At 59.6% G+C, this 113,611-nt stretch carries 100 protein-coding genes, 16 pseudogenes and 1 riboswitch (2 of these 117 cut by a window edge); of the genes and pseudogenes, 39 read left to right on the top strand and 77 right to left on the bottom strand.

Annotation, left to right across the window (positions count from 1 at the left end):
* Together HAP54_RS22740 and HAP54_RS22735 are read right to left on the bottom strand one after the other, a co-directional pair.
* Positions 1-801 carry the 5' portion of a ribonucleoside-diphosphate reductase subunit alpha gene (locus HAP54_RS22740; RefSeq protein ID WP_051346844.1) on the bottom strand. 1,038 nt of this gene lie to the left of the window's left edge, so only the first 801 of its 1,839 coding nucleotides appear in the window; its start codon is at positions 799-801; its stop codon lies off the left edge, out of view.
* Between the two features lie 209 nt (positions 802-1,010).
* Positions 1,011-1,224, bottom strand: a riboswitch (cobalamin riboswitch).
* 252 nt (positions 1,225-1,476) lie between these two features.
* On the bottom strand, positions 1,477-1,680 hold the full coding sequence (locus tag HAP54_RS22735; RefSeq protein ID WP_166301547.1) for a hypothetical protein: 204 nt from the start codon (positions 1,678-1,680) through the stop codon (positions 1,477-1,479).
* Between the two features lie 226 nt (positions 1,681-1,906).
* Here HAP54_RS22735 and HAP54_RS22730 point away from each other — a divergent pair, with 226 nt between their 5' ends.
* The gene (locus tag HAP54_RS22730) at positions 1,907-2,104 is read left to right on the top strand and encodes a hypothetical protein (protein ID WP_166071913.1); all 198 of its coding nucleotides are present in this window, start codon (positions 1,907-1,909) and stop codon (positions 2,102-2,104) included.
* A gap of 364 nt (positions 2,105-2,468) precedes the next feature.
* On the opposite strand, the gene HAP54_RS22725 is transcribed toward HAP54_RS22730, so the two are convergent.
* Positions 2,469-3,812 carry an IS1380-like element ISBdi2 family transposase gene (locus HAP54_RS22725; protein ID WP_166303930.1) on the bottom strand — a complete coding sequence of 448 codons (1,344 nt, stop codon included), beginning with the start codon at positions 3,810-3,812 and terminating at the stop codon, positions 2,469-2,471.
* A 182-nt stretch (positions 3,813-3,994) separates the two neighbouring features.
* Between HAP54_RS22725 and HAP54_RS22720 the strand changes: the two genes are divergently transcribed.
* The gene (locus tag HAP54_RS22720; RefSeq protein WP_166293900.1) at positions 3,995-5,329 is read left to right on the top strand and encodes an IS1182 family transposase; all 1,335 of its coding nucleotides are present in this window, start codon (positions 3,995-3,997) and stop codon (positions 5,327-5,329) included.
* 571 nt (positions 5,330-5,900) lie between these two features.
* Here the strand turns inward: HAP54_RS22720 and HAP54_RS22715 are convergent.
* Entirely contained in the window at positions 5,901-7,394 is a 1,494-nt protein-coding gene (locus HAP54_RS22715) for a DUF1521 domain-containing protein (protein ID WP_166303927.1), read from the bottom strand.
* Positions 7,395-8,071: 677 nt separating this feature from the next.
* Here HAP54_RS22715 and HAP54_RS22710 point away from each other — a divergent pair.
* The 11 genes from HAP54_RS22710 to HAP54_RS22660 all read left to right on the top strand — a co-directional run bounded on the left by HAP54_RS22710 (position 8,072) and on the right by HAP54_RS22660 (position 18,519).
* On the top strand, positions 8,072-9,406 hold the full coding sequence (locus tag HAP54_RS22710) for an IS1182 family transposase (RefSeq protein ID WP_166202952.1): 1,335 nt from the start codon (positions 8,072-8,074) through the stop codon (positions 9,404-9,406).
* Positions 9,407-9,785: 379 nt separating this feature from the next.
* Positions 9,786-10,085 carry a hypothetical protein gene (locus tag HAP54_RS22705; protein ID WP_165128129.1) on the top strand — a complete coding sequence of 100 codons (300 nt, stop codon included), beginning with the start codon at positions 9,786-9,788 and terminating at the stop codon, positions 10,083-10,085.
* 43 nt (positions 10,086-10,128) lie between these two features.
* Positions 10,129-10,311 (top strand): hypothetical protein, encoded by a 183-nt coding sequence (locus HAP54_RS22700; RefSeq protein WP_029084946.1) that lies wholly within the window; start codon positions 10,129-10,131, stop codon positions 10,309-10,311.
* 118 nt (positions 10,312-10,429) lie between these two features.
* A complete protein-coding gene (locus tag HAP54_RS22695) occupies positions 10,430-11,323 on the top strand; it encodes a SctD/MshK family protein (RefSeq protein WP_166303924.1) in 894 nt (297 codons plus the stop codon).
* A 33-nt stretch (positions 11,324-11,356) separates the two neighbouring features.
* The gene (locus HAP54_RS22690; RefSeq protein ID WP_165128127.1) at positions 11,357-11,893 is read left to right on the top strand and encodes a hypothetical protein; all 537 of its coding nucleotides are present in this window, start codon (positions 11,357-11,359) and stop codon (positions 11,891-11,893) included.
* Between the two features lie 2 nt (positions 11,894-11,895).
* The gene (locus tag HAP54_RS22685; RefSeq protein WP_029084949.1) at positions 11,896-12,321 is read left to right on the top strand and encodes a tetratricopeptide repeat protein; all 426 of its coding nucleotides are present in this window, start codon (positions 11,896-11,898) and stop codon (positions 12,319-12,321) included.
* Positions 12,322-12,329: 8 nt separating this feature from the next.
* On the top strand, positions 12,330-14,447 hold the full coding sequence (gene sctV / locus HAP54_RS22680) for a type III secretion system export apparatus subunit SctV (protein ID WP_029084950.1): 2,118 nt from the start codon (positions 12,330-12,332) through the stop codon (positions 14,445-14,447).
* Positions 14,448-14,637: 190 nt separating this feature from the next.
* Positions 14,638-15,024 (top strand): tetratricopeptide repeat protein, encoded by a 387-nt coding sequence (locus HAP54_RS22675; RefSeq protein WP_224741824.1) that lies wholly within the window; start codon positions 14,638-14,640, stop codon positions 15,022-15,024.
* Between the two features lie 224 nt (positions 15,025-15,248).
* Positions 15,249-15,506 carry a hypothetical protein gene (locus tag HAP54_RS22670; RefSeq protein WP_224741825.1) on the top strand — a complete coding sequence of 86 codons (258 nt, stop codon included), beginning with the start codon at positions 15,249-15,251 and terminating at the stop codon, positions 15,504-15,506.
* A gap of 1,484 nt (positions 15,507-16,990) precedes the next feature.
* Entirely contained in the window at positions 16,991-17,740 is a 750-nt protein-coding gene (locus HAP54_RS22665) for a hypothetical protein (RefSeq protein ID WP_029084301.1), read from the top strand.
* 59 nt (positions 17,741-17,799) lie between these two features.
* Positions 17,800-18,519 carry a hypothetical protein gene (locus tag HAP54_RS22660; protein WP_029084300.1) on the top strand — a complete coding sequence of 240 codons (720 nt, stop codon included), beginning with the start codon at positions 17,800-17,802 and terminating at the stop codon, positions 18,517-18,519.
* An 808-nt stretch (positions 18,520-19,327) separates the two neighbouring features.
* On the opposite strand, the gene tnpC (HAP54_RS22655) is transcribed toward HAP54_RS22660, so the two are convergent.
* The 5 genes from tnpC (HAP54_RS22655) to tnpA (HAP54_RS22635) all read right to left on the bottom strand — a co-directional run bounded on the left by tnpC (HAP54_RS22655) (position 19,328) and on the right by tnpA (HAP54_RS22635) (position 23,667).
* The gene (gene tnpC, locus HAP54_RS22655; protein WP_166303921.1) at positions 19,328-20,992 is read right to left on the bottom strand and encodes an IS66 family transposase; all 1,665 of its coding nucleotides are present in this window, start codon (positions 20,990-20,992) and stop codon (positions 19,328-19,330) included.
* Between the two features lie 45 nt (positions 20,993-21,037).
* Positions 21,038-21,232 (bottom strand): IS66 family insertion sequence element accessory protein TnpB, encoded by a 195-nt coding sequence (gene tnpB / locus HAP54_RS22650; protein ID WP_166294302.1) that lies wholly within the window; start codon positions 21,230-21,232, stop codon positions 21,038-21,040.
* Positions 21,233-21,265: 33 nt separating this feature from the next.
* Positions 21,266-22,492 (bottom strand): group II intron reverse transcriptase/maturase, encoded by a 1,227-nt coding sequence (gene ltrA, locus HAP54_RS22645; protein WP_166306448.1) that lies wholly within the window; start codon positions 22,490-22,492, stop codon positions 21,266-21,268.
* A 561-nt stretch (positions 22,493-23,053) separates the two neighbouring features.
* Positions 23,054-23,272, bottom strand: a complete 219-nt coding sequence (tnpB, locus tag HAP54_RS22640; RefSeq protein ID WP_166298587.1) for an IS66 family insertion sequence element accessory protein TnpB — start codon at positions 23,270-23,272, stop codon at positions 23,054-23,056.
* Positions 23,269-23,667 carry an IS66-like element accessory protein TnpA gene (gene tnpA / locus HAP54_RS22635; RefSeq protein WP_166294114.1) on the bottom strand — a complete coding sequence of 133 codons (399 nt, stop codon included), beginning with the start codon at positions 23,665-23,667 and terminating at the stop codon, positions 23,269-23,271. The genes tnpB (HAP54_RS22640) and tnpA (HAP54_RS22635) overlap by 4 nt, the downstream gene beginning before the upstream one ends.
* Before the next feature lie 284 nt (positions 23,668-23,951).
* Here tnpA (HAP54_RS22635) and HAP54_RS22630 point away from each other — a divergent pair.
* A protein-coding gene (locus HAP54_RS22630) for an IS3-like element ISRj2 family transposase (RefSeq protein WP_166296389.1) occupies positions 23,952-25,081 on the top strand; the annotation gives its coding sequence in 2 pieces (ribosomal slippage) (positions 23,952-24,204 and positions 24,204-25,081; 1,131 coding nt in all).
* A gap of 161 nt (positions 25,082-25,242) precedes the next feature.
* Here the strand turns inward: HAP54_RS22630 and HAP54_RS22625 are convergent.
* Both HAP54_RS22625 and HAP54_RS22620 read right to left on the bottom strand, forming a co-directional pair.
* The gene (locus HAP54_RS22625) at positions 25,243-25,482 is read right to left on the bottom strand and encodes a hypothetical protein (protein WP_224741826.1); all 240 of its coding nucleotides are present in this window, start codon (positions 25,480-25,482) and stop codon (positions 25,243-25,245) included.
* A gap of 153 nt (positions 25,483-25,635) precedes the next feature.
* Positions 25,636-26,961, bottom strand: coding sequence for a hypothetical protein (locus tag HAP54_RS22620; RefSeq protein ID WP_176422226.1), 1,326 nt, complete (start codon positions 26,959-26,961; stop codon positions 25,636-25,638).
* Between the two features lie 203 nt (positions 26,962-27,164).
* Between HAP54_RS22620 and tnpA (HAP54_RS22615) the strand changes: the two genes are divergently transcribed.
* From tnpA (HAP54_RS22615) to tnpC (HAP54_RS22605), 3 genes are all read left to right on the top strand, one after another.
* Positions 27,165-27,566: an IS66-like element accessory protein TnpA gene (gene tnpA / locus HAP54_RS22615; protein WP_166298544.1), complete on the top strand. Its 402-nt coding sequence runs from the start codon at positions 27,165-27,167 to the stop codon at positions 27,564-27,566.
* On the top strand, positions 27,563-27,913 hold the full coding sequence (tnpB, locus tag HAP54_RS22610; protein WP_166202960.1) for an IS66 family insertion sequence element accessory protein TnpB: 351 nt from the start codon (positions 27,563-27,565) through the stop codon (positions 27,911-27,913). Before tnpA (HAP54_RS22615) ends, tnpB (HAP54_RS22610) begins: the two co-directional genes overlap by 4 nt.
* Positions 27,914-28,012: 99 nt before the next feature.
* Positions 28,013-29,596 (top strand): IS66 family transposase, encoded by a 1,584-nt coding sequence (gene tnpC / locus HAP54_RS22605; protein WP_166215215.1) that lies wholly within the window; start codon positions 28,013-28,015, stop codon positions 29,594-29,596.
* Here tnpC (HAP54_RS22605) and HAP54_RS22600 read toward each other — a convergent pair whose 3' ends face one another.
* The 3 genes from HAP54_RS22600 to HAP54_RS22590 all read right to left on the bottom strand — a co-directional run bounded on the left by HAP54_RS22600 (position 29,597) and on the right by HAP54_RS22590 (position 31,692).
* On the bottom strand, positions 29,597-30,034 hold the full coding sequence (locus HAP54_RS22600) for a hypothetical protein (RefSeq protein ID WP_166202962.1): 438 nt from the start codon (positions 30,032-30,034) through the stop codon (positions 29,597-29,599). It lies immediately after the preceding gene.
* Between the two features lie 62 nt (positions 30,035-30,096).
* Complete coding sequence (locus tag HAP54_RS22595; RefSeq protein ID WP_339156849.1) at positions 30,097-30,414, bottom strand: hypothetical protein; 318 nt, start codon at positions 30,412-30,414, stop codon at positions 30,097-30,099.
* Between the two features lie 148 nt (positions 30,415-30,562).
* A protein-coding gene (locus HAP54_RS22590; protein ID WP_166296389.1) for an IS3-like element ISRj2 family transposase occupies positions 30,563-31,692 on the bottom strand; the annotation gives its coding sequence in 2 pieces (ribosomal slippage) (positions 30,563-31,440 and positions 31,440-31,692; 1,131 coding nt in all).
* Between the two features lie 1,022 nt (positions 31,693-32,714).
* Here HAP54_RS22590 and HAP54_RS22585 point away from each other — a divergent pair.
* Positions 32,715-33,014, top strand: coding sequence for a hypothetical protein (locus HAP54_RS22585; protein WP_029084298.1), 300 nt, complete (start codon positions 32,715-32,717; stop codon positions 33,012-33,014).
* Between the two features lie 323 nt (positions 33,015-33,337).
* Here the strand turns inward: HAP54_RS22585 and HAP54_RS22580 are convergent, their stop codons facing one another.
* Positions 33,338-34,672, bottom strand: coding sequence for an IS1182 family transposase (locus HAP54_RS22580; protein WP_166202952.1), 1,335 nt, complete (start codon positions 34,670-34,672; stop codon positions 33,338-33,340).
* A 182-nt stretch (positions 34,673-34,854) separates the two neighbouring features.
* Here HAP54_RS22580 and HAP54_RS22575 point away from each other — a divergent pair, with 182 nt between their 5' ends.
* The 3 genes from HAP54_RS22575 (at position 34,855) to HAP54_RS22565 (ending at position 40,428) form a co-directional block, all read left to right on the top strand.
* Positions 34,855-36,198 (top strand): IS1380-like element ISBdi2 family transposase, encoded by a 1,344-nt coding sequence (locus HAP54_RS22575; RefSeq protein WP_166298317.1) that lies wholly within the window; start codon positions 34,855-34,857, stop codon positions 36,196-36,198.
* Positions 36,199-37,830: 1,632 nt separating this feature from the next.
* Complete coding sequence (locus HAP54_RS22570; RefSeq protein WP_221345276.1) at positions 37,831-38,871, top strand: cytochrome-c peroxidase; 1,041 nt, start codon at positions 37,831-37,833, stop codon at positions 38,869-38,871.
* A 427-nt stretch (positions 38,872-39,298) separates the two neighbouring features.
* Positions 39,299-40,428, top strand: a protein-coding gene (locus HAP54_RS22565; RefSeq protein WP_166204126.1) for an IS3-like element ISRj2 family transposase whose coding sequence is annotated in 2 segments (ribosomal slippage) — positions 39,299-39,551 and positions 39,551-40,428 — 1,131 coding nt in all. Because the reading frame shifts where the segments join, the coding sequence is not laid out codon by codon here.
* Positions 40,429-40,632: 204 nt separating this feature from the next.
* Here the strand turns inward: HAP54_RS22565 and HAP54_RS22560 are convergent.
* Positions 40,633-42,630 (bottom strand): annotated as a pseudogene (locus HAP54_RS22560) (DPP IV N-terminal domain-containing protein); the annotation flags it as partial.
* Positions 42,631-43,602: 972 nt separating this feature from the next.
* On the opposite strand from HAP54_RS22560, the gene HAP54_RS22550 reads away from it, so the two are divergent.
* From HAP54_RS22550 to HAP54_RS52545, 4 genes and pseudogenes are all read left to right on the top strand, one after another.
* Positions 43,603-43,752 (top strand): hypothetical protein, encoded by a 150-nt coding sequence (locus tag HAP54_RS22550; RefSeq protein WP_166209436.1) that lies wholly within the window; start codon positions 43,603-43,605, stop codon positions 43,750-43,752.
* A 358-nt stretch (positions 43,753-44,110) separates the two neighbouring features.
* Positions 44,111-45,307 (top strand): molybdenum ABC transporter ATP-binding protein, encoded by a 1,197-nt coding sequence (gene modC, locus HAP54_RS22545; protein WP_084518682.1) that lies wholly within the window; start codon positions 44,111-44,113, stop codon positions 45,305-45,307.
* Positions 45,291-45,545: a DUF2478 domain-containing protein gene (locus HAP54_RS52550; RefSeq protein WP_248114579.1), complete on the top strand. Its 255-nt coding sequence runs from the start codon at positions 45,291-45,293 to the stop codon at positions 45,543-45,545. The genes modC and HAP54_RS52550 overlap by 17 nt, the downstream gene beginning before the upstream one ends.
* Positions 45,464-45,924 (top strand): annotated as a pseudogene (locus tag HAP54_RS52545) (DUF2478 domain-containing protein). The gene HAP54_RS52550 and the pseudogene HAP54_RS52545 overlap by 82 nt, the downstream one beginning before the upstream one ends.
* On the opposite strand, the pseudogene HAP54_RS22535 reads toward HAP54_RS52545, so the two are convergent.
* Positions 45,908-46,801: pseudogene (locus HAP54_RS22535) on the bottom strand (IS5 family transposase); the annotation flags it as partial. The pseudogenes HAP54_RS52545 and HAP54_RS22535 overlap by 17 nt on opposite strands.
* Before the next feature lie 41 nt (positions 46,802-46,842).
* Between HAP54_RS22535 and tnpA (HAP54_RS22530) the strand changes: the two are divergent.
* From tnpA (HAP54_RS22530) to tnpC (HAP54_RS22520), 3 genes are read left to right on the top strand one after another with little or no spacing between them, the layout of a single operon-like run.
* The gene (gene tnpA, locus HAP54_RS22530) at positions 46,843-47,238 is read left to right on the top strand and encodes an IS66-like element accessory protein TnpA (RefSeq protein WP_166202956.1); all 396 of its coding nucleotides are present in this window, start codon (positions 46,843-46,845) and stop codon (positions 47,236-47,238) included.
* Complete coding sequence (tnpB, locus tag HAP54_RS22525; protein WP_063676425.1) at positions 47,235-47,582, top strand: IS66 family insertion sequence element accessory protein TnpB; 348 nt, start codon at positions 47,235-47,237, stop codon at positions 47,580-47,582. The genes tnpA (HAP54_RS22530) and tnpB (HAP54_RS22525) overlap by 4 nt, the downstream gene beginning before the upstream one ends.
* A 46-nt stretch (positions 47,583-47,628) precedes the next feature.
* Entirely contained in the window at positions 47,629-49,302 is a 1,674-nt protein-coding gene (gene tnpC, locus HAP54_RS22520) for an IS66 family transposase (RefSeq protein ID WP_166205228.1), read from the top strand.
* An 82-nt stretch (positions 49,303-49,384) separates the two neighbouring features.
* Here the strand turns inward: tnpC (HAP54_RS22520) and HAP54_RS22515 are convergent.
* A pseudogene (locus tag HAP54_RS22515) lies at positions 49,385-49,864 on the bottom strand (transposase); the annotation flags it as partial.
* Positions 49,865-50,133: 269 nt separating this feature from the next.
* On the opposite strand from HAP54_RS22515, the gene HAP54_RS22510 reads away from it, so the two are divergent.
* The 3 genes and pseudogenes from HAP54_RS22510 (at position 50,134) to HAP54_RS22500 (ending at position 53,010) form a co-directional block, all read left to right on the top strand.
* Positions 50,134-51,263, top strand: a protein-coding gene (locus HAP54_RS22510; protein ID WP_166204126.1) for an IS3-like element ISRj2 family transposase whose coding sequence is annotated in 2 segments (ribosomal slippage) — positions 50,134-50,386 and positions 50,386-51,263 — 1,131 coding nt in all. Because the reading frame shifts where the segments join, the coding sequence is not laid out codon by codon here.
* 685 nt (positions 51,264-51,948) lie between these two features.
* A complete protein-coding gene (locus HAP54_RS22505) occupies positions 51,949-52,503 on the top strand; it encodes a peroxiredoxin (RefSeq protein WP_029084294.1) in 555 nt (184 codons plus the stop codon).
* A 6-nt stretch (positions 52,504-52,509) separates the two neighbouring features.
* Positions 52,510-53,010 (top strand): annotated as a pseudogene (locus HAP54_RS22500) (carboxymuconolactone decarboxylase family protein).
* Between the two features lie 246 nt (positions 53,011-53,256).
* On the opposite strand, the gene HAP54_RS22495 reads toward HAP54_RS22500, so the two are convergent.
* From HAP54_RS22495 to nifH, 7 genes are all read right to left on the bottom strand, one after another.
* Entirely contained in the window at positions 53,257-53,553 is a 297-nt protein-coding gene (locus HAP54_RS22495; RefSeq protein ID WP_029084293.1) for a ferredoxin family protein, read from the bottom strand.
* Positions 53,554-53,592: 39 nt separating this feature from the next.
* Positions 53,593-54,900 carry an FAD-dependent oxidoreductase gene (locus HAP54_RS22490; protein WP_029084292.1) on the bottom strand — a complete coding sequence of 436 codons (1,308 nt, stop codon included), beginning with the start codon at positions 54,898-54,900 and terminating at the stop codon, positions 53,593-53,595.
* An 11-nt stretch (positions 54,901-54,911) separates the two neighbouring features.
* The gene (locus HAP54_RS22485; protein WP_166303912.1) at positions 54,912-56,021 is read right to left on the bottom strand and encodes an electron transfer flavoprotein subunit alpha/FixB family protein; all 1,110 of its coding nucleotides are present in this window, start codon (positions 56,019-56,021) and stop codon (positions 54,912-54,914) included.
* Positions 56,022-56,572: 551 nt separating this feature from the next.
* The gene (locus tag HAP54_RS22480; RefSeq protein WP_256375202.1) at positions 56,573-56,698 is read right to left on the bottom strand and encodes a hypothetical protein; all 126 of its coding nucleotides are present in this window, start codon (positions 56,696-56,698) and stop codon (positions 56,573-56,575) included.
* A gap of 309 nt (positions 56,699-57,007) precedes the next feature.
* Positions 57,008-57,349: a nitrogenase stabilizing/protective protein NifW gene (gene nifW / locus HAP54_RS22475; RefSeq protein ID WP_029084289.1), complete on the bottom strand. Its 342-nt coding sequence runs from the start codon at positions 57,347-57,349 to the stop codon at positions 57,008-57,010.
* A 386-nt stretch (positions 57,350-57,735) separates the two neighbouring features.
* Complete coding sequence (locus HAP54_RS22470) at positions 57,736-58,452, bottom strand: nitrogen fixation protein NifQ (RefSeq protein WP_224742052.1); 717 nt, start codon at positions 58,450-58,452, stop codon at positions 57,736-57,738.
* Between the two features lie 144 nt (positions 58,453-58,596).
* Positions 58,597-59,481 (bottom strand): nitrogenase iron protein, encoded by an 885-nt coding sequence (gene nifH / locus HAP54_RS22465; RefSeq protein ID WP_029084287.1) that lies wholly within the window; start codon positions 59,479-59,481, stop codon positions 58,597-58,599.
* An 819-nt stretch (positions 59,482-60,300) separates the two neighbouring features.
* Here nifH and HAP54_RS22460 point away from each other — a divergent pair.
* The 3 genes and pseudogenes from HAP54_RS22460 to tnpC (HAP54_RS22450) all read left to right on the top strand — a co-directional run.
* Positions 60,301-60,710, top strand: a pseudogene (locus tag HAP54_RS22460) (ArsC/Spx/MgsR family protein).
* 471 nt (positions 60,711-61,181) lie between these two features.
* The gene (locus HAP54_RS22455; RefSeq protein WP_224741829.1) at positions 61,182-61,919 is read left to right on the top strand and encodes an OmpW/AlkL family protein; all 738 of its coding nucleotides are present in this window, start codon (positions 61,182-61,184) and stop codon (positions 61,917-61,919) included.
* Positions 61,920-62,108: 189 nt separating this feature from the next.
* Positions 62,109-63,474 (top strand): annotated as a pseudogene (tnpC, locus tag HAP54_RS22450) (IS66 family transposase); the annotation flags it as partial.
* Between the two features lie 350 nt (positions 63,475-63,824).
* Here tnpC (HAP54_RS22450) and HAP54_RS22445 read toward each other — a convergent pair.
* From HAP54_RS22445 to tnpC (HAP54_RS22415), 7 genes and pseudogenes are all read right to left on the bottom strand, one after another.
* Positions 63,825-64,872 (bottom strand): annotated as a pseudogene (locus HAP54_RS22445) (IS630 family transposase).
* Between the two features lie 159 nt (positions 64,873-65,031).
* The gene (locus tag HAP54_RS22440; protein WP_029084658.1) at positions 65,032-65,379 is read right to left on the bottom strand and encodes a (2Fe-2S) ferredoxin domain-containing protein; all 348 of its coding nucleotides are present in this window, start codon (positions 65,377-65,379) and stop codon (positions 65,032-65,034) included.
* A gap of 1,499 nt (positions 65,380-66,878) precedes the next feature.
* Complete coding sequence (locus HAP54_RS22435) at positions 66,879-67,202, bottom strand: Rieske (2Fe-2S) protein (RefSeq protein WP_224741830.1); 324 nt, start codon at positions 67,200-67,202, stop codon at positions 66,879-66,881.
* A 72-nt stretch (positions 67,203-67,274) separates the two neighbouring features.
* Positions 67,275-68,428, bottom strand: a protein-coding gene (locus HAP54_RS22430) for an IS3 family transposase (protein ID WP_166295259.1) whose coding sequence is annotated in 2 segments (ribosomal slippage) — positions 67,275-68,179 and positions 68,179-68,428 — 1,155 coding nt in all. Because the reading frame shifts where the segments join, the coding sequence is not laid out codon by codon here.
* Between the two features lie 735 nt (positions 68,429-69,163).
* Positions 69,164-69,442 (bottom strand): annotated as a pseudogene (locus HAP54_RS22425) (DegT/DnrJ/EryC1/StrS family aminotransferase); the annotation flags it as partial.
* 52 nt (positions 69,443-69,494) lie between these two features.
* Positions 69,495-70,829 (bottom strand): IS1182 family transposase, encoded by a 1,335-nt coding sequence (locus HAP54_RS22420; RefSeq protein WP_166202952.1) that lies wholly within the window; start codon positions 70,827-70,829, stop codon positions 69,495-69,497.
* 59 nt (positions 70,830-70,888) lie between these two features.
* Positions 70,889-72,349: pseudogene (gene tnpC / locus HAP54_RS22415) on the bottom strand (IS66 family transposase); the annotation flags it as partial.
* Between the two features lie 137 nt (positions 72,350-72,486).
* Here tnpC (HAP54_RS22415) and HAP54_RS22410 point away from each other — a divergent pair.
* Positions 72,487-72,924: a hypothetical protein gene (locus tag HAP54_RS22410; RefSeq protein ID WP_166202962.1), complete on the top strand. Its 438-nt coding sequence runs from the start codon at positions 72,487-72,489 to the stop codon at positions 72,922-72,924.
* On the opposite strand, the gene tnpC (HAP54_RS22405) is transcribed toward HAP54_RS22410, so the two are convergent.
* The 12 genes and pseudogenes from tnpC (HAP54_RS22405) to HAP54_RS22350 all read right to left on the bottom strand — a co-directional run bounded on the left by tnpC (HAP54_RS22405) (position 72,925) and on the right by HAP54_RS22350 (position 79,152).
* Positions 72,925-74,508, bottom strand: coding sequence for an IS66 family transposase (gene tnpC, locus HAP54_RS22405; protein ID WP_166215215.1), 1,584 nt, complete (start codon positions 74,506-74,508; stop codon positions 72,925-72,927).
* 99 nt (positions 74,509-74,607) lie between these two features.
* Positions 74,608-74,958 (bottom strand): IS66 family insertion sequence element accessory protein TnpB, encoded by a 351-nt coding sequence (gene tnpB / locus HAP54_RS22400; RefSeq protein WP_166202960.1) that lies wholly within the window; start codon positions 74,956-74,958, stop codon positions 74,608-74,610.
* On the bottom strand, positions 74,955-75,356 hold the full coding sequence (gene tnpA, locus HAP54_RS22395) for an IS66-like element accessory protein TnpA (RefSeq protein ID WP_166298544.1): 402 nt from the start codon (positions 75,354-75,356) through the stop codon (positions 74,955-74,957). Before tnpA (HAP54_RS22395) ends, tnpB (HAP54_RS22400) begins: the two co-directional genes overlap by 4 nt.
* 122 nt (positions 75,357-75,478) lie before the next feature.
* Entirely contained in the window at positions 75,479-75,622 is a 144-nt protein-coding gene (locus HAP54_RS22390) for a hypothetical protein (RefSeq protein ID WP_166293494.1), read from the bottom strand.
* 74 nt (positions 75,623-75,696) lie between these two features.
* Positions 75,697-76,041: an IS66 family insertion sequence element accessory protein TnpB gene (gene tnpB, locus HAP54_RS22385; protein ID WP_165125830.1), complete on the bottom strand. Its 345-nt coding sequence runs from the start codon at positions 76,039-76,041 to the stop codon at positions 75,697-75,699.
* A complete protein-coding gene (locus HAP54_RS22380) occupies positions 76,038-76,385 on the bottom strand; it encodes a transposase (RefSeq protein WP_283843200.1) in 348 nt (115 codons plus the stop codon). The genes tnpB (HAP54_RS22385) and HAP54_RS22380 overlap by 4 nt, the downstream gene beginning before the upstream one ends.
* Positions 76,386-76,530: 145 nt before the next feature.
* Positions 76,531-77,451, bottom strand: a pseudogene (locus HAP54_RS22375) (DegT/DnrJ/EryC1/StrS family aminotransferase); the annotation flags it as partial.
* A 14-nt stretch (positions 77,452-77,465) separates the two neighbouring features.
* Positions 77,466-77,726 (bottom strand): hypothetical protein, encoded by a 261-nt coding sequence (locus HAP54_RS22370; protein ID WP_029084661.1) that lies wholly within the window; start codon positions 77,724-77,726, stop codon positions 77,466-77,468.
* Positions 77,727-77,759: 33 nt separating this feature from the next.
* The gene (locus tag HAP54_RS22365; protein WP_029084662.1) at positions 77,760-78,119 is read right to left on the bottom strand and encodes a DUF3024 domain-containing protein; all 360 of its coding nucleotides are present in this window, start codon (positions 78,117-78,119) and stop codon (positions 77,760-77,762) included.
* Positions 78,120-78,134: 15 nt separating this feature from the next.
* On the bottom strand, positions 78,135-78,374 hold the full coding sequence (locus HAP54_RS22360; protein WP_166303907.1) for a nitrogen fixation protein NifZ: 240 nt from the start codon (positions 78,372-78,374) through the stop codon (positions 78,135-78,137).
* Entirely contained in the window at positions 78,371-78,691 is a 321-nt protein-coding gene (locus HAP54_RS22355) for a nitrogen fixation protein NifZ (RefSeq protein ID WP_029084663.1), read from the bottom strand. The genes HAP54_RS22360 and HAP54_RS22355 overlap by 4 nt, the downstream gene beginning before the upstream one ends.
* Entirely contained in the window at positions 78,688-79,152 is a 465-nt protein-coding gene (locus HAP54_RS22350; protein WP_166303904.1) for a hypothetical protein, read from the bottom strand. Before HAP54_RS22350 ends, HAP54_RS22355 begins: the two co-directional genes overlap by 4 nt.
* Before the next feature lie 57 nt (positions 79,153-79,209).
* Here HAP54_RS22350 and HAP54_RS22345 point away from each other — a divergent pair, with 57 nt between their 5' ends.
* Positions 79,210-79,473: a hypothetical protein gene (locus HAP54_RS22345; protein WP_166303901.1), complete on the top strand. Its 264-nt coding sequence runs from the start codon at positions 79,210-79,212 to the stop codon at positions 79,471-79,473.
* Here the strand turns inward: HAP54_RS22345 and HAP54_RS22340 are convergent.
* The 9 genes from HAP54_RS22340 to HAP54_RS22300 all read right to left on the bottom strand — a co-directional run bounded on the left by HAP54_RS22340 (position 79,470) and on the right by HAP54_RS22300 (position 86,691).
* A complete protein-coding gene (locus HAP54_RS22340; RefSeq protein ID WP_029084666.1) occupies positions 79,470-79,694 on the bottom strand; it encodes a 4Fe-4S binding protein in 225 nt (74 codons plus the stop codon). The genes HAP54_RS22345 and HAP54_RS22340 overlap by 4 nt on opposite strands.
* Before the next feature lie 11 nt (positions 79,695-79,705).
* A complete protein-coding gene (gene nifB / locus HAP54_RS22335) occupies positions 79,706-81,259 on the bottom strand; it encodes a nitrogenase cofactor biosynthesis protein NifB (protein WP_165128113.1) in 1,554 nt (517 codons plus the stop codon).
* A gap of 616 nt (positions 81,260-81,875) precedes the next feature.
* Entirely contained in the window at positions 81,876-83,549 is a 1,674-nt protein-coding gene (tnpC, locus tag HAP54_RS22330; RefSeq protein WP_166205228.1) for an IS66 family transposase, read from the bottom strand.
* Positions 83,550-83,595: 46 nt separating this feature from the next.
* Entirely contained in the window at positions 83,596-83,943 is a 348-nt protein-coding gene (gene tnpB / locus HAP54_RS22325; RefSeq protein ID WP_063676425.1) for an IS66 family insertion sequence element accessory protein TnpB, read from the bottom strand.
* Positions 83,940-84,335 carry an IS66-like element accessory protein TnpA gene (tnpA, locus tag HAP54_RS22320; protein WP_166202956.1) on the bottom strand — a complete coding sequence of 132 codons (396 nt, stop codon included), beginning with the start codon at positions 84,333-84,335 and terminating at the stop codon, positions 83,940-83,942. The genes tnpB (HAP54_RS22325) and tnpA (HAP54_RS22320) overlap by 4 nt, the downstream gene beginning before the upstream one ends.
* A gap of 299 nt (positions 84,336-84,634) precedes the next feature.
* On the bottom strand, positions 84,635-84,859 hold the full coding sequence (nifT, locus tag HAP54_RS22315; RefSeq protein WP_029084668.1) for a putative nitrogen fixation protein NifT: 225 nt from the start codon (positions 84,857-84,859) through the stop codon (positions 84,635-84,637).
* Entirely contained in the window at positions 84,856-86,049 is a 1,194-nt protein-coding gene (nifS, locus tag HAP54_RS22310; protein WP_166303898.1) for a cysteine desulfurase NifS, read from the bottom strand. The genes nifT and nifS overlap by 4 nt, the downstream gene beginning before the upstream one ends.
* 11 nt (positions 86,050-86,060) lie before the next feature.
* Positions 86,061-86,351, bottom strand: a complete 291-nt coding sequence (locus HAP54_RS22305; RefSeq protein ID WP_166303895.1) for a NifU family protein — start codon at positions 86,349-86,351, stop codon at positions 86,061-86,063.
* A 19-nt stretch (positions 86,352-86,370) separates the two neighbouring features.
* Positions 86,371-86,691: a HesB/IscA family protein gene (locus tag HAP54_RS22300; RefSeq protein WP_029084671.1), complete on the bottom strand. Its 321-nt coding sequence runs from the start codon at positions 86,689-86,691 to the stop codon at positions 86,371-86,373.
* A 272-nt stretch (positions 86,692-86,963) separates the two neighbouring features.
* Here HAP54_RS22300 and HAP54_RS22295 point away from each other — a divergent pair, with 272 nt between their 5' ends.
* On the top strand, positions 86,964-87,569 hold the full coding sequence (locus HAP54_RS22295; RefSeq protein ID WP_029084672.1) for a hypothetical protein: 606 nt from the start codon (positions 86,964-86,966) through the stop codon (positions 87,567-87,569).
* A gap of 9 nt (positions 87,570-87,578) precedes the next feature.
* On the opposite strand, the gene HAP54_RS22290 is transcribed toward HAP54_RS22295, so the two are convergent.
* Positions 87,579-87,974, bottom strand: coding sequence for a Rieske (2Fe-2S) protein (locus HAP54_RS22290; protein ID WP_029084673.1), 396 nt, complete (start codon positions 87,972-87,974; stop codon positions 87,579-87,581).
* Positions 87,975-88,615: 641 nt separating this feature from the next.
* Positions 88,616-89,467 carry a host specificity protein gene (locus tag HAP54_RS22285; RefSeq protein ID WP_224741831.1) on the bottom strand — a complete coding sequence of 284 codons (852 nt, stop codon included), beginning with the start codon at positions 89,465-89,467 and terminating at the stop codon, positions 88,616-88,618.
* A gap of 559 nt (positions 89,468-90,026) precedes the next feature.
* Between HAP54_RS22285 and HAP54_RS22280 the strand changes: the two genes are divergently transcribed.
* Positions 90,027-90,970, top strand: a protein-coding gene (locus HAP54_RS22280) for an IS630 family transposase (RefSeq protein ID WP_166293972.1) whose coding sequence is annotated in 2 segments (ribosomal slippage) — positions 90,027-90,363 and positions 90,363-90,970 — 945 coding nt in all. Because the reading frame shifts where the segments join, the coding sequence is not laid out codon by codon here.
* Between the two features lie 25 nt (positions 90,971-90,995).
* Here HAP54_RS22280 and fdxB read toward each other — a convergent pair.
* From fdxB to HAP54_RS22170, 22 genes and pseudogenes are all read right to left on the bottom strand, one after another.
* Positions 90,996-91,295: a ferredoxin III, nif-specific gene (gene fdxB / locus HAP54_RS22275; protein ID WP_029084732.1), complete on the bottom strand. Its 300-nt coding sequence runs from the start codon at positions 91,293-91,295 to the stop codon at positions 90,996-90,998.
* 13 nt (positions 91,296-91,308) lie between these two features.
* A complete protein-coding gene (locus HAP54_RS22270) occupies positions 91,309-91,509 on the bottom strand; it encodes a CCE_0567 family metalloprotein (RefSeq protein ID WP_029084733.1) in 201 nt (66 codons plus the stop codon).
* Between the two features lie 8 nt (positions 91,510-91,517).
* Positions 91,518-91,982: a NifX-associated nitrogen fixation protein gene (locus tag HAP54_RS22265; protein WP_166303892.1), complete on the bottom strand. Its 465-nt coding sequence runs from the start codon at positions 91,980-91,982 to the stop codon at positions 91,518-91,520.
* A gap of 6 nt (positions 91,983-91,988) precedes the next feature.
* Positions 91,989-92,384 (bottom strand): nitrogen fixation protein NifX, encoded by a 396-nt coding sequence (nifX, locus tag HAP54_RS22260; RefSeq protein WP_166073337.1) that lies wholly within the window; start codon positions 92,382-92,384, stop codon positions 91,989-91,991.
* Positions 92,381-93,790, bottom strand: coding sequence for a nitrogenase iron-molybdenum cofactor biosynthesis protein NifN (gene nifN / locus HAP54_RS22255; RefSeq protein WP_166303889.1), 1,410 nt, complete (start codon positions 93,788-93,790; stop codon positions 92,381-92,383). Before nifN ends, nifX begins: the two co-directional genes overlap by 4 nt.
* Positions 93,791-93,798: 8 nt before the next feature.
* Complete coding sequence (nifE, locus tag HAP54_RS22250) at positions 93,799-95,445, bottom strand: nitrogenase iron-molybdenum cofactor biosynthesis protein NifE (protein ID WP_166303886.1); 1,647 nt, start codon at positions 95,443-95,445, stop codon at positions 93,799-93,801.
* Positions 95,446-95,540: 95 nt separating this feature from the next.
* Positions 95,541-97,097, bottom strand: coding sequence for a nitrogenase molybdenum-iron protein subunit beta (gene nifK / locus HAP54_RS22245; RefSeq protein WP_166303883.1), 1,557 nt, complete (start codon positions 97,095-97,097; stop codon positions 95,541-95,543).
* Between the two features lie 67 nt (positions 97,098-97,164).
* On the bottom strand, positions 97,165-98,667 hold the full coding sequence (gene nifD, locus HAP54_RS22240) for a nitrogenase molybdenum-iron protein alpha chain (protein WP_166303881.1): 1,503 nt from the start codon (positions 98,665-98,667) through the stop codon (positions 97,165-97,167).
* A gap of 469 nt (positions 98,668-99,136) precedes the next feature.
* Entirely contained in the window at positions 99,137-100,384 is a 1,248-nt protein-coding gene (locus HAP54_RS22235) for a cysteine desulfurase (RefSeq protein WP_165128101.1), read from the bottom strand.
* On the bottom strand, positions 100,381-101,703 hold the full coding sequence (sufD, locus tag HAP54_RS22230) for a Fe-S cluster assembly protein SufD (protein ID WP_029084740.1): 1,323 nt from the start codon (positions 101,701-101,703) through the stop codon (positions 100,381-100,383). Before sufD ends, HAP54_RS22235 begins: the two co-directional genes overlap by 4 nt.
* Positions 101,704-101,722: 19 nt before the next feature.
* Entirely contained in the window at positions 101,723-102,475 is a 753-nt protein-coding gene (sufC, locus tag HAP54_RS22225) for a Fe-S cluster assembly ATPase SufC (protein WP_029084741.1), read from the bottom strand.
* Positions 102,476-102,543: 68 nt separating this feature from the next.
* Positions 102,544-104,040, bottom strand: a complete 1,497-nt coding sequence (sufB, locus tag HAP54_RS22220; protein ID WP_166303878.1) for a Fe-S cluster assembly protein SufB — start codon at positions 104,038-104,040, stop codon at positions 102,544-102,546.
* A gap of 187 nt (positions 104,041-104,227) precedes the next feature.
* Positions 104,228-104,422: a 4Fe-4S binding protein gene (locus tag HAP54_RS22215; RefSeq protein WP_165128097.1), complete on the bottom strand. Its 195-nt coding sequence runs from the start codon at positions 104,420-104,422 to the stop codon at positions 104,228-104,230.
* A 387-nt stretch (positions 104,423-104,809) separates the two neighbouring features.
* Positions 104,810-105,022 carry a hypothetical protein gene (locus tag HAP54_RS22210; RefSeq protein WP_156929026.1) on the bottom strand — a complete coding sequence of 71 codons (213 nt, stop codon included), beginning with the start codon at positions 105,020-105,022 and terminating at the stop codon, positions 104,810-104,812.
* A gap of 131 nt (positions 105,023-105,153) precedes the next feature.
* Positions 105,154-106,027: pseudogene (locus HAP54_RS22205) on the bottom strand (alanine dehydrogenase); the annotation flags it as partial.
* Positions 106,028-106,151: 124 nt separating this feature from the next.
* Positions 106,152-107,281 (bottom strand): IS3-like element ISRj2 family transposase gene (locus HAP54_RS22200; RefSeq protein ID WP_166296389.1). Its coding sequence is split into 2 segments (ribosomal slippage): positions 106,152-107,029 and positions 107,029-107,281, totalling 1,131 coding nucleotides; the frame shifts between segments, so codons are not numbered across the junction.
* 86 nt (positions 107,282-107,367) lie between these two features.
* Positions 107,368-107,628, bottom strand: a pseudogene (locus HAP54_RS22195) (alanine dehydrogenase); the annotation flags it as partial.
* Between the two features lie 800 nt (positions 107,629-108,428).
* Entirely contained in the window at positions 108,429-109,475 is a 1,047-nt protein-coding gene (hypE, locus tag HAP54_RS22190) for a hydrogenase expression/formation protein HypE (RefSeq protein WP_166303875.1), read from the bottom strand.
* A pseudogene (gene hypD / locus HAP54_RS22185) lies at positions 109,472-110,615 on the bottom strand (hydrogenase formation protein HypD). Before hypD ends, hypE begins: the two are co-directional and overlap by 4 nt.
* Positions 110,612-110,809 carry a HypC/HybG/HupF family hydrogenase formation chaperone gene (locus HAP54_RS22180; RefSeq protein ID WP_248114467.1) on the bottom strand — a complete coding sequence of 66 codons (198 nt, stop codon included), beginning with the start codon at positions 110,807-110,809 and terminating at the stop codon, positions 110,612-110,614. Before HAP54_RS22180 ends, hypD begins: the two are co-directional and overlap by 4 nt.
* Positions 110,810-110,843: 34 nt before the next feature.
* Positions 110,844-111,881: pseudogene (locus HAP54_RS22175) on the bottom strand (carbamoyltransferase HypF); the annotation flags it as partial.
* Between the two features lie 59 nt (positions 111,882-111,940).
* Positions 111,941-112,814, bottom strand: a pseudogene (locus HAP54_RS22170) (IS3 family transposase); the annotation flags it as partial.
* A 228-nt stretch (positions 112,815-113,042) separates the two neighbouring features.
* Between HAP54_RS22170 and HAP54_RS22165 the strand changes: the two are divergent.
* Positions 113,043-113,611, top strand: the beginning of a protein-coding gene (locus HAP54_RS22165; RefSeq protein ID WP_166298319.1) for an IS110 family transposase. Its footprint extends 814 nt past the window's final position; 569 of the gene's 1,383 nt are visible here — the first part of the coding sequence; its start codon is at positions 113,043-113,045; its stop codon lies off the right edge, out of view.

The raw sequence follows: 113,611 nt of genomic DNA, 5'->3' as shown, positions 1-113,611 counted from the left end.
GGTGTCGATGAACAAGAGATAAGGCTCGCCTGTCTGCAACCGGTTCTCAAGAATGCGTTGCCATAGCTGTCGCGCGTCGATCTCGCGGACGACCTCGTTCGTCTTCGGGCTGCGCAGAGCGAACGCGGTGCCGGCGCCCACGGCACGCATGAACTCGTCGGTGAGGTTGATGCCGTGATGCAGGTTGAGGCTCTTGCGGTTGAAGTCGCCGGACGCCTTGCGGATCTCGAGAAACTCCTCGATCTCGGGATGCTGGATATCGAGATAGACCGCCGCCGAGCCGCGCCGCAACGAGCCCTGGCTGATCGCCAGCGTCAGGCCGTCCATGACGTGGATGAACGGGATGACGCCTGAGCTGACGCCGCCCTTCACCTTCTCTCCGATCGAGCGAACATTGCCCCAGTACGTGCCGATACCGCCCCCGTTGGAGGCAAGCCACACGTTTTCGTCCCAGGTGCCAACGATTCCTTCGAGCGAGTCCGACACCGAGTTAAGGAAGCACGAGATTGGCAGGCCGCGCGTGGTGCCGCCATTGGACAGCACCGGCGTGGCTGGCATGAACCACAGCCGAGACATCGCGTCATAGAGACGTTGGGCGTGCGCAACATCGTCCGCGAAGGCACAGGACACCCGCGCGAACATGTCCTGGATGCTTTCGCCGACGAGCAGATAGCGATCGGTCAGCGTTAGCTTGCCGAACGCGGTCAGCAGGCCGTCGCGCGATCGATCGAGCGTGAGATCGGACGGCTTTGGCAATGGCGCGAGAGGCCGCGGCAGCGGAGCCGATGACGGCGGCGGCACAACACACCGCTGAGGCGCGGCAGACTTTGGCCGCGCCGGCCACGGCCGCACACTCGGCCACTCAATTAGATGACCATGCTGATTGAAATCGTAAGACGGCGACATCGGCAACCCCGCGATGTTAGGGGGTGAAGCCACGCGCACGACTTGCGAGGAGACGGGTCAAACGTCCCAGGCTGCAAGCGACGCACGGGGCACCCCGCCCGAGGACGTTCTATTCTGTCGCGGCAGGTCTCCTGGCTCGCGGGTCGCTGCGGCTGTCGGCCTTCCCGGTGCTGTCGCGGCCAGTGACCATTATGACAACCGCTCGCCGCTTACAGTTGCGGGGGCAGCCCCGGAATAGCCGTTACCGGCGCACCGGGTTCCCTCTTAGCTTCCATCCTACTAGATGCAGAATGGAAGACCGTGGCAGATCTACATACAGACGCCGCGCGTCGAGATTCGTCAAGGCTTGTGCCAGGGGAGTCGAGACGCAGGACGCCACGTCCGCTCCGGGTCCGGGCCCGCAACGCTCTGTTCGAGCAAATGCCCCCCCCCTGCTTCGGCCCATTCCGTGAAAAGAGTGGCAGCATTTTGATTTCGATGCTCCGTCGCGATGACGGGTGCCTATGCGAGCCCGCGTTGGATAGGAATCCGTTCGGCGAAGGTTCTGGGCGATGCTGGCGAGGGATAATCTCATGACGCGCAACGTTTGGCTTGCAATTCAAAGCGGTCGAGAATGCGATCGAGCTGCGCCAGCAAGGTGTTGCTCTTCTTGTGGAACTGGCGTGAGGTGCGTCCCTGCCATGATCGTGCGATCTCGGTGGCTTGCCGCGCGCGCCAGATCGAGCACGATAGCTCCACAAATGCTTGTGGTACCACTGAGCCTTCAACGCGCAACAGTCGCCGTCGCGCTTGCTGACGTGGCCAAGTGTTTTGGCGCCATGATTTACCAGAGCTCCGATCGCAGTAATGACCTTGCCGGCACAGCGGTTGTCCTCACTTGCGTGGTCATGGATGAAGCCGCCAAGGAGGCTCGATCTTAGTCAGCTTTTCGCAAGCTGCCCCTGCTAGCATGAAGCGGATAGGTCATCTCGCGGCGACGCCGCTATCCGGGTGTTACGACATGAACGCAGCCGATATTAATGCAACAGCGCCGCAGGTTGGCGCCCCCTCCGACACCGCCGAGAGCGGCGGCGATGACACGCGTGCAGCGCTACTGCGCCGAGCATTCGAAAAGGCTCTCGTTTCCGTCGCCACGCAAGTCATAAGCGATTCCCAGTCGGATATGGATGAGGCCATGAGCGAGCTTGATGATGGGTGAGCCGATGCTCGGCGCCACATAGAGATACAGCCCGCGTGGTGATCGAATCGAAGACGTGCCAAGTGAGACTTGGCACATGCCACCAGTTAGATGCGCATTCAATGATCTCAGATCCGAGCTGCGAGCGGGTCCGCGAATCCGAATGCACCTGCATCTTTTTGGCAGCGGGCTGCTGCGATTTCCTTTTAACGTCCCTAGCCCGTCCTATTCGTGAGAGTGCTTTTTTTAGTCCGATTGATGTGGCCGCACATCTGCTCTGACGAGGCGCGCGGGATTGCCTTCGGCTTTTCACCGCCTGACGACCGGTACTTTGCAACGCGCTTGAGGTGTAGGTTGGGCGAACGGGGGGCGGACGCCCCGCCGGTCAAGGACCGAGCGGCAGCAGCGCGCCTGGCAAGCCGCGGATCAGGTCGGCTTCGGGACATGCCGCGGCAAACGCAAGGCGAATGCGGCTCGTGGTCTCAACGACACGGGCAGCGAGTTTCAAGAGACGAAGACGCAGCGTCGCGAACTCGGCTGTGGCCAATTCCCGGGCTTTGGGAATCGCGTCGCGCACGGTCAGCATCAGCCAATAAGCGGCGGTGTGGAGAACGAGGCGGACTTGATTGGCGAGCGCCGAACGGCAGTTGGTGCGATCGGAGGCGAGCTGTGTCTTATGCAGCTTGATCAGATTCTCGGCTTGGCCGCGCGCGCAATACAGGCTGTCGTAGATCCACTCGGCCGAGCCGACATCGAGGCTGGTGACGACGAAACGGATGTCGAGGCCGAGCATCGTCGCCTCAATACGGGCGACGGTACGCCGTTCGCGATCCCAGGACTTGGCCTTGTGGCGCGTCTCGGTATAGCCACGCAGAACCGGCAGGTTCTCGATGGCGCGTCGCGTGCGGATGTCGTCGGCGGCCTCGTCGACTTTTCTGGCGAGCGGCTTGGTGCCGGACAGACCGAAGATGTAGTCGATGCCGTTGGTCTCGCACCACGCCATGGCCTCCGGCCGGGCATAGTGCCCGTCGCCACGGAACGTGATTCGCGTGTTGTGCCACCGCGTCCGGATATGCCGTATCAGGCGGCGCAGATGGGCACGCACCTCGACGCCGCCCGGCGTCTTGCCGGGCCGCAGCACGACCGCCACGGGCCGGCTCTTCTCCGTGTCGTAGACGTGGATCGGCAGGAAGCAGCGTTCGTCATAATGAGCGTTGAACAGCGAGAGCTGCTGATGGCCGTGGACGACATCGCAGGTATCATCGATGTCGAGCGTGACGGATGCCGGCTCGCGCGGGTAGCTATCCATCCATGCGTCGACCAAAGTGTAGGTCAGTCGGATCACGTCGCGCAGGCGCGGAGCATTCTCCAGCCGCGACAGCGTCGGTTGGGAACACAGATCGCGACCCGTGTCCGGCAGCCGTCCGCAGGCCAGCTTGAATGCGGGATCGGACCGCAGATGATCGAGGTCGTCGGCGTCCTCGTAGCCGCAGCAGATCGCGAACATGCGCGCGCGGAACATATCGACAAGGCTGTGCACGACCCGCGTCGGATCGCGCCGATCCGGGAACACCCGGGCCAAATTGTCGGCCAAGCCGAGACGCCGCTCGGCCATCGCCAGAAGCATCACGCCCCCGTTCGAGGTCAGCCGACCGCCATCGAAGGCAGCTGTGACTTTCTTGGCGTGAACGGCTGGAAACGAGAAGGGCAGAATCGTATCGTCGGTCATGGCGGGCGTGGCGTTCGCGGTTGAGGTGATGGGGTTGGCTTTGCAACCGAATCCTACGCCGCATCAGCGCTTTACACCACGCTCGCCAGCCTCTCAGGCGCACTCTGACGAATAAGACGGGCTAGGAGCTTGTCTGGATAGTCGCTGTTCAAATCTGGTCGGGTCTGATTCAACATTGGGCGATGAGCAAGTATTTTCGGCCTTGGAACATCGATCAGACGCTGCTTCTGCCGCCGAATGTGCAGGACTTCGTGCCGAAAGGCCATGTCTCGCGGTTTATGGTTGATCTGGTGCGGGAGAGCCTCGATCTCAGGGAGATCATGGGCAGCTATGTGAGCGGGCTTGGGCAGCCGCCGTTTGATCCGCGGATGATGGTGGCGCTGCTGCTGCATAGCTATGCGAGTGGGCTGTATTCGTCGCGTCGGATTGCCAAGGCCTGCCGGGAGCGGAACGATTTTGTGATGATCGTGGCGCTGGATGCGCCGGATTTTCGGACGATCTGCGACTTTCGCAAGCGACATTTGAAGGCGCTCGGCGCGCTATTCGTGCAGGTTCTGAAGTTGTGCGAGACGGCCGGGCTGGTCAAGCTCGGTCATGTCGCGCTGGATGGTACGAAGATCAAGGCGAACGCGTCGAAACACAAGGCGATGAGTTATGAGCGCATGAAGAAGCGCGAGGCGGAATTGAAGGCCGAGGTCGCTCGCATGCTGGCGGCCGCCGAGGCGGCGGATGCCTCGGAGGATGAGACTTTCGGCAACAGCGACGAACTGCCGGACTGGACCGTCGACAAGCAGAAACGGCTGGCGAAGATCCAGCAAGCGATGGCGGCGCTGGAAGCGGACGCCAAACTGGCGGCGGAGGAAGAGCGCCGCATCGAGGCCGAAAAGGAACAGCAGCGCCAGGCCGAAGGCCGCAAGAAGCCGGGCAAACCGGCGGCGCTGCCATCGGAGGAACCCAATCCCAAGGCGCAACGCAACTTCACCGATCCGGAAAGCCGCATCATGAAGTCGAAGGATGGCTTCGTTCAGGCCTATAATGCCCAGGCGGCCGTCGATGCACATGCCCAGATCATTGTCGCGCAAGAACTGACCCAGCACGGCAGCGATCAGGGCCAGTTGGTGCCCCTGATCGAGGCCATCGAGAGCAATCTTGGCCGCAAGCCGCGGCAGGCCTCAGCGGATTCCGGCTACTGCAGCGAAGCCAATCTCGAAGCGCTCGACACACGCAGCATCGATGGCTATGTCGCGCCCGGACGCGCCAAGCACCCGACAGTAGCGAACGGAAAAGTCGGCGGCCCGCTGACACAGGCCATGCGAAAGAAGATCGACGATGGCGGCTTCGAAACACCCTACCGATTGCGAAAGCAAGTGGTGGAGCCGGTGTTCGGGCAGATCAAACAGGCAAGAGGCTTCCGCCAGTTCCTGTTGCGGGGCATCGAGAAAGTGCGCGCCGAGTGGACAATGATCTGCACCGTCCATAACCTCCTCAAGCTGTTCAACCTCGCAAACGCAGCCTGAGCCTGCTACTCTACAACAAATGCCCGTCACGAAAACATATCTGGACGGGCTCCTAGCAGCAGACTTTGACGGGAATGGCGATGCTCATAGCCCACGGCGCCTCCGGCTTCCTGAGAAGCTGATGGATGTTCGGGGGCGCTGGGGTTCACGCCCGGCTTCGGAGGCTAAAGACAGGCAGAGCTCAACGCGAGACAGGGCTTGTGCTTTTGAGCCGAGGGTAGATCGCGCCGTCGAGGCAGCCCTCAATCCAATCTGCGATCTTGACGGGATTTTCACTGCGACGCTTGCGTCGGCATGCAGACAAACCTGAGAGCACCGTTCCTGTGCAACGCCTCCATCGCCGACAACGGGCGGGAACGCGCCGCAGCAATTCTGGCCGGGTAGCCGGGCCTGGAGGCCCTCCGCCCGTTTGTCGGGGCGAAGGCTGCGATTGCCGAGACAATCTGGCTGTTACCGTCGATCCTGAATCGATAGATCGCCAAGCTGCCATTCTCGCGGCCGTTTGGCGAAAATGAAAGGCGGGCGCTAGCGCCCGCTTCCACGAGTTTCCGACACGCCCCGGGATCGGGCCTCATGCCGGCTGTGCATCGTGACGGAAAATGCGCCGGAACATGCTCTCGCGCATCATCGTCTTGAGATCCGGCGGCGCATCCGGGTTCTCATTGTGGTTGATCACCGACTGCGTCACCTTGCGTCCGGAGTTGTCAACCCACCCCTGATTTGTCTCATGGATTGTCTGAGCTCCATCGGACGTCAGCTGATCAAGCGTCCGCCCAGCATTAGACTGCGTGACCTTCAGATTGTTCTTCCCATCCTTGTCGTCGCCGAGCCCCTCCACAACCATGGCATTGTCGCCGTTGGTGATGGTGAGCTTCGAGGAGATGGTTTTTCCCTTGCCATAATCGACCGTGTCCACCGTGATCTTCGTGCCGTCGTCGAGCTGGAAGGTCATACCTTTCTTGAAGTCGAAATCGTCCTTGCCGTCGCCATTAGCATCGACGTGAGGATCGCCGTGGATCCTCGAGACATGGCCGGTCTGGTTGTTCCTAACGGTCCAGGTGCCGTCCTTCTCATCGGCTGTGATCGTATACTTATCACCAAGGTTGATCGTCGCCTTGCCGTCCTTGACCTCGTGCGACCACACTGGCGCTGGCTGAGATGACGGCGCCGGCGCGACGGCAAGCGGAACCATCGCAAGAGGCGGCGGTGGAGGAGGAACGAAGAACACGGGTGTTGCAGTGGCAGGCGTTGCGCTTGCAGACTGGTAGTTGCCCGGCGCGCGACCCTGTTCGCCGGCATCGATACTCGCCTGATTCACCACGCCGCCGGCGCCATCGACCCAGCCTTGGCCACTCTCATGGATCGCCTGGGCACCATCGGGTGTCAGCTCATCAAGAGTCATGCCAGCATTGGACTGGGTCACCCTCAGATTGTTTTTGCCATCCTTGTCGTCGCCGAGCCCCTCCACAACCATCGCGTTGTGACCGTTCGTAATGGTCAACTTTGAGGAGATGGCCTCACCATTACCGTAGTCGACATTATTGACGGTAATCTTGGTCCCATCGTCGAGCTGGAAGGTCATATCTTTCTTGAAGTCGAAGTCATCCCTGCCATCCCCGTCCGCGTCAACATGGGGATCGCCATGGATCTTCGTGACATGGCCAGTCTGGTTGTTGCGAACGGTCCAGGTGCCATCCTTCTCATTGGCCGTGATCGTATATTTGTCGCCGAGGTTAATCGTGGCCTTACCATCCTTGACCTCATGCGTCCACACCGGATCGACGGAAGACTCCAAACCCGAACTTTGCTGGCTCAACAGCATGGAAGGAGGAGGAGGAGGTGGCGCCATCATGTACATGGGAGCAACCACGACTGGAGTGACGACCACCGGAGCGACAACGACGGCAGCACCTGCCGGCAGGTACTGGTAGGCACCCGTCGAGGCATACTGCCCCAACAGCGCGCCGAAAGCGGGGCTGGCAACCACCCCGTCAGACCCCACTCCATTCACCGTCGAATCGAGTGCACCGACCACGGGGAGACCGGCCACGGGAAGATACGCCATTTAGTTCACTCCTGTTGCATCGAAGAAAGCGGTAAAATTGCGAGCGTTGTGCTCAATCAACCAGGAACCATTTTAGAACGCACCCCTGGCCCGATGGCGAGCGAATGGATGCTTCTCGCTGCCGGCGTCGGCAACCCTGATGAGATCCCTCCCCTCTCTCGTCGGCTTGGCACGAGCATGTCGCACGCATCCAAGTCCCAAGACTGTACCAGCAGTACCTGTCGAAAAGCTGACGACAACAAACCATCGACTGAACATCACAGCCCTCGTCAGCAGACACGGGCTGAGGATCGCGTGATTGCTCGCAGCGGCCTTCCACGACAGACCACCTTTAGGGAATATCCACGCTCGCCGATCACCGGTAACATGTAGTCTCGCACCCGACGATCGACTGTCCGATGTCAGCTACGCTGATAGGTCCTGTTCCTTGCGAGGCCTCAATAAGCGACGAGGCCTCACCGCGAAGCCGCCAGTCGCTCCGTCGGACCAGAAAAGCCCCCCCCCCCCCCCGCCGCTCCCCGTCGCGCGCTATCGATGCAATCTCTAAGTGCCGGCGATCACACCATCAGTCTCCGCAGCAACGCTCACCGACAAACGCAACAACCCGGCCGTAGGCCTAGGAGCTTGTCTGGATAGTCGCTGTTCAAATCTGGTCGGGTCTGATTCAACATTGGGCGATGAGCAAGTATTTTCGGCCTTGGAACATCGATCAGACGCTGCTTCTGCCGCCGAATGTGCAGGACTTCGTGCCGAAAGGCCATGTCTCGCGGTTTATGGTTGATCTGGTGCGGGAGAGCCTCGATCTCAGGGAGATCATGGGCAGCTATGTGAGCGGGCTTGGGCAGCCGCCGTTTGATCCGCGGATGATGGTGGCGCTGCTGCTGCATAGCTATGCGAGTGGGCTGTATTCGTCGCGTCGGATTGCCAAGGCCTGCCGGGAGCGGAACGATTTTGTGATGATCGTGGCGCTGGATGCGCCGGATTTTCGGACGATCAGCGACTTTCGCAAGCGACATTTGAAGGCGCTCGGCGCGCTATTCGTGCAGGTTCTGAAGTTGTGCGAGACGGCCGGGCTGGTCAAGCTCGGTCATGTCGCGCTGGATGGTACGAAGATCAAGGCGAACGCGTCGAAACACAAGGCGATGAGTTATGAGCGCATGAAGAAGCGCGAGGCGGAATTGAAGGCCGAGGTCGCTCGCATGCTGGCGGCCGCCGAGGCGGCGGATGCCTCGGAGGATGAGACTTTCGGCAACAGCGACGAACTGCCGGACTGGACCGTCGACAAGCAGAAACGGCTGGCGAAGATCCAGCAAGCGATGGCGGCGCTGGAAGCGGACGCCAAACTGGCGGCGGAGGAAGAGCGCCGCATCGAGGCCGAAAAGGAACAGCAGCGCCAGGCCGAAGGCCGCAAGAAGCCGGGCAAACCGGCGGCGCTGCCATCGGAGGAACCCAATCCCAAGGCGCAACGCAACTTCACCGATCCGGAAAGCCGCATCATGAAGTCGAAGGATGGCTTCGTTCAGGCCTATAATGCCCAGGCGGCCGTCGATGCACATGCCCAGATCATTGTCGCGCAAGAACTGACCCAGCACGGCAGCGATCAGGGCCAGTTGGTGCCCCTGATCGAGGCCATCGAGAGCAATCTTGGCCGCAAGCCGCGGCAGGCCTCAGCGGATTCCGGCTACTGCAGCGAAGCCAATCTCGAAGCGCTCGACACACGCAGCATCGATGGCTATGTCGCGCCCGGACGCGCCAAGCACCCGACAGTAGCGAACGGAAAAGTCGGCGGCCCGCTGACACAGGCCATGCGAAAGAAGATCGACGATGGCGGCTTCGAAACACCCTACCGATTGCGAAAGCAAGTGGTGGAGCCGGTGTTCGGACAGATCAAACAGGCAAGAGGCTTCCGCCAGTTCCTGTTGCGGGGCATCGAGAAAGTGCGCGCCGAGTGGACAATGATCTGCACCGTCCATAACCTCCTCAAGCTGTTCAACCTCGCAAACGCAGCCTGAGCCTGCTACTCTACAACAAATGCCCGTCACGAAAACATATCTGGACGGGCTCCTAGCGATCGGGCCTGATCGCCGGACCACGCACCCCCGTCAGAGCTTCGCTGCAAGCTTCACCAGACCAACGAATTGCGCCTGACGCGCAGGCACGTTCGCCGCGCCGATATCGGCTCGGCGTCAGGCTGATCATACGCGCGGCCAGGGAGGCAAATGAAGCTTGCAAGCTGTCAGCAGGTGATGAGCTTCTGCAAAGGGCCACCCCAATGTTCTGGAACGGGAGACTCGTCAGCTTCTCGAAAGGTAGCGCTCCTAGCATGAGGCCGCTGAACTGTAGGCGAGGAGTCGTCTATTGAGCGTAACAAGACGAGCATAGGAGAAGCCGATGATTGGAGAAATGATCGGAAGCGCTGCCGGCGGATGGTTGGGCGGACCTGCCGGAGCTGCGATTGGTTCCGCCGTGGGCGGGGCCATTGATCACACCTTTGAAAAGGTGATCCACAAGTTGGAGTCCGAAGATAGTCACTCCGACAAAACTGCCGACAACAAGAACGCTGAAACGAGCAACGTACAGCCCAAGACCGATGGTCTCGGCAAGAACGCAGAGCTGAGCCTGAGCAGTCTGGGGGGCGAGCACGTCTTTCTTTCTATTCCTGCCATCGTATCATCGGCCCGCCCGACGTAGCAGGCCACAACTAACGACACACGACAAAGAAAGGTAAATAGACATGGCGGTTAATAGTGTTGGCGGTAACGGTGCCGCTCCTGCTACCCAGGATGCCGGTTTCCAGAACCAGATGGCTGAGTTCGAGCGTGTTAGCCAAAAAGTTCAGGCCCAGGCCGTGGCAATGCGCAGAATTACGACCGAGCTCTCTTCCGAGAAGAAGGTCGCCGACGAACGCGTCCAGTAAATCTGCAAGACGGTTGGCTCACCGAGTCGCTACCGTGTCCGCGCAGTGAATGACGAACTCTGCAAGAGCCGTACGGCGAACTGCCGTACGGCTTGTCTCGTTATTCAGGAGATGATCCGTGAGCGAATCGATTTCTCTCGAGTTTGAGGTCTTATCGGGGCTCTATGCCGGGCTTAGGGGCAAAGCCGCTATTGGGGCCAGCCTCATCGGCAGCGGCCTCGATGCCGATCTGATCTTCTTTGAACAAGGGCTCGAACCGCGCCACCTTCGCATCACCCCGCATACCAATTCGATCGAGATCGAGGCCCTTGCAGCCAATATCAGACTGGACGGCCGCGAGAATATGCCCCCAGGCGAGCGCGTTAGTGTTCCTCTTCCTGCCGTCGTTCATGTCGGCGCCATGTCCATTCGCTGGTCGACGCAAGATTTGCCGCAAGGTGGCTCAAGCAACCGCTCTTTTATCTGGATCGTGGTGCTCAGCCTCGTCTTGCTCAGCTCCATGGCGATCGGCGCCGTCTCGCCCATATTCGCCCCTGACGATAGCGCAGTGACGCCGAGCACAGACGCATCGTCTGTGGCCGACATTGCCGCCAAACCAGCCATCAATCGTCTGGATGCGAAGGCCGCTGATGCAACTGCCGAATTGCTGCGGCAGGAGGTTGAACGAGGGGGCCTTCTTAATATCAAGGTCGGTTCGGGGCACGGCGTTGTGACCGCGGAAGGAACCGTAACGCCAGCCCTTGGCGCAAAATGGCAGGAAATCCAGCAATGGTTTGATCATCAAACCAACGGAACTCCTGCCCTTGTGAACGCGGTCACCGTCAAGGACGAAAAGGCGCCGCCCTCAATCTCGGTCCAAGCGGTTTGGCGCGGAAGCGAACGTTATCTTCTTATCGGCGGCCAGAAGTATTTCGTGGGAGCGCTGCTGAGCAATGGATGGACCGTCGATCGAATCGAGGATGGACGAGTGCTGCTCAGTCGGAACGGCCGCTTCGCTGCACTTCCCTATTAACGTTTCCGCCCTGCAGGAAGAAAGGAGAAGCCGATGGCCAGACTGCCCCAGCACCCTGTAGGGTCCGGCCCCTCGTCGCAGGGGTATGACGCGGGGGAGCATGCACCGGTCAACGGCCCGACCACCCCGAAAGCCGACCACATCGAAGTCGCGGGCGCTCATGCAGATGGCGCCACGAAACAGGCGTCGTGGCGAGACGCATCCGCTCAGGATCTGACAATTGATCCTGCGAGCGAAGCCGCGCTCGAGGTCGGCCCGATCGATGCAATCTCGCGCGTCACTCTCTTCGAGAGGGCTGCTGGCGCAAATGAAATCGACCCCCGCGCAGTACTTGCCTCACTTTATGGCCACAATCTGTCACATGGCCTGCTCTCCTTCGTCATTCCACGCCTGCGTCATCCGGACGTGCTGCGCGCAGACAGGCATGGTGCTCTTCTGGAGCGCTTAACGCAAACGCTGGAATCAACGCCAGACGACAAGACGGCCGGCGAATGCTTGGCGATCCTGCAGCAAGAACTGCGGCGGTTCCTTCTGCTCCGGCAAAATCAGAACAGCTTGATCAAGGGCTAGCCATGATCGAATCGGATCGAGTGCAGGAGGTCCGCACCTCGGCCCCGGACGTTTCCAAGTCCGGCGATATCCTGCTGATCTCCGGGCCGGAGCGTGACCTGCTCTGCGCCCTCTCCTATGTCCACCTCGCGTGCGGGCAGAGCGCACAAAGTCTGGCCCTGCTACGAATCGCAGCCCGCGAACATTCCCAGGATGTCGATCTGCTCCGAATTCTGGCCTACACCCTCATCTCGGAGGGCCTTGGCGACGAAGCACTTGAGGTGCTCGATCGGCTGGACGCCGTTGATGCTCACCCGTCTTCACGCGTGCCTTTGACGCTCCTGCGCAGTCACGCGCTGCGAGAGGCAGGCCGCATGACCGAGGCCCGCGATGTCTTCCGACGCTATGTGTCATTGCGCGGCAGCACCGCTCTCATCAAACAGAAATAGGGACCTTCATGGCCAACGTCTTGCGTAAATTCATCCTGCGCGCGCCGGCCCATCCGGATTTTATGGTCGCGTTGATGCTGCTTCTGGCGATCGGCATGATGATCATGCCGATCCCGATCATCGTGATTGACATGCTGATCGGCTTCAATCTTGGCTTTGCCATATTGCTGCTGATGGTTGCCCTCTATCTCAGCACAGCGCTTGATTTTTCCTCGTTGCCGGGCGTCATCCTTATCTCGACGGTATTTCGTCTCTCGCTGACCATCGCAACCACGCGGCTTATTCTTGCGGAGGGTGACGCAGGCAGCATTATCCACACCTTTGGCGACTTCGTAATATCAGGGAATATCGCTGTCGGAGTCGTCATATTCCTGATCGTGACCATGGTGCAGTTCATGGTTCTTGCGAAAGGCGCCGAGCGCGTCGCAGAGGTTTCTGCGCGCTTCACGCTCGACGCGCTGCCGGGCAAACAGATGGCGATAGACGCGGAGCTGCGCAATAACCATATCGATCAACACGAAGCGCGTCGCCGGCGCGCGGCACTGGAGCAAGAGAGCCAACTTCATGGCGCCATGGATGGTGCCATGAAGTTTGTCAAGGGCGACGCGATCGCTGGCCTGATCGTCATCTGCATCAACATGCTGGGTGGGATCAGTATCGGCCTGCTGTCCAAGGGTATGTCGCTCGATGAGGCGCTGCACCAATATACGCTGCTGACAATAGGGGATGCGCTCATCTCGCAAATCCCGGCGCTGCTGCTGTCGATCACGGCCGCAACCATCGTCACGCGTGTCAACGGGCCTTCCAAGCTCAGACTTGGCGCCGATATTGTCAACCAACTCACGGCAAGCACACAAGCCCTTCGCTTAGCCGCTTGCGTCTTGCTCTTGATGGGACTCGTTCCCGGCTTCCCTTTGCCGCCGTTCGTCATTCTAGCTGGGCTCTTCGCTGCAGCGAGCTATGTCAGGGTTGGGGCGAAAAGCGACAAGACGGCAGGTAAGACAAGTGCAGATGCCGCCGCTTCCGCTCGGGCTCTAGCACAGACCCAGAAACAAGCTGTTCATGCGGAGGCACTTCCGATCGCGCTATTCCTCGCGCCGGACCTGACGTATTCAATCGACAAGAACGAGCTGGAACAGTGCATCGCGCGCGTTTCGACGCTGGTATCGGCGGATCTTGGCATAACGGTCCCGCGTATCCCGGCTCAGGTCGATCAGCATCTGTCCAAGTCGCAGTTCAGGGTAGATGTCGACAGCGTGCCGGTGGAACGAGATGTAATCGATCCGACGCAACTCGCGCTCAACGACGATGTGGCGAACATCGAATTGAGCGGCATCCCCTTTCGACAAGAGCCGGAGACGAATCGGGTCTGGATCGAAGAAGGTCATGCGGCCGCCCTCAAAGCCGCGGGAATCGGATATCACCGTCCGAGCGAAATTCTTGCCTTGCGTCTCCACTTCACATTGACACGCTATGCACAGCGCTTGGTAGGCATTCAAGAAACCCGCCAATTGCTTGGCCGGATGGAGCAGGAATACGCTGATCTGGTGAAGGAAGTGCTGCGTACGACCACCGTTCCTCGGATCGCCGAGGTCCTGCGCCGCCTACTCGATGAGGGCATTCCAATTCGCAACACCCGCCTACTGCTGGAAGCCCTGGCAGAATGGAGTGAACGCGAGCAAAATGCGGTCCTGCTCACCGAATATGTTCGTGCCACCTTGAAACGGCAGATCTGTTTTCGCTATGCCAATGCCCATCGGGTTGTGGCCGCCTTTATCATCGAGCGCGAGACCGAGGATATTGTCCGCGGCGCGGTGCGCGAAACCGCTGTCGGTCCATACCTCGTTTTGGACGATTGGCAGAGCGAGAAGCTGCTTGCACAATTCCGTCAGATCCATTCGACCATCGCTCGAAGTCAGAGCCAACCCATTATTCTCGGTTCGATGGATATCCGACGTTTTGTACGAGGCTTTCTCACCCGCAACGGAATCGATTTGCCCGTTCTGTCCTATCAAGATCTCGCTTCGGATTTCACCGTCCAGCCGATTGGGTCCGTCAAGCTTCCGGCTGCCAAGGATAAGGCCGCTTCCTCGGAGCGTGGCGGGCTCCTTACCGCGGCGACTTAACAGAACGCAGCCACTTATCCCGAGATGGCCCATGACTCCATATGCGATCAGCGTCGGGCGGCGCTTGTGCTCCTTTGGTCCGGGCTCGTGCCCAGCTCTTCTCGCCATATTGCTGCTCTCAGCTTGTGCCGGCTCGGAGCGGTCGGCGCTCTCCCCGCAGCAGACATCCACATCAGATCCAGCAGGCGCCGTGGAGATTGATCCTGCCATGCGTGAGCGCATTGTTCGCGCCATCGATCGGGATGCTGACGAGCAGACTTTACGCGACACGGTGAGGCAACAACCGGACAACGTCGATGCGGCGATTCCTCTTGCGCGGGCCCTGTTGGGACGCAGATCCCCAGATGATGCGCTTGAGGTGCTCGACGCGCTCTTACTGGTCGTACCTGGCGACCTGCGCGCGCTGAATGCCAAGGGTGTTGTGCTCGACCACGAGGGCCGCCATCGCGAGGCACAAGCGCTATACCGCCAAGCTCTTGAAACAGCTCCCGCAAATGCGATGTTGCGTAACAACCTCAAACTCTCGCTCGCACTTGAAAGCAAGACGGAGAGCGGGAACACAGACCACGGCCGCTAACGGACGGCCGGCAGGCGTTGGCCCGCTCGAGATGATTTGGCGAACAGCAGCGAAGCGCCGATGCCTGCCGGTCAGCTTGCCGACAGCAAATGCTGCCTATGAGTCGCGCGGAGACTGAAGAGACAGGCTCCGCCAAGCAACGTCGCCGAGAGGAATGCAACTCGCCATGTATAATCGCATCAGTGACTCTTCCATCGCCTACCCCGCAAGCGTTTCCGAGGCAGATGAACTGGGACACCGCACTGAGGATAGCCGAGGCGGTTCACTCAATGAACGCCGTTAACGTTATTCGCGCTCATTATAGCGACCGCATTGGCGAAGTCGCCGCAATTCTCGATAACCTCATCAGGCGCGTTACCGACAATCTGAATTATTCTGGAACCTTCGTCCTGGATCATTTCGGCGGAGTGTACAATAGAGAGATGTTTGCCAGCTCCCGTCTCGCTGTGATGAGAAACGTTGCCAAGCCAATCGCGGTGTAGAGGGAGGTGGATGGAGCCATCGGCCACGATACATGGCCCCGCGCAGCAATCGAGCAGCCGTGCACGACGGCCTGAGCCGGACAGCTTATTGGACGGCGCAGCCTCTCAGGCTCTTTGCACAGATGCGCATCCAAATCAATCTCACAGCGAGCCTGAAAAGCTAAACCGTCGCTCTCATTGCCCTGCGATCCGCCGTGCGCCGCAAGTCGCCATCCTTGCTCAGTTGCTGCCGAGTTCACGTCCATTTCACCTGCAATGTCGTGTTCGTGACGTTCTCGCGGTTGAGCGCGCTGCCAAGAAGGTAAACTCCGCGTTTTGTTTTGCGGTCACTTGACCACGCAGTGCGCCCATCGAGAGCCGTCGAGCAATCGGTCCAGCTTTGCTCGGCTGCTTGCGAACGGTGTGCGGCTCCCGCTTTGTCGGCTTCCTTGGCCGCAACGGAACTTGGCCCCGATGTAACGAAAGGCGATCGCCATTGAGTATGGAGCTCCGTGGCGACCGAGGTGCGAGGCACCGCTCCTGGTGCCCTCCACTCGATGGCGCGCACCGCCGGAGCGGCTCTGCACACCATACAATCCAAAGTCAGCTTGATGCTGAGCTCCATGAAGGCTCTCACTGACAAATATTCATCTGGGTCGAGCTGCGCACATCGTGCCGGCGACGCCAGCTCTGCTAACGAACGGCAACTGGGCCGAGAAGCCCACAGGGGAATGGGCCGAGCCCCAAGCAGCGGCTTGCGGACCAGAACGGCTGAGGTGGCTCGGCCGATGCTCCCCTGTCCAGGCCCGCGAAGAAAGGCTGGCACCGACCGGATAACATCCGCCGAAACAGTCATCGCTGAAGCTGCGGCAGGCGGCGGCGCCGGCCTGTTTGGCGGATGCGTCTGACCTAGCCCTACTCCGCATCGCGACGTGTTCCTGTCAACTTGGTGGATGAGGAAACCACAAGGCCCGTCTTAGGGAAGTCCTGCGAATTGCGGAGCGGCACACCTTGCAACGACTGCCAATCTGCCGAGCTGCAGACAGAGGACGACTTTCATCAGAGTTATCTGGGCAGCGTTCGGTCCTGCCTGGACGCAAGCCCACCTCATAGCACCGCCTCGATCAGTTCGATCAAAGCTTGAATCTGACGCCACGTGCGATTCTCGTCATTTCAGGCTGATCGAGAATCGGCAGCATCAAGTAGCTAATGGTGATCGCGATGATCACCACCCGCGCACAGTTGTCTCCTCGAGAACTTCCCTTCAGCTACTCGCAAACCTCTCGTGGAGTACGATCACGAGTGATTAGTTGCTGTTCTCGACCTACATTGTCACTGCAATCAAGTGGCCTCTGCGGCTCGCTGTTGCAGAATATTCATCAGTTGCGCGGCTCCCGCATCAAAGATGCCATTGCCCCTTCTTTCTGCCATGTTCGCGTCCAAAGCAGAGACTCGCCGATCGCGTACTTCGCGCGCGGCAACAGCGAGTGTCTCAGGAGATTGTCATGGTGAAGCCAGTTGTGATTGTGGTGGGCGCGGACAAGGGAGGAGTCGGAAAGACGACCGTATCACGAACGCTTCTGGACTACTTCAGCGTCAATAAGGTGCAAACACGCGCATTCGACACGGAGTCGCCGCGGGGAACGCTGAAGCGCTTCTATCCCGAGATCACCGAGATCGTCGATATGACGACGACCGCGGACCAGATGAAGATTTTCGATACCCTGAATTCAGGGCTATCCGTCACCGTCATCGATGCTCGCGCCGGCTTATTGTCCTCAGCACTGGCCTCCTTGCGCGACATCGGCTTTTTGGATTCGGCGCGGTCCGGCCAGATCACCTTTGCCGTATTCCATATCTTGGGATCATCCATCGCTTCTCTGGACGAGATCGCTGAGACCGCGACCTTCATGAGCGGCGCAAAGTACTATCTGGTCAAGAACTTCATCAACGACACTCAGTTCTTTCAGTGGGACCAATCGACCTACAATTCCTATTTTCATCGCATCAAGCATGCGACCGAGTTGACCATACCGAAACTCAACGAGATGGCCTATGAGCAGGTCGAAGTCGCTTCCGTCCCATTCGTGGACTTCGTCGCAAACAAGGGGCGGAACGATGAGCCAGCGAACAACTCCTTCGTGCTGCGCGGTTATGTCCGGCACTGGCTGGCAAATGTCTGGAGGGAATTTGACCGCATCAACTTGACGGAGCTGGCCGGCGCCAGGTCAGCCACCCAGGCCGGCGAGAAGTAATCCGATTCTCAGCGCGCTCCGGGTTGAGCCACGTACCAAACAACATTGATCTGCCGGCTATGTTAGCGACCCCAATCTACATCATCTGCTCTCCTAGCCCGCAGGTCGGCAAAACCCTCATCGCTCGCCTCGTAAGCGAGTTCTTGCTGCTGAAACATGGCACCGCGTTGTCGTTTGATGTCAATCTGAAGGAGCCGTCATTACTTGATTACCTTCCCAACATCACGGAGACCGCAGATGTGATTGATACTTACGGCAAGATGCAGCTGATGGACCCACTGATCATCCACGATCGGGTAGCCAAGGTGATCGACCTCGGCTTTCATGCCTTCGACGAGTTCTTCAAGATGTGCGAGGAGATTGGCTTCATCAAAGAGACGGCGCGCTGCTATGTCGCGCCTATCATCTTGTTCGTCGCTGGCACTGACCGCATCTCCATGCGCAGTTATGAAATGCTGCGGCAAAGGATTCCGACGCCGGCACTAGTCACTGTGCACAATGAATTTGTGCTCCGCGGAGAATTACCTGGAGCGATGGATGGCGAGCGGGTACTTCGGATTCCCGCGCTGCCGCCGTTTCTCAAGAGATATATCGACCGACTTAGCTTCTCATTCACCGGGTATCTGCGCAACGAGAAGGACTGGTCTACCGAACTACATCAGTGGATCCGCGGAAATTACACTATGTTTCGCGATCTGGAATCCAGTATGATCCTGCGGGGCCCCTATCGATCTCGGGCGACGAACATCGCGAGCCTAAGGAGCACAAGGGCCACGTGAGGTTCCATCTCGCCGTCCATTTCGATTAGAGATGAACGTATGCAATTACCAGACGCGATTCATTGCCGGGATCGTCGAGTCGAGAGCACTCCCTTTCGTCGTGATCGTCCGCGGCAGCTCTTACGCCGAACGGCCGATCCGGACACGCCGGCTCTCGGAAAGATCAGTGAGCAGCTGACGTTGCGAGGAGCCAGACGTGTCGACGGCTCTTCCATCAAGTGGTGCTTCACAGCTCAACACCGGGCTTCCCGCGCATTACCACGCTTTTGATCTCGCAAGCGATCTCGTCGCGGAGCGGGGCGCACGGTTCGGCATCTACGTCTTCCGTCGGGACCATCCTCTGCCAGTTGCCGGTTTAAGCGGGTGTGATACTCCGCGCTCGCGTCGACGTGCCTCTCCTGCGTCGCCACACGTGCGGACGCGATGGCGGCTCGCCGTGCTCTCATGGTTATCAGCGCGTTACCAGATAGTGCGTACATTGTCCCCTGATTTCGAACTGATACCTCCGCTCCTGGCAACTTCGTCGTCAGTGATATGAGCGACAAGAAGCGCATGCCGAAGCGACCTGCCGCAGCTCTTGAAAAGCCCAAAGCTCATCCGCTGTAACGTTGCTGACCCCCACCGCGAGGCAGCACCCGCCCTCGACGTAATCAACAAAAGCTATCCTATGTCTTCTTGGATGAAGAACTGCCGTCTCGCTTGACATCAGCCGCGAGGATCGATCTTCCAACGTACGCATACGACGAAGGCCGCCTGATTGACGCATGCGCGTGGGCGTGGCGATCTGTAAGATAGCGTTGGGTGAAGGTCAGGCGGCCTGCTGATCGGTGGGGTTGTTGGCTTGCCGCAGGAGCTTCCATTCCCAGGGCAGCAGTTCGCGCAGACGCGAAGTGGGAAGATCGGCGATCCGGGCGAGGACGTCGGCGAGCCAGGCTTTGGGATCGACGTTGTTCAGGCGGCAGGTCGTGATCATCGTCAGCATGATGGCAGCGCGGTCGGCGCCGCGCAGGCTGCCGGCGAAGGTCCAGTTGCGCCTGCCCAACGCGATGCCGCGCAACGCTCTTTCAGCGGCATTATTGCTGAGGCAGATCCTGCCATCATCGAGGAAGCGGGAGAAGTCGTCCCAGCGCCTGAGCATGTAGTTCATGGGCTTCAGGACCTCGGAGGAGCGCGACAGGGCTTCTCGCTCGCGGAGCAGCCAGTCGTGCAAGTCATCGAGAAGCGGCTTGCTCCTCTCCTGGCGTACGGCACGCCGCTCGTCGGCATTGCGGCCGTTGATGGCGCGCTCGATCTCGAACAGAGCGTCAAGACGCCTGACCGCCTCCAGCGCGATCGGGGAGACCGGTTTGCCCTTGCGGCCTTCCCTGGCCGTTTTCTCGATGTCGGCCAGCTCGAAGAATCCCCGCCGCGCATGGGCCAGGCAAAATGCGGGCGTGATCGGCATCGCTTTTCTTTTCGGATCGAACAACGGCTCGAAGCCGCTATAGCAATCCGCCTGCAAGATACCGGCGAAGGCGGCCAGATGCTTCTGGGGATGTTCGCCCCGTCGGTCGCTCGAGGCGTAATAGACCGCCGCCGGCGGCGCAGGCCCGGCGAACGGCTGGTCATCCCGCACATACGTCCAGATCCGCCCAGTCGTGCACTTGCCCTTCGCCAGGATGCGGATGGTGGTGTCGTCGCCATGTAGGCGCTCGGCCGCGAGCACATGGTGCTCGATCAGCTGGAACAGCGGCATAACGGCGAAGGTTCCGTGGCCGACCTGGTCGGCCAGCGTCGACAGCGGCAGATCGATCCTCTCGGCCTTAAAGCGCACGCTCTGACGGTTGAGCGGGATATGCATGCCGAACTTGTCGAACAGGATTGTCGCCAGCAGTTGCGGACCGATGAAGCCACGCGGTGTGGCATGGAACGGCGCGGGCGGCTGGCTGATCTTCTCACAATCGCGGCAGGTGAACTTTTCCCGCACCGTCTCGATCAGCTTGAACCGGCGCGGGATCTCCTCCAACGTCTCGGTCACATCCTCGCCCAGCTTCGCCAGGCGCGATCCGCCGCAGCAGGCGCAGCTCGTTGGCGCCTCAATGACGACCCGCTCGCGTTCGATGTCGTCCAGCCAAGGCTTGCGCACCGGCCGCTTGCGCGTGAAGGCCCGAACGTTCTGTACCTTTGCAGCCGCGGCACGCGCGGCGAGCTCATCCTCACTCGCCATGGTGATGAGTTCTTCGAGCTCCAATTCCAATTGCTCGATCAGCCGCGCCGTGCGCTCGGACCGCGGCCCGTACAGTTCGCGTTTGAGCTTCTCGATCCGCAGTTCGAGATGTGCGATCAACGCTTCGTTGTCCGACAGCTCCGCCCGCGCGCTGGCGGCATCCGCGACTGCGATATCGCGCTCAACTTGCAACGCCTTGCGCTCGGCCAGCAGCGCCATGTAGGCGCTCGCAAGATCCGCAGGAAGATCGTCTGGCTTCGAGCTCATGAAGCCATTGAATCAGATCGAGCAGCAGATTCAAACCCAAAACGGTTATCCGACCCGCGTCGGACGCTGGGTTTCTTGCGGGGTGCGCCAATCGATTCCGGACAACAGATAACTCAACTGCGCCGGCGAGATCGTTACCGTTTCACCGCCAACCGATGGCCAGATGAACCTTCCTCGCTCGAGTCTTTTGGTAAAAAGGCATGCTCCTTGGCCGTGGTGAGTCGGCCCCGGGGGTTGCACCCGGAGCCGCTCTCCGAACCGTACGTGACGCTCTCACGTCATACGGCTCTCAACAAGTAACGAGGCAGAACTCAACATCGCCCAATGAGCGAACAGCTTCGGCCTGCGGCAGCGGATCAATCTGAGCCAGGTGGAGGCTCTGACTTTTCCATTCTTCAGCCCTTTGTATTTGCGTCGCGCCCAGCGGTTAAGAGATTCGTCGACATATCGATACAGGTTGTGCATTTCTGACCGCCCATATCTGCCGTAGTACTGCCTCCATCCACGAAGGACGGGGTTCAGTTCCAAGGCAATTGCGTCGACTTCCGTCTGCGAGCGAAGCCTGAGGCGGAGCTGCCGGATCGTCATACGCATAGACGTCATCGCCGCCCTGCTGACCGCTGGCGAGAACGTACAGAAGTTTTCTTTCTTCTGATGGTTTCTTGCCCTGCGCGGTCGAAAGGTAAATCCCAGAAAGTCAAATGACTGACTGGCATGGCTACCCGGGCGATTGCTGTCTTTGCAGTAGACGATCTTGGTCTTGTCGGGATGCATTTCGAGTTCGCATTCCTTAAACCTTGCTTGCAGCGCCGCCTTGATGGCTTCCGCTTCAGCCTTGGTTCGGCAATGAACGAGCCCGTCGTCCGCGTATCGACACCACGGCGACTGCGGGAAGTTCCGCGCCATCCATGTATCGAACGCATAATGCAAGAACAAATTGGCAAGGACGGGACTGATCACGCCGCCTTGGGGTGTGCCCCGGTCGCGAGCGGTGATCGCTCCGTCTCTGTCTTGCATCGGCGCTGTTAGCCAGCGTTCGATGTAGAGCAGAGCCCATTCGTCTTGCACATGCTTCCTGACGGCCTTCATAAGCAACTTGTGGCTGATATTGTCGAACAGGCCTTTGATGTCGAACTCCAGCACCCAGTCCATCCTCCAGCACCGTTGCCGGGTGACGCCGACGGCGTCCAGCGCGGATTTTCCGGGCCGGTAGCCGTAGGAATCGGGAAGGAAGATTTCCTCGAGTGCTTGTTCAATCTGCAGCTTGACGACCGTTTGCGCCACGCGATCTGCTACTGTCGGCACACCTAGAATGCGTTGCCCGCCGTTCTTCTTGGGAATGGAGACAGCCCGAACGGCAGGTGGAAAGTAGCTGCCAGAAGACATTCGATTCCAGACCTTGTAAAGGTTGCCCTTCAAGTCCTTCTCAAAAGCTTCGAGCGACACCTTATCCACGCCGGCCGAGCCCGCATTGGCTTTGACCAATCGGTAGGCCTTCATCACTGTCTGCTTGTCGATATCGTACTGCTTACGTCCGGTTACACTCACATGTCCTCCTGCTCATCACAGTTGCATATGGGAGCAACCCACTTGTTTCGGCCCCTTCGCTCCAGTCCCATTACAGCACCTTCATCACTACTACGAGCCGATCCGCCCCAGTGTTGTGCTTCGGTACTCTCGTCTCGCGGTGTGCGCCGCTTGAACTTCTCCCTTGGCATCACAACGACTGGTTCCTGCAGTTCTCTACAAGAGCCTGTATCCAGATCGCGTCCCCTAAACGCCGGTCGCCATCCGCGCAGTAATCCAGGCGCCTCACGGATTGATCTCAGGGATGGCACGCGCCCCTGATTTTGGCGACGCCTTAGTAATTTTCGACGCGTCATCGGAAGATTCGCTTTCGCTCGCCTTCTGGATACTTACCTGCCCCGTACACCCGGGACTTTTGCAACACTTGCTCATGACCGCGCCTTTTAAGCGAAGCCACAGTGTCGTGGTTTTGCATCTGCGCCTGAAACGCCGATGCAGGAGGGCCATCCTCCATCTCTAATAAAGCTGTACGCATTAAATTCGGTTATTCACCTCCTTCATGCTCTGCAGCACACCGTGCCAGATCAGCTTCACAAGATCGCTGCGGCGACCGCGGAAGACAAACAAATGACCGCTGAGCGGGTCTTTGTGCAGCACCTCCTGCACTTGGAGCGCCAACGACGGAAAGCCTCGGCGCATGTCCGTGTAGCCTGTCGCGAGCCACACTCGCGCGCCCGTCGGAACCGGGATCATCGGCGGACCAAAGCATCGAGAACGCGACGTAGCGCATCTCCATCAACGTCGCCATCGACCCGGATGCGGTGCCCGCTACCAAGATCAATCTCGATGATGCCCTGGCTCTTGCGTCGACGCGCCGTTGGCGTCAACGCCGCTTCGGCCACCTCCCGCGGTAGCGCAGACGGCCCAATCTCGACCGGAACAAACGGCGCTATGCTCGCTTCGCCGTGCCTGCAAAGCTCCTTACGCCACCTGAACAGCTGGCTCACATGAAGCCCGGCCACGCGAGCCACCTCGGAAACATTGGCGCCGGGCTCGAGCGACGCTGCGACGAGCCGTTCCTTCTCATCCTGCGACCACCGGCGCCGCCGCTCGACCGTTGTGATCACCTCCGCCCTCGAAATCGTCATAGCGCTTCTCCTAGGATTACCCCTAGGACCTGCAGCGCTCGCGCCCATCAAACAAGGCGGCCCTTAGCGGAGGAATACCTTCCAACATCGCTCATGGCGTCACAGATAGAGGCCGGCAAACGCCCATGACCCGAGTCTTGATCGCAGGCGTGTTCAGTTCAACAATTGAGCATCTGCAGCGATACGATAGGTGCTTAGAGCTGGCTCCGCAAATTCGGACAGTAGCTTGAGTGGATTTTCTGCCTGACAGCGGCGAGGATTCTTGCCGCGAATCAGGAGCGAAGATGACGAAGAAGAGCCGCCGGATGCATTCTCCGGCATTCAAGGCGAAGGTTGCTTTGGCTGCGGTCAAAGGCGAGAAGACGCTGGCGGAGCTGGCGCAACTGTTTGATGTTCATCCGAACCAGATCACGATCTGGAAAAACCAGCTCCTGGAAGGCGCCGCCGGCGTGTTTGGGCATGACAAGGCGTCGGCCGAGACGCCGGTCGATTTGAAGGCGTTACATGCCAAGATCGGCGAGCTGGCGTTGGAAAACGATTTTTTGTCCGGCGCGCTCACCAAGGCGGGCCTGCTGAGCGCAAAGCGATGATCGACCGCGGTCATGATCTTTCTATCGTGCGCCAGGCGAAGGTCCTGAAGCTGGCTCGCAGCACGGTCTACTATGAACCTCGGCCAGTTTCGGCCGAGGACCTTGCCTTGATGCGTCGGCTCGATGAGCTGCATCTCGATTATCCCTTCGCGGGAGCGCGTATGCAGCGATCGTTGCTGCGGCGGGAGGGCGTATACGCCGGTCGCCGCCACATCGCGACGCTGATGAAGCGCATGGGGATCGAGGCGGTCTATCGTCGCCCGAACACGAGTAAGCCGGCACCGGGTCACAAGATCTACCCGTACCTGTTGCGCGGATTGAAGATCGAGCGGCCCGACCAGGCGTGGGCAATGGACATCACCTACATTCCGATGCGGCGTGGCTTCGTCTATCTCGCGGCGGTCGTCGATGTGTTCAGCCGACGGGTCCTGGCCCATCGCGTCTCGATCACAATGGAGGCGGCCTTCTGCGTCGAAGCGGTCCAGGAGGCGTTGGCGAAGCACGGCAGGCCCGAGATTTTCAACACGGACCAGGGCAGCCAGTTCACCAGCCTCGAGTTCACCGATGTGCTGCTGGACGCGAAGATCGCCATCAGCATGGACGGCAAGGGCGCCTGGCGCGACAACGTGTTTGTCGAGCGGCTCTGGCGCACGGTCAAATACGAAGAAGTTTATCTCCGCGCCTACGACAGCGTGTCCGAGGCGCGAGCGTCAATTGCCAAGTATCTGGCCTTCTACAATCAGGGACGCCCTCACTCGAGCCTTGACGGGCGCACGCCCGACGAGGCTTACTTCGGCACGCAAGCTATGGTGATGGCCGCATGACCGTCGCCGACGATTTTGTCGTCGCTCTGGTCGGGCTACGCCCTCCCGACGCAACGACAAAATCGAAAGGCCCCGCGTTCAGCATAACCCGGCAGGAATCCACTTAAATCCCGCGGGGCGCTGTCCAAACAACCGGCGCCAGCTCTCTTCTTAAGGCCCAGTCACTGCAGTCGATCCGCATCGCGACCGATGAACTCAAGCACCGACTGCGCGTTGTTGATCTCGCGTGAGACGCGCATCCGGATTGCCGCCTCTTCCGTCGCGATCAGTCCCGCACTCTCGCAGGCGATCCCGAAATGATGCATGACCTGTTCGTTGGAGGGGGCGATACGGTTCTGCAACAAGCTGGTCGTCAATGATGAGAGCATGTGGTCGACGACATCCTTTTCAGCCTCGATCAACAACTGCGTCCCTTCTGATTGTTTACTCACTTCTGTGTAATGTGACGCTCCCGATCACATCATTAGGAGCTCGCCGCGTCGATTCGTTGTGTCGCGGAGTCGCTGCATGATACGCATTGAACAGCGCAACCGCCGGGAGATTTCTTTGCTCGATTACCTCGGCTGCTGGGACCACTTCTCCCCAGTACGGAGCTGCGCTGCTCCAGTTTGCGAAAGTTTCAGCGGCCTGATGATCTCCGCTATCGCCTGGTGGCGGACAGCGTCTTGCGGCCATTTACTGAAGCCATTCAGCAGATTCTCCGATTCCGGCTTGGTAAAGTCAAAGAGCCGGATACCGCGGCCAAGGACCTCATTGATGACTGCGATCGTGGCTTGGCGAGCGGCGCTCTCTCGCGGCCATCTGTTGAAACCGATCACTACCCCCCTGAGGTCCTGGGCAGAGAAATCTGAGAGCCCGGTCCCGCGCTCGGTGCGGCGAAGCACCTCGCCCGCGAGCATAACGGTCACTTGAGCGCACGGCAGCTCCTCCGGCCAATTGCTGAAGCCGTTCACTAGATTCGCCAGCCCCTGCTGTGAAAAATCGTCTAACTGGGTAGCGCGGCGCAAGACCTCACGAGCGAGTGCGACCGCGGCGCGGCGAACGGCCAGCTCCTCCGGCCACTTGCTAAAACCGTTCACCAGGTTTGCCAACCCCTGCTGCGTAAGATCGCGGAGTTGCGCAGCACGGCGAAGAACCTCGCCAGCGATCGCGACTGTAGCCTTACGACAGACCGCATCTTCCGGCCATTTGCAAAAGCCGTTCACCAGGTTCGCCAGTCCTTGTTGGGTATAATGAGGAAGCTGGGTGGCACGGCGCAGGAGTTCACTTGCGATCGCGACTGTCGCCTGACGAGAGACCGCGTCATCTGGCCATTTACTGAAGCCATTCACTAGATTCGCCAGATCCTGCTCGCTAAACTCACGAAACCGGGCGGCACGTCCAAGGACTTCACCAGCGATCGCGACTGTAACTTGACCGTAGGGCCGCTCATCTGGCCACTTGCTGAAACCGTTCACCAGGATGGCCAATCCCTGCTGGGCAAAAGCGCGGAGCCGACCGGGACGGCGCACGATTTCAAGTGCCAGCGCTGCCGCAGCTTGGCGCGAGGTCACTTCTTCCGGCCATTTGCTGAAACCGTTGACCAGACTCACCAACCCTTGCTGTGTAAACTCAGAGAGCTGGTGGTGGCGGTTCGCACGGCGAATAACCTCACCCGCGATTGCGACGGCGGCCTGGCGAAAGTCGGCCTCTTCTGGCCATTTGCTGAAACCGTTGATCAGCGCTGCCAGGCTCAGATTGTTCAGCTCTTGAAGCGACCTGCTTTCCTCGCGACAAAGCCTAGCTATTCGGATCGCTCCATAGTGACATTCCGAGCTCCTGGAGTGCCGGCCGAATGACGCTGCAAAGATAGATAGGGCCCTGATTCCGATTTTCTCCATCAGAGCATGGTCAATCTGCGACACGCGAGAAGCGATCTTTTCGCAAGCGTCCCGCCCTGGCTGACCTCCGGCTTTTCGTGAGCGTCATGCGGAGACCACGCGCTGAGGGTTGATCTGGTCGGCTAGGAAGATCTCGCGGAATGGTTTGTCGCGAGGTCACAATGTCAAAGGATAGTCGTAAGGATAGCGATAAGGATAGGCATATGCCTATCCTCGAACACGGCGCCGACACGCTGCAGCGTGTCGAGATCATCACCGGGACGGGCCGACGTCGGCGCAGGTCGACCGATGCGAAGGCGGCGATTGTTGCGGAGAGTTTTGCGCCGGGTGCAAGCGTGTCCGCAGTGGCGCGGCGACACGACATCAGTCCAAGCCTGTTGTTTCTCTGGCGTCGCCAGGCTACGCGGGCGCAGGTCGCGGAGCGCGGGGACAGAGGCATGCCACCTGGCTTTGTGCCGGTCGCGATCACCGGCTGTGGGCGCCCGAGTGAGGAGCAGGCGGCGATCGAGATCGAGGTCGGCGCGATTCGCATCCGTGTCAGGGGGACAGTCGACCGGGAGGCACTGTGCGAGGTGCTGGCGGCGGTCGGGACGGTTGGTCGATGATCGGGCTTCGAGCTGGGTTGTCGATCTGGATTGCGACGCAGCCGGTCGATTTCCGCCGCGGCATGGACTCGCTGGCGATGCTGGTGAGCGAGGCCTTTGGAGCCGATCCGTTCGACGGCGGACTTTATGTCTTCCGCTCCAAGCGCCGAGATCGCGTGAAGATCCTGACTTGGGATGGAAGCGGCCTTGTCCTTTACTACAAAAGAATCGAGGGGCAGTTCACCTGGCCGCCGATCAAGGAAGGCGTCATGTCGCTATCTCATGCTCAGCTCTCGGTGCTGCTCGATGGCTCGGACTGGAAGCGTGTGCCGATGCGAGTTGTGGATCAGCCGATGCGAGCTGGTTGATCATTATCAAGAGTCGTTCGTCACTCATGCGGAGTTGTTGTAGAATCGCTCTGCATGAGTGATTTGCCTTCCGATCCAGCATTGCTCCGACAAGCCGTGATGACGCTATCGTCACGGCTTGCGGCGTTGTCGGAGGAATGCAGCACGCTGGCGACCGAGCGTGATGCAGCGATCGCCCAACGCGACGCTGCGATCCAGGAGAACGACAAGCTCCTGATGATCCTGTCCCAGTACAAGCGCACGATCTTCGGTCCGCGCTCCGAGACACTGGATATCGGACAGCTGTCTCTCTTCACCATCAGGGCACAGGCGGTTCGTGCCGCCGCCAACGACGACGTGACCGGAGGCAGGCTGCCTGACGGAGCGGAGGGCCGTGGAAAGCGACCGGCGCGACGCAACCGGGGGAAGCTTCCGGAGCATTTGCCGCGCATCGATGTCGTGATCGATATCGAGAGCCACATCTGCCCTTGCTGCGGCGAGCAGCTGCACAAGATCGGGGAGACCGTCAAGGAAGCCTTCGACGTCATTCCGATGCAGTACCGGGTCAAGCGCATCATGCGTCCACGGTACGGCTGCCGGGGATGCCGCCAGGGTGTTCTGCAGGCACCCGCGCCGGCCCAGGCGATCGACGGTGGAATGGTGACGGAAGCCTTGCTGGCCCACGTCGCGGTGATGAAATACGGCTACCAGCTGCCGCTGTATCGCCAGGAACAGATGTTTGCCGCCCAAGGCATCACGCTCGACCGGCAAACGCTGGCCTCGTGGATGGGCCGCGTCGCCTGGTGGCTGAAGCCGCTTCACGCGCTGTTGCGCCGCGCAGTGATGTCCTACCCGCGGCTGTTTGCCGACGAGACGCCGCTGCCAGTTCTCGATCCCGGCCGTGGCAGAACCAAAGTCTGCCAGTTCTGGGCGATCGCCACCGACGACCGCCCGTGGGGCGGCCCGGCGCCGCCGGCAGTAGTCTACGTGTTCGCCGAGGATCGCAAGGCAATCCGCGCCAGGCAGCTGTTTGGAGATTACGACGGCATCCTGCAGGTCGACGGCTACGCCGGGTACAAGGGGCTGATTAAAAACGGCGGCCGTCTGGTACAACTGGCGTTCTGCTTCGCGCATGCGCGGCGGAAGTTCTGGGACGTCCACATCGCGACGAAATCGCCGATTGCCGCGGAAGCGCTGCAGCGGATCGCGATGTTCTACGCCATTGAGGATCGCATTCGCGGTTTGCCGGCGACGCAGCGAGCTGCGGTGCGACAATCCGACACCAGACCGCTGATCGAGGACTTCAAGCCCTGGCTCGAGGCGCGACTGCTGGAAGTCTCGAAGAAATCCGGCCTTGGCAAGGCGATCCGCTACACCCTCAACCATTGGGATGGCCTGACGCGATTCATCGATGATGGGCGCATCGAGATCGACAGCAATACGGTCGAACGCAGCATCAAGCCGATCGGGCTGGGAAAGAAAAACTATCTGTTCGCAGGCAGTGAGGGCGGCGCCGAAACCTGGGCCACTCTCGCATCACTCATCAACTCCGCAAAGCTTCACGACATCGACCCACGGCACTATTTTACTGATGTTCTCGAGCGCATCGTCTCCGGACGTACCAAGATCAATCAGCTGAACACGCTGCTGCCGTGGAATTGGAAAGCCGAGCGCGATGGTTCGGAGCCAAAGCTCGCCGCTTGATCAGTTCGACGGCACGGCGTCGGGAACTTCCTGCGCATCGCTGGCGTCGTCGTAGATCTCTTCGCGGATCACGCGCAGCGTTACCTCGTGCAGATACACTTGCAGCGCACCCTCCAGCTCGGTGAACTCGGGCAGCAGGACTCGATCAACGAAGCCCCGTGACGCACGGACCATCACCGTGTTACGTCGCTGTCGGCGATAACGAAACGGCCGCAGCCCATATCGGCGGCAAAGCGCCAGAAACAGGTGCCGAGACCACTGGTCGGGAAGTGAGAATTGCTGTTCGATCGGTGGATCGTGGCGAGCAAGTTCCTCGACCCGGGCCCGCACCCGCTGCAGCGCGGCTTCCGCTGCAAGGCGCTCACCAGCAGTTCCGGCCCCCACGAACAACGCCTCGATCTTCCGAAGCTTCTCGCGCAGCTGCGACTCGCTGGTCATTCTGATCCCCGTTGCCCGCTCCGAACCGGGATCAACCCATCACCGCGCGCCGGCGGCGTCAATCATCCCGACCGCGCTATCCAGAGCATTCCGCGCAAGTCAAGCCCAGGCACCCGTGATCCTCTCGTGACGCTCACGGCTTTTCGACTCACCGCGTTGCACGTCGTGGCATAGCCCCACGATCTTTCGGCACGGATGCTTTCCTCGAAGCTTGGCAGGAATCTAGATTGAAACTCAACGGCCGCTTTCTGCAGAAACACCAGTTGGTCCGCCTTGCGGAGCTGCTTGTCGCGCGCGACCACTGCGGTTGAGAATTCAACGATGTCACGAGCACGATCAAGTTCGCTTAGCGCCGTCGTCAGGTTAGTTTCAGCGGACATACAGAGCTGGCGCCGGTTGTTTGGACAGCGCCCCGCGGGATTTAAGTGGATTCCTGCCGGGTTATGCTGAACGCGGGGCCTTACGATTTTGTCGTTGCGTCGGGAGGGCGTAGCCCGACCAGAGCGACGACAAAATCGTCGGCGACGGTCATGCGGCCATCACCATAGCTTGCGTGCCGAAGTAAGCCTCGTCGGGCGTGCGCCCGTCAAGGCTCGAGTGAGGGCGTCCCTGATTGTAGAAGGCCAGATACTTGGCAATTGACGCTCGCGCCTCGGACACGCTGTCGTAGGCGCGGAGATAAACTTCTTCGTATTTGACCGTGCGCCAGAGCCGCTCGACAAACACGTTGTCGCGCCAGGCGCCCTTGCCGTCCATGCTGATGGCGATCTTCGCGTCCAGCAGCACATCGGTGAACTCGAGGCTGGTGAACTGGCTGCCCTGGTCCGTGTTGAAAATCTCGGGCCTGCCGTGCTTCGCCAACGCCTCCTGGACCGCTTCGACGCAGAAGGCCGCCTCCATTGTGATCGAGACGCGATGGGCCAGGACCCGTCGGCTGAACACATCGACGACCGCCGCGAGATAGACGAAGCCACGCCGCATCGGAATGTAGGTGATGTCCATTGCCCACGCCTGGTCGGGCCGCTCGATCTTCAATCCGCGCAACAGGTACGGGTAGATCTTGTGACCCGGTGCCGGCTTACTCGTGTTCGGGCGACGATAGACCGCCTCGATCCCCATGCGCTTCATCAGCGTCGCGATGTGGCGGCGACCGGCGTATACGCCCTCCCGCCGCAGCAACGATCGCTGCATACGCGCTCCCGCGAAGGGATAATCGAGATGCAGCTCATCGAGCCGACGCATCAAGGCAAGGTCCTCGGCCGAAACTGGCCGAGGTTCATAGTAGACCGTGCTGCGAGCCAGCTTCAGGACCTTCGCCTGGCGCACGATAGAAAGATCATGACCGCGGTCGATCATCGCTTTGCGCTCAGCAGGCCCGCCTTGGTGAGCGCGCCGGACAAAAAATCGTTTTCCAACGCCAGCTCGCCGATCTTGGCATGTAACGCCTTCAAATCGACCGGCGTCTCGGCCGACGCCTTGTCATGCCCAAACACGCCGGCGGCGCCTTCCAGGAGCTGGTTTTTCCAGATCGTGATCTGGTTCGGATGAACATCAAACAGTTGCGCCAGCTCCGCCAGCGTCTTCTCGCCTTTGACCGCAGCCAAAGCAACCTTCGCCTTGAATGCCGGAGAATGCATCCGGCGGCTCTTCTTCGTCATCTTCGCTCCTGATTCGCGGCAAGAATCCTCGCCGCTGTCAGGCAGAAAATCCACTCAAGCTACTGTCCGAATTTGCGGAGCCAGCTCTATACGACCTCCGAGCTTTCACCACGGCGCACCGTGCGGCCACGCGGTCAATGTGACCGATCATCGCCTCTGGCTGGCAATTAGCCACCTATGCAATTGGAGCATCTCCTTGCGAGCTCCCGGCTGTTCACTCAGCTCGCTGTCGCTGCGACGAGACACACGGTTGCAGCTGTTGTCACTCCTGTCCGTAGCATTCTATCGTCTCACGCAATATCGCAACTTCGTTCTTTCCACCCCGATCGACAATGACAGAACGGCGTCGTCCCGCCGAGGATGCATCCGATTTTCCTGTCCGTCGCTCCCAAGCGAGAACATCGGCAATTAGTGAGCCATCCTGCCCGATCATTATCGCCAATAAATCGTAGACGCCTGCCAGGCGCGCCTTTGTTTTTACGCCTCTGCGAGGTTACAATCTGACGCAACGCTAGATTCAAGCTACTAAATCGGCATTGCGACGCGGACGGCGTCAGCCGCCGATCTTCTCTCGTTCAACACTATTTTAAATGCCATTTTACAATCTGCTCGCAGAGGTCTCAAGCTCGGCGCGTGCCGCTTACTCGATCGAGTTGCACGCGCTCATCTTATTCCCTGCGAGAAAACATCACCGCTATGCGAATCCCATGATGGGGTGAGCGCCGCCCCTCACTGTTAAATCTTCTATGGACACGGATGGAACGCAGGAATAATGCAACCTACACGATTCAACGCCGGAAACCGCAGCAATCTGCTGCAAATTCTAGTCCCACGCACATCGTAAGATGATATGAGATTGATAAGAACCTTGCATACGTTGAATCGCTCACCACATTTTGCCGAGGAATGGCGGCAAGCCGCAAGTTCTCAGACGTAATCAATCGGCATGAATGTGGGGCCATGGAGCGGGTGCGCACTGCAGACAATGAACTTAATACTCCAATGCCAAGTGAACATCCACGATGATTTCGATTGACGATCGATTGAGTGAGATCAGGTGGATACGGAACGAGATCTGGCGCTGTCGTAGGTTGCTCGAAACGGAGCTGCCCGGTGCGGAGCGCGAGGTCGTTGAGAAGCGTCTGCTTGAACAACTTTCTGACTTTAAACGGCTCTTGCAGGTCGCATTTCCTTTGACTTTATGCTCTGAAGTTAATTCGACCAAAATCGCCACAATCGGCCCAAGCGGCTCCACTGAAGCGCCCATCGAGAGCGCCGCAATGGCATCAACCGACCGCTTCGGAATGTCGATTGGTAGCTGATATGAACGAAGCCCCTTCGAAGCTGACGGGAAGGGCAAGCGCGGAGCGCTCTGAGTTGGAAGACCGCCATGGGTTGAACCGCGCGCCCCTAACCCAAACATGCAAGCCGATAGATCCCTCGGACCAGTTGGTGCGAACCGATGGCTTGCTTACTGCGGCCTCGCACCCCGCCGAATTGACTGCAGCGCTGATAACGAGCGCAACAGCACCGCGATTACCATCTTTAGATCACATTAAAACCTCGCAACATGCTTGCGTTTTGATTGCCTAGGAGCCCGTCCAGATATGTTTTCGTGACGGGCATTTGTTGTAGAGTAGCAGGCTCAGGCTGCGTTTGCGAGGTTGAACAGCTTGAGGAGGTTATGGACGGTGCAGATCATTGTCCACTCGGCGCGCACTTTCTCGATGCCCCGCAACAGGAACTGGCGGAAGCCTCTTGCCTGTTTGATCTGCCCGAACACCGGCTCCACCACTTGCTTTCGCAATCGGTAGGGTGTTTCGAAGCCGCCATCGTCGATCTTCTTTCGCATGGCCTGTGTCAGCGGGCCGCCGACTTTTCCGTTCGCTACTGTCGGGTGCTTGGCGCGTCCGGGCGCGACATAGCCATCGATGCTGCGTGTGTCGAGCGCTTCGAGATTGGCTTCGCTGCAGTAGCCGGAATCCGCTGAGGCCTGCCGCGGCTTGCGGCCAAGATTGCTCTCGATGGCCTCGATCAGGGGCACCAACTGGCCCTGATCGCTGCCGTGCTGGGTCAGTTCTTGCGCGACAATGATCTGGGCATGTGCATCGACGGCCGCCTGGGCATTATAGGCCTGAACGAAGCCATCCTTCGACTTCATGATGCGGCTTTCCGGATCGGTGAAGTTGCGTTGCGCCTTGGGATTGGGTTCCTCCGATGGCAGCGCCGCCGGTTTGCCCGGCTTCTTGCGGCCTTCGGCCTGGCGCTGCTGTTCCTTTTCGGCCTCGATGCGGCGCTCTTCCTCCGCCGCCAGTTTGGCGTCCGCTTCCAGCGCCGCCATCGCTTGCTGGATCTTCGCCAGCCGTTTCTGCTTGTCGACGGTCCAGTCCGGCAGTTCGTCGCTGTTGCCGAAAGTCTCATCCTCCGAGGCATCCGCCGCCTCGGCGGCCGCCAGCATGCGAGCGACCTCGGCCTTCAATTCCGCCTCGCGCTTCTTCATGCGCTCATAACTCATCGCCTTGTGTTTCGACGCGTTCGCCTTGATCTTCGTACCATCCAGCGCGACATGACCGAGCTTGACCAGCCCGGCCGTCTCGCACAACTTCAGAACCTGCACGAATAGCGCGCCGAGCGCCTTCAAATGTCGCTTGCGAAAGTCGCTGATCGTCCGAAAATCCGGCGCATCCAGCGCCACGATCATCACAAAATCGTTCCGCTCCCGGCAGGCCTTGGCAATCCGACGCGACGAATACAGCCCACTCGCATAGCTATGCAGCAGCAGCGCCACCATCATCCGCGGATCAAACGGCGGCTGCCCAAGCCCGCTCACATAGCTGCCCATGATCTCCCTGAGATCGAGGCTCTCCCGCACCAGATCAACCATAAACCGCGAGACATGGCCTTTCGGCACGAAGTCCTGCACATTCGGCGGCAGAAGCAGCGTCTGATCGATGTTCCAAGGCCGAAAATACTTGCTCATCGCCCAATGTTGAATCAGACCCGACCAGATTTGAACAGCGACTATCCAGACAAGCTCCTAGCCCGTCTTATTCGTCAGAGTGCGCCTGAGAGGCTGGCGAGCGTGGTGTAAAGCGCTGATGCGGCGTAGGATTCGGTTGCAAAGCCAACCCCATCACCTCAACCGCGAACGCCAGGCCCGCCATGACCGATGATACGATTCTGCCCTTCTCGTTTCCAGCCGTTCACGCCAAGAAAGTCACAGCTGCCTTCGATGGCGGTCGGCTGACCTCGAACGGGGGCGTGATGCTTCTGGCGATGGCCGAGCGGCATCTCGGCTTGGCCGACAATTTGGCCCGGGTGTTCCCGGATCGGCGCGATCCGACGCGGGTCGTGCACAGCCTTGTCGATATGTTCCGCGCGCGCATGTTCGCGATCTGCTGCGGCTACGAGGACGCCGACGACCTCGATCATCTGCGGTCCGATCCCGCATTCAAGCTGGCCTGCGGACGGCTGCCGGACACGGGTCGCGATCTGTGTTCCCAACCGACGCTGTCGCGGCTGGAGAATGCTCCGCGCCTGCGCGACGTGATCCGACTGACCTACACTTTGGTCGACGCATGGATGGATAGCTACCCGCGCGAGCCGGCATCCGTCACGCTCGACATCGATGATACCTGCGATGTCGTCCACGGCCATCAGCAGCTCTCGCTGTTCAACGCTCATTATGACGAACGCTGCTTCCTGCCGATCCACGTCTACGACACGGAGAAGAGCCGGCCCGTGGCGGTCGTGCTGCGGCCCGGCAAGACGCCGGGCGGCGTCGAGGTGCGTGCCCATCTGCGCCGCCTGATACGGCATATCCGGACGCGGTGGCACAACACGCGAATCACGTTCCGTGGCGACGGGCACTATGCCCGGCCGGAGGCCATGGCGTGGTGCGAGACCAACGGCATCGACTACATCTTCGGTCTGTCCGGCACCAAGCCGCTCGCCAGAAAAGTCGACGAGGCCGCCGACGACATCCGCACGCGACGCGCCATCGAGAACCTGCCGGTTCTGCGTGGCTATACCGAGACGCGCCACAAGGCCAAGTCCTGGGATCGCGAACGGCGTACCGTCGCCCGTATTGAGGCGACGATGCTCGGCCTCGACATCCGTTTCGTCGTCACCAGCCTCGATGTCGGCTCGGCCGAGTGGATCTACGACAGCCTGTATTGCGCGCGCGGCCAAGCCGAGAATCTGATCAAGCTGCATAAGACACAGCTCGCCTCCGATCGCACCAGCTGCCGTTCGGCGCTCGCCAATCAAGTCCGCCTCGTTCTCCACACCGCCGCTTATTGGCTGATGCTGACCGTGCGCGACGCGATTCCCAAAGCCCGGGAATTGGCCACAGCCGAGTTCGCGACGCTGCGTCTTCGTCTCTTGAAACTCGCTGCCCGTGTGGTCGAGACCACGAGCCGCATTCGCCTTGCGTTTGCCGCGGCATGTCCCGAAGCCGACCTGATCCGCGGCTTGCCAGGCGCGCTGCTGCCGCTCGGTCCTTGACCGGCGGGGCGTCCGCCCCCCGTTCGCCCAACCTACACCTCAAGCGCGTTGCAAAGTACCGGTCGTCAGGCGGTGAAAAGCCGAAGGCAATCCCGCGCGCCTCGTCAGAGCAGATGTGCGGCCACATCAATCGGACTAAAAAAACGCACTCTCACGAATAGGACGGGCTAGCGACGCCTATGGCGTCGTAGCGCGCACGTACCCGCTGGCGGATCAACTGCAACCAGCCAGGCGACGCTTCCAGCCCGATTGACTTTCGAGAACCAGCGTGGCGAAAGCTCCGGCGCCCTATCAATTCTGGCACGTCACTGTCGTTGATATTGCAAAATTGCCGCGCCGGCGGCATCATTCCCGATGCAGGACGATCGGCTGGCTGTTGACGCCTGGTTTCGATCTTCCGCTTCTCTTCGCCGCGGTCGGCATCACTCGGCGACATTCGATACGCAAGCTTTTGAAATTGTCCTTCAGACAAAACATGGCCGCGTCTATATCTCCACGTCCTGTGAAGTGATCACAGAAGCGCATCACATCTGGTCTGCAAGACGTCAAGACCTCCTCTGACCTCAGATCCCGAGCGCGGGCGTTCCCTGTACACCACGTGGCCGCAATCGCAATCGCTGCAAGGCCGGCTAGATAGCGAAGCGCCCGGTAAGCCCAACTCGTTAGTGGCTCCCGATTCAACAAGAACTCCCTAAGCTGCATGTCCTTCACTATTGTTCTTTGCGCCACGCGCAACATATGGAAGAAGGCCACTGCAACGGTAGCAGCGGTCCTGCTATTGCGGACCCGGCTTTGCAACACTTGCGAGTCATTGTTGCAGCAGCGCTATAGAATTGTTGCGGGCCACAGAACAATAGAGATTGGCAATTGCAGATCCCGCAGCCCGTTCTGGATCTTGAGACATTCGCGATGTTATGTTCCTTACTAATATTCCGTTCTGCAAGGGCGTCCGATCCTCCTTAGCAAGGCCTACACCTACAACCTGACGCTACGGTCGATTCAAGCACTTTGATCGTCGAGCCACTGTCACAACGTTCTTGGCTGGAATATCTATAGCTTGACGTGAGCGAGTAATGCGCACTCCACGCGGCAGCGCGCACGAAAACGCCATTTGATGTCGGCCGATGATCGCGGCCCACCGTTGATAGCGCAGCGTATTATTGAAGGCGTCGCAAGGGCACAGCGGATCCATCGAATCGATCGCCCGATTGCGTCAAAGCTACTCGTTTTGTTCGGCGTCTGACCAATGTCTTGAAACCTGCACGGTCGAAGAACGCCGGACCGACAGCGCACGACCTGAGCACACAGGTTCGAAGCGTAGACCAGAACTCCTTTGGTCGGGGCTAGTGGTTGTCGGTCTGTGACGGGCGCCCGATTCAGCAGATTCAAGCGGCCTTCTGCTATTGCTAGTCTGCAATTGCTTGAGACCGATCAGCGGCTTAGACCTTAAGCTCCACTGGCACGGCGGTTGCTACTCCGGCGACGGCGGATGAGTCCTGGTATGCAGTCTAGCCGCAACACGAGCCGGGCGAGACGAGCAGGCTCGCATACCCCACCCCGATGTTCGAAATACCGGCAAAGGCGACGAGAGTGAGGCTTAGTATGAGGAAATCAGCGGTACGCGAGCTTTACATGGTGGGCACGCTATATGTCTTGGCCGCTGGGGTCCTGGCTTCGTCGGCGGCAGGCGCCGATAATGATTTGATGAACGCCGCGAGGCGGATTTTCAGGCCGATCCCCTCAATCGTTCCCGCGGTCAAGGACAACCCCATCACCCACGAAAAGGTCACACTCGGCAAGACTCTCTTCTTCGATCCGAGGTTATCTGCGAGCGAGGTCATTAGCTGCAATACATGTCATAACCTTGGAACCGGCGGAGTGGATGCTGGCCCGACATCGGTTGGGCATCGCTGGCAGCTGGGTTCACGTCGCGCACCAACAGTCTACAACGCCGTCTTCAATGTGGCGCAGTTCTGGGATGGTCGAGCGGCAGACCTCAAGGCGCAGGCCGAAGGTCCCGTCCAGGCTAGCGTCGAAATGAATGCGACGCCCGCTCACGTGGTCGACACATTGAATTCAATGGCCGAGTATATCGTTATGTTCAGTAAGGCGTTCCCCAGCGATGCAACGCCGGTTACCTTTGAAAATTTCGCCAAGGCCATCGAGGCTTTCGAGGCCACCTTGATCACGCCCGCCGCCCCTTTTGATCAGTACCTCGAGGGTGATGCGTATGCCCTTAGCGATCGGCAGAAAGCGGGATTAAAGCTGTTTATCGAAAAGGGATGCTCGTCTTGCCACAATGGTATCAACGTCGGTGGGCAGGATTACTTCGCTTTCGGTGCGGTGGAGCGGCCCGCCGCAAGCCTACTGCCGCGAAACGACAAGGGCCGTTTCGCCGTCACCAAGATGCCCAGCGACGAGTATGTTTTCCGCTCTGCGCCGTTGCGCAACGTCGCATTGCGGCCCCCCTACTTTCATTCCGGCCAGGTTTGGAGCCTCAAAGAAGCGGTTGGCGTAATGAGTGAGAGTCAACTCGGCGCGAAGCTTAGCGATACAGAAAAAGATGACATCGTGGCATTTCTGAATTCACTCACCGGGCAGCTGCCTAAGATCGATTATCCGATATTGCCCACGCGTACCGACACAACGCCTAAGCCCTCCGTGCACAAATAGAGCCATCACCGCAGCAGAACCAGGCGTTTGTCGCGCAGGAATGCGGTTCGCTGCGGCGAAGTGAAAAGGCACGGTCTCAAGCTGGAGCTCGCTCACACTCTGGACAGCAAAAAGCAATCCGGCTCCGAGTTCCTACGGGTGCCATCGGCTTTGCCATAGAAGCAAACATTGCCCGAGCGTGCCGTGAGCTCTTATATCTCTCCTTCCATCAGCCCCCCCTCGCCTGACCTGGCAAGCGCGAATGACCAGATCGTCAAAGCGCTTCAGGCAATCGTTCCGACGATGGGTGAAACGTCATCGATCCCGGATCGTGACCGAACTTGCAGCTTGATACAAGGCAGAGCTGGCTCCGCAAATTCGGACAGTAGCTTGAGTGGATTTTCTGCCTGACAGCGGCGAGGATTCTTGCCGCGAATCAGGAGCGAAGATGACGAAGAAGAGCCGCCGGATGCATTCTCCGGCATTCAAGGCGAAGGTTGCTTTGGCTGCGGTCAAAGGCGACAAGACGCTGGCGGAGCTGGCGCAACTGTTTGATGTTCATCCGAACCAGATCACGATCTGGAAAAACCAGCTCCTGGAAGGCGCCGCCGGCGTGTTTGGGCATGACAAGGCGTCGGCCGAGACGCCGGTCGATTTGAAGGCGTTACATGCCAAGATCGGCGAGCTGGCGTTGGAAAACGATTTTTTGTCCGGCGCGCTCACCAAGGCGGGCCTGCTGAGCGCAAAGCGATGATCGACCGCGGTCATGATCTTTCTATCGTGCGCCAGGCGAAGGTCCTGAAGCTGGCTCGCAGCACGGTCTACTATGAACCTCGGCCAGTTTCGGCCGAGGACCTTGCCTTGATGCGTCGGCTCGATGAGCTGCATCTCGATTATCCCTTCGCGGGAGCGCGTATGCAGCGATCGTTGCTGCGGCGGGAGGGCGTATACGCCGGTCGCCGCCACATCGCGACGCTGATGAAGCGCATGGGGATCGAGGCGGTCTATCGTCGCCCGAACACGAGTAAGCCGGCACCGGGTCACAAGATCTACCCGTACCTGTTGCGCGGATTGAAGATCGAGCGGCCCGACCAGGCGTGGGCAATGGACATCACCTACATTCCGATGCGGCGTGGCTTCGTCTATCTCGCGGCGGTCGTCGATGTGTTCAGCCGACGGGTCCTGGCCCATCGCGTCTCGATCACAATGGAGGCGGCCTTCTGCGTCGAAGCGGTCCAGGAGGCGTTGGCGAAGCACGGCAGGCCCGAGATTTTCAACACGGACCAGGGCAGCCAGTTCACCAGCCTCGAGTTCACCGATGTGCTGCTGGACGCGAAGATCGCCATCAGCATGGACGGCAAGGGCGCCTGGCGCGACAACGTGTTTGTCGAGCGGCTCTGGCGCACGGTCAAATACGAAGAAGTTTATCTCCGCGCCTACGACAGCGTGTCCGAGGCGCGAGCGTCAATTGCCAAGTATCTGGCCTTCTACAATCAGGGACGCCCTCACTCGAGCCTTGACGGGCGCACGCCCGACGAGGCTTACTTCGGCACGCAAGCTATGGTGATGGCCGCATGACCGTCGCCGACGATTTTGTCGTCGCTCTGGTCGGGCTACGCCCTCCCGACGCAACGACAAAATCGTAAGGCCCCGCGTTCAGCATAACCCGGCAGGAATCCACTTAAATCCCGCGGGGCGCTGTCCAAACAACCGGCGCCAGCTCTCATTATCGATGGCGGAGGACTGCGAATATTCGATCCCGACCGGCCAGCCCATCCACTATTCGTTCCACCAGATCTTGTCCAGCCGGTTGTCGTAGCAGCCACTGTTTGCGACCGCGACCTTGTAGAAATCGGGATGGAAAAGCAACGCGCTAGCCGCGTTCTGCCCGCCAGCGGACCCGCCAAAAATGCCGACGTTGGCGACATCGTACCAAGAATACTTCGCGCTCGCCGCCTTGTGCCATAGGATCCGGTCGGGAAGGCCCGCGTCTTTCAGATTTTTCCAAGCAACGTCATGGAACGCGCGCGAGCGATGATTCGTACCCATGCCATCGATCTGAACAACGATAAAGCCGAGCTGCGTGAGCGGCTCAAACGATGCCGAGAAGGATTTGGGAACAAAGGAACCTGTCGGACCTGCATAGATATGCTCCACCACGCGGTATCTTTTGTTTCGATCGAAATCAACGGGCAGATGAATGACGCCCCATATGTCCGTCTCGCCGTCGCGCCCCTTGGCGTTGAAACTGACGGGTGGCTGCCAGCCAGCGGCGATGAGCTCGGCAATCTCGGCGCTCTCAACCTGCATCAATTCGGTATTATCACTGGCGCGGTACAGCACCATGCGGGGCGGAACATCAATGCGAGACCAAAGGTCGACATAGTAGCGACCGTTAGGCGAGAATTCGATGTGATGATTTGCCGGCTCAGGTGTGAGCGCCGTGAGTCCCTTCCCATCAAAGTCAATGCGATAGGCATGGACGAAATAGGGATCTTCGCCGGGGTGCATTCCGCTCGCGCCAAACCAGATCTGACGCTTGATCGGATCAATATGATACACCGCGCGGACCACCCAATCACCTCTGGTGATCTGGTTTTGGAGCTCGCCTGTCCGGCCATTGAATAAATAGAGATGCTCGTTACCATCGCGCTCCGAGGCCCAGATGATCTCCATCCCATCATCGATGTCGTAGCGGAACGTTTTTCCAGTATTCACCTGGTCCATCACCAATGGCTGGTAGTCGACGAATGTCTTGCTCACCTCATCAATCAGCGAGCGCACTTGACCTGTGGCGGCGTCGACCTCGATCAGACGATAGAGCTGGTGCCCACGCTGATTAAACTCGAAGGTGAATCCCCGACCGTCTTTCCACCACTGGACCGCCGAAGGACTGTACGGATTTTGGAATGCGGCGTCATCGATTGCAATCGCGCGTCGGCTCGCGACGTCAAACAGCACGGGCTGGAGTAGTGTGATGGCATCGCCCGGCTTAGGATACGTCATCGTGGAATGCTTGGGTTCGAGCTGGTCCGCCGGCGAGGATTCGAGGTAATGGACCTCCCGCTGGAGACCCGGACGGACTCGGTAGGCAGCCAGGTGAGTTGAGGCTGGAGACCAGCTTAGCGTGAAGAGAGCATAATAGTCGGCTTGGGACCCGTCCCAGGTCAACTGGATGTCCTGCAAGCCATCTGGCTGCGCAGGTAGAGGTTATAGTTTCGAATGTAGGCCAGCCATTTTCCGTCAGGCGAGGCGCTTGTCCTGTCAGGATCGTTCTCTGCCAGTGGCGTGTCGTCATAGGGGCTCCGCTGGCTGTCGCCCGGTTGCATTGCAGCACCTGTGCAGGCATCGCTGACAAGATCGCAGCTCCAACGCAGATGCTCGATATTGAAGGTAATCTTGGCACCCTTGTCGGCCAGCTCGAAATGGTCGAAAGGAAGATTCTCTGGCCTATAGTGCTTGTGGCTCGCCCTGTTCAGTGCCGTCGCGAGGCGGGCTTGATCAAACGCCGGCTGCCTTACCCCTCTGCCGGCATCAACGAAAATGAACTGCTGCTTGCCTCGCGTTGTCCGGCGGTAGACGAGCGCGTCGCCCTCGCCGAGCCAGAACGGCACGTCAGGGACATTGACAGTAAGCCGGGCATAGCGGTCCTCTGTTGTGAGCGCCCGCTCGTAATCGGATTGTGCAAGCGGCGCATTCACGATGTCCTGGCAGGCTCTGCGCCGCCTTGCATTCTTGCTGGGCCAACAGCGCCACCGTTACGGCAAGAACTTTGTACATTCTCATTCACCGCTCCCAATTGTAGGCTGAAGTCAATCTGAGTGACTTCCCGATTGATATGCCATTTCCGGTGGACACAGCTGTTTCCTTCGTCGTGCCCTTGATTCTTTAGTGACGCCTGCACTTAGCCTCTGGTAAGAACAGAACCGTTCGGCGTTCTGATGGACATTGGCGGCTCGCCAGAGCTGCAAGCGCCTCAAACAATCCACCACATCGCATATCGCCGCGCGAACACGCGATCCGCCTGTGATTGCTGCAGCACCGACATTACAGTGTTCCCTCCACGCCGCTTATCGCGTGCAGACTCTATGCCAACGAGTAGTGCACCTCCGCGTTCTTTTGATTACGATATCGTCACACGACAAGATCGGTCATTGTTGAAACAAGGCGCCAGTCTGAGGAGCACAAAACGCATGCAGCGTCGGCCAGCTGTAGCGACCAATGTCCGGAATGCCATTGCGAATGGGAGGTATTTGTCGCGCCCGTTGCCGAATCACTCAAACAAGTCGCCTCAGGATTTCGGGAAGCGCGGACTACGCTGACCGTAGGATCGCGATAGATCAACCCGATGAGAACTTACCCGATCAGCTGTGGAGGCAACCGGGGATATCCATCATAGATCGTTAACCGGATCGGGCGACGAATTGGATAATCTAAGCTTTTGCATCAAGAGCGATCGTCACGACCGTGCGGTCACCAACCCATTTCTCGACGCAAAGCCCGCAGCATCTACAGCTTTTGATTTCGTCTATCCTGCATGGCCGGTTGGCGACGCGAACGTCTGAAACCCAACGATACAATGCGGCCATTCCACACACTGTGCTCCGACCTATGCGAGTTCACGATGAGCCGAGCAGGCCGCGCACCCTATTTTTGAACGGCACGCGGATTGCTGGGTGAGGAGCAAGGGGCTGCCGCGTCGAAAGCTCCTCGCGGCGAACCACCCTCGGAGTCCCAATGAGGCTTATCCGATTGATCCTGGTCGATCTGAGTTTGATGCTGCTTGCGCCGCAAAAAGCGGAAGCCATCAATATCGGCGCTGGCGCACATTTTATTTCGGCTATCAACGCTGTGGTGCCATTGGATTGCCAGCCGCGAGGCAGTATTGAACTGGCGCGATAGCCCACGCCTCCACAGCGAAACGACGCAAGCCGTGCCATTTCAACGATTGGATAATCTCCGTCCGGCCAACCCGGCTACGAATTGCGCGACACTGGAACCCCACCTTACCTGTGTCATCGGCAAGCGCGCGCGGGAGCGTTCGATTGCCGCGATGTTCGATGGCGCGGAGACGCATAAGATGCCGGCTGTCGTAACACCCTCAATCTGCAATCCAGCGGCCGCACCTTGTGGCCTCCCCGGGGGCGGAGACGCCGCGCTGGAACCAAACAGACTGGATTGTCGGCGGCATGGTGATCATCTCCCTTGCGGCCATTCCGCCCGTGACCGTGATTGATCGCTACAGCAGAGGTGCAGGCAAGTGAGAGACGCAAAACCTGGCCGTATCGAAGTCGCCTTCAACGGCTCTCTCGCAAGAGTCCCCCTAGATGCACAATTCAGCGTACCAGCCAAAGGTGTCACGGCCGTTTTCGGTCCCCCTGGGTGCGGCAAGACCACGCTCGCGCGCTGCATCGCCGGCTTTCAGCGTCTACCGAGCGGATTCTGCGCGATCGATGGCGAGATTTGGCAGGACGAGACCACGTTTCGGCCGCCCCATCTGCGTCCCGTCACGTATGTATTCCACCGACCGGTCCTTTTTTCCCATTTATCCGTCAAGCGTACCCTTTTGTATAACGCGAAACAATCCAAGCCAGCACTGATCGACTTTGATGGTGTTGTCGAATTGCTCGACTTGGCGTCACTGCTTGACAGTTCGCCATCACACCTTTCGGGCGCCGAGCGACAGCGGCTTGCCCTTGGCAGCGCGCTGTTGGCCCAACCCCGGCTACTTTTGCTGGATGACCCGCTCATTTTGCTCGACCGCCCCGCCAAGCGCGAGATTATGCCATTTCTCGAGCGCATACGTGAACAGCTCACGTTGCCGATGATCTATATCAGCCATGACATGGCTGACATCGAACGCTTTGCTGATCATCTCGTCATGATGAAAAATGGCGTTGTGACTGCGGTCGGTCCCCTGCATGCCATGCAGAGCAATCCAGCGCTTGCCGGGCGCGGCGAAGCGGCGGTCTGCATCGACACCGTAGTCGGCGGCTATGACGGGCGCTATGGGCTGATCATCCTCCGCCTCAAAGGTGCGCGTCTGTTGATACCTGGACCGCCCTTAAGACCAGGCGCGCAGCTCCGGCTGCGCATCGCAGCCAGCGACGTCAGCATCGCGCGCGAGGCCCCGCGCGCAAGTTCCATGCTCAATATCTTTCCGGCACGCATCAAGGCCTCTCTGCCGTTCGACGAAGCTGAGGTCACGTTGGTTCTGGCTCTCGAAACTGGCCGTTCGGGCGTGCCACTTTTGGCCCGCATCACACGCCGCTCCTTTGATGAACTAGGGCTTAGCAATGGAACGGACGTATTCGCCGAGGTCGCGCGAGCCTTGCCGGCCGCGCTCCCCGAGCGGTTGCTCATAACGCCTTCCACACCGGCAGGAGAAGTTCGACAGGTAAGTGTCGACGCGAGAAACAAACAGAAATCGGACCACGGCCATGATCGGCAACCTTGAAGAAATCGATCCGAATGCTGTGGCTGCGATTTTCTACCGGCCGAAAGACGACGTCGACAGGTTGCTCGCCGATTTCGTTCAGGATTTTGCGCGGCAAGCCGTACGCGTCAGCCGCATCGTCCAGCGTCGCTTCTGGGCCACAAACGGTACGCACCTATGCTTGCAGTGGACGTTGCGACGGGGCAAGAGATCTCGATTTACCAGTCACTCGGCAGCGGAGCTACGTCCTGTAATCTAAATACGCCCTTGCCGAAGCCGAAGCTGTCGTTTCCCGGGCGCTTTGCGACAAGGTCGATCTCCTGGTGATCAGCAAATTTGCCAGACAAGAAGCCGTTGGCCACGGCCTGCGCGCCGAATTCACAGAGGCCATCACCCGCGGTGTGCCACTCTTGACGGCCGTTCCAAGAACATGTCTTGCTGATTGGCGAACTTTCGCTGGGGACATTGGTAGGTTGCTACTAGTGTCGAGGAATGGTGGCGCGATATCTCCATCCCGCCAGCGCGCCGCCCGGGCGGTTAGTCGCGGCTGCGGCCATTTGGGCGCTATGATACCGGACAGCTTGATGACGTATGTGTGTAGTTCGGATATGTTGTCGTCGGTTAAGAAGCCGATTTGAGTGGTGTGCGGTGGCTGGTGACTGAGAAGAAGGCAGCCAGGAAGAGGTACCAAAGAGCCCTTAGCCAGGCGAGGATGCGGCGGAAGTTGTAACCGACGGCGGAGAGGATGACGTTGGCGGCATCGCCGGCGCGGCCTTTGAGGTAGCAGCGGCCGAGGTGTCCGTCAGCCTTCAAATGGCCGATCACGGGCTCGATAGCGGAGCGGCGCCGCAGCTGGCGCTTGATAGTGCCGAAGACGCCGCGCTTCTGGCCGGAGATGAAGACGCGGCGCGGGTTCTGTGCGTCATGGCCGCGGTATCCCTTGTCGACAAAGGCGCACTGGATCGCGCAGCCGGTGAGTGTCTCGGTTCGGTCGATGACGTCCCGCAGGGTGTGACCGTCGTAAGGGTTATCGGGCAGCGCCTTGGCGTGCAGCACGAACTGGCCGCCGGGAGCAGGCCGGTTGTTGGTGACGATGGAAGCCTTCACGCCGAACTCGTAAGGCGCGCTGGCCTTGCCCTTGCCGATGCACTCCACCTCGGGGGCATGGAAGGAATACAGCTTCCAGCCGCGCTGGCGCTGCTGCTGCGAGCGGATTTGCGTGGCCCGGCTCAACGGGAGTGCGAACGCCTCTTCGAGCGCATCCTGGCCTTCGATCTTGCGGCGGATGTCGCGGATGATCCGGCCCAGGCGGCTGCGCAGGATGCGCAACTGCCGCTGGTGCCGCTTGAACTGTTTGGCATGGGCGTAGCGTCCCGCCATCATCGCGGTGGCCTTGGCGATCCGAGAATAGGATTGCCGCAGCCGCACTCCGTGCTTCCTCGCTAGGCGGTTGAGCCCCTGGATCGCCGCATGCAGCAGCTTGGCATCGGTCGGAAAGGTATCCGTCCGAGGGCGGCCGTCTTGCGAGTTTTTCCGATCTGTAGCTGACTGTCCTTATGGACGGACATAAGGACAGTGCGGTGCTGAGCCGCATGGATTTGGTGGAGACCGGTCGGCGGCGACGCTGGACGCGTGCGGAGAAGCTCAGAATCGTAGAGGAGAGCTTCTCGGGGCCACGACTGGTGTCGGCGACGGCTCGCCGGTATGGGATATCACGTCAGCTTCTGCTGAGCTGGCGCAAGGCTTGGACCTGTCATGATCCGGCCGAAGAGGATTCGATCGGCCCGACATTCGTCCCTGCGATAGTTGCGGCAAGTACGCCGCCAACGACGGAAGCTGTCGAGACAGGTCAGATCGAAATCGTGAGCCCTCAGGGGCTGCGCGTGGTCTTCGGCCCCGGTGCGGATATCGAGGCGGTCGTTCGAATTGCTCGGGGCCTGGCGCGCCGATGATCCCGATCCCGACGGGCGTGCGGGTGTGGCTGGCGACGGGCCATACCGACATGCGGTGCGGCTTTCCGAGCCTGGCTCTGCGCGTGCAGGAAGTGCTCAAGCGCGACGCCATGGGCGGCGGTCTTTTCTGCTTCCGGGGCAAACGCGGTGATCTATTGAAGGTCATTTGGCACGATGGCCAGGGCGCCTGCTTGTTCACCAAAAGACTCGAGAGAGGCAGGTTCATCTGGCCATCGGTTGCTGGTGAATCGGTAACGATCTCTCCGGCGCAGTTGAGCTATCTGTTGTCCGGGATCGATTGGCGCAACCCTCAAGAAACCCAGCGTCCGACGCGGGTCGGATAGTCGTTTTACGGTTTGAATCTGCTGCTCGATCTGATTCAATGGCTCCATGATATCGAAGCCGGATGATCTTCCATCGGACCTTGTCAGTGCCCTGGCGGCGCTGCAGGCCGAGCGTGAGGCGCGACAGAAAGCCGAGGCGAAGGCCGCCAACTGGCAGGCGCAAGCCGCGAATGCGCAGGCGAAACTGTCGGATACCGAGGCGCTGATCGCTCATCTCGAGTTGCGCATCGAGAAGCTGAAACGCGAACTGCACGGGCAGCGATCCGAGCGCTCGGCACGGCTGCTCGAGCAGTTGGAGTTGGAGCTCGAAGAACTCGTCACCACGGCGAGCGAGGATGAGCTTGCCGCACAGGCCGCAGCGGCGAAGACGCAGAACGTCCGCCCCTTCATGCGCAAGCGGCCGGTGCGCAAGCCATGGCCTGACGATATCGAACGCGAGCGCGTCGTCATTGAGACTCCAACGACCTGCGCCTGCTGCGGTGGATCGCGGCTGGCGAAGATCGGTGAGGATGTGACCAAGACGCTGGAGGAGATCCCGCGCCGCTTCAAGCTGATCGAGACGGTACGCGAGAAGTTCACCTGCCGCGATTGCGAGAAGATCAGCCAGCCGCCCGCGCCGTTCCATGCCACGCCGCGCGGCTTCATCGGCCCACAATTGCTGGCGACGATCCTGTTCGACAAGTTCGGCATGCATATCCCGCTCAACCGCCAGAGTGCGCGCTTTAAGGCCGAGGGGATCGACCTGCCGTTGTCGACGCTGGCCGACCAGGTCGGCCACGGGACCTTCGCCGTCATGCCGCTCTTCCACTTGATCGAACGCCACGTGCTCGCTGCCGAGCGCCTTCATGGCGACGACACCACCATCCGTATTCTGGCGAAGGGCAAGTGCACGACCGGGCGGATCTGGACTTATGTGCGGGATGACCGGCCGTTCGCCGGGCCTGCGCCGCCGGCAGCGGTCTATTACGCCTCGAGCGACCGACGAGGCGAGCATCCACAGAGACATCTGGCCGCCTTCGCCGGCATCTTGCAGGCGGATTGCTACAGCGGCTTCGAGCCGCTGTTCGACCCGCAGAAGAAGGCGCTGCCGATTACGCCGGCGTTTTGCGTGGCCCATGCGCGGCGGGGCTTCTTCGAGCTGGCTGATATCGAGAAAAATGCTCGGGAAGGCAAGAAAGGCAAACCGGTCTCCCCGATCGCGCTGGAGGCTGTCAGACGCCTCGATACGTTGTTCGAGATCGAGCGCGCCATCAACGGCCGCGGTGCCGGCGAGCGGCGTGCCGCTCGCCAGGAACAGAGTAAGTCACTTCTCGAGGACATGCATGCCTGGCTGCTCCGCGAGCGCGAAACCCTCTCGCGTTCCTCCGAGGTCCTGAAGCCGATTAACTACATGCTCAGGCGCTGGGACGGCTTCGCCCGCTTCCTCGACGACGGCAGGATCTGCTTGACCAACAATTGCGCTGAGCGCGCATTGAGAGGCATCGCCTTGGGAAGGCGCAACTGGACCTTCGCCGGCAGCCAGCGCGGCGCCGACCGTGCCGCCATCATGCTGACGATGATCACGACCTGTCGCCTCAACGACGTCGATCCCAAGGCCTGGCTCGCCGACGTCCTGGCCCGTATCGCCGATCATCCCGCATCGCGTCTGCACGAGCTCTTGCCCTGGGAATGGAAGCTCCTGCGCCAGGCCGACAAGCCAGCCAATCAGCAGGCCGCCTGACCTTCACCCTTCACCCAATGCCATCATAGACCTCGCCGTGCCCGCGCGCATGCGTCAATCAGGCGGCCTCCGTCGTATGCGTACTCGGAAAGGTGATGGCCTTCGGCTGCACCGTGGTGTCGACCGTGACCCGCTCAAGGTCCTTGCCGCGTAACGCGCCGACGTCGTGCGCCACCCGCAGGCTCTCGGCCAATAGCAGTTCCAGTCTGTCGCCGAGCCGCTTGCGCCAATGGCTCAGGTCCGAGCGCTCGTGCGGGAATGCGTGCTGGAAGAACTCTTCGCCAGTGAAGTACTGGAAATACGGGTCGTGGACCCAGCGTTCGCATACCCCCTCATCGGACAGCCCGTAAATGTGCTTGAGCAACAACAGCCCGATCACGAAGCGGGTCTCAATCCCCGGCCGGCCGTTCTCGCTGTAGAGCGGCGCGATCTCGCCGTCGATCCAGTCCCAATCGATCTTGCCGGTGAGCCGGACCAGCTCGTGCTTCAGATTGATGATCTGGTCGAGCCGCGCCCGGAAAAAATCGTTCGCTCCCGTCGTTTTGTGCTTCTTCGGCCGCATCGTGCCCTCCGATGCGGACAGGGAATCATGCTTCGCCCGTCGAGGGAATCTCGAAAACGAAATTGCAAGCTTCCGATGCACAAAACACCAAAACCTTGCAATCTCAGAACGTCATTCCAGCCAAATTACGATTCCAGATCAGTCGCCTGGAAGCTTCTTAACGGGCGACTATGTTGACCCCAGAGCTGGCTCCGCAAATTCGGACAGTAGCTTGAGTGGATTTTCTGCCTGACAGCGGCGAGGATTCTTGCCGCGAATCAGGAGCGAAGATGACGAAGAAGAGCCGCCGGATGCATTCTCCGGCATTCAAGGCGAAGGTTGCTTTGGCTGCGGTCAAAGGCGACAAGACGCTGGCGGAGCTGGCGCAACTGTTTGATGTTCATCCGAACCAGATCACGATCTGGAAAAACCAGCTCCTGGAAGGCGCCGCCGGCGTGTTTGGGCATGACAAGGCGTCGGCCGAGACGCCGGTCGATTTGAAGGCGTTACATGCCAAGATCGGCGAGCTGGCGTTGGAAAACGATTTTTTGTCCGGCGCGCTCACCAAGGCGGGCCTGCTGAGCGCAAAGCGATGATCGACCGCGGTCATGATCTTTCTATCGTGCGCCAGGCGAAGGTCCTGAAGCTGGCTCGCAGCACGGTCTACTATGAACCTCGGCCAGTTTCGGCCGAGGACCTTGCCTTGATGCGTCGGCTCGATGAGCTGCATCTCGATTATCCCTTCGCGGGAGCGCGTATGCAGCGATCGTTGCTGCGGCGGGAGGGCGTATACGCCGGTCGCCGCCACATCGCGACGCTGATGAAGCGCATGGGGATCGAGGCGGTCTATCGTCGCCCGAACACGAGTAAGCCGGCACCGGGTCACAAGATCTACCCGTACCTGTTGCGCGGATTGAAGATCGAGCGGCCCGACCAGGCGTGGGCAATGGACATCACCTACATTCCGATGCGGCGTGGCTTCGTCTATCTCGCGGCGGTCGTCGATGTGTTCAGCCGACGGGTCCTGGCCCATCGCGTCTCGATCACAATGGAGGCGGCCTTCTGCGTCGAAGCGGTCCAGGAGGCGTTGGCGAAGCACGGCAGGCCCGAGATTTTCAACACGGACCAGGGCAGCCAGTTCACCAGCCTCGAGTTCACCGATGTGCTGCTGGACGCGAAGATCGCCATCAGCATGGACGGCAAGGGCGCCTGGCGCGACAACGTGTTTGTCGAGCGGCTCTGGCGCACGGTCAAATACGAAGAAGTTTATCTCCGCGCCTACGACAGCGTGTCCGAGGCGCGAGCGTCAATTGCCAAGTATCTGGCCTTCTACAATCAGGGACGCCCTCACTCGAGCCTTGACGGGCGCACGCCCGACGAGGCTTACTTCGGCACGCAAGCTATGGTGATGGCCGCATGACCGTCGCCGACGATTTTGTCGTCGCTCTGGTCGGGCTACGCCCTCCCGACGCAACGACAAAATCGTAAGGCCCCGCGTTCAGCATAACCCGGCAGGAATCCACTTAAATCCCGCGGGGCGCTGTCCAAACAACCGGCGCCAGCTCTCCCGAAATCACCCGTCGGGCTGCTTCGCCGACAACGAAAGCAAGCTTAGCTCCGGCGTCCGCCCTACATTGTGAGCCACCGTGATGCTCTGTGAACGTGCTGATTGCGGACCCTGATCGGCAAGAAGCCGCACTTCGACAAGCTGCGCGCGTGCTTTACCCGGTCGACGCTAGCATCACCCCCTCAGTCGGTTTTGCAGTGCCTGTCGATCGAAGACGGATCGTCGAAGTTCAGGTCCGATTGCCGTCTTTGCTGCAGTCGTCGAACCCGGACCGTGCACTGGCTGCGGATCTTCAGAACCGCGGCAACCCAATCGCCACATAGCATGGCCCTAACCGATACTCCAAGCGACGCGAACATCGCGCATCCGCAAAGCATGATTGAAAGCGAGTGTGAGATTCAATCGAAACGTGGATCAAATGCACGCAGCCACGTCACTAGTTGGCGTCGTTTCAGCAATCGGGTCTTGAGAACGGATGGCATATAGCTTGCTTCACCGGTGAGGCACGATCATTATAAAACAAACTCGTGAGGACAGCATGCTCGGAATTGGAAATCAGTTGCCGCCGTTCGAAGTCACAGGCGTGAAGCCCGGCTTTCAAGTGCAAGAAGAAGAAGGACAGAGTGCGTTCGAGACGCTGACAGAAACAAGCTTTCCAGAAAAGTGGAAGATCATCTTCTTTTATCCCAAGGACTTTACGTTCGTCTGCCCAACCGAAATCGCCGAGTTTGGCCGGCTGTCCAAGGAATTCGCCGACCGCGATGCGATCGTACTGGGCGGTTCAACCGACAACGAGTTCTGCAAGCTCGCCTGGCGACGCTCACATGTCGACCTTCACAACCTACCGATCTGGCAGTTTGCCGACACGAAGGGGGCCCTGGTCGATGGCCTTGGCGTGCGTTCACCCGAGGGTGTCGCCTATCGCTACACCTTTATCGTTGACCCCGACAACACAATCCAACACGTCTATGCGACTAATCTCAATGTCGGGCGCAGCCCAAAGGACACACTCCGCGTTCTGGACGCGCTGCAAACCGACGAGCTCTGTCCCTGCAACCGCGAGGTCGGCGGCGAAACCCTGAAGGTTGCATGAGGCCCCATGTCGTCGATCGAGCAATTGCACGAGAAGATTCCCGATTGTGCCAAGGACGTCAGGCTCAATCTGACGTCCTTGGTGGCCGATGAGACGCTCTCGCCGCAGCGACAATATGGCCTGATGCTCGCGACCGCGATTGCCACCCGCAATGCGGCCCTTGTTGCCGCGATGGAATCGGCTGCGGCCGCCGTGATGACGCCTGAGGCAATCGCCGCCGCGAAATCCGCCGCTTCTGTGATGGCAATGAACAACGCTTACTACCGCTTCGTTCACCTTGTCTCCAACACCATGCAACCACGGCTGCGCATGAACGTGATCGGCAATCCCGGAGCGGTCGTTGGCGGTCTCGGCTATAAACGGCTGCGGTGCCTGTATTGACGCCCACGAGAAGACGCTGCGGGCCGCTGGCGTAAGTTCCGAAGCCATCAGACCGCCGTGCGCTTTGCCGCGATCGTGCAGTCAGTGGCAGTTGCTATCGAGGCCGCAGGGTCTACTCCCCCTTAGGCGACCGGCTGATTCCTCCCTTTCCACCGGTTCGACACCTTTGTGGCGCAGTTCAGTGGCGCCACAACCATTCCTACGCGCATCCCGAGTGATCGTGATATCCCTGATGCAATGTCTGTCTTGTGGGGTGTCCTCTCGAGGTGCGCGCCTCGTTCGAACTTGAACCCGTGCAGAGAGGCGGAATGCGCAACTGTGGCGGCGAGATCCTCCTTTACATGGCGATCATACTGCTGTGTTCGTTCACTCTCAGCCAAACTTGAACAACACCCCATACCCGCCGCGCGGATGGCTCCATTGGATGTCGCCGGTGGGCTCGGCGATCACGCGGCAGGTGCCGCACTCGATGCAACCATCGACGGTTACCTCAACCTGTCCATTGTCGTTGAGTTCGTAGCATCGTGCGGGGCAGACTTTCAAGAGCGCAAGCAGTTCCGCCGACGGCGTTGTGTGCGCGCGTACCTTGACGTGGGGGTGACCGATGTCGACAAGATATCGGTTGTAATACAGCTTGTCTTCGACGCGCACCGAGGGCTCGACATTCATGCTTTGACCTTCCATTGCTGAACCTCACACTATTGGCGGTCAGCGCCAGGCGCGAGCAAAGCGAGACGCATCGCCGATCAGGCCCCTCCATGACCGCGCCTTGACAAAGGATTTCAGGGTCGCCTTCTCCTTCTCAAGCTTCGGCGTCCCATCGACGCGCACAAAGTTCTGCATCGCCTTGGAGATGAGCTGCGGATAGGTAAGAAAGAAGTTTTGCGAATGGGTGTGCATCAGCATGGGCAAGTCCTTGTACTTCTTGAGATCCTTGATCACGAAGGAATCGGCTAGCATCTTCCTGTAGAGCGACAGATTTTTCGCCGTCATGGGCTCGCGGCGCGACTTCATCTCGGCGATTGCTTCCGCCGCGATGCGGCCTGAGGTCATCGCAAGATTGGAACCCTCACGATGGATGGCGTTGTTGAGCTGCGCCGCGTCCCCCACCACTACCCACCCATCACCGTAGAGCTGCGGGATTGCCTTGTAGCCGCCTTCGGGAATGAGATGCGCCGCATACTCCTTGATTTCAGAACCTGCGATCAGCGGTGCCACGGACGGATGCTGCTTGAAATGATCGAGCATGCCGTAGGGTGTCTGGCCGGTGCGCTGGAAATCGGCGACGAGACAGCCGATGCCGACCGAAATGCATTCCTTGTTGGCATAGACGAAACCCATTCCGGTCATGCCGCGAGAAATGGTTCCGGCCGCCTCGATCACGACGCCCTCATCGCCCTTAAGATTGAAACGTGCCTCGATGGTTTCGCGAGGCAAAAAGTGCATTTCCTTCACCGCGAGCGCGACGTTATTGGGTGTCGGCCGCGCGCGCAGGCCAGCGCGCGTCCCGAGCAGTCCATTGACACCCTCGGCCAGCACGACAACGTCGGCATGTATTTCGCCGCCGCCGCGATCTGTACGAACTCCCACAACCCTCTCACGGTCGTCTCGCACGAGCTCGGTGACTGTCGTCTCGCACAACACGGTCGCCCCGGCCTCCCGCACCTTCGACGAAAACCACTTGTCAAACGGCGCGCGTATGATCGTGTAGCGGTTCGGCCGCTCCTCGTTGAAGTCATCCGAGCGGTAGTGCATGCCGACGTGGGAGCGATCGTCCAGTAGCCAGAACCGCTGTTCGACCAGATGACGTTCGAGCGGCGCTTCCTCGCGAAACTCGGGGATCAGCCTCTCCATCATATCCGCATAGAGGATCGCGCCCTGCACATTCTTCGATCCGGGGTACTCGCCCCGCTCGAGCTGCAGCACCTTCAGGCCGCGCTTGGCCATGGTCAAGGCCGCCGCATTGCCTGCCATACCCGCTCCGACCACGATCGCATCGAACCTCTCCTCAATCATCATTGTCTCCTCTAGACTGCGATCCGAGCACGGGAATTCGGCAAAAGCCGCGCCCGAAACGCAGCTGTCAGCGCCGGTAGCAGATGCAGGGCGTCACTGACGATCGCGACATGGGCGAAGTCGAAGATCGGCGCGTTCTTGTCGGTATTGATGGCGACGATCAGATCCGCCCCCTCCACACCGACCCTGTGCTGGATCGCGCCGGAAATTCCGGCAGCAATATAGAGCTTTGGCCGGATGTTCTTGCCGGTTTGGCCGATCTGCCGGTCAGACGTAACCCATCCTTTTTGCACCAGAGGACGCGAGCAGCCATACTCGGCGCCAAGCAGAGTTGCGAGCTCGCGCACCAGCCGAAAATTGTCAGGCGACCCCAGCCCCAAGCCGCCGGCAACCACGACATCGGCGTAGGCCAAATTGGACGTTTCCGAATCGCGATCGGGGATGAAGGAGAGCACTTTCGTGACGATATCGTCTTCAACGAGGCCAAGTGGGTGGATAATGATACGAGCGGCATCGCGTACCACACGCTCTGGCATCGGCATGACGCGCGGGCGAACGGTTGCCATCTGCGGACGATAATTCAAGGTATAAATCGTGCAGAGCAGCGAGCCGCCAAAGGTCGGACGCGTCGCTGCAAGCGAACCATCGGTGTCGACGTCGAGCGCGGTACAGTCGGCAGTGAGCCCTGTCGACAAGGTCGTCGCCACGGAACCTGCGAGATCGCGACCGAGTGTCGTCGCACCCAATAGCAGAATCTCCGGCTTGTAGGTGTTGACGAGTTCGGTTAGCGCTTTGGTATAGGACTCGTTGCGATAATCTGACAGGACATTGTCACTCACGAGATAAGCCAGATCTGCGCCATAGCAAAAGGATTCAAGCGCGGCGTTACGCGTGGGCTGTCCCTCCGGGCCGATAACGACCGCAGCTAGATTCACCTTCAGCCTGTCGGCGAGCCTGCGCCCCGCACCCATCAGCTCCCAGGATACCGGATGCACCTGGCCGCGCTCCTGCTCGACGAAGACCCAGACATGCCTATATGCTTTAAAGTGCTCCGGCAGTTCCTTTTTCGCTGCCGCTCGGCCGCCAGCCGCCAGCGTGCTCGTTTTTATGACATTGCTCATGCTCTAGATCCTCTCAAAATAACGCGCGCACGCACCACAGGATTGCTTTCTACTTCGCTCAACGGAAGATCACTTTTGGTCAGTGCCTGGCCGGCCGCTCGTCCGTTCGGCGCGCCCCACCATCGCGGCGAGACGCGCCGCCGCGGTAGACGTAGCGGACGGGCGAGACTTCGCAGAGATGCTCGACCTTGGTTCCTTGCGCGCTCCCTTCGACGAGCGCCACCGCGGCGGCCAGGCCGCCGCGGTCAATCTGACCGGCCGCTGCCAACCTTGGGTCAGTCAGTCCGGTGATCGCGCAATACCGGCGTCTCGCTTTCGGCCCCGCGCTCCGCGTTGACTGTGACGGCCAGAGGGATCTGGCCACCGCTCCTGTCACGCAATCCCTGCCCTGCCTCCGGCGCCGACAACTCATAAGAGCCGACGTTGGCCCCGTTTCTTGACGCATCTTGCCATCGGCCATGGAGCGGATGCGGATCTGCGCATGATCGGAGGCCTGCGCGATGCGGACGACCATGTGCATACCCGCTCCGGGCGTAGCGTGGACGGGTGACTTACCCATTGACCACCATCTCGCGGTCCATGCCGGCTTCGGTCGCGTCAAAGGCTATTTCGAACGGCATTGGCGTGAGCCATAAGATCATGCCGCAGCGCTCGGCGGATAGTAGAAGCGACGTCATAGGTCCTCCTTCAAATCTCATCTCGGACGGCCACCATCTGTCGGCATCGAAGACGGGATCGGCAGAACAACAGCAAGTGTCGTACCAGTCGCAAGAACCATGGAATTTCGCGCGAAGGCAACGTCTTGGAAGACACTTAAAATGGCCCCTGACACCGCGGGCACGAGCAGCAGCTCAGACATGGGTCGGGAATACGACAGCGCGGCTCGCGTCAGGCTGCAGAGGGGTTGATTTGAATGAAGACGAAGGCTGTACAAGACACCGTCACCCGGCCAGGTGGGACAAACCACACCGCAGTGGAGCACGAAATCACTTCAGCGCACTCAACGGGACAAACGCCACCGACTTGTTAGGGTCTGCGACGGCTTCCTTTAAGACCTTGAACACTCGCTGCTCGATCGGTGACGATGCCACGAAATCGGCATAGGCGTGCTCCAGCAACGCTTTGCACCGAGCTCTGATCTCCGGCTCTGCGGCACCGGCGAACTGCTCCTTGGCAAAATATTGTCCCATGCGCTTTAGGATATGAAGGCGCGCAACATTGACGATTTTCGGCTCGTAATCGACGCCTAGCAGCGAAAAGAACTCTTCCGCCGACGAGGCCTTGCTGAGCCGATCCAGGATCCCGGCTGGCGAGCATGAGTTGCTCATTGCAAAAATCTCCCTTGGCTTAGTTCGTCGACGTTCGACGAGTTGTGGCAGCACCTACGATCCTGCTGCAGGCCTTAGCTCGCACGGCTGCTCTCCACGGCCAAAGCCTGGCCCTGGAAAGCTGCGTCCACAATACCGCGGCCCACGGGCTCGCCGGTGACGACTCAGCACCGATGAAAAGACGCCTCACCTTGCTTGTTGCCATGCTCAATTCGAACGCGACTGCAGAGCGCCGGGATACAGGACCTGTCGCGGAGCGCTTGGGCGCGGCATCGCCTTGGATACATGATGGGCTCGCGTTGTAGTGGCGCTAGCCAGCCCCCCCCCCCCCCCCCCTCTCCGAACCGCCAAATCCGGACGAGGCGTTCGAAGATTCCTGTGGCAACTCAGATGGGCCAGTCGCCGCGGACAACCGGGCGAGCCGCCTGCAACAGAAAGTCGCGCCGGCGCTCGGCCAACCGGCTCTCGCCGCTTTCCTCGCCGAAGCAGAGGCTGAAGTCGTTACATTGCGTACAGACGGGCGTCGTGCACATTACGAGGCCTTCATCCTCGCACAGCGTACGGTAGAAAAAGCGCTTCCAGCGCATATTGTTGATATTGCGCGCGGCGAGCGGCGCGAAGTGGCGGCTGAGCAGCCGAGAGAGTTCGGCACGATTGCGTAATCCCAAGCCTTCCCACAGGTGGTCCGGCTCAATGGCGCGGCGCGCGATCATCGCGGCCAGCCAGCGACCGATATGTCCTTCCGTCGAGCGCTGCTTGAGCAAAAGATCGCGCACCATTGCGATCTCGTCGTTCTCATCGCACTCGACCGACAGGAGCCGCTCCACGAGCTTGACCCCTACCGAGGGAAAGTGCTGCTCCAGCAAGGCCGCTAGCTCGTGGCCGGACAGGCCCGCCTTCTCGGGAAGAGGGCCACCATCGATCGAGGCAACCGCCAGAATAGACGCCAGGACATGGCAATCGAAATTACTGTCAGTGGCAATGTCGGCATCTTCAGGAGGCACACCGGTGAGCAGACGGTAGGTTGCAATTCCTCTGTGCATCCGGCTGCTCGCATCAACGGCACAAGCGGCCACAAAAGGAAGAAAGTGCGCTTCGGACATCAATCGATGGATTCCACGATCTGGTTTGCTCTGCCCCATCCTGATCTTGGTCACGGTCGTTCGTCAGAATGCCGGTCTCCCGGATGGGGAGGTGAGGAGACCGGCATCCGTCGCGCGCCTTCACAAGGCCGCGACTCGCGACCTTTACGAGGCCGCGAGCTCGGCGGCGGTCTTGCCGACGATGGATTCGTCGACAGGCTTCATAATACCATGCTCCATCAGCATGTCCTCGAGCTCGTCCATGGAGATCGGGGTCGGAATGATGCCCTTGCCGCCATTGTTGTGAACCTTTTTCGCGAGATTGCGATAATGATCGGCCTGCTGCGACTCGGGCGCATACTCCAGCACCGTCATGCGGCGTAACTCGGCATGCTGCACCACATTGTCGCGCGGCACGAAGTAGATCAGCTGAGTGCCTAGCTTCTTGGCCAGAGCCTCCGCCAGTTCCAGCTCTTTATCGGTTTGCCGCTCGTTGCAGATCAGGCCGCCCAGCCGCACGCCGCCGGAATTGGCGTATTTCAGGATGCCCTTGGAGATGTTGTTTGCGGCATACATCGCCATCATTTCCCCGGACATGACGATGTAGATCTCCTGGGCCTTGTTCTCGCGGATTGGCATCGCAAAGCCTCCGCAAACGACGTCCCCGAGCACGTCGTAAGAGACGTAGTCAATGTTCTCATAGGCGCCGTTCTCCTCCAGGAAGTTGATCGAGGTGATGACGCCGCGGCCGGCGCAGCCGACCCCTGGCTCAGGACCGCCGGACTCCACGCAGCGGATGTCCTTGTAGCCGACCTTCATCACGTCCTCGAGCTCGAGGTCCTCCACGCTGCCGGCGCTCGCTGCAAGGCTCAAAATCGTGTCCTGCGCCTTGGCATGCAGGATCAGGCGGGTCGAATCCGCCTTAGGGTCGCACCCTACGATCAAGATTTTCTGACCCATCTCGGCCAGCGCCGCCAGCGTGTTCTGTGAAGTGGTCGACTTGCCGATACCACCCTTTCCGTAGAACGCGATTTGTCTCAGTGAAGACATATTGCTCTCCATCAACCGATTTGCCAAAGTTCCGCGCTTCGTACGCGCCAGCTTGTTCTCGTTCAGAAACGGGGCACACGGGTTCAAGGGAAGGAGCGCATCGCTCGTCTTAAGCGTCGGCGTGCACTCAGCCCTCACTCAGTGTTGCTACCGCTCATTAGCAACCACCATGCCAACGCCTGTCCGCGCACATTAAGCTTCTGATTACGTTTTGAAAACCGCCAGCGAGCCGATGCGTGATCCTGGCTGTTTTGGACCTGACAGGATCTGCGCAGCTGTCAGGAAACCAACAAATGGCCAGAACCAATCAACCGGAAAAGCCGGTCTGGCGCGCTTGTCCGATGCATCATGTGTGGAACGGACCTTGCTACTCTTCTTGCAAGCCCCTTGTCGACGATCGGAGGAGAGTGAGGATGTCGGCGGCGAAACCTTGCAGGTAGTGTTTCGCCGGTGGTGTTCGATCTGCCGCGCGACCTGCAATTCAATGCAGCATGAACCAGATCGGGGCGCACGAGCTTACCGCCCAAGACGCCTTTCAAGCGTCACCCATGGGTTGACGCCAAATGCACTCCTGCTCGGTGCCTTCTTTCCGAGACCGAAAGGAGCTCATCGATGAGTTAGCGGCTCAATTTCAAAATGTCCGGATCTTGGTCGTTTGCAAACGCCCGAGGAGGCCAAGTCGGTCGGCGGCATGAGCCGCGGCAGGTGGTAAAGCCGCTGACCTTGGAGATGGTTCTCAAAAAAGGTCGAATGCACTCTGGAACGCGGCGGTCGCCGGCCCGATCGTTCAGCGCGCCGTACCTACATAAGGAGCAGGCCATGGCGACAATTATCTTTTATCAAAAACCCGGCTGCGACACCAATGCGTATGCAGGCGCTGAAGGCCGCTGGCCATGACGTGATAGCCAAGAACATCTTGAAGGAGCGATGGACTGCCGAGGATTTACGCCTCTTCTTCGGCAATAAGCCGATCGCATCCTGCGTTCAACCGAGCCGCGCCTCGTATCAAGTCGGGCGATATCAATCCCGACGAAATCGACGCGGCGAGCGCGCTCGCGTTGATGCTGCGCGATCCGCTCCTGATCCGACGCCCGCTGATCAACGCCGACGGTGCAAGATACACCGGATTCGATGACGAGCCCGTATTGTCGATGCTTGGCCAGAAGACGCAAGATGATCTCGAGAGATGTCCGCACGAAGGAAAAGCCCCAGGCTGTCTCCAGATGTAATGAGATGATGAATGCTATCGTGCGGAAACTGACGCGAAGAGCGACGTTGTCGCCTTCCGAATCCTTCAGGGACCGCCGACACGCCTTTCGCCGACAAGCAAGTGTGAGTGGCTCGTCTGTAACACAGCGGAGCCCATGTTGCGCTCCGTGTGAACACAACCCTTTCGCGCTCACGGTGTGTAAGAGGCCGCTGCAGCTAGACCGCCTCCATCGCCCCATGACTCATCTGGCTTGGATCAGATCGATAAGATGATAACCAGTTCCTAGTAGAGTTCGGCTCAGACAGAATATTGAGTCGAATATCGATGAACAGGCGCCACGACGCTTCCCGGCCATGGTGCTTATGCAACTTGGCTGCTTAATTGCGCTACGGCCGTAGCCATTTTGATCGGCATCAAATCCTTCTCCATCCGCAATGTGTGACAGAGGTTCTCGCGCGACTCTTCGCGCGGACTTGGAATGGAGAACTTGATGAAAGCAAGAACCCTTCTGACGACGGCATCGCTGCTCACGCTCGCGGCCTCGTTCAGTTCCGTCAGCATCTCGGTACAGGCTGCAGATCTGGCGCCGGCACCGGTCTATTACAAATCGCCCCCGATCGCCCCCTTCAATCCGTGGATGATCCGCCTGCGCGTGCTCGGCGTCTTGCCGGACAGCGCAGCCAGCTCGGTCAACGTCGCGGGAGCCCCGCCGCTGTCGTCACCAAGTTCCGGCCTGTCGATCAGCGATCGAGTGATACCGGAGCTCGACATCACCTATTTCTTCACAAAAAACATTGCCGCCGAACTCATTCTCGGCGTGGCCAGCCATCACATCAGCGGTAGCGGCACGCTCAACGGGCTCGATGTTGGAAAGGCCTGGCTATTGCCTCCGACACTGACGCTGCAATATCACTTCACCGATTTCGGGCCGCTCAAGCCCTATATCGGCGCGGGCATCAACTACACCGCATTCTTCAACCAATCAGCAGCCAATACGCCGCTCGCGGGGCTTGCGGTGGCGGATTTGCGCATCAGCAACCAGTTTGGCGCCGCGGTCCAATTCGGCTTCGATTACATGCTTGACCGTCACTGGGGCCTCAACTTCGACGTGAAGAAGTTGTGGCTGCGGCCGGATTACTCGGCGACCGTAAACAATGCGATAGCCGTCACTGGCCGCGCCAATATCGACCCATGGCTCGTCAGCGGCGGAATCACGTACAAGTTCTGACGATAGCACAAGCTCCAGGGAAGAGATCGGCTTGTTCAGATGCGAGCGAGACGGCGAGTTTAAGGTGCACCGTCTCGCCAGCGCCGGACTGCACGCGCAACAATGCTCGCTCTGTGAGCTACGAATTGATGGCATGAAGTGGCGGAACGCCTGCATCACTAATAGTGATCGACTAGATTCAGCTCTGCGAACGGCGACGATGAACAGCAGGCCTTTGTCTTCGAGGAAATTGAGACCGGCATCGCTGCAATCAAGGCCCAGGTCAGCAAGGGCCGTGAGCAAGCGGATGGCAAGCGTGCACCGCGTCGGCGCAAGGGCTTTGCGCCCATCTGGAACGGATCGAAACCGTCATTGAGCCGGAAGACCTTGCTGAGCATGCCGGCAAGCAGAAGGTGGTGATCGGCGAGGACGTGTCGGAGCGTCTGGATGTGGTGCCAGCGAAGTTCCGTGTGATCGTCACGCGCCGTCCCAAGTATGCCTTCAAGAACGCGGACGGCGTAATCCAGGCGCCGGCTCCGGCCCATATCATTGAAGGAGGCATTCCGACGGAAGCGCTTCTGGCCAGATCGCGGTCGCCAAATACGCCGATGGCATGCCGCTCTACCGGCAGGAGGCGATCTACGCGCGCGATCATGTCGAGCTCGACCGCCAGCTGATGGCGCAATGGATGGGCAAGCTCGGCTTCGAGCTCGAGATCATGGCCGACTACATCTTCAGCGAGGTCAAGAAGGCCGAACGGGTCTTTGCCGACGAAACCACCCTGCCGACGCTCGCTCCCGGCTCCGGATCGACGAAAACGGCCTACTTATGGGCCTATGCCAGAGATGACCGCACCTTTGGCCGCAGCGGTCCCCCGATGGTGGCTTATCGCTTCGAAGACAGCCGCTCCGGCGAATGCGCGGTCCGCCATCTCAATGGTTATCGGGGCATCCTGCAAGTGGATGGCTATGCCGCCTATAACAAGTTGGCGCGCGCCGATCGCGGCAATGATGGCATCACATTGGCTGGCTGCTGGTCACACAGCAGACGCAAGTTCTACGAGCTGCATGTTGCAGGAAGCTCGAAAGTGGCAACGACGACGGTCGAGCGGATGGCAAAGCTCTGGCAGGTCGAGAAGACCGTGCGCGGTCAAAGTCCCCACGCACGCGTTGCCGCGCGTCAGCAAGCCTCCGCGGCGGTCGTCGCAGATCTCTTTGATCTCTGGCAGCAGACCTTGCGGCGGATCTCCGGCAAATCAAAACTGGCCGAGGCAATCCGCTATGCCGTCTCGCGCCGTGCCATCTTCGAGCGCTTCCTGACCGACGGCCGCATTGAGCTCGACTCCAACATCGTCGAACGCGCCATCAGGCCACAAACAATTACGAGAAAGAATAGCCTCTTCGCTGGCAGCGACGGCGGCGGACGAACCTGGGCGACCATCGCGACACTGCTGCAGACAGCGAAGATGAACAACGTCGATCCGTTCGCCTGGCTCACCCTCACGCTTCAGCGCATCGCCAACGGCTGGCCGAGCAGCCAGATCGAGGCGCTTATGCCATGGAACCACGCCGCGTGAACGGCCTCAGCTTGCCGCTTACGCACGCTGCAGAGTGCCAGCCGCTTATCAAAGGCGGCAATTCAAATCGGTTGTCGCTCTGGGAGGCAGACCGCGCTACAAAAGGGGTGACGCTCGGGCCTCATCGGACTCGATCAAGCGCACTCCTCTGACCGGTCCGTCTCTCACCGAACATTTTTGAATCCAAGGCCACAGCGACAAGGTCAATGGCCTCCTGTTGCGCACCTCCTGGAGGCGTGAGGGCACCCAGTCACCTTAAGAACGATCGAACAGCTCAACGACCCCAGTCTTTGAACAGATAAGCCGTGCATTCTCGATAGCCCGGACCAAGCGGCGCTAAGCGAAGCCAGCTAGTGTCCTGAACCAGAAGTTCGCGACATCGGGTCGTGTTTTGCCGGGGCATTGTACCGGCAGAAGCGTTCGATGGAAGCAAGGATGTCATCGGCGGACTTAGTCCATCGGAACGGTTTTGGATCGGCGTTGTGTCGGTCGATGAACGAAGTGATGTCAGCCCTGAGAGCGGCGATGCTGCGATAGATGCCGCGCCTGATCTTCTTATCGGTGAGGAGCGCGAAGAAGCGCTCGACCTGGTTGAGCCATGACGAACTGGTCGGGGTCAGGTGCACGTGCCAACGCGGCCGTTTAGCCAGCCATTTTCGGATCAAGGGGTCTTGTGCGCGGCGTAATTGTCCATGACGAGATGGACGTCCAGTTCACGCGGCACGGCAGCTTCGATCTCGTCGAGGAACTTGCGGAACTCGGCGGTGCGGTGGCGTCCATGCACTTGCCGATGACCCGTCCGCTAGCAATATCGAGGGCGGCGAACAGCGATGTGGTGCCATGCCTCGTGTAGTCATGGCTTCTTCGGGCCGGCTGGCCGGGACGCATCGGCAGCATCGGCTGACTGCGGTCCAGCGCCTGGATTTGGGACTTCTCATCCACACATAGAACGATGGCGTGCTCCGGTGGCGAGACGTAGAGGCCCACAACGTCGCGCACTTTGGGCACGAAGTTTGGATCGGTCGAGAGCTTGAACGTCTCCATTCGGTGCGGCTGGAGCCCGAAGGCCCGCCAGATGCGTTGCACCGTCGACACTGATAGGCCGCTGGCCTTCGCCATGTCGCGAGAACTCCAATGGGTGGCGTTCTCAGGGCAACTCTCCAACGTCCTCACGATCACGGCTTCGATGCAGGCATCGTCAACCGTACGTGGCGCCCCGGAGCGCGGCTTGTCATGCAGCCCGTCCACGCGCCGCTCCACAAAACGCCGCCGCCACTTGCCTACCGTCGATCGGTCCAGCCCCAGCTTGGCCGCGACTTCCTTGTTCTGACCGCCCTCCGCGCAGGTCAGCACGATCCGGGCTCTCAGAGCCAGCGCCTGCGCCGTCTTCCGCCGCATCGTCAGCGACTTCAGTTCGGCACGCTCTTCTTCGCTCAATGTCAGGGCGCAAGTTGCTGGACCGCCATCAGATCCTCCGTCGCTGCTGCAGCCTCCATCCTTGGCACGGCGACGCGAATCTACTGCGAATCTACGATTGCGAACTTGTGACTCAGGACACTAGCTTCGCTTGAGCACCATCACAAGACGGTCCACGCGTTTGCCTTGTACGAGATGAGAATTTACGATTTCGTCCACGTCCTCGGGCGTGGTCGCGCGGTACCAGACTCCGTCGGGATAGACGACCATCAAAGGGCCGGAGTTACAAAAGCCGAGGCAGCCCGCCACCGTGAAGCCGACATCGTTCAGACCTTGCGATTCGATCGCCTTGCCCATCCTATCCCACAGGGCTTGCGCGCCCGAGGCGCCGCAGCTGCCGTGCGGATGATTCGGCGGACGCTGCGTATGGCAGGCAAAGGCATGATGCCTGTAAAGTTGAGGAAGCTCGAATTCGGTTTCTGCATTCATGCGCCTATCCTGCAATCAACGGGTTCATCTGAAAAGCGGCAACGCCGGAGTACTTGCCGCACAATCTATTCTTCAGTTGAACGCCGGATCGATCAATTGAAGCAGCTGACTCCCACTCGTGCTCGCGAAAGCAGCCGAAGCGAGCGGACATCATCGTGCTTGTTAGTCGTGCTTGTTATCGGAAAATCCGCGAGCAGATACCTCCGCGTCTGACCGGCCTCCTTGATCAGTTTCAACGCCTTCTCCCAAATCGTGACCGTTTCTGCTCACGCATCATTTGCTCAACCATCCAACATGTTCAAGCAACTTCCACGCCAATGCGTAACGCTCGTTTCCGCAACGATCCCTTGCCCGCCTCCGGCGCCACTGACACTCATTGCCGCGGTTACGACAATGTCGTTCTCTCCTGTTCCGGACATGACAAACGTCGCATCACGTTCAACGCTTCAGCTTCAGCTTTCCGCAGTCCGCTCCTGCGATTAGACGGAAGATACTCGCTCGGTCTGTTCAGACCTTGCACGGTCATTTCGCGGAATGAGCCGCGATCTTCGTGATCTGCGTACCGTCTATCGAGGAGCGCGTATGGCGATCGGCCCAGTGAATAGAGCGCTCTGCCCAGGGGAGTCGGCTAATTGCATCGTTCGACCGCGAACCAAAGAACTTCCTCGCCGAAAGGTTAAGCGCCGCGCACGTGCCGCTGCCCATCCCGCGTTTTCGTCAAAGATAGCGCCCAATCGCGACGGGGTCCGAGCGAGGCACAGGTGATCACCGAGCTTACGTTTGAGGCGACAGGGCTGGCCTGCCGCAATCCCGATTGGCAGCAGCGGCAAAACCGCCCACACAACGATGTCGGCTTGCCTCAACCGCTTCGAGCGCTTCAACTCGAGATTCGCTCGCCGCATCTTGCGGAACGATGAGAATGACCACGCGCACGTGCTCGTTAATGCATTTGACCTGGAGCGATGCCGTCAGTGGATCAAGCTGACGAAATTCGCCAGGGCGTTGGATGTACAGAGGGTTGGCATTGCAATTGCAACGCAGACACGAACGCCGGCGGCGCCCGCGGACATCCGATCGTTCGGCGTGCGTTGCGCGCTGCGTGTCCCGCGAACATCGGATACAGGATCGTCATTTCTCTGCTCAAACGGTCCTGTCAGTCTGGGTCTCCCCATTCTTCCAGCCCAGACGGTGTCCTCGGTGGGCTTGCAGCCGCCGAGGGCATTTCTTTCTCGAACCTATTGTCATCCACCGGCAGCCAGAAGCGGTTCTTGCATGCCAGGTCCATTTGGTGAGTTAGCGCCAGAGCCCTTCCTTCGTGCCACGGAGATCGCCGGGTGCATGACCGGGATCCGGATGCGTGCCACTGAACTTGCGGGTTCAAAACGTTCTGCTCTTACAAGTTCAAAAAGCGACGACACGCACCTGCGCCAACGCTCACAAGGCTTTATCCGGCGCCAAGCGCCTAAGGCAACTCGAGCAATAGCTAAGCGATGCAGCTGTTAATCGGGGTGGATCATAACATCCATGGTTTCGCCGCTGTCCTCGAATAGGTCGGCACGCCGATCATCCGCCAGCAGCTTGACGCCGCGCAGGCAGACGTCACCATCTATCACGGTGAGTGCGACCGGCTCAAGCGCTTGTCCGTTGCAGGGCCCATCGATGCATACCCCAGTGTCGATCTCGATTCTCGCACCATGCCGTCCGCATCTGAGAAAGGAGCGATCTGGAGAGAAAAACTCGCCGGAGCCGATGTTGAGCCAGGCACTGTGATGCGGACAACGGTTGACATACCCGAAATAATCGTTCCCGAAAGTGCGCAGCACAATAATTAGAAACGGCCGGCACTCGCCGCTAGCATCGATCCGTGAGCTGCTGCCGGTTTGATGGACACCCGCTTAAGCTAATCCCACCTTGCGCTCGAACTCAACCGGGCTGAGATAGCCGATGGTCGAGTGCCTGCGGGTCGTGTTGTAAAATCGTTCGATGTAGTCGAACACATCGGCGCGTGCCTCATCTCTGGTTTGATAAATCTTGTTGGCCGTACGCTCGGTCTTGAGCGAGGAGAAGAAGCTCTCCATCGCCGCGTTGTCCCAGACGTTGCCGGAGCGGCTCATGCTGCAAACGATGCCGTGGTCGGCCATCAGGCGCTGGAACTGCTCGCTGGTGTACTGGCTGCCCTGGTCGGAGTGATGCAACAGCGCATCCGGCTTGCCGCGCCGCCAGACGGCCATCAACAATGCGTCCGTCACGAGCTGTGCCGTCATGGAGGCACTCATCGACCAGCCCACCACGCGGCGTGAGAACAGGTCGATCACCGCTGCGACATAGAGCCAGCCTTCGGCCGTCCAGAGATAGGTGAAGTCGGCGATCCACTTCTGGTTCGGCCGCTCGGCGGCGAACTGCCGGTCAAGGAGGTTCGCCGGTACGGTCTCGAGCTGTCGATCGCCGCTGTCCTTCGGTAAGCGCCGACGTCGCGGCCGCGCCCGCAAGCCTTGCAGGCGCATCAGCCGCTCAATCCGGTGCAGGCCGCAATCCGCCCCGTCGGCGAGCAGGTCACGCCACACCCGGCGTGCGCCATAGGTGCGGTCGCTGGCGGCGAAGCTGGCCTTGACCTTGCCGCCGAGCTCCTCGTCGCTGCGGGATCTGGCGCTGGGAGAGCGGTTCAGCCAGGCATGGAAGCCCGACCGCGACACTCCCAGCGCATCGCATAGCCATGCCACCGGCCAGATCGTCCGGTGCTTCGCGACGAAGGCGAACTTCATGTCGCTTCCTTCGCGAAGTAGGCTGCGGCCTTTTTTAGGATATCCCGCTCGGCCTTCAGCTTGGCGACCTCACGGCGCAGCCGCTCGATCTCCTGCTGCTCCGGCTTCATCTGCCCGTGGCCGGGAAAGGCTTGCGCCGGGTCGGAGCCCAACTCCTTCACCCATTTGCGGAGAACATTCTCATGAACATCCAGGTCACGGCCAGCTTGCGCCACCGACACCCCACGTTCCCGCACCAGCTTGACCGCCTCGACCTTGAACTCGCGGCTGAACTTCCGTCTTTTCATCGCCACCTCCGGCTTCATGAAACACCTAATCTCGGTGTCCATCAAACCGGCAGCAGCTCACCGCGACAGGCTAAAGCCCTTGGCGCCAGTCCGCTCGACAGCATCAGCGAGACATACGGCGAATACCTCGATCTGATCGCTCAGCAGGTTGCCGATTATACCTTCGCTCATTCCCGCCTCGTGGTTTCCTGCTTGAAGGTTTCGATCGCGGTCCGCGTCAGTCGAAAAACACCACGACCACGAGCGATCGGGCGATAGCTTGAACTGGCACGGGCGTTAAGGACATCAAACCATTGGTTCGGCGTGAGCTTCGCCGGGCACTCGCTGATTTGCACCACCCTCCCGTTCGGAGCGAAGCGGACGTGAACAATGACCCTGTTGCGAGTTCACAGCAATTCCTTACTGGTCAATCTAAAGACCCGAACCGAAACTGAGGATCTGGATTAAGACGTGCTCGGTTCCGAGGCCCTGTCGCGGGCCTGGCCCCTCTGGTCGGAGACGGCGCCTTCACTACTTTGCCAGTGTTTTGCACGATCGCTGTCGGAGAGCATTTCTCCTCCGGGATTTTCGGACGAAGATGTGGCATCCGGCCTTCCTCAATATTCGTCGGGGTGGCGATCTGCGCGCCAAATGCCGCCACAGACGGCCCGCCATCGCGTTGCTGATCTAGCGCAATGGCAGCACGGCTCATCGCAACTCAACCTATTGTTCCTTCAGTAGTGGATGACAAGCATCTTAGTAGATCGCTGCACCCGCGCCCACATTGATCGACGCATCTTTCGTGGTTTCGACGATAAATTCGACCTTGTCGTTCGTGAGATGGGTGTGAAACGGCAGCGCCAGGGCGCGATCGGCGATCTTTTCCGCAACCGGGAAATCGCCCCGCCGATAGCCGAGATCAAAATAGTGACGTTGCAAATGCAATGGATGGCTATAGGCGGCGGATTCAATCTTGGCGGCACGCAGATCATCGACAATGGTGTCACGGCCGGATCGCGTGAAGCGCGTCCCTAGGAGTCCGTCCAGATATGTTTTCGTGACGGGCATTTGTTGTAGAGTAGCAGGCTCAGGCTGCGTTTGCGAGGTTGAACAGCTTGAGGAGGTTATGGACGGTGCAGATCATTGTCCACTCGGCGCGCACTTTCTCGATGCCCCGCAACAGGAACTGGCGGAAGCCTCTTGCCTGTTTGATCTGCCCGAACACCGGCTCCACCACTTGCTTTCGCAATCGGTAGGGTGTTTCGAAGCCGCCATCGTCGATCTTCTTTCGCATGGCCTGTGTCAGCGGGCCGCCGACTTTTCCGTTCGCTACTGTCGGGTGCTTGGCGCGTCCGGGCGCGACATAGCCATCGATGCTGCGTGTGTCGAGCGCTTCGAGATTGGCTTCGCTGCAGTAGCCGGAATCCGCTGAGGCCTGCCGCGGCTTGCGGCCAAGATTGCTCTCGATGGCCTCGATCAGGGGCACCAACTGGCCCTGATCGCTGCCGTGCTGGGTCAGTTCTTGCGCGACAATGATCTGGGCATGTGCATCGACGGCCGCCTGGGCATTATAGGCCTGAACGAAGCCATCCTTCGACTTCATGATGCGGCTTTCCGGATCGGTGAAGTTGCGTTGCGCCTTGGGATTGGGTTCCTCCGATGGCAGCGCCGCCGGTTTGCCCGGCTTCTTGCGGCCTTCGGCCTGGCGCTGCTGTTCCTTTTCGGCCTCGATGCGGCGCTCTTCCTCCGCCGCCAGTTTGGCGTCCGCTTCCAGCGCCGCCATCGCTTGCTGGATCTTCGCCAGCCGTTTCTGCTTGTCGACGGTCCAGTCCGGCAGTTCGTCGCTGTTGCCGAAAGTCTCATCCTCCGAGGCATCCGCCGCCTCGGCGGCCGCCAGCATGCGAGCGACCTCGGCCTTCAATTCCGCCTCGCGCTTCTTCATGCGCTCATAACTCATCGCCTTGTGTTTCGACGCGTTCGCCTTGATCTTCGTACCATCCAGCGCGACATGACCGAGCTTGACCAGCCCGGCCGTCTCGCACAACTTCAGAACCTGCACGAATAGCGCGCCGAGCGCCTTCAAATGTCGCTTGCGAAAGTCGCTGATCGTCCGAAAATCCGGCGCATCCAGCGCCACGATCATCACAAAATCGTTCCGCTCCCGGCAGGCCTTGGCAATCCGACGCGACGAATACAGCCCACTCGCATAGCTATGCAGCAGCAGCGCCACCATCATCCGCGGATCAAACGGCGGCTGCCCAAGCCCGCTCACATAGCTGCCCATGATCTCCCTGAGATCGAGGCTCTCCCGCACCAGATCAACCATAAACCGCGAGACATGGCCTTTCGGCACGAAGTCCTGCACATTCGGCGGCAGAAGCAGCGTCTGATCGATGTTCCAAGGCCGAAAATACTTGCTCATCGCCCAATGTTGAATCAGACCCGACCAGATTTGAACAGTAAGCGGCAAGCTGAGGCCGTTCACGCGGCGTGGTTCCATGGCATAAGCGCCTCGATCTGGCTGCTCGGCCAGCCGTTGGCGATGCGCTGAAGCGTGAGGGTGAGCCAGGCGAACGGATCGACGTTGTTCATCTTCGCTGTCTGCAGCAGTGTCGCGATGGTCGCCCAGGTTCGTCCGCCGCCGTCGCTGCCAGCGAAGAGGCTATTCTTTCTCGTAATTGTTTGTGGCCTGATGGCGCGTTCGACGATGTTGGAGTCGAGCTCAATGCGGCCGTCGGTCAGGAAGCGCTCGAAGATGGCACGGCGCGAGACGGCATAGCGGATTGCCTCGGCCAGTTTTGATTTGCCGGAGATCCGCCGCAAGGTCTGCTGCCAGAGATCAAAGAGATCTGCGACGACCGCCGCGGAGGCTTGCTGACGCGCGGCAACGCGTGCGTGGGGACTTTGACCGCGCACGGTCTTCTCGACCTGCCAGAGCTTTGCCATCCGCTCGACCGTCGTCGTTGCCACTTTCGAGCTTCCTGCAACATGCAGTTCGTAGAACTTGCGTCTGCTGTGTGACCAGCAGCCAGCCAATGTGATGCCGTCATTGCCGCGATCGGCGCGCGCCAACTTGTTATAGGCGGCATAGCCATCCACTTGCAGGATGCCCCGATAACCATTGAGATGGCGGACCGCGCATTCGCCGGAGCGGCTGTCTTCGAAGCGATAAGCCACCATCGGGGGACCGCTGCGGCCAAAGGTGCGGTCATCTCTGGCATAGGCCCATAAGTAGGCCGTTTTCGTCGATCCGGAGCCGGGAGCGAGCGTCGGCAGGGTGGTTTCGTCGGCAAAGACCCGTTCGGCCTTCTTGACCTCGCTGAAGATGTAGTCGGCCATGATCTCGAGCTCGAAGCCGAGCTTGCCCATCCATTGCGCCATCAGCTGGCGGTCGAGCTCGACATGATCGCGCGCGTAGATCGCCTCCTGCCGGTAGAGCGGCATGCCATCGGCGTATTTGGCGACCGCGATCTGGGCCAGAAGCGCTTCCGTCGGAATGCCTCCTTCAATGATATGGGCCGGAGCCGGCGCCTGGATTACGCCGTCCGCGTTCTTGAAGGCATACTTGGGACGGCGCGTGACGATCACACGGAACTTCGCTGGCTCCACATCCAGACGCTCCGACACGTCCTCGCCGATCACCACCTTCTGCTTGCCGGCATGCTCAGCAAGGTCTTCCGGCTCAATGACGGTTTCGATCCGTTCCAGATGGGGCGCAAAGCCCTTGCGCCGACGCGGTGCACGCTTGCCATCCGCTTGCTCACGGCCCTTGCTGACCTGGGCCTTGATTGCAGCGATGCCGGTCTCAATTTCCTCGAAGACAAAGGCCTGCTGTTCATCGTCGCCGTTCGCAGAGCCGAGCTTTTCCGATCGTCGGCCGAACCGGGCGCGGTCGAAGGCCTTCAGGATCTGCGTCAGCCGCTCGATACGCGCATCGGCATCGTGAGCGTCACGAGAGGATCACGGGTGCCTGGGCTTGACTTGCGCGGAATGCTCTGGATAGCGCGGTCGGGATGATTGACGCCGCCGGCGCGCGGTGATGGGTTGATCCCGGTTCGGAGCGGGCAACGGGGATCAGAATGACCAGCGAGTCGCAGCTGCGCGAGAAGCTTCGGAAGATCGAGGCGTTGTTCGTGGGGGCCGGAACTGCTGGTGAGCGCCTTGCAGCGGAAGCCGCGCTGCAGCGGGTGCGGGCCCGGGTCGAGGAACTTGCTCGCCACGATCCACCGATCGAACAGCAATTCTCACTTCCCGACCAGTGGTCTCGGCACCTGTTTCTGGCGCTTTGCCGCCGATATGGGCTGCGGCCGTTTCGTTATCGCCGACAGCGACGTAACACGGTGATGGTCCGTGCGTCACGGGGCTTCGTTGATCGAGTCCTGCTGCCCGAGTTCACCGAGCTGGAGGGTGCGCTGCAAGTGTATCTGCACGAGGTAACGCTGCGCGTGATCCGCGAAGAGATCTACGACGACGCCAGCGATGCGCAGGAAGTTCCCGACGCCGTGCCGTCGAACTGATCAAGCGGCGAGCTTTGGCTCCGAACCATCGCGCTCGGCTTTCCAATTCCACGGCAGCAGCGTGTTCAGCTGATTGATCTTGGTACGTCCGGAGACGATGCGCTCGAGAACATCAGTAAAATAGTGCCGTGGGTCGATGTCGTGAAGCTTTGCGGAGTTGATGAGTGATGCGAGAGTGGCCCAGGTTTCGGCGCCGCCCTCACTGCCTGCGAACAGATAGTTTTTCTTTCCCAGCCCGATCGGCTTGATGCTGCGTTCGACCGTATTGCTGTCGATCTCGATGCGCCCATCATCGATGAATCGCGTCAGGCCATCCCAATGGTTGAGGGTGTAGCGGATCGCCTTGCCAAGGCCGGATTTCTTCGAGACTTCCAGCAGTCGCGCCTCGAGCCAGGGCTTGAAGTCCTCGATCAGCGGTCTGGTGTCGGATTGTCGCACCGCAGCTCGCTGCGTCGCCGGCAAACCGCGAATGCGATCCTCAATGGCGTAGAACATCGCGATCCGCTGCAGCGCTTCCGCGGCAATCGGCGATTTCGTCGCGATGTGGACGTCCCAGAACTTCCGCCGCGCATGCGCGAAGCAGAACGCCAGTTGTACCAGACGGCCGCCGTTTTTAATCAGCCCCTTGTACCCGGCGTAGCCGTCGACCTGCAGGATGCCGTCGTAGTCTCCAAACAGCTGCCTGGCGCGGATTGCCTTGCGATCCTCGGCGAACACGTAGACTACTGCCGGCGGCGCCGGGCCGCCCCACGGGCGGTCGTCGGTGGCGATCGCCCAGAACTGGCAGACTTTGGTTCTGCCACGGCCGGGATCGAGAACTGGCAGCGGCGTCTCGTCGGCAAACAGCCGCGGGTAGGACATCACTGCGCGGCGCAACAGCGCGTGAAGCGGCTTCAGCCACCAGGCGACGCGGCCCATCCACGAGGCCAGCGTTTGCCGGTCGAGCGTGATGCCTTGGGCGGCAAACATCTGTTCCTGGCGATACAGCGGCAGCTGGTAGCCGTATTTCATCACCGCGACGTGGGCCAGCAAGGCTTCCGTCACCATTCCACCGTCGATCGCCTGGGCCGGCGCGGGTGCCTGCAGAACACCCTGGCGGCATCCCCGGCAGCCGTACCGTGGACGCATGATGCGCTTGACCCGGTACTGCATCGGAATGACGTCGAAGGCTTCCTTGACGGTCTCCCCGATCTTGTGCAGCTGCTCGCCGCAGCAAGGGCAGATGTGGCTCTCGATATCGATCACGACATCGATGCGCGGCAAATGCTCCGGAAGCTTCCCCCGGTTGCGTCGCGCCGGTCGCTTTCCACGGCCCTCCGCTCCGTCAGGCAGCCTGCCTCCGGTCACGTCGTCGTTGGCGGCGGCACGAACCGCCTGTGCCCTGATGGTGAAGAGAGACAGCTGTCCGATATCCAGTGTCTCGGAGCGCGGACCGAAGATCGTGCGCTTGTACTGGGACAGGATCATCAGGAGCTTGTCGTTCTCCTGGATCGCAGCGTCGCGTTGGGCGATCGCTGCATCACGCTCGGTCGCCAGCGTGCTGCATTCCTCCGACAACGCCGCAAGCCGTGACGATAGCGTCATCACGGCTTGTCGGAGCAATGCTGGATCGGAAGGCAAATCACTCATGCAGAGCGATTCTACAACAACTCCGCATGAGTGACGAACGACTCTTGATAATGATCAACCAGCTCGCATCGGCTGATCCACAACTCGCATCGGCACACGCTTCCAGTCCGAGCCATCGAGCAGCACCGAGAGCTGAGCATGAGATAGCGACATGACGCCTTCCTTGATCGGCGGCCAGGTGAACTGCCCCTCGATTCTTTTGTAGTAAAGGACAAGGCCGCTTCCATCCCAAGTCAGGATCTTCACGCGATCTCGGCGCTTGGAGCGGAAGACATAAAGTCCGCCGTCGAACGGATCGGCTCCAAAGGCCTCGCTCACCAGCATCGCCAGCGAGTCCATGCCGCGGCGGAAATCGACCGGCTGCGTCGCAATCCAGATCGACAACCCAGCTCGAAGCCCGATCATCGACCAACCGTCCCGACCGCCGCCAGCACCTCGCACAGTGCCTCCCGGTCGACTGTCCCCCTGACACGGATGCGAATCGCGCCGACCTCGATCTCGATCGCCGCCTGCTCCTCACTCGGGCGCCCACAGCCGGTGATCGCGACCGGCACAAAGCCAGGTGGCATGCCTCTGTCCCCGCGCTCCGCGACCTGCGCCCGCGTAGCCTGGCGACGCCAGAGAAACAACAGGCTTGGACTGATGTCGTGTCGCCGCGCCACTGCGGACACGCTTGCACCCGGCGCAAAACTCTCCGCAACAATCGCCGCCTTCGCATCGGTCGACCTGCGCCGACGTCGGCCCGTCCCGGTGATGATCTCGACACGCTGCAGCGTGTCGGCGCCGTGTTCGAGGATAGGCATATGCCTATCCTTATCGCTATCCTTACGACTATCCTTTGACATTGTGACCTCGCGACAAACCATTCCGCGAGATCTTCCTAGCCGACCAGATCAACCCTCAGCGCGTGGTCTCCGCATGACGCTCACTCGGCATCGGCGTTGCGCACCCTGAGATCGGCGACTTCGCTCTCCAGAGCATCGGCGCGGGCCGCCCTCTCGGCCAGGGCAAGCACCATGGCTCTCAGCGTCTCTACGTCATTCGGGAGGTTGAGATCGGGCGGCGTCATTGGCCCGACCAGAGCACATTTTGCCCCGGTTCTCTTGCCTTTTCAGCTCACTGATTCACTTCGCCGCAGCGCTTTTACCCAACAATCTCCGGCGGCTTGACCGCCACGGTCCGGACCCGCTTCCAGTCCATTCCATCCACCAGTGCCATCAACTGCGCAGGATTCATCTGCACCCGATGATGCCCGATCCGCGGCCAGCAGAACTTCGCCTTTTCGAGACGTTTTAAATAGAGGCACACGCCGGAGCCATCCCACCATACGATCTTTATTCTGTCGGCTCTTTTGGCCCGGAAGACATAAAGCGCACCGTCGAACGGATCTGAGCCCGCATCGCGCACAAGCGCAACCAGGCCATCGATACCCTTGCGGAAGTCGACTGGATGGCTGGCGAGGAACACCTTCACGCCCGAGGGAATCATGCCGAACGCACCGCCCGGATCACTCGCTGCAAGTGCGCCTCGTCGACGTCCACGCCGGCACGCACGACGACCTCGCCAATGGTAATCTCAATCACTGTGCCTGCCACAGACGCCACCACGCCCTCGCAACTCGAGTGCCGCGAGCGATAATGCCGCTCGGCCCGAGCATCACGGCGCCAAGCGAACAGCTGCGACGGGTGAATGCCGATCCGGCGGGCGATCGCCGAGACGCTCGCGCCAGGCTCCAGCGCCTCTGTCACAATTTGCGCCTTGAACTCGTCCGACCAGCGTCGGCGAAGCTGCCGCGGCGCTCCCTCAAGACGGTCGGCGACCGCTTCGATCATATGGAAGGTTCTAGTTCCAGAACTAGGCGCAGACATAGAAGCTCACATCGGCTCACAAACTCAGCAGCCGATAGCCGATCGCTTACCACTCCGCCAGACGGGGTTTCTTTGCCGCTTACTTTGAACAGCGACTATCCAGACAAGCTCCTAGATGGACGAGATAGAGCATCCAGTTCACCTCGGTCACATGGGGGCCAACGTAAGGCGGTTTGATGCCTTCAAATGATTGCATATGCGCGTTGTAGAGCTGCTCGACCAACCGGCGACGCTCCAGGCTTTCGTTGAGACGCTTGAGCTGTGCCAACCCCAAAGCCGCGGTGAGATCGCTCATACGAGCCTGGTAAGGTGCGGTGGCACTGACGACAACGGAGGAGCGTTCGTCCAGTCGATGGGCGCAATACCGACGCAAGCTAACCGCGATATCGATATCATCGGTCACGACCATGGCGCCTTCGCCGCAACTTATGGCCAGGGGCTGAGCAAAGTCGAATACCGCCAGGTCGCCAAACCTGCCGACGAGCTCGCCCTTATAGCTCGATCCGATCGCCTCGGTGGAATCCTCCAAAAGCGGTAGCTGATGGCGTTGGGCAATCGCACGCAATTCCGACCATGGCGCCGGATGACCGTTGGAATTGCTGGCGACAATCGCCCGCGTGTTTGCCGTGATGCGTTCCTCGGCCTTTGCTGGGGCCAATGTTCCCGACCAATAGTCGATGTCGGAAAATACCACCCGTACGCCTGCGAGACTGATGGCATGGACCGTCTCGCGAAAGGAATAGGGCGAGGCGATGACTTCCTGCCCTGATTCGATCCCGAGCGCCTTGAGCGCAAGCAGGAGCCCGATGGTGCCGCTTGATACGGCAACGGCATATTTGCGGCCAAGATACGCTGCGAAAGCGTGCTCGAACGCCTCAGTGGTACGTCCATTGGAGATTTGCGGTGAACATAGCAATGTTTCCACGGCAGAGAGCTCGGCTAAGGTGATATCGGGATCGGACAGTGGAATAAAGGATGGATTTGCCTCAACACTATCCGCGCTATCCAGGGGGTGCGCTGCGAGTTCAATGCCGCTCACCGCCCTCAATTCCTTTTCGCCAGTACAATGCCGGTCGCCCGTGTCGGATCGGCCGTAATCCGCACGCAGTGATCCGAGCCATCCAGCAAATGCAGGTCGAAATGAGGAAACTGCCGGAACGGCTGGTCCGCAACATCCGACGCATCGCAACGTACCCAGGCAAGCTGCGGGAAGCGGCGCGGCAGCTCGACAAAGGAGCCCGTATCGGCACCATCGTCCGCAAGCAGCCGCTCGATTTCGATCAGTTCCTCCGCACTGAGCGCCATCGTGGCTCCTTATGGCTCGTCAAAGTTCGTTCGTCATTGCCAGAACAGACGTTCCGGATCGGTGTTCAATTCGTCGATTGCTGAAGTCAGACGGTGGTAAAGGCTGTAGAACTCCCAGATTCCCTTTGCGTGGTTCTTGCAAAACAGCTTCCAGATCCCACCCACGGCATCATAAAGAATCAAGGCAACATCAATCAGACCGCCATCCTTATCGATATTGCGCGAGCAACAGGCGCTCTCGATGAGATAGCCACCCCTCACCGGCGTCACGTTCGGTGAAACATACAGATAACGCTTGCGCGAACTCAAGCCGCGCTGGATCCGCTTGCGATCGAGTTCGTTCGGGTGAGGAATCAGCCCCGTCTTTACCTTCCTCATCAGCGCGGCATTCATCGCGAACTCCTCCCTTCAAAGCACTGTGATCTCTTCTTCTAGACAGCCGATGAGCAGGCGTTCACCAAAATCGACAGTATATATCGGCACGTTCGCTTCGTTATGGATGGCTACCCTGATGATCTCGCCAGTCGCTCCGGCGCCGAGCAAGCACTCCTCGGGCTCCGTATTGGGAAAAGAGCCGTCGTTGATGAGGTCGACGACGGCTTTAACGCGCTGGCCCCGGCGATATTTCGAAAAGCGGAACTCACTCATGACACAGCCTCTTCCGGCAATGGCAGATCATCGGTCTCCTCGCACGTGTCCACCGGCTCGAGCTCCTTGCGCTTCATGCCAACTCGGTAGCCCGTTTCCAGAAACTCGACCCCGTAAATGTAGAATTGCTGCAGGAACGTGCCGATCGAGACGACGTAACCCACCTCTCCCTTCGAGACCAGAATGTCGCCAACCTGCTTGCCGGGATAGGTGCCATCATTGCGGATGGTGCGATTGGCTCGTACCTTTTCGCCAAAGCTGAAGACAGGCGGCCCGCTGAGCTCGACGACGTCGCTGTCGCGAACGATGTTGCTCATGCGCCGCTCCCAAGCGGACATGCAGGCATGCCCGAGCCATCGCAGGCGAGGTCCCGCATCACTTCGCCCTCACCTCCGGCGCGATTTGTCAATTCAATAGCTGAGATGCAGCTCGCCGCTTCTAGGTAAACCTGCCGATCAGGGCCGTGCCGTAGAGCAGTTGGCGCCTCTGGCAAGGGCGATCGCGCGATCTCGAACCCCACCGAGGCATCTGGGCCGTTCACTACAGCTGGCAACCACTGATAGGGAACATCGCGCGCCACCATGTCGCGGAACTCGACGTCCGTATCACTCATCAGCTGACCGAGCAGCTGCGGCGCGATGCGGCGCGCCTCGATCACATTGCCGACTATTCGATTCGGAACATCCGCAAGGATCCCCGCGCCGTTCTGGTCAGTCGGTTTGAGTTCGGGACGCCTGTTCGCGGCGGCGGGTCCTTCGTCGCTTTTGCCGAGCCGCATCCGACGGTAGGCGTGAGGCCGCCGCGGAGCGCCTGGTCCAACCAATGATGGACTGGCGTGCGCAGCAGCATCAGTCACATCGACGATGACAGCACCGCCTGGAAGGCGGCTGCCGGCGTCGAGAAACGTCGCTGGAGCGCTGCACGGGACGAATTGTCCACAGCGTCCTTTCTGCCCGCGGGCAGCGGCCAATCCAAGGCGGCCGCCGTTTCTGAGAAAGGCCCGAACCTCGGCGCCTACGGCGCCGCTAACGCGCAGCACGACGCTTTGGACGCTTTCAGCAGCAGCCCTTGGCATTCTGATCATGGGCTAATTCTTTAGGATGGCGCCTGGTAACGCGGCAAGGAGGTGTCAATGACGCAGGTGCCGTCGACGGGACAAGCCGCGACACATTGCGGCTCATCGAAATGACCGATGCATTCGGTGCATTTCGCCGGTTCAATGACGAAGCGCCCCGCGCTCTCCGAGATCGCAACATTCGGGCACAACGGTTCGCAGGCTGAGCAGCTCGTACACTGCGAGGCAATGATCTTGAATGGCACATACGCCCCCTTTACCCCGCAGAGATCAGGGACCCATACCGAATGTCGGCGTCACCTCGCTGGGCATGCTGGATTTCTCCGCGTTTTACCTTCTCGAGATAGGACCTGAACCAAGCGATCGCCGACTTCTCTATGAACTCATGCGCGTATCGATCGACCGGTTCGATTCCGGCCCTGATCAGATTGCTCTTCGGGCAACCGCCGATCTTGGCCACGAACACCGCATGGCAGTCATTTACGCTTCGGATGATGGTCGAAAGCCTATCCCCCTCGCCATAGCCGCCCTGGCAGTAGACATCCACGCGCCGGTGGCCGACAAATTTGGCGCCGGATGTGGAAATTTCGTACACCTGAAACTCTTTTGCATGTCCAAAGTGCTCGTTGATCAGCCCCGAGCCTTTGGTTGCAACCGCGACCAGAACGGTGATTTCGCTCATCTCGCCGGCGAACTCCGCGAGGCCCTCTCGGCTGGCCGCGACTTTGGCGGCACGCTCAGCCTCTACCTTTTCTTGATAAGCCTTGCGCATCTCGGGGTCATATTTGACATCCATTTTCATGACTCGGTCGATGTTGAACTCGCTTCCGCGATCCGCGCCGACCAGCCCCACCGCATCGGCGCGGCACTGACGGCAATGCCGCATCATGTTTACCCCTCCCTCACAAGCATCCTGCAGTGCCTTCAGTGCCTGAGCCGTCGGACCTCGTTGACCGTTGAGGCCGAATACTGTGCCGTGCTCGGGCGCCGAGATCAGTGGCATGATGTTGTGAAGGAAGGCTCCGCGCGACTTCACCGCCTTGTTGACCTCGACAAGGTGATGGTCATTGATATGCGGGATCATTACCGAGTTGACCTTGCATAGGATACCCCGCTCGCTAAGCATCTCGAGACCCTGTAGCTGACGATCGGTGAGTATCCTCGCCGCGTCGATGCCAACGTAGCGCCTGTGGTTGAAGAAGATCCACGGATAGATTTTTGCGCCGATTTCAGGATCGATCGTGTTAATGGTGATGGTGACGTGCTCGATCTTGGACTTGGCGATGGTGTTAACATAGTCCGGCAGGGCCAATCCGTTGGTCGACAGACACAGCTTGATGTCGGGAGCCGCCTTGGCGACCAGGTCGAACGTCTTGAATGTTTTTTCCGGATTGGCCAACGGATCGCCGGGACCAGCGATGCCAAGCACAGTCGTCTGCGGAATGATGGTCGCGACCGCGAGCACTTTTTTCACCGCCTGCTCGGGGGTAAGCTTCTCGCTCACCACGCCCGGACGCGATTCATTGGCGCAATCATATTTGCGGTTGCAGTAGTTGCACTGGATGTTGCAGGCCGGAGCCACCGCGACGTGCATACGGGCGTAGTGATGATGTGCCCCTTCGCTGTAGCATGGATGCTTCTTCACCTTTTCCCAAATCTCGGCCGGCAGTTCGCCGTGGGCCGCCCGTGAGCGGCAGCTCGCCTGGCCTGTGTTGACCGACGTGCCGCAGCCCCTGTGCTCGGCGGTGGGCCGCATCATCTTGTCCAATGAACCTTCGACATATCTACCGCGCCCAACGACCGCGTTCATTTTCATCTCCCCGTGCAGGCATCATCGGCTTTCCAAGACCAATCCTGAGAACGCCTCATGAGGGGGAGTAGCAACTCACATGCCATAGCGGAAACGGTGACGTTGCAGCCCTACTTAAACAGTCAGCGGTAATGATCGATATTGATACTAGAATAGCAACGAAGCGCATGTTGGAAATGCGGCAGGTACGTCGTGATTCAGACACAGAGATCCGTGGATGGTGCATTCATACTCGCACTAGAGGCGCGCGGGATCCTTGCTCTATCTGCATGGTTTTGCGCGCTGCTGCCGGCCACAAATGGGTCGATACTTCTGGCGATCCGACGTCACAGCGCCGTTAATTGATGAGCATTATCCCCAACGCGCGAGGGAGCCAAATCGGTGTCAGGCCTTGCTTGAGCTGAACACGGCGCTCGTTGCATTGAGAAGACGCTCGGATCGACGATTGCATCGTGGTATCGGCAGGAACGCCTGATGATCTTCGCCGCATTGCTTCGCAATAGCGATAGTTGAAGCGAGAGCAAGAAAGCTCGTACGCATACGACGGAGGCCGCCTGATTGACGCATGCGCGCGGGCACGGCGAGGTCTATGATGGCATTGGGTGAAGGGTGAAGGTCAGGCGGCCTGCTGATTGGCTGGCTTGTCGGCCTGGCGCAGGAGCTTCCATTCCCAGGGCAAGAGCTCGTGCAGACGCGATGCGGGATGATCGGCGATACGGGCCAGGACGTCGGCGAGCCAGGCCTTGGGATCGACGTCGTTGAGGCGACAGGTCGTGATCATCGTCAGCATGATGGCGGCACGGTCGGCGCCGCGCTGGCTGCCGGCGAAGGTCCAGTTGCGCCTTCCCAAGGCGATGCCCCTCAATGCGCGCTCAGCGCAATTGTTGGTCAAGCAGATCCTGCCGTCGTCGAGGAAGCGGGCGAAGCCGTCCCAGCGCCTGAGCATGTAGTTAATCGGCTTCAGGACCTCGGAGGAACGCGAGAGGGTTTCGCGCTCGCGGAGCAGCCAGGCATGCATGTCCTCGAGAAGTGACTTACTCTGTTCCTGGCGAGCGGCACGCCGCTCGCCGGCACCGCGGCCGTTGATGGCGCGCTCGATCTCGAACAACGTATCGAGGCGTCTGACAGCCTCCAGCGCGATCGGGGAGACCGGTTTGCCTTTCTTGCCTTCCCGAGCATTTTTCTCGATATCAGCCAGCTCGAAGAAGCCCCGCCGCGCATGGGCCACGCAAAACGCCGGCGTAATCGGCAGCGCCTTCTTCTGCGGGTCGAACAGCGGCTCGAAGCCGCTGTAGCAATCCGCCTGCAAGATGCCGGCGAAGGCGGCCAGATGTCTCTGTGGATGCTCGCCTCGTCGGTCGCTCGAGGCGTAATAGACCGCTGCCGGCGGCGCAGGCCCGGCGAACGGCCGGTCATCCCGCACATAAGTCCAGATCCGCCCGGTCGTGCACTTGCCCTTCGCCAGAATACGGATGGTGGTGTCGTCGCCATGAAGGCGCTCGGCAGCGAGCACGTGGCGTTCGATCAAGTGGAAGAGCGGCATGACGGCGAAGGTCCCGTGGCCGACCTGGTCGGCCAGCGTCGACAACGGCAGGTCGATCCCCTCGGCCTTAAAGCGCGCACTCTGGCGGTTGAGCGGGATATGCATGCCGAACTTGTCGAACAGGATCGTCGCCAGCAATTGTGGGCCGATGAAGCCGCGCGGCGTGGCATGGAACGGCGCGGGCGGCTGGCTGATCTTCTCGCAATCGCGGCAGGTGAACTTCTCGCGTACCGTCTCGATCAGCTTGAAGCGGCGCGGGATCTCCTCCAGCGTCTTGGTCACATCCTCACCGATCTTCGCCAGCCGCGATCCACCGCAGCAGGCGCAGGTCGTTGGAGTCTCAATGACGACGCGCTCGCGTTCGATATCGTCAGGCCATGGCTTGCGCACCGGCCGCTTGCGCATGAAGGGGCGGACGTTCTGCGTCTTCGCCGCTGCGGCCTGTGCGGCAAGCTCATCCTCGCTCGCCGTGGTGACGAGTTCTTCGAGCTCCAACTCCAACTGCTCGAGCAGCCGTGCCGAGCGCTCGGATCGCTGCCCGTGCAGTTCGCGTTTCAGCTTCTCGATGCGCAACTCGAGATGAGCGATCAGCGCCTCGGTATCCGACAGTTTCGCCTGCGCATTCGCGGCTTGCGCCTGCCAGTTGGCGGCCTTCGCCTCGGCTTTCTGTCGCGCCTCACGCTCGGCCTGCAGCGCCGCCAGGGCACTGACAAGGTCCGATGGAAGATCATCCGGCTTCGATATCATGGAGCCATTGAATCAGATCGAGCAGCAGATTCAAACCGTAAAACGACTATCCGACCCGCGTCGGACGCTGGGTTTCTTGAGGGTTGCGCCAATCGATCCCGGACAACAGATAGCTCAACTGCGCCGGAGAGATCGTTACCGATTCACCAGCAACCGATGGCCAGATGAACCTGCCTCTCTCGAGTCTTTTGGTGAACAAGCAGGCGCCCTGGCCATCGTGCCAAATGACCTTCAATAGATCACCGCGTTTGCCCCGGAAGCAGAAAAGACCGCCGCCCATGGCGTCGCGCTTGAGCACTTCCTGCACGCGCAGAGCCAGGCTCGGAAAGCCGCACCGCATGTCGGTATGGCCCGTCGCCAGCCACACCCGCACGCCCGTCGGGATCGGGATCATCGGCGCGCCAGGCCCCGAGCAATTCGAACGACCGCCTCGATATCCGCACCGGGGCCGAAGACCACGCGCAGCCCCTGAGGGCTCACGATTTCGATCTGACCTGTCTCGACAGCTTCCGTCGTTGGCGGCGTACTTGCCGCAACTATCGCAGGGACGAATGTCGGGCCGATCGAATCCTCTTCGGCCGGATCATGACAGGTCCAAGCCTTGCGCCAGCTCAGCAGAAGCTGACGTGATATCCCATACCGGCGAGCCGTCGCCGACACCAGTCGTGGCCCCGAGAAGCTCTCCTCTACGATTCTGAGCTTCTCCGCACGCGTCCAGCGTCGCCGCCGACCGGTCTCCACCAAATCCATGCGGCTCAGCACCGCACTGTCCTTATGTCCGTCCATAAGGACAGTCAGCTACAGATCGGAAAAACTCGCAAGACGGCCGCCCTCGGACGGATACGAAAGCTCCGCTCGGTCCGCCTTTCCTTGATGGCGTCTGGCAACTGAACCACGATGCTGCCATAGCGAGCAGCCGCCAAGAGCTTCCTGATCTCTGGCTGCGAATATGTCGAGGCACTGATCGGAATCGAGATCGAGACACCGAAGCCCGGCAACGATACTATCGACCTCCTGGCCAAGCAGGTCAGCGAAACGATATTAGCAATTCTCTCCAATGCCGATGTAGAAGATTGGCCTCATGTTCATGCATCTTTCCCGTTCTCGCCCCGTTTTTTGGCATTGATTGTGATCGGCAATGGTGTGTCGCTCGCCATCTCGGGTAAATCGAGCACCCAGCCATTAGCTATCTTGATCCAGCCGCCCCAGAGCGACTCGTACTCAGATTCCACGATCGGCTCTTCGAGATCCTTTTTTGGCACGTAGATCGACAGGCCCGCGTCCGACGAGCGGCGGATCATGATTTTCACAAGCTCAACTCCCTCGACTGTGACGCATAGCTGGGCGGAGCGCCAGACTCCCGCGAGGTGGCACGCAAGCGAGCAACAATGTCTGACAGAGCGCACACGACCTCGTCAACCTCCGCGACGGTGGTTTCACGCGAGAGAGAAAAGCGCACCGCGCCGCGCATCCTCCACGCCGGCACCTGCATGGCGCGCAGAACGTGCGACGGCACCATTGAGCCGGAGCTGCAGGCTGATCCGAGCGACACGGCAATGCCCGCACGATTGAGATGATGGACGACTGCTTCGCCTTCGAGATGATCGAAAGCGATATTGGCTGTGTTCGCTAACCGGTTGTTGACATCGCCGAGCGCAAAGCATTCGCCATTATGTAAGATCCCCTGCTCCAGACGGTCGCGCAATGCACCAATGCGAACGCGCTCCGGCTCGAGCCGCTCCACAGCAAGCTCCGCAGCCCTTCCAAGACCGACGATGCCGGGAATATTTTCCGTTCCGCCGCGGCGCCGCCTTTCCTGTGATCCGCCCCAGATCAGGGGCCGGAATTTTGTCCCTTTGCGCAGGTAGAGCGCGCCCATTCCTTTGGGACCGTGCAATTTGTGTGCGGACAGCGACAACATATCGATCGCACTGTCCCTTAGGTCGACGCGCAGCTTGCCTATGGCCTGGACCGCATCGGTATGGAACAGTGCGCCCGCCTCACGTGCCAAGCCGGCTAAAAACTCCACGGGAAAAATGGTGCCGGTCTCGTTGTTCGCCCACATAATCGAGGCGATCGCTGTGCGTGGCCCGAGCGCGCAGCGAAAGGCCTCGACGTCAAGCCAGCCGTGGGCATCTACGGGTATGATATGCGTCTTGACACTTCTTGTCGCCAGTTGCTCGACCAGCGCAAGCACGGCGGAATGCTCAACCGAGGTCGTGACGATCTCGTCGCGACCATCTTGGGTGGCAAGCGCAGAAAGAATGGCGGCATTATTGGCCTCGGTTCCACCGGAGGTAAAAACGATTTCATGATCGTAGGCATTCCCTAGCAAAGCCTGCAAGCTACGCCGCGCCTGCTTCAGCGCGGCCGCGGCCTCGCCGCCAAAGGCGTGGGCCGAGGAGGCATTTCCGAACTGCTCGGTAAAGAACGGCAACATGGCTTGCACGACGGATGGATCGGTCCGCGTCGTCGCATTGTTGTCTAGATAAACCGGCATTTGATCCCCATTCAATCCCGCGTTTTGCCTGCAACAACAACCGTGATCAGGCGGACGAATTCGACGAGCCTGTCGACCAGCTGCACTTGAACGCCTTCCAGCGTCATCCTCAAGAGCTTAAAGAGCGCGCAGGCACGGGTTGCGCCTACCATGATCTTGCTGCCATCAATTCCAATCAACTGATAGTCGGCGCCACTGCGTTGCAGATTGGCACGGATCTCCTCAATTACAGCGCGGATGCGTCCCGCTCGGCCGGTCGAGATCGCCGTCAATTGCCTCAGTTGTTCGGGTTCCGCCAGCATGTTTTGACGCCTTTTCTTATCAGCTGAACGATTTGCCGCAGGAGCAGCTCGAAGTGGCGTTTGGGTTATTAAAAGTGAAGCCTGGGCTCTCCAGCGCCATCACGAAATCGATGGTTGTGCCGACCAGATGGTCATGGCTCTTGTTGTCGACAAACACCTTCACACCGTCGCACTCGATCACCGTGTCGTTAGGCTTCGGCTCCTTGGCCAGACCCATCATGTATTTGAGTCCGTTGCAGCCGCCTGCCTCGACGATAATGCGCAGCCCGCTCGCTGGCTGCGCCGATGACGACATTGCGCCCCTGACCGCATTCACTGCGCTATCCGTTAGCTTGATCATGGCCTCTCTCAACTGCTTAGCTTTGCCTGCTGAAGGGCAAGTCATGTGCCAGCGAAAGGACGCTTGATGATGCTTACCTTTCCGGATCGCACCTGTTGGCTTTTGAACTCGTGTCGGGTTTCTTTCAAAGCTACTTGAGGCAATCGCAGCCCACTTACGCCTTTTTTATCTAAGATACGCCGAAGGCCGCCACGCATGCGACGGCAAGCAATTTGCATTGCATTCGCACCGGCCAAGTCGTCGGTGAGGAGCTTAGATCGAGGACGATTTTAATGACTGCAATCGAAAACACCGCACTCGGCAGACTTGAGAAGGAGGGTCGCCTGCTCAATGCCGTACTCAAAGGCGGGACCACCAAGCCGGACCGGTTCGGCTTTCGCGGCGATGTCGCACTGAAATTCCAGACCCAGGTCGCCGACGAGAAGCGACCGCCGGACTATTCCATCGAGCAGGTTCTAACGATCGCGCAGGAAGGAGAACGCACTATTCCGGTGCTGGCAGGGTATCTGCATTCCTTCGCGTATCTGGCTGACGTCGCAGCCGTCCTTGACGGCGCCTTAAGCCCGAATGGCAGCTATTTCATATTCTGCAACAACATAGATTTGCTGGCGAAATACCGAATCAAGCTCGGTGATGTTACCTTCCACGTCTTACCGTGTGATGAATCCACCGTTTGGAAGGAGATGATGGACCTGGTCGGAGTCAGCAAGGACGACATCAAGAAGCTCGATGCGGGCGGCAAGCTTGATTACCTGCTCGATGCGGCAAACGACATCGAGCTGTCCGATCTTGAGCTATCCTATGACGAGATCTCGTACGAAGACGGGCTGAAGAGGATGGAACCCGTGAAAAACCGTAACGAAAACCGGCCGGTCTGAGCGCGGCCTTCATTCGTTGGGAAGCGCATCGTCTTCGACAAGAGGCATACCGACGACACAGATATCGCCATCCAGAACCGTCAACGCGATCGGCGTGAGCGCGCCACCCTTACATGGACCTTCGACGCATCGTCCCGTGGCGAGCTCGAAGGTCGATCCGTGCTTGCCGCACATCAGCCGGATGCCGTATGGATCCAGGAATTCGTTCCAGTTCCAGTCCAGATTGACGCTGTTGTGCGGGCATTTATTGGCATAACCAAACACCTGCTTGCCCCACCGCACTACAACGATGGACCACGGCCGGTGACCGCCCTCGTCATCGACGACCATCAGATGGAAACCCATGGCCCGGCGGCTTGGAATGTCGTTAATGCCACAAATCGCATAGATTGCATCTGGCTGCATTCATTGCTCGTTTATTGCAGGACGCTCTTCATTTCGCGGGACGATCAAACATGCAAGAACCGTAGAAGAGCCAGAACCGCTCGGCTTTCTGACGATCCGACCTTAAGGCTTCGTCACAGCTGATTGGCGCAGGTGCACGATTGGGTCGGCTCCGCGCGAGCATCGAGGCTTATTGCCTACTCCTTGCCCATTCGCAGCTGCAACTTTCGCGCGCCAACTTTTCCGACACCTTACTGAACTAAACGCAGTGGTTGCTCACTGATCGCCACAGCCTTTCCACTTGCGCCAACTAGACCAAATACGCTGCGAATTGTGTCGCGATCGTCACCTTGGCATATAGTTTGATCCGAAGCTTCCTTGAGCACATACCGCCCTCAACCTGCTCATATCATGACGCACCGTTGCATTGGCTACACGATTGGGGCGCGGATTCGTACTCGATCTTCGTTGCACCGATTCCAGCTGCACGGCCCGCAAGCGCGAGAATATCATTACTTTCTGAATAGGATAGGCAGGCGAATGGGGCCGCACGCTGCTAACGTACGCCCCCCCCCCTCGTTTAACGCCAGGACCTTCGCGGCGGCGCGTCCATTCACGAAACAGCCGTCATTTCCTGCCCAGGTCTCTCTATTGCGGCTGTTCTACTCCATGCGCAATCCTTCGAGAGCTTGCTCCAAGTAGAATGACGGATCATCATCTGAAGAGGCCGCTTCGGCACTTTCGACACTTGCTTCAGAAGCGGTGTCACTATCCTCGACCTTAGTAAGATACTTCGTAGGTTTGTCTACTCGCTGCCACTCGTTGCTCTCGTTTTTCGTCCACACTTCTGGATGCTGGTTAGGATCAAGCGCCCAATAATTACGCCCCATGTGAACAAAACCCATTTCGGCCAGACGGGGTTCCATGCCCTCCAAGCCAGGACGTGACAAGACCAAGGGATGGTCGCCGTCCTGTCGCAGTTGATGCTCCAGCAGAATATCGCCCGCGTTCTCGACCAACGGATGAGTAACCCGAAGGTCAACCACGGACGTGATATCATTGCGTCCAAACTGTTGCCGAAACTGCTCCCCCTTGATTCGAGCCGGCCCACCTGCTCTTAAAAGCCCGACAGTTTCGTCACCCAACTGATAGCTGTAGAATCGTGCTGGCTTGCTTGGATCATCGTAAGTGTGGAGGTAGCTTCCAGCAACCATTCCTGCGCGCCGAGCCTTCCCGGACACGAAATCCGAGTACTCTTCTGGGTTACTGGCGATGTGCCTGATGTCACCGCCCAAAAATCTCCTCACTCCCTCCGTGAAGGAAGATCGATCGATCTCTATGATCGGCGGATCGGAAGCCAGAGAGTATGGCATCGTTGTCACCGACGACGACGCACCGGGCTCCATGCCTGCAACTGTGTCCGCAAATCGCGGGCTCTCTCCCTCATCTCCAGACTCATCAACGTGGCTGGCGCTTCCAGACTGGCTGGACGATCCGACGATTCTGCCATACATCAGATTCGCTCTCCTCTCGGCTCAATTGCACGCTGTATGAGCTCGTGCCGCACGAGCTCTGCGGAGGATGATATACAGGTTAGCTGACCATAACCTGACGCATAGGCGGCCAATTTAGGCTCTTCCAATCCTCAAGGGAGCAGGCAAACAAATAAAGACGGTACCGTTCACCCGAGGAGCGTGCTCCCTCATCGGGATCAGCATTGCGCCATGCGTTATGACCTGAATCGCAATACACCTGCACGAAACGCTGACCCCACTGCTAAGAGACTGATCTTCGAGACGGTGTTGTCACCCAAGGGTATGCGCTTGCCTTGCCGATCAAACAGCCTTAGCTGCAACGTCTCCGCTCGCTGTGTCTTAATAACTGAAGCCGTCAGAGCATGCGGGTCTGATCTCCATCGCAGATCAAGTGATCAACAATGGATCTATTCCATTGCAAATATAGCGCCTGCCGCAAGCGGGCTAGAGCGGGATGGGTCTAGCTTGAATCGATTTGGGATTCCCAAATCGGAAGGCTTCTGATTCAACATGCTGGCTGGGAAGGAGGCCAGCATGGATGGGACGAGCCTATTCGGACGACCTTCGTGAGCGGGTAGTGAGAGCTGTCATCAAAGGTGGCCTGTCGCGGCATCAGGCAGCGGCTCAATTTGGGGTGGGCATCAGCACGGCGATCAACTGGGTACAGCGCTTCCACGAGACCGGTAGCGTCAAGCCAGACCAGATCGGGGGCTATCGGCCAAAGAAGATTGCGGGGCCGCACCGCGAATGGCTGATGCAACGGTGCCGAAACGATTTTACCGTGCGCGGGCTGGTGGCCGAACTCGCTGAGCGTGGCCTGAAGGTCGATTACCGCACGATGTGGGAGTTCGTCCACGCCGAGAAGCTCAGTTACAAAAAAAGACGATGATTGCCGCCGAGCAGGATCGTCCCGATGTCACCCGTCGGCGGGCGCAGTGGACCAAGTATCGGGATCGGATCGATCCCACTCGGCTGGTGTTCATCGATGAGACCTGGACCAAGACCAATATGGCGCCGCTGCGGGGCTGGGCGCCGCGCGGTCAACGTATCAAAGCCAAGGTACCGCACGGCCGCTGGCGGACCATGACCTTCATGGCCGCCTTGCGCCACGATCGCATTACCGCTCCGTGGTTCCTCGAGGGGCCGATCAACGGCGAAGCCTTCCTTGTCTATATCGAGAAGGCTCTGGTCCCGACCCTGCGGCACGGCGACATCGTCATCATGGACAATCTCGGCTCGCACAAGGCCCACGCCGTGCGTCGCGCCATCCGTGCCGCCGGCGCCCGGCTCTTCTACCTGCCGAAATACTCGCCTGATCTCAATCCGATCGAGCAGTTCTTCGCCAAGTTCAAACACTGGCTGCGCAAAGCCGCACAGCGAACCACCGAGGCCGTCTACGATGCTATCGCTCCGATCCTCGGCACCGTCTCACCGGCCGAATGCGCCAACTACTTCGCAAAGGCCGGATATGACCAAAACTAAACTCATCACGCTCTAGGGCCACCGGTCAGGCAGCTTCGGCTGGGGCTGAAACATGGACCTGGCAATTGGCCGGACACACCCTGGCGCACGCGCCGCAGCCGATGCAGGCGCCCTGATCATTCAGAACCATGATCTTCTTTTCGATCTCATCGTCCTCGTCATCGTCAAGATCAACAAGTTCGCCGTCCTCGCTGATTCCCTTCAACGCCATGACACCTCGGCCACACACCTTGAAACAGCGGCCACAGCCGATGCATTTTTTGGCGTCAATCGACATCAGGTAGTCTGGCGTCCAGTCGCGGCCATCGCGCGTTGTAAATGACATGTGTCGGCCCCTCTTAAGTATTTTCCAACGCCTTCAAATCATGGTTTCTGCGCTCAAGTTCGGCATAGGCATCGTGCGCCTTCTGCGCAACGACCATGATCGAGGTCCAGTTGATGGGCAATTCCTCCGAAAGGTCGTGCAAATCCATTTTGGCTTGTAGCGCTTTGGCCGATAGCTTCTTTATTTCAGCCTTCAGTGTTTCACGTTCGCTCATCAGTATCCTCAATAGTTCGCCACGTCCGGAAACTTCCGTATCAGGTCGATTCCCTCCCTGACATATTTGCCTCCCTCTTGCGCGAGCTTTGCGAGGCTATCGAACCCGAAGCGATGCACATCACGCAGCCGCTTGTTCACGGCGCTCAGCCGGCCTCCGATCAGCACGATGCGGCCAAATCCTTCATGATGCAGCTTCAAGATCGGCTGGATCATCACACCGGTTTCCCTCTCGACCGCGAGCGCGACCGCGTTGAAGAACAGTTCCAGCCGCCACAGCGTATCGGGGCCAGGATCACCGACAATCGGCAACGCACGCCGCTTTTCCTTGTCCAAGACATAGGGCTCGAGAAGGTCGAGATCGCTCTTGGCCTTCCAGGCTCCCGTGGTGTCCTGAGCGCGCCAACACTTGACTAGCTCCTTGATGAACAGCGCATCGGCGGAGCTGTCCTGCTGCTCTATTTCTGCGGTCATTTCATCTCATTCGTCGAACTCGAATGTGCTCCGCTGGTCCTTTGCCATTGCCTTGCGTAGCCAGGGAGGTGGTGTGCCTCTTAGGACGTCCTCGAGCTTTTCGAGCAGCACCAGAATGTTTTCTGGCTTGTTTACCTTGATCGGATGGATCTTGTTGGCGACCACCCGGGCAGCACCGGCACCGCCGATGGCAGCAACGTAAAGAATTGCGCAATCTTTAATCGCCTCGATCTTCGGCGCTAACTTGTCGTCGTTGCCGTCTTCCTTGAGATCGCCCTCAAACTCAACCGCTTTGAGAAACACGTGCCCGCTTGGCGCGACCTCGTAGATAGCAATATTCTTTGCCCAACCAAAATGAGCATCGACGCGCCTTAGATCTTGAGTGGCGAATGCGACCTTCATGCAGTCGACCTCTCGGCTGCACCGATGGAACTGAGATGCCCGGACCTTGATGGCAGTGCGACCGGAGCCCGCCATCGATCGGGCGTAGGTTGATGGTTCTCCTCGCGGTCCGCGATCACGAGATTGGCGATATCGAAGATCAGATCGCGGGTACCACGATAACCGATCGATAGTTGGTGCCCTGCGCCAAGTCGATCGAACATCGGAAAACCCGCACGATAGAACGGAATTTTCAGCCGGGCAGCCGCTTGCCTGCCATGCGAATGCGTGATCAGCAAGTCGCAATTCTCGGTTCTGGCAAGCTCTTCGAGATCCTCAAGATCACCAATTAGCACCTCGTTGGTCTTGATCCGCTCAATCACCGCCGATTGTGTGGTCGTTACGGCCGCACGCACCTGCGCCCCCATCTCGTGCAGCATACTGGAGAGATCATATAGGAGGTCTGGCTCAGCGGCGATCGCAAGTCTGCGACCACCAATATGGAAGTGCGCGTCCAGCATTGCATCCGTGAGCTGGCCGCGCTGCCGCCGATATTTCGGTGGCACGGGACGGCCGCTGATTTCACTCACAAACGTCATGAATTCGTCGCACGGACCGAGGCCGCACAGCCGCTCGAAGAGGCGAAATGGAACGCCGCTTTTGGCCTGCATGACCTCTGCCGCTCGCCGCATCTGCGCGCCGATTGCAATGGTCCACCCGGCGCGGCCCATGCTCGCGATCTCGTCGACGCCGATGCCGCCGATGGTCGTTGACGTAAACTCGTCGGGGATATGCCCATCGAGCGACGCTGCCAGGTCAGGCAGGAAGGATGGCCGCAACCCAAAATCCTCCAGGATGGCACGGAGTTCGTCAAGATCACCCGGCGTGAGGTGACATCCTGGAAGAACGTTCACTCTCGAGGAATCGCGCAGGCCGTTGACGTTGGGCCCTTCCACCAGCAATTCCACAATGCGCGTCACAGCCTTCTCCCAGCCGTCCTGGAACGCGCCCTTGAAATCGGGTGTCGAGACATAGACCAGCGGCAATTTCGCAAGTTGCCGATGCTTGTTTCGGATTAGCTTGAGGTAAGCATCCACATCGTCTCCGTTAGTCTCGGTGATGCCGGTCGAGCAGATTCCGACTATCTTTGGCTTGGCTCGGTTGTAGATATTGAGTATCGCCTGCTCGAGGTTCTCATAGCCGCCGAGCACGGTCGCGACCTCGCTCATCGCGGTGGTCTGCAGCGGTACCACCTCCTTGAAATGCCGCACAAACAGCGTGAGCCCGAAAGAAGTGCATCCTTGCGAGCCATGCAGAAGCGGCATCGCCCCGCGCAGCCCCATGAAGGCGAATGCGCCGCCAATCGGCTGGCTCATCTTCAGCGGGTTGACCGCGCAGGCTTTTGTTGGCACCGTGGTGAGGGCCATGATTCCCCCTATTCTGCGGCCTGCAGCATGGCAGATGGCGAGGGCACCAAGATGTCCTCGATGCGTCTCTTGCAGCAACCACCGACCGCATCGGTGTGCTCTTTGACTTCCTCGACGCTTCTCAGACCATGCGCGTAGATCGCATCCTCGATCGTGCCGAGATCGACCGTGTTACAGTGGCAAATCTTCCTCGCGCGGCGCGCCGTTTCGGCGAGCGCCGGTTCGCAGGCGATCTCGGCCGCCGGCGACTGCATATGCAGCTTCGCCCTGGCCAAGGCCTCCCATGGTGCCGGTCGACGTACCTGCTCCCACATCGGATTTGAGAGCGACTTGTCGATCTCCTCCACTAACTTGATCATTCCGACATAGCCCATATAGGCATGGCATCGCTCCTGGTTGATATCGAGCCAAGGCGTCGTTGCTTTCAGCGCGACGAACTGCGATTTGCCGCCCGATAGCATGATGTCCGCTTTTGCGCCCTTCAACATCTCGTACATTTCACGCGGCGACATGTCCTCGATCATGTGGGCATCCTGTCCCATGAGCTCCTTGATGCGCTCTTTGTCCTCCCTTGTCGATTTCTTCACGCTGGTTCCGACCAATTCGAGCCCGGCCTCCTGTAGTGCCGCAACGACCGACCATGACTTGACCCCGCCGGTAATCAGCAAAGCCTTCTTTCCCTTGAAGCGTGACTTGTACGGTTCGATCGCGGCCCAGGCCCGCTCCTCCTCGCGCGCGATCACCGCGTCGGTGCGCCCGAGCAGATCTTGCGGTGCGCCGCGCTCAACCAATAAGCGGGCAATCTGGCGCAGCGAATCACTTGAATCCTGGACACCGTAGAACGAGCCTTCGAAGAACGGGATTCCGTAGCGTTCCTCCATCTTGCGCGCGACGTTGATCATGGCCTTTGAGCACACCAACATCGCCGCCCGCGCGCGATGGGACGACGCGACTTCACGATATTTGGCATCGCCCGAGATGCATGAGAGAATCCGGATTCCAAGCTCATCGAGCGAAGGCTTGACTTGCCAGAGCTCCCCCGAAAGATTGTATTCTCCGATCAGATTGATGTCGTAAGGTGTGGTGCGGTCTGGCTCCCGCGTTCCGATCACATGTTCCAGCAAAGCCTCGCCGGCGAGCTTATTGCCGAGGTTCTTGGAGCCAACGAACCCCGGGGAATTGATCGGGATGACCGGTTTGCCGAACCTTTGCGAGGCGGCCTTACAGACCGCGTTGACGTCGTCGCCGATCATCGCGGGAACACAGGTCTGATAGACGAAAATGGCGGGCGGGTCATGCTTGTCGACGATTTCCTTGATCGCCTTCCAGAGCCGCCTCTCACCTCCAAATACGATATTGGTTTCGTTCATATCGGTTGTGAATGCGGTGCGCCATAGATTCGAACCGGAAGACGCCGCGCCGCGATTGTCCCAGGAGTTGCCTTCGCAAGCGATCGGACCATGCACCAAATGAGCGACGTCGGTAAACGGCTGTAGCGCGATCTTAGCACCGTCGAAGGCGCAGCCGCCCGCCGCACTACCCGGCTGCAGTAGCTTGGTGCATCCCTTCTTGCGCTCAGCCTCCGACTTACTGCCGTTCTTGGCGCAGCCCGGCTCGTTGAAAATATTCTGGACCGTAGCTGACAGCGAACTCATCCGTTCTCCTCTTAGCCGAACTAATTGCAAGTTGAGCCATCGTGCGCTCGTGCCATCGCCAGTGTTTTCGGCGACGGCACGTGCATTGTCCGTCATCAACGAATGATGTCGAAGCTGTAGTCAGTTTTGCCAAGAACGTTGGTCTTCCGGTCGATTTCGTCGAAGATCTTGTCGAGGATCTTCACCAGCACATTCAGGCCGCCCTGATAGCCCCACACAGGGGAGCGGTGGTGATGATGCCGATCAAACACCGGAAAGCCGATGCGGATCAGTGGCGTTCCCGTGTCACGTTCCAGGTACTTGCCATAGGTGTTGCCAATCAGAAGATCGACCGGCTCGGTGAACAAGAGCGAGCGCATGTGCCAGAGGTCTCGGCCCGGATAGGACTGGCAGGCATGCCCAAACGGTGAGCTTGCAAACAGCGCCTGCATTTTGTCCTGCCACGCCTTATTGCCGTTGGTGGACAGCACATGGGTTGGTTCGGCGCCGAGTTCGAGCAGAAAGGCGGTCAACCCATAGCAGAGATCCGGATCGCCATAGATTGCGAACTTCTTGCCATGGATATGCGCGCTGGAGTCAGCGATGGCATCAACCAAGCGGCCACGCTCTCGCGCGAGTTGCTCCGGGACCTGCTTGCCGCTGATGCGTGATAGCGCCAGGAGAAGGTCATCTGTTGCGGAGACGCCCACCGGGTAATTGAAAGAGACGACGTCCTGGCCATGCTCAGACACGAGCGGCAGCGTTTTTTCGGTACACCACTGCTGCATTGAGATTGTCGCCTTGGCGTGAACCGCGTTAGCTGCGTCTTCCAGCGTGGTGCCGCCGTCATACATCCGGAAATCGCCATCAGTCGGGGTATCGAAGACGTCGGAGTTATCGGCCAGTATGGTGTATTGGATACCCATCAGCGCCAAGATGCGCTTAATCTCACGAAGGTTTCCGACGGTGTAGCCATCGAACCCACCAATGATGTTGATCGACTCGTTTGGCTTGCGCTCCAGCTTCGGCGCTGTTCCGGCCTTGCCGTCCCAGAAATGCTCCAGAACACCCTTGAGTGCGTTGTCATACCCGGTGACGTGGCTACCGACGAACGCCGGCGTGTGTGCAAACGGCACGTCGAACTCCGCCGGAACAGAGCCCTTTTCCTTCGATGTCTTGATGAACGCATTGAGATCATCGCCAATCACCTCGGCCATGCAGGTCGTGGAAACCGCAATCATCTTGGGCTTGTACATGTTGTAGCTGTTGGCAAGTCCATCGATCATGTTGTTCAAGCCGCCGAACACCGCGGCGTCTTCCGTCATCGAGGAAGAGACGCAGGAACTCGGCTCCTTGAAGTGCCTCGACAGATGGCTGCGGTAGTAAGCCACGCAGCCTTGCGAGCCGTGGACGAAGGGCAGCGTGCCCTCAAAACCGACCGAGGCGAACACGGCGCCAAGCGGCTGGCAGGCTTTGGCCGGATTTACCGCCAGCGCCTCCCGCGCAAAATTCTTCTCGCGGTATTCAGGCGTTTTCGTCCATTCCTTGATGCGTTCAACCTCGGCTGGATCGCGGGAATTCTCGAACGTCTTCTTGTTAGCCAGCATCTGCTGGTATTCTGGACCGCGAAACAGTTCGAGATGATCGAGCACGTGTTCTGCACTCTGCGCCATTTTTAAGATCCTTCACTATCGAAATTGGTATCGTCCCGGCTCTCCACGAAGAGCCAGATACATTGCTTTATTCTGCAGCCAAGAGCTTCGCCTTCGAAGCTTCTTTCCAAGGCGCTTTCATCTTCTTCCAGATCGGCGAGTTGACAGCCATGTCCATGTCGCGCGCGAAGATCGCAAAGCCGTCATAGCCGTGATATGGACCTGAATAGTCCCAGGAATGCATCTGCCGGAACGGTATACCCATCTTTTGGAAAACGTATTTTTCCTTGATGCCCGATCCGACCAGGTCGGGCTGGAGCTTTTCGACAAAACGCTCGAACTCGTAGCCATTGACGTCGTCGTAGATGAGCGTGCTGTCCTTGACGTAGTGCTGGGCGGTGCGCTGATAGTCGTCGTTGTGGCCGAACTCGTATCCGGTACCCACGACTTCCATCCCGAGGTCCTCGTATGCGCCAATCACATGACGCGGGCGAAGACCGCCGACGTACAACATCACCGTCTTGCCCTCCAGGCGCGGGCGATATCTTGCTATTACGGCGCTCACCAGCGGCTGGTACTTTTCAATCACCCGCTCAGCGCCTTCTTTAATCTTATCGTCGAAGTAGCCCGCGATCTTGCGCAGCGACACTGCGATCTTTGAAGGTCCAAAGAAGTTATACTCGCACCACGGAATACCGAACTTCTCTTCCATGTGGCGGGAGATGTAGTTCATGGAGCGGTAACAATGCAGAATGTTGAGCTTTGCCTTCGGCGTTGCCTCGAGCTCAGCGAGTGAACCGTCACCAGACCACTGCGCAATCACCCGCAGGCCCATTTCCTCCAGAATAATTCGCGATGACCAGGCGTCGCCACCGATATTGTAGTCTCCGATGATCGCAACATCGTACGGCGTCGACTCAAACTTCGGTTTACCATCTGGCTCGAACTTGTCGAAAATCCAATCACGCACGGCGTCGTTGGCAATGTGGTGGCCGAGCGACTGCGAGACGCCGCGAAAGCCCTCGCAGCGGACCGGCACGATTGTCTTGCCGCCATACTCCTTGGATTTCGCTCTTGACACAGCCTCGATGTCGTCTCCAATCAATCCGATCGGGCATTCCGACTGGATGGTGATGCCGTTGTTGAGTGGGAAAAGCTCCTGGATTTCGTCAAGAACTTTGACCAGTTTCTTGTCGCCACCGAATACGATATCCTTTTCCTGGAAGTCGGAGGTGAATTGCAGGGTCACGAAGCTATCGATCCCGGTCGTGCCAACGTAATAGTTACGACGCGAGCCCCACGAGTACTGACCGCAGCCCACCGGTCCATGGCTGATATGGACCATGTCCTTGATCGGCCCCCAGACCACGCCCTTGGATCCTGCGTAGGCGCAGCCTCTGATTGTCATCACACCAGGGATGGATTTGATGTTGGACTTGACCCCACAGTCCGACTTGCCGGCTTGGTGCACGTTGAGATGCTTGGCGCGCCGTTTTGCGGTCTTCTCCGGATAGACCTTCAGGACCTCCTCAATCAGCTCTTTGTTGCGAGCCCTGATTTCTGCGATGCTCTGGGTCGAGGCGAGGCTCATGCTGAGGTCCTTCGAGGGTTAGCTGTTGCGAGAGCGGCTTCGTGCCCTAGAGTTCTGCAACGAGCATGCCAGTGCGGCGCGAGCACAAAAAGCGGAACGATTGAAATCAGTTAGCGCGCTCCGTGGTGCAGCACGGGGTATTGTGGCTAACGCGACATCGCGCTTTGCCCGGAGAACCCTTCGTTTGGTCCTGTTCGAAATGGAACAGGGGCGGCGATATGTGAAGTAGCACCGCACGATTCCAGATGTGCGGCTGCCGATCGCGATGCTCCGCGCTCGAGAGAGCGCCCGTAACAAGCGAACCGAGCGGCAAAGGCCGGCTGATCGAGCCCGGGTTTGCCCACGCCATCCATGCTTGTTGAGATCTACAGATACTTGCCTTCAGCGACGACGATGATGCCAACGGTTATGACGTCGTCATCGTCGGGAGTTCGATGCTCCACCGCCCAGACGCCGCAAGCTCACCGGCTCACGAGAACAGCTGTCGTGCCTTGATAAGTGCCCGCACGAGCGTATCAATCTCTTCACTTGTGTTGTAAAGTGCGAAAGACGCACGGCACGTCGCCAGCACACCCAAGCGCTCGAGCAGCGGCATCGCGCAATGGCCACCCGCCCGCACTGCAACTCCGGCGCGGTCGATGACCGTAGCAATGTCATGTGCATGCGCGCCTTTCATATCAAAGGAGATGATCGGCCCCTTTTCGGCCGGCGTCCCGATGATTCGTACGGCGTTGATGTCCCCTAGCTTCTCATTTGCGTAAGCGAGCAGCGCGTTCTCGTGCTTGCGGATCTGTTCTTTGCCTATCGAATTGATGTAATCTAAAGCCGCCCCCAAACCGATCGCCTCGACAATCGGCGGCGTCCCCGCCTCGAACCGGTGCGGCGGTTCACCATAGATGACGCCGGCACGCGAGACCTGACGGATCATCTCGCCGCCACCATTGAAGGGCGGCATTGACGAAAGATGCTCTGACTTGCCGTAAAGCACGCCGATCCCTGTCGGACCATAGAGTTTATGGCCTGTCATTACGTAGAAATCGCAATCGATGTCGCAGACGTCGACGGTCAAATGGACACATCCTTGCGAGCCGTCGACCAGTACGGGAATACCCCGTGCATGTGCGATCCTCACTACGTCTTTCACTGGCAAAACGGTACCCAGCACGTTCGACATCTGAGTGATCGCAACCATCTTGGTGCGCGGGGTCAAGAGCCGCTCAAATGCATCGAGCAGGAAATTGCCGTCATCATCAACCGGCGCCCACTTGATGACTGCGCCGAGCCGTTCTCTTAAAAAATGCCACGGCACAATGTTGGAGTGGTGTTCCATAATCGACAGAACGATCTCGTCACCGGCGCTGACCCGTTCACGGCCGAAGGTCTGGGCGACCAGATTGATGGCCTCCGTAGCGCTGCGGGTGAAGACGATCTCTTCGTTCAGATGTGCGTTCACAAACCGCGCCACCTTGGTACGGGCGCCCTCATACGCCTCCGTCGCCGCATTCGCCAGATAGTGCAGGCCGCGATGTACATTGGCGTATTCGCTGGAGTACACATGCATCATGCGGTCAAGAACCGCATTCGGCTTTTGCGCGGATGCGGCGTTATCAAGGTACACAAGCGGCTTGTCGTACACCGTCATGGACAGCGCAGGAAAGTCCGCGCGCAGACGGCTGACCTGGTAACTACCGTTGCCTATCGCGGGGTGCACACTCATCGCGCCCGCAGCCAGTGTTCAGCTCGCGCGGTCACAAATTCGCGCAGATTGCCGGCGGGGATCTCCTCGATCGGCTCGCCAATGAATGCTCTAATCAACAACGCCTGCGCATCCTTCTCTGATAGACCTCGAGCGCGCAGATAGAATATGAGACTGGTGTCCAGCGCACCTGAAGTCGATCCGTGGCCGCAAGTCACGTCGTCGGCAAGGATTTCGAGTTCGGGCTTATTGTCCGCCTCGGCCTGGTCGGACAGGAGCAGCGCTCGCGTCATCAGCGCGGCTTCCGTCTTCTGCGAGGCGGGACGTACGACGACTTGGCCCTGGAACACCGAGCGGCCGCAATCGTCGACGACCGCGTGGAACTTATTCCGACTGATGCAATGCGGCACGGCGTGGTCGACTACGATTGTTGTGTCGGCGTGCTGTTTTTCCCTGATGAGATTGACCCCGTTCGCCGAGAGCCTGGATCCCTCGCCGGCCAGTGTGACGAATCCCTGATAGCGACCGATGGAGCCGCTGCAGGTCATGCTGAAGAGATTGAGGCTCGCTCTGGTACCGACTACGATGATTCCCGACGAAAGGTTCACGGCGTCAGCGGCATCAGCTGCCACCCGGATATACGAAAGGCTCGCCTCGTCACCAACCAGGACAATTATCGCATCGTTGGTTTGATATCGGCTCGCGCCATCAGCCGCGACGAATGTTTCCACCACAGCCGCGTGCGCTCCCTTACCTAGCTGCAGGTAGGAACGGGTAAAGTCGGACACCGACAATGAGGTTGCAACGTGAACGATCTGAATGGGACGCTTAATCGCGCTGCCCTCGGCGATCGTAATCACCAGGCCGTCGGTCGCCATCGCGGCATTGAGCGAGATCATCGCATCAGTTGTGGTCGAAAGCACCAGGCCGGCCATTGCGCTATTGGCCGGATTCTCCAGAATCTCCCGCAACGACCGCACATCGATCCCATTTTCGAGGCTACCGACGTCGGATAGCTCGGGTGCGAATATTCCATCCACCAAAACCAGTTTGACTGCTTGATCGGCAGCCGCTTGCATGACCGACGACTTTGCGCGCACCAGCGCAGCTGCATCTGGTCGCGGAGCGAGTGGCAGTACCTCGCCGATCAAGGCGCATAAATCTGTATATTTCCAAGCCTCGATGCGCCGATGCGGGAGGCCGGCACGCTCGTAGGCCTCGAATGCCCTCGCACGGATATGGGCGACAGGCCCACAGCCAGGCAGCCGTCCGTGCGCCGCGGTGAAGAGATTGCTCTTTGCACGTCCGGCGTCGGCTTCTCTTGCCAAAACTTGCTTCATCAGGAAATCTCTTGAGAGGTCAGGCCGCACCTTCAAATTGAGCGTAGCCACAAGCCTCGAGCTCCAGCGCGAGTTCTCTGCCGCCGCGCTTCCTTACCCGCCCTTTGGACATCACATGCACAAAATCCGGCGCTATATAGTCGAGAAGCCGCCGATAGTGGGTGATCACGATCATCGCCCGTTCCGGCGAACGCAGAGCGTTGATACTGTTGGAGACGATGCGCAGCGCGTCGATATCGAGGCCGGAATCTATCTCATCCAAGATGCACAGGCTCGACTCGAATAGCGCCATCTGCAAAATCTCGTTGCGCTTTTTCTCGCCGCCGGAAAATCCGACATTGAAGCCGCGCTTCAGCATGCCTTGTGGGATGTTGAGCGACTTGGCTATCTCGCGGGCCCTTTTGAGAAAATCGGGCGTGGAGAATTCCTTTTGCCCGCGCGCTTTACGCTGAGCGTTCAACGCCGTACGCAGGAAGTTCATGGTGGTCACGCCGGGAATTTCCACCGGATACTGAAACGCAAGAAATATCCCCTTGCCAGCGCGCTCCTCCGGTTCCATCGCGAGAAGATCTTCATCGTTGAACAGGATTTGGCCTGCACTCACTTGATACCCGGGCTTGCCGGAAATAATGTGGCTGAGCGTGGTCTTTCCGGAGCCGTTCGGCCCCATGATCGCGTGTACCTCACCCGCGTTGACCGTAAGATCGAACCCGCGAAGAATTTCGCGCTCGTCCATGCCGGCATGCAAATCTCGAACTTCGAGTAGCGCCATTCTGATCTATCTCCTGAAATGCATCATCCCGGGTGAGCCGCACTCGGGAGGTCCCGCGGGACGGTTGGCTATCCGACGGACCCTTCGAGCGAGATCGAGATCAGCTTCTGCGCTTCCACCGCGAACTCCATCGGCAGTTTTTGCAGAACGTCCTTGGCGAAGCCATTGACGACAAGGCCAAGGGCCTGTTGCTCGCTCAAGCCTCTCTGCACGCAGTAGAACAGCACGTCCTCGGAGATCTTCGACGTGGTCGCTTCGTGCTCGAACGTTGCCGAGGAGTTCTTGGCCTCGACATAGGGCACGGTGTGCGCGCCGCATTTGTCGCCGATCAGGAGCGAATCGCAGGCGGTGTAGTTGCGCGCGCCGGTGGCCTTACGGTGCGCACTGACGAGGCCGCGATAGGTGTTCTGCGATTTGCCGGCGGCGATGCCCTTCGAGATGATCCGGCTCGACGTGTTCTTGCCGAGGTGGATCATCTTGGTGCCGCTATCGACCTGCTGGAAGCCGTTCGAGATCGCGATCGAGTAGAACTCGCCGCTCGAATTGTCGCCGCGCAGGATGCAGCTCGGATATTTCCAGGTGATCGCCGAACCGGTCTCGACCTGGGTCCAGGAGATCTTGGAATTCCTGCCGCGGCAGTCGCCGCGCTTGGTGACGAAATTGTAGATGCCGCCCTTGCCCTCGGAATTGCCGGGGTACCAGTTCTGCACCGTCGAATACTTGATCTCGGCATCGTCGAGTGTGACCAACTCGACCACGGCGGCGTGCAACTGGTTCTCGTCGCGCTGCGGCGCGGTGCAGCCTTCAAGATAGGAGACGTAGGAGCCCTTGTCGGCGATGATCAGCGTGCGCTCGAACTGGCCGGTGTTGCGCTCGTTGATGCGGAAATAGGTCGACAGCTCCATCGGGCAACGCACGCCCGGCGGCACATAAACGAACGAGCCGTCGGAGAACACCGCCGAGTTCAGCGTCGCGAAGTAATTGTCCGTGGTCGGCACCACGGTGCCCAGATATTTCTGCACCAGCTCGGGATGCTCGCGGATCGCCTCCGAGATCGGCATGAAGATCACGCCGGCCGCCTTCAGCTCCTTCTGGAAGGTGGTCGCCACCGACACCGAATCGAACACGGCGTCGACCGCGATCTTGCGGCTGGGCGACAGCGCGCCACCAGGCGGCGGCTCGACGCCTTCGAGGATCGCAACCTCGCGCAAGGGAATGCCGAGCTTCTCGTAGGTCTTGAGGATTTCCGGATCGATCTCGTCGATCGAGGACAGCGTCTTCTTGGGCTTCGGCGCCGCGTAGTAGTAGATGTCCTGATAGTCGATCTTCGGATAGTTGACGCGCGCCCAGATCGGCTCGGTCATGGTCAGCCAGCGGCGATACGCCTCCAGACGCCATTCCAGCATCCAGGCCGGCTCATTCTTCTTTGCAGAGATGAAGCGGACGGTGTCTTCCGACAGCCCCTTCGGGGCCTTGTCGGACTCGATCTGCGTCTCAAACCCATATCGATACTGGTCAACGTCGATGCGCCGGACGCGCTCGACCGTCTCTTCTACAGCTACCATTGCCTGCTCCGCTCGCGCAAAGACAACTCCAACCAGTTCCGGCGCGCCCTCTCCGAACTGATCCCACAAGTTAGGACCAACTCGGGGCCAGCGCGTAAGAGAATCGATCGACGAAGCCGGTAGGCTGCCGCTCTCAGTGGTGTCTTCATTTTGTTTCGCGCCGGGGCCCCACTCATCAGCTAATTCCCTATGCCGGCACACAGGTCTCGGGCACCGGGCAAACGACGGCGCACTGCGGCGCGTCAGAATTTCCTTCGCATTGGGTGCACTTGGTCGGATCGATCACATATATGTCGTTCTTCAGGCTAATCGCAGCGTTGGGACATTCGAACTCACACGCACCGCAGACGGTGCACTGGGACGCGATTATCTTGTAGGCCATCACTGCGGTTCCATAAGCAGAAGGTGCGGGACAGCGTCTTGCCTTCAAGTCTCGTGCCAATCAGTCTGGGCTGATTTGCCTCGGCTATCTTCCAGAGCGCATGTCGCCGCCTCGACGGCGTGTCGCAAACTCTACATTCGGAATCATAGTGGCTTGATCTCGGTGCCGTGGCGCGCACGATCAATGACGGCGGTCAGCCAACCACGTGAACTGCGTCCGCCAGCCCTATGGCGCGATCCTTCCCATGGCCGCGGTCACGCGGCTGCGATCGGGTCGCCTCTTCCCGAGTGCTCCGCCGCCAGGTCGGCCGGGCCCCATGTTATTGGTTCTGCTCACCGGAATGGCGGCGGATTCGACTAAAGCGCCACGATGAACAACCGGCGGGGGTCACACCGGCACGACGCACATCTCCACCGCAGAGCCAGAAACTGTCGCGGCGATCGCGCCAGACAAAGTCACTCCGATGATCGCGGCGTTTAGGTGCCGCGGCACCCGCTTTTCAAGCCCCGAAGATGACCGGTAACCTGCATTCATATGCCCTGTACGGGCAAAGGCACATTGCCTCGCATCATGGGGCAACTGAAAGCCAAGCGCGATCATCTGGTGTTCCCCGGCTTCGCTTCGCGTTTCAAACATCCGCCCGCGCTGGTTAGCAAATTGATCGAGCCGAAAAAAAACACCCCGAAGGGTGGCCCAAGTCAGGGAGGAAACGCCCGTAAGGGCCTCTGGGATCAGGCCGCAGCCTGTTCGATCGGTGAGAAAGGCAACCCGAGGCTCTCGGCCACGGCCTTGTAAGTTAGCCGGCCCCGATGGACATTGAGGCCCGCGCGCAGGTGCGGATTTTCGAGCGCGGCGGCAAACCCCTTGTTGGCCAGTGCCAAACCAAACGGCAGCGTGGCGTTATTCAGTGCCTGGCTTGAGGTCAGCGGCACGGCGCCGGGCATATTGGCCACGCAATAATGAATGACGCCATCCACTTCGCAGGTTGGATCAGCGTGAGTGGTTGGGTGCGATGTCTCAAAGCAGCCGCCCTGATCGATAGCGACGTCCACGATCACCGCCCTCTTACGCATCGAACTCAGCATACCCCGCCGAACGAGCTTCGGCGCGCTCGCACCTGGAACAAGTACCGCACCAATCACAACATCGGCCGCAAATACCTCTTCCTCCACGGCGTCGATGGTCGAGAATCTGGCCCGAACGCGCCCTTCAAAAAGCTCGTCCAGTTCGCGGAGCCGGGGTATCGAGCGGTCGATGATGGTGACCTCTGCACCCAAACCGATCGCCATGCGCGCCGCGTGCGTACCAACGACGCGACCTCCAATCACCACGATCCGGGCCGGCTGAACACCGGGCACTCCACCGATCAACAGCCCTCGTCCGCCAGCACTACGCCTCAGGGCGCTACCCGCCCCTTCAATCGCAAGCCTATCCGCGACCTCGCTCATAGGCGCCAGCAATGGCCCCTTGCTCATCAGTTACGGTCTCATAGGCGATCTCGGTGCACCCAGATTTTAGGAGCCCCTTGGCCTGCTCGGGGTCCGGGGCCAGATGCAGATAAGTGAAGAGGATCTGGCTCTCCCAGAGCTGGCGCCGGTTGTTTGGACAGCGCCCCGCGGGATTTAAGTGGATTCCTGCCGGGTTATGCTGAACGCGGGGCCTTACGATTTTGTCGTTGCGTCGGGAGGGCGTAGCCCGACCAGAGCGACGACAAAATCGTCGGCGACGGTCATGCGGCCATCACCATAGCTTGCGTGCCGAAGTAAGCCTCGTCGGGCGTGCGCCCGTCAAGGCTCGAGTGAGGGCGTCCCTGATTGTAGAAGGCCAGATACTTGGCAATTGACGCTCGCGCCTCGGACACGCTGTCGTAGGCGCGGAGATAAACTTCTTCGTATTTGACCGTGCGCCAGAGCCGCTCGACAAACACGTTGTCGCGCCAGGCGCCCTTGCCGTCCATGCTGATGGCGATCTTCGCGTCCAGCAGCACATCGGTGAACTCGAGGCTGGTGAACTGGCTGCCCTGGTCCGTGTTGAAAATCTCGGGCCTGCCGTGCTTCGCCAACGCCTCCTGGACCGCTTCGACGCAGAAGGCCGCCTCCATTGTGATCGAGACGCGATGGGCCAGGACCCGTCGGCTGAACACATCGACGACCGCCGCGAGATAGACGAAGCCACGCCGCATCGGAATGTAGGTGATGTCCATTGCCCACGCCTGGTCGGGCCGCTCGATCTTCAATCCGCGCAACAGGTACGGGTAGATCTTGTGACCCGGTGCCGGCTTACTCGTGTTCGGGCGACGATAGACCGCCTCGATCCCCATGCGCTTCATCAGCGTCGCGATGTGGCGGCGACCGGCGTATACGCCCTCCCGCCGCAGCAACGATCGCTGCATACGCGCTCCCGCGAAGGGATAATCGAGATGCAGCTCATCGAGCCGACGCATCAAGGCAAGGTCCTCGGCCGAAACTGGCCGAGGTTCATAGTAGACCGTGCTGCGAGCCAGCTTCAGGACCTTCGCCTGGCGCACGATAGAAAGATCATGACCGCGGTCGATCATCGCTTTGCGCTCAGCAGGCCCGCCTTGGTGAGCGCGCCGGACAAAAAATCGTTTTCCAACGCCAGCTCGCCGATCTTGGCATGTAACGCCTTCAAATCGACCGGCGTCTCGGCCGACGCCTTGTCATGCCCAAACACGCCGGCGGCGCCTTCCAGGAGCTGGTTTTTCCAGATCGTGATCTGGTTCGGATGAACATCAAACAGTTGCGCCAGCTCCGCCAGCGTCTTCTCGCCTTTGACCGCAGCCAAAGCAACCTTCGCCTTGAATGCCGGAGAATGCATCCGGCGGCTCTTCTTCGTCATCTTCGCTCCTGATTCGCGGCAAGAATCCTCGCCGCTGTCAGGCAGAAAATCCACTCAAGCTACTGTCCGAATTTGCGGAGCCAGCTCTCCCGCAGCTGGCTCCATTCGGACGGCTGAGGCTCCTTAACCTTTACGATCATCTCGCTCGACGCGAATACCTCGACTGCGGACGCCAGAATCGTTGCGCCGGCGTTGCGATAATCTTCATCCGTCGCGCCAATGCCCGCGCCAGCATCGGTCTCGATCATCACGCGGTGGCCCGCCGCCACGTATTCGCGGACAGCTCCAGGGGTAAGGCCCACGCGATATTCGTGCGCCTTGATTTCCTTGGGGACTCCGACCTTCATTTGAAAACTGCCTGCCTGGAGCGGCTTTCTAATCGGAAGTACGTAACGATACTGCGACGCGAGCGCCACAATAGCGCAGGAATTCAGCGATCTTTGACCAGCTGCGCAGGATTTCAAACAAGATGCGGCAAGATGCTGAGTGGCTTAGATAACCATACTCGCTGAGCTCAACGATCGAGCCCTCCGCAGCCGACGCGAACAGGCTCTCGACCGCAATGGCACCCGCGCTGAAAAAATCATATAACGGATCCGTGGGCGTCTTGAAAACGTCTACAGAACTACCTTCGCCGCGATGACAGGGTCCTTCCGCTCTGGACCAAACCTATTCTCATCTCATTACCTGCGAATCACGCGTTGGCTATGCACGAGGTCGGCGAATGCACGGACCTCGGTGTCAGTGCCTTCTCCTAAGCCGCCGAGATTCAGGGGAGCAGATCGATGATTTCTTATTTCTAAGCTGCTCTTGTGCGAAACTAGGCTACAAACTAAGCGGCGCGACTTGAGCCAAGGCGCTGTAAAGAGCCTCGTAAGAGCGCCTTTCGCCTCACCTTAACCTCGAAGTGTCAAGTGGGGAGCAACGACTTTGGGTGTGCGACGGATGGCGCATGAATAAAACGCTTGGGACTGGGTTCGCGGCTTGGGAATGCCACAAATGAAAATCCAGCCTTGGCGAATTTCTGGAAGAGCGAGCATCACAGTCCGCCAGCTGGGCAGGTCGTAGACTTTAGCTCATTTTTTTGAATGGCTAATAACCGCTGATGCGTGCCCCCTCATGCCCGCCGCAGTTGGGCGTGACATGTTCAACAGATCCAAGGCAATTGTTCGCCCGACAGCCAATCGACAACTCGTCCGCCACCGAAACTGGTCGCCATCTGCACAAACTTGTGATCGTCAGCTACCGCCTCTCCAATATCAGCTGCATCGCACCCGAGCGGATGCGCCTTCATGGCTGCAAGCACAGCATCAGCAGAATCAGGCGCGACGATCGCAACGAGCTTGCCCTCGTTAGCGACATGGATCGGATCAAGCCCAAGGAGTTCGCAGGTCGCCGCAACCGCAGGCTTCACAGGAATGGCGGCTTCCTGCAGACGGAAGCCGAGGCCCGATTGATGCGCAATCTCGTTGAGCGAGGCGGCAAGGCCGCCACGCGTGGGGTCACGCATCACCCGGATACCGCTGCCACCGGCCGCAACCATGACGGCTACGAGGTCGTGCAGCGCGGCTGAATCCGAGCCGATCTCGATTTGAAAGGCGACGTTCTGGCGCCTTGACATGATCGCCACCCCATGATCGCCGAGGCTACCGGACACCAGGACACGGTCGCCAACCCTTGCCTTGTCGGCCGAGAGATCGAGCGCATCGGCCAGGAACCCGATGCCGGTCGTGGAGATGAACAGACCGTCCGCCTTGCCGCGCTCGACGACCTTGGTGTCCCCAGTGATGATGTAAACGCCGGCGTCGCGCGCCGCTACGCCCATCGAATCCGCAATCGTTTGCAAATCCGAAAATCGGACCCCCTCCTCGATGATAAAGCTAGCCGATAGATAGAGCGGACGCGCGCCGGCCATAGCGACATCATTGATCGTGCCGTTCACAGCGAGTGACCCGATATTGCCGCCAGGAAAGAACAGCGGTGAAACCACATAGCCGTCCGTCGTCATCACCATTCTGCCTGTTGCAACATCAAACGCCGATTGATCATTGCAGCGGGCGAGCCATTCGTTACCGAAGGCTCGGTGAAAAATGTCCGAGATTAGCTGCGCCATGGCACGGCCCCCGGACCCGTGAGAAAGATCAATGCGTCCGTTCTCGACATCAAGTCTGCGTTGATTGGCCTTTACGCTCATGACAACCGTCCCAGCTGATCATCGCGAACTCGGCCATACGTCCAATACGCGGCGCAAGCGCCCTCCGATGAGACCATGCAGGCTCCTATGGGATTTTCCGGCGTGCAAGCAGTTCCAAACAGCTTGCAGTCGACCGGCCGCTTGGCGCCGCGCAGAATTGCGCAGCACTCGCACGCTGGATTGTCAGCGACACGCAGTTCGTGCATCGCAAAACGCGCCTCGGCGTCAAATCTCGCGTATGCCCGCTTCAGCTTCAGTCCGCTTTTGGGTACGAGTCCAAGTCCACGCCATTCGAACTGCTCACGCAGTTCGAATATCTGCGAGACCTCGTCCTTGGCGCGCTGATTGCCTTCGCGCGTAACCGCACGGCTGTATTGATTTTCCACGCCGCAGCGGCCTTCGTTCACTTGCCGCACCAGCATCAGGATCGCCTGCATGACGTCGAGCGGTTCAAATCCCGCGATCACGATCGGCTTACCGAATTGTTCTGCCAGAGGTTCGTAAGGTCGCGTACCGATGATGGTGCTGACATGTGCAGGCCCGACGAAGCCATCAATTGCGCCCCCGCCGATATTGCGGATCTTCGGGTTCTCGAGAATGCTGTGCATGGCGGACGGTTTAAGCACGTGGTTGCAGAACACGCTGAGGCTCTTCAGCCGCTTCTTCTCGGCAATCCGGATCATCACCGCCGTCGGTGGCGTCGTAGTCTCAAATCCAATGGCAAAGAAGACCACGTCCCGGCTCGGCGCCTGTTCGGCGAGCCGAATAGCGTCGATCGTCGAGTAAACCATCCGAATGTCAGCGCCTAGCGCCTTGGCTCGCAGCAATGACTGTCCTTGCGACCCGGGGCACGCGCATCAGGTCGCCGTAAACGCACAGGATGACCCCCGGGCGCTCGGCGAGCCGGATCGCCATGTCGATCCGGCTCGCGGGCAGAACGCAGACGGGACAACCAGGCCCGTGGATCATGCGGACGTTCGCGGGCAGCAAGTCCACCAGGCCGTAGCGGGAGATCGCATGTGTGTGTCCGCCGCAGAATTCCATGAACCGATAGGCCCTATGCGGACCAGCTTCGGCGCCAATCGCACGCGCTATTCCCTGCGCCAAGGTCTTGTCGCGAAATTCGTCGGCATATTTCATGATCGGAGTTCCGGTGCTGCACTGCCTAGCTCTTGCAGGAGCTTCAACGTACGCTTGGCTTCGATCGGGTCGATCTTGGCCAGCGCGTAGCCGACATGAACGAGGACCCAGTCGTCGAGCTCGTCGATGAGTGCGATCGATATTTCCAGGCTGACGCCATCTATGGATACGATCGCCATGTCGTCGGGAAGCATTTTTGCGATCTTAGCCGGGACCGAAAGACACATATCAGACTGTTCCTTCCAGGGCTGACGGCTGTTCAGCAATCCGCAGGGCGGCAATCCACGCCTGGCCAAGGCTCAAACCGCCATCATTGGGAGGTACCTGCCGTGGCATCAGCGGGGTGAGACCGGCGCTGCTGCACCCGCGCGTAATTTGGTCAGCCAGCACCGCGTTCAAAAAGCAGCCGCCGCTTAGGACGACGGTATTGACGCCGGTTGTTCGCGCAAAGCGCGTGACCCAGTCAATGCAAGCGGCGGCGAGAGTGCCATGAAACAGCCCCGCTCCGTCCGTGGCGCCTACGTTGTCTGTAATCAAGTGCTCAAAAAGCGGACGAAGCGACAGCACGCCGCCATCCATCGTCCAGCCGGCATCGAGAATCTCAGTCCGCCGCACCAGCGCCTCGAGCTTCATTGCGGCCTCGCCCTCATAGCTCTGCAAACTCGCAATGCCCAGCAGCGCCGCCGCCGCATCAAACAACCGGCCCGCGCTGGTTGTGATGGTCCCGCCCTGCTGATTTAGCAATGCGCGCACGCGCTCAGACTGGCGTTGCGCTGCAAAGCGATGGCCGATTTCGGTTCCCCTGCCAAGCAACTGCAACATTGCGCTCGCCATGCGCCACGGCTCGCGCGCTGCACGATCTCCACCAGGCATTTGCAGAGGAGCGAAATGTCCGATGCGCCGACACCTCGTTCCTTCGCACAACAACAGCTCGCCACCCCAGTTTCCGCCGTCCGAGCCAAAGCCATGGCCGTCGAGCACCAGGGCAAGCGTAGGTCCCGCATGACCGTGCTCAGCGATGACGGCGGCAGCATGCGCGTGGTGATGCTGGACAGCGACCAGCGCGCGGCCGCTTGCCTCCGCAAAGCGCGTGGACGCCATATTGGGATGCAGATCATGGGCGATGATGGCAGGTTCGACGTCAAGAATCGATGTGAGATGACGAATCGTCTCTTCAAACACACGAATGCTTTCGGCCGTATCGAGATCGCCAATATGCTGGGAGACGAACGCTTCGTTGTTCCGCGTGACGGTGATGGTCGACTGAGCTGGCTCCGGTTGTCTGAACAGATTTTCCGCGTCGATAAGTGGAGCCTCTGCCATGGTTAGGCTGCCAAGCGGAGTGGCAGCGGGTTGAAGTAGGCTTGATCGGGGGTGACGCCGTCAAGGCTCGAATGCGGGCGCCGACCGTTGTAGAAGTCGAGGTATCGGCCGATCGACGCGAGGGCCTCGCTGACGCTGTCATAGGCCCGCAGATGCCTCCTCGTATTTGACGCTGCGCCATAGCCGTTCGACAAACACGTTGTCCCGCCAGGCTCCCTTGCCGTCCATGCTGATCGCAATGCCGTTGTCGGCGAGCACGCCGTTAAAAGCCTGTCCGGTGAACTGCGAGCCCTGATCCGTATTGAAGACGTCCGGCTTGCCGTGACGAGCCAGGGCATCCTGAAGCGTCGCGACACAGAACGCCGCCTCCATGGTGATCGATACGCGCCACGACAGCACGCGGCGGCTGAACCAGTCGAGCACAACCGCCAGATAGACGAAGCCTCGCGCCATCGGGATGTAGGTGATGTCCATCGCCCACACCTGGTTCGGCCGCGTGATCTCCATCCCGCGCAGCAGCTACGGGTAGATCTTGTGGCCCGGCTCGGGCTTTGTCGTGCGTGGACGGCGATAGAGCGCTTCTATCCCCATCCGCCGCATCAACGTCTTCACATGCCGACGGCCGATCTTGCACCCATCGGCAGCCAGCAGCCCTCGCAACATGCGAGAGCCGGCAAAAGGGAACTCCAGATGCAGCCGGTCGAGGCGCTGCATGATCGCAAGGTCGGCGTCCGGCACCGGCCGCGGCAGGTAGTACACGCTGCCGCGGCTGATGTTCAAAGCCTCCGCCTGCCTGGTGATCGACAGCTCGTGCTCACGGTCGATCATCGCTTTGCGCTCAGCAATCCCGCCTTGGTGAGCGCTCCTTCTAAAAAACTATGCGCGGCGATGCGCTCCCCCTGTGGGATAGAAACGGACCGGCGCTAGATTGCCGACCGGGAGGGAGCGGCCGATACGATTTTGGTGGCACGTGACCCCGTTAAAAAACCTGGTCCATGGGTTGTCGCGCACTTGAGAGTGGTGACGCCATCCGGCGATCCCGTTTAGGAATCTGACGTATAGCGCAGCCCAGCCCTTCCGCCGCCGTCAGCAGGAGGATTAGAGATGAACCCCAAAAGATCGAAGTCGAGGAACGGAGGTAAGATGCAGATGGTGCACCCGGACGCGGCTGCCATCGACGTCGGAGCGACTATGCACATGGCTGCCGTGAGGGCAGATCGCGCACCGGAGCCAGTCCGCAGCTTCGGTACCTTCACGGCTGATCTGCATCGGCTAGTCGACTGGTTTACTGAATGCGGCGTCGAGACTGTCGTCATGGAATCGACCAGCGTCTACTGGATTCCGATCTTCGAGCTTCTCGATGCCCGGGGATTTAACGTGTTTCTTGTCAACGCGCGCGATGCCAAGCACGTGCCGGGGCGCAAGACCGATGTCAGCGATGCGCAATGGCTGCAGCGGCTCCATTCATTCGGGTTGCTGCGGGCCAGCTTTCGGCCCAAAGGGCAGATTGCCGAGCTGCGAGCCTACGTGCGTCAGCGCGAGCGTCTGCTGGAGTACGCGGCCTCACACATCCAGCATATGCAGAAGGCCTTGACGGAGATGAATCTTCAGCTGCACCACGTCGTCACCGACATCACCGGCGTGACCGGCCTGCGTATCATACGGGCGATCCT

The sequence above is a fragment of the Bradyrhizobium sp. 2S1 genome (assembly GCF_011516625.5).
GTDB classification, from domain to species: Bacteria; Pseudomonadota; Alphaproteobacteria; order Rhizobiales; family Xanthobacteraceae; genus Bradyrhizobium; species Bradyrhizobium septentrionale.
This window is presented reverse-complemented; position numbering and strand designations above follow the sequence as displayed.

What these genes read in the sequence shown, in the direction of transcription:
- HAP54_RS22215 (WP_165128097.1), bottom strand. Translation starts at nt 104,422, where the DNA reads ATGGCCTACAAGATAATCGCGTCCCAGTGCACCGTCTGCGGTGCGTGT.
- tnpA (WP_166298544.1), top strand. Translation starts at nt 27,165, where the DNA reads ATGCCTATCCTCGAACACGGCGCCGACACGCTGCAGCGTGTCGAGATC.
- nifK (WP_166303883.1), bottom strand. Translation starts at nt 97,097, where the DNA reads ATGGCGCAGAGTGCAGAACACGTGCTCGATCATCTCGAACTGTTTCGC.
- HAP54_RS22720 (WP_166293900.1), top strand. Translation starts at nt 3,995, where the DNA reads ATGAGCAAGTATTTTCGGCCTTGGAACATCGATCAGACGCTGCTTCTG.
- HAP54_RS52550 (WP_248114579.1), top strand. Translation starts at nt 45,291, where the DNA reads ATGATCGGCAACCTTGAAGAAATCGATCCGAATGCTGTGGCTGCGATT.
- sctV (WP_029084950.1), top strand. Translation starts at nt 12,330, where the DNA reads ATGGCCAACGTCTTGCGTAAATTCATCCTGCGCGCGCCGGCCCATCCG.
- HAP54_RS22380 (WP_283843200.1), bottom strand. Translation starts at nt 76,385, where the DNA reads ATGATCGAAGCGGTCGCCGACCGTCTTGAGGGAGCGCCGCGGCAGCTT.
- nifH (WP_029084287.1), bottom strand. Translation starts at nt 59,481, where the DNA reads ATGTCTTCACTGAGACAAATCGCGTTCTACGGAAAGGGTGGTATCGGC.
- HAP54_RS22235 (WP_165128101.1), bottom strand. Translation starts at nt 100,384, where the DNA reads ATGAGTGTGCACCCCGCGATAGGCAACGGTAGTTACCAGGTCAGCCGT.
- nifX (WP_166073337.1), bottom strand. Translation starts at nt 92,384, where the DNA reads ATGAAGGTCGCATTCGCCACTCAAGATCTAAGGCGCGTCGATGCTCAT.
- sufB (WP_166303878.1), bottom strand. Translation starts at nt 104,040, where the DNA reads ATGGTAGCTGTAGAAGAGACGGTCGAGCGCGTCCGGCGCATCGACGTT.
- HAP54_RS22730 (WP_166071913.1), top strand. Translation starts at nt 1,907, where the DNA reads ATGAACGCAGCCGATATTAATGCAACAGCGCCGCAGGTTGGCGCCCCC.
- HAP54_RS22360 (WP_166303907.1), bottom strand. Translation starts at nt 78,374, where the DNA reads ATGAGTGAGTTCCGCTTTTCGAAATATCGCCGGGGCCAGCGCGTTAAA.
- nifN (WP_166303889.1), bottom strand. Translation starts at nt 93,790, where the DNA reads ATGGCCCTCACCACGGTGCCAACAAAAGCCTGCGCGGTCAACCCGCTG.
- nifE (WP_166303886.1), bottom strand. Translation starts at nt 95,445, where the DNA reads ATGAGTTCGCTGTCAGCTACGGTCCAGAATATTTTCAACGAGCCGGGC.
- HAP54_RS22660 (WP_029084300.1), top strand. Translation starts at nt 17,800, where the DNA reads ATGTTAGCGACCCCAATCTACATCATCTGCTCTCCTAGCCCGCAGGTC.
- HAP54_RS22570 (WP_221345276.1), top strand. Translation starts at nt 37,831, where the DNA reads ATGGTGGGCACGCTATATGTCTTGGCCGCTGGGGTCCTGGCTTCGTCG.
- HAP54_RS22470 (WP_224742052.1), bottom strand. Translation starts at nt 58,452, where the DNA reads ATGTCCGAAGCGCACTTTCTTCCTTTTGTGGCCGCTTGTGCCGTTGAT.
- tnpC (WP_166205228.1), top strand. Translation starts at nt 47,629, where the DNA reads ATGATATCGAAGCCGGATGATCTTCCATCGGACCTTGTCAGTGCCCTG.
- HAP54_RS22210 (WP_156929026.1), bottom strand. Translation starts at nt 105,022, where the DNA reads ATGATCGCGCTTGGCTTTCAGTTGCCCCATGATGCGAGGCAATGTGCC.
- HAP54_RS22485 (WP_166303912.1), bottom strand. Translation starts at nt 56,021, where the DNA reads ATGAGCAATGTCATAAAAACGAGCACGCTGGCGGCTGGCGGCCGAGCG.
- HAP54_RS22440 (WP_029084658.1), bottom strand. Translation starts at nt 65,379, where the DNA reads ATGAATGCAGAAACCGAATTCGAGCTTCCTCAACTTTACAGGCATCAT.
- tnpB (WP_063676425.1), top strand. Translation starts at nt 47,235, where the DNA reads ATGATCCCGATCCCGACGGGCGTGCGGGTGTGGCTGGCGACGGGCCAT.
- HAP54_RS22265 (WP_166303892.1), bottom strand. Translation starts at nt 91,982, where the DNA reads ATGACCGCAGAAATAGAGCAGCAGGACAGCTCCGCCGATGCGCTGTTC.
- hypE (WP_166303875.1), bottom strand. Translation starts at nt 109,475, where the DNA reads ATGAGCGTAAAGGCCAATCAACGCAGACTTGATGTCGAGAACGGACGC.
- HAP54_RS22495 (WP_029084293.1), bottom strand. Translation starts at nt 53,553, where the DNA reads ATGAATGTCGAGCCCTCGGTGCGCGTCGAAGACAAGCTGTATTACAAC.
- tnpA (WP_166298544.1), bottom strand. Translation starts at nt 75,356, where the DNA reads ATGCCTATCCTCGAACACGGCGCCGACACGCTGCAGCGTGTCGAGATC.
- HAP54_RS22705 (WP_165128129.1), top strand. Translation starts at nt 9,786, where the DNA reads ATGATTGGAGAAATGATCGGAAGCGCTGCCGGCGGATGGTTGGGCGGA.
- HAP54_RS22725 (WP_166303930.1), bottom strand. Translation starts at nt 3,812, where the DNA reads ATGACCGACGATACGATTCTGCCCTTCTCGTTTCCAGCCGTTCACGCC.
- HAP54_RS22390 (WP_166293494.1), bottom strand. Translation starts at nt 75,622, where the DNA reads ATGACGCCGCCCGATCTCAACCTCCCGAATGACGTAGAGACGCTGAGA.
- HAP54_RS22355 (WP_029084663.1), bottom strand. Translation starts at nt 78,691, where the DNA reads ATGAGCAACATCGTTCGCGACAGCGACGTCGTCGAGCTCAGCGGGCCG.
- nifS (WP_166303898.1), bottom strand. Translation starts at nt 86,049, where the DNA reads ATGCCGGTTTATCTAGACAACAATGCGACGACGCGGACCGATCCATCC.
- tnpA (WP_166202956.1), bottom strand. Translation starts at nt 84,335, where the DNA reads ATGGACGGACATAAGGACAGTGCGGTGCTGAGCCGCATGGATTTGGTG.
- fdxB (WP_029084732.1), bottom strand. Translation starts at nt 91,295, where the DNA reads ATGTCATTTACAACGCGCGATGGCCGCGACTGGACGCCAGACTACCTG.
- HAP54_RS22505 (WP_029084294.1), top strand. Translation starts at nt 51,949, where the DNA reads ATGCTCGGAATTGGAAATCAGTTGCCGCCGTTCGAAGTCACAGGCGTG.
- HAP54_RS22685 (WP_029084949.1), top strand. Translation starts at nt 11,896, where the DNA reads ATGATCGAATCGGATCGAGTGCAGGAGGTCCGCACCTCGGCCCCGGAC.
- tnpA (WP_166294114.1), bottom strand. Translation starts at nt 23,667, where the DNA reads ATGACGATTTCGAGGGCGGAGGTGATCACAACGGTCGAGCGGCGGCGC.
- HAP54_RS22305 (WP_166303895.1), bottom strand. Translation starts at nt 86,351, where the DNA reads ATGCTGGCGGAACCCGAACAACTGAGGCAATTGACGGCGATCTCGACC.
- HAP54_RS22290 (WP_029084673.1), bottom strand. Translation starts at nt 87,974, where the DNA reads ATGCAGCCAGATGCAATCTATGCGATTTGTGGCATTAACGACATTCCA.
- HAP54_RS22295 (WP_029084672.1), top strand. Translation starts at nt 86,964, where the DNA reads ATGACTGCAATCGAAAACACCGCACTCGGCAGACTTGAGAAGGAGGGT.
- HAP54_RS22700 (WP_029084946.1), top strand. Translation starts at nt 10,129, where the DNA reads ATGGCGGTTAATAGTGTTGGCGGTAACGGTGCCGCTCCTGCTACCCAG.
- nifB (WP_165128113.1), bottom strand. Translation starts at nt 81,259, where the DNA reads ATGAACGCGGTCGTTGGGCGCGGTAGATATGTCGAAGGTTCATTGGAC.
- tnpC (WP_166205228.1), bottom strand. Translation starts at nt 83,549, where the DNA reads ATGATATCGAAGCCGGATGATCTTCCATCGGACCTTGTCAGTGCCCTG.
- HAP54_RS22585 (WP_029084298.1), top strand. Translation starts at nt 32,715, where the DNA reads ATGATTTCGATTGACGATCGATTGAGTGAGATCAGGTGGATACGGAAC.
- tnpB (WP_165125830.1), bottom strand. Translation starts at nt 76,041, where the DNA reads ATGATTCCCTCGGGCGTGAAGGTGTTCCTCGCCAGCCATCCAGTCGAC.
- HAP54_RS22365 (WP_029084662.1), bottom strand. Translation starts at nt 78,119, where the DNA reads ATGAATGCCGCGCTGATGAGGAAGGTAAAGACGGGGCTGATTCCTCAC.
- HAP54_RS22350 (WP_166303904.1), bottom strand. Translation starts at nt 79,152, where the DNA reads ATGCGGCTCGGCAAAAGCGACGAAGGACCCGCCGCCGCGAACAGGCGT.
- tnpC (WP_166215215.1), top strand. Translation starts at nt 28,013, where the DNA reads ATGACGCTATCGTCACGGCTTGCGGCGTTGTCGGAGGAATGCAGCACG.
- HAP54_RS22410 (WP_166202962.1), top strand. Translation starts at nt 72,487, where the DNA reads ATGACCAGCGAGTCGCAGCTGCGCGAGAAGCTTCGGAAGATCGAGGCG.
- tnpC (WP_166215215.1), bottom strand. Translation starts at nt 74,508, where the DNA reads ATGACGCTATCGTCACGGCTTGCGGCGTTGTCGGAGGAATGCAGCACG.
- HAP54_RS22575 (WP_166298317.1), top strand. Translation starts at nt 34,855, where the DNA reads ATGACCGATGATACGATTCTGCCCTTCTCGTTTCCAGCCGTTCACGCC.
- HAP54_RS22710 (WP_166202952.1), top strand. Translation starts at nt 8,072, where the DNA reads ATGAGCAAGTATTTTCGGCCTTGGAACATCGATCAGACGCTGCTTCTG.
- HAP54_RS22595 (WP_339156849.1), bottom strand. Translation starts at nt 30,414, where the DNA reads ATGTCCGCTGAAACTAACCTGACGACGGCGCTAAGCGAACTTGATCGT.
- HAP54_RS22455 (WP_224741829.1), top strand. Translation starts at nt 61,182, where the DNA reads ATGAAAGCAAGAACCCTTCTGACGACGGCATCGCTGCTCACGCTCGCG.
- HAP54_RS22270 (WP_029084733.1), bottom strand. Translation starts at nt 91,509, where the DNA reads ATGAGCGAACGTGAAACACTGAAGGCTGAAATAAAGAAGCTATCGGCC.
- sufC (WP_029084741.1), bottom strand. Translation starts at nt 102,475, where the DNA reads ATGGCGCTACTCGAAGTTCGAGATTTGCATGCCGGCATGGACGAGCGC.
- HAP54_RS22670 (WP_224741825.1), top strand. Translation starts at nt 15,249, where the DNA reads ATGAACTGGGACACCGCACTGAGGATAGCCGAGGCGGTTCACTCAATG.
- nifD (WP_166303881.1), bottom strand. Translation starts at nt 98,667, where the DNA reads ATGAGCCTCGCCTCGACCCAGAGCATCGCAGAAATCAGGGCTCGCAAC.
- tnpC (WP_166303921.1), bottom strand. Translation starts at nt 20,992, where the DNA reads ATGAGCTCGAAGCCAGACGATCTTCCTGCGGATCTTGCGAGCGCCTAC.
- tnpB (WP_063676425.1), bottom strand. Translation starts at nt 83,943, where the DNA reads ATGATCCCGATCCCGACGGGCGTGCGGGTGTGGCTGGCGACGGGCCAT.
- nifW (WP_029084289.1), bottom strand. Translation starts at nt 57,349, where the DNA reads ATGAGCAACTCATGCTCGCCAGCCGGGATCCTGGATCGGCTCAGCAAG.
- HAP54_RS22300 (WP_029084671.1), bottom strand. Translation starts at nt 86,691, where the DNA reads ATGATCAAGCTAACGGATAGCGCAGTGAATGCGGTCAGGGGCGCAATG.
- HAP54_RS22490 (WP_029084292.1), bottom strand. Translation starts at nt 54,900, where the DNA reads ATGATTGAGGAGAGGTTCGATGCGATCGTGGTCGGAGCGGGTATGGCA.
- HAP54_RS22715 (WP_166303927.1), bottom strand. Translation starts at nt 7,394, where the DNA reads ATGGCGTATCTTCCCGTGGCCGGTCTCCCCGTGGTCGGTGCACTCGAT.
- tnpB (WP_166202960.1), top strand. Translation starts at nt 27,563, where the DNA reads ATGATCGGGCTTCGAGCTGGGTTGTCGATCTGGATTGCGACGCAGCCG.
- HAP54_RS22690 (WP_165128127.1), top strand. Translation starts at nt 11,357, where the DNA reads ATGGCCAGACTGCCCCAGCACCCTGTAGGGTCCGGCCCCTCGTCGCAG.
- HAP54_RS22180 (WP_248114467.1), bottom strand. Translation starts at nt 110,809, where the DNA reads ATGCTTCCCGACGACATGGCGATCGTATCCATAGATGGCGTCAGCCTG.
- ltrA (WP_166306448.1), bottom strand. Translation starts at nt 22,492, where the DNA reads ATGAAGGCCTACCGATTGGTCAAAGCCAATGCGGGCTCGGCCGGCGTG.
- HAP54_RS22420 (WP_166202952.1), bottom strand. Translation starts at nt 70,829, where the DNA reads ATGAGCAAGTATTTTCGGCCTTGGAACATCGATCAGACGCTGCTTCTG.
- HAP54_RS22665 (WP_029084301.1), top strand. Translation starts at nt 16,991, where the DNA reads ATGGTGAAGCCAGTTGTGATTGTGGTGGGCGCGGACAAGGGAGGAGTC.
- HAP54_RS22370 (WP_029084661.1), bottom strand. Translation starts at nt 77,726, where the DNA reads ATGGCGCTCAGTGCGGAGGAACTGATCGAAATCGAGCGGCTGCTTGCG.
- HAP54_RS22600 (WP_166202962.1), bottom strand. Translation starts at nt 30,034, where the DNA reads ATGACCAGCGAGTCGCAGCTGCGCGAGAAGCTTCGGAAGATCGAGGCG.
- HAP54_RS22285 (WP_224741831.1), bottom strand. Translation starts at nt 89,467, where the DNA reads ATGTATGGCAGAATCGTCGGATCGTCCAGCCAGTCTGGAAGCGCCAGC.
- tnpA (WP_166202956.1), top strand. Translation starts at nt 46,843, where the DNA reads ATGGACGGACATAAGGACAGTGCGGTGCTGAGCCGCATGGATTTGGTG.
- sufD (WP_029084740.1), bottom strand. Translation starts at nt 101,703, where the DNA reads ATGAAGCAAGTTTTGGCAAGAGAAGCCGACGCCGGACGTGCAAAGAGC.
- tnpB (WP_166202960.1), bottom strand. Translation starts at nt 74,958, where the DNA reads ATGATCGGGCTTCGAGCTGGGTTGTCGATCTGGATTGCGACGCAGCCG.
- HAP54_RS22580 (WP_166202952.1), bottom strand. Translation starts at nt 34,672, where the DNA reads ATGAGCAAGTATTTTCGGCCTTGGAACATCGATCAGACGCTGCTTCTG.
- HAP54_RS22480 (WP_256375202.1), bottom strand. Translation starts at nt 56,698, where the DNA reads ATGACGTCGCTTCTACTATCCGCCGAGCGCTGCGGCATGATCTTATGG.
- tnpB (WP_166298587.1), bottom strand. Translation starts at nt 23,272, where the DNA reads ATGATCCCGGTTCCGACGGGCGCGCGAGTGTGGCTCGCGACAGGCTAC.
- HAP54_RS22620 (WP_176422226.1), bottom strand. Translation starts at nt 26,961, where the DNA reads ATGGAGAAAATCGGAATCAGGGCCCTATCTATCTTTGCAGCGTCATTC.